Consider the following 115,343-nt stretch of genomic DNA (forward strand, 5'->3'; position numbering starts at 1 on the left):
ATGACAAGCAACAACACAACACAAAGTACAAAAGATGTTTCATCTGAAGCTTTAGATTGGGCTGTAATTCAAAAGGATATGAAAAATAAGCTAGGTAGCGATATATATGAAAGCTGGCTTAGAAAGATAGACTTTGTTGAAGAGATGAATAGCTATGTCTTACTTTCGGTTTCTACTAGATTTATTCGAGACTGGATTACTTCAAGATATTTAGACCAAATTTTGCAAATAGTAAAAACGTATAAGAAAGATTTAACAAGAATAGAGTTTAAGATTATTGAAAAAAATTCTGAAAATGAGATAGAAAATAATTTTACTAAAAATGAAAATAATGAAAACGTATCATTCATTAAAGATACATACTTGCAATATAACAGAATAGACCCAAATAAAAGATTTGATAATTTTATAACAGGAACAAGTAATAAACTTGCCTATGAAGCATCCATGAAAGTTTCAGAAAATATTTCTCATTATAATCCACTTTATATTTATGGAGGAGTTGGAATGGGAAAAACACATTTATTAAATTCAATTGGTCTTTCATTAAAAGAAAAAAACAAAGTTATGTTTATTTCTGCTGAGAGATTTATGTATCAGTTTGTAAAATCAATTAAATCTAATGATATGGTGAAGTTTAAAGAGTATTTTAGAAATACCGACATATTATTGATAGACGATATTCAATTCATGAATGGTAAAGAAGCAATGCAAGAAGAGTTTTTTCATACGTTTAATGCACTATTAGATAAAGGCTCACAAGTTATAATCTCTGCCGATAGAGCTCCGAACAAATTATCAAGAATCCAAGATAGAATTAAATCAAGATTTGCTGGAGGTCTTGTTGTAGATATACAAAAACCTGACTATGAACTTAGAAGTAAAATTGTTAAACAAAAAACAGAGGAACTAAACATTTTTTACTCAAATCAAGTAAATATTTCAGAAGAAATACAAAAATTTATAAGCACAGAAATAACCACAAGTATTAGAGAGTTAGTAGGAGCAATTAATAGAGTTGTTTCTTTTTCAAGAATTTACAACAAAGTTCCAAATTTATCAGAGGTTAAAGTAGTTTTAAAAGATCTATTAAATATTGGAGAAAACAAAGTAACAATAGATTTAATACAATCAACCGTATGTAAGTTCTTCAAAATTAGTAAAAGTGAGATGCTTTCTTCAAGAAGATCTAGATATCTTGTAAGACCAAGACAAACAGCAATATATTTAACAAAAATTTTGACATCTAAGTCATTACCTGAAATTGGAAGAGAATTTTCTAATAGAGATCATACAACAATCATTCATTCTGTTAAAACCATTGAAAAATTGAAGGAAAAAGATCCAGAAATGACAAACAATATTAATAATCTAAAAAATCAGATATTGTATAATAAAGAAAATGAAATTTAACGTTAATCAACAAGATCTGCAACAAGCACTTAATTATTGCCAAGGCGTAATTGAAAAAAGAAGCACACTCCCTATTTTGTCAAATGTTTTATTAAATGCGAGTAATTCTAACCTAACAATTACAGCAACAGATTTAGATTTAATATTTATTCATCAAATTAACAATGTAGAAGTTATAGAAGAAGGAAACACAACTACCACGTCATCTATTATGTATGACATCATAAGAAAATTTTCGTCAGGAAAAAAAATTAATTTATCTTTAACAGACGTTAGCAAACTTCAAGTTGAGTCTGAAAAGTCTGTTTTTAATTTAAATTGTATTAGTGCATCTGAGTTTCCACTAACAGATGAAAACTTTAATCAAAATGAATTTTCTATAAAATCAAAACAATTATTGAAATTATTGAATAAATGTAAATTTTCAGTTTCAAATGATGAAACAAGACACTATTTAAGTGGAATTTTTTTTCATCAAACACAAACTGAAGATAAAAATTTTTTAACAGCAGCAGCTACAGACAGTCATAGAATGTCTATTTCAAAAATAAGATTAGACCAGCAAGTAGATTTTGAACCAATAATACTTCCTAAAAAAACAATTTTTCAACTATGCTCATTGTTAGAAAGTTATGATGGTGATGTTAAAATTTCAAATATTAAATCTAAAATAAAATTTGAATTAAATAATAGTATATTAATATCTAAGTTAATTGATGGAAAATTTCCAAATTATATTCAGGTAATACCTAAGAATAATCAAAAGAAGTTAGAAATAGATTTAAAATTATTTTTAGACTCTGTTGATCGAGTTGCTTCAGTTTCATTAGATAAAAAAGATGGAGTTAAATTTAATTTGTCAAAAGACGTTTTAAACTTATCAGTTAACAACACAAATAGTGGTGATGGAAAAGAAAGTTTAACTGTAAAGTTTGATCATGATCTAGAAATAAGTTTTAATTCTAGATATTTAATTGATGTAGCAGCACAACTTGATGGAGATAAGATTGAAATTTTTTTCAATGATACTGGGTCTCCGGCATTAATTAAAGATCCAGGCGATTTTGACAGTATATTTGTTGTAATGCCTATGAAAGGCTAGCTTAAAGTATCAAGTTCAGTATAAATAGTTTTTTCCAATTCATTTGTAAAAATTTCCTTGCTTAGTCCAGGTTCAATAGGTTTTAAAATTGAAACAGTTAGAGTGGTATTAATTTTTTTCCAACCATGTTTTGGCCAGGTATTACCAGAATTGATTGCGATTGGTTGGCATGGAATATTTAATTCTTCATAAATTCTACCAGATCCTTTTTTAAAAGGAGTTCTATCTTCTGTAGAAAGTCTTGTTCCTTGTGGAAAAATTATTAAAGGTCTTTCAGATAATTTCACTTGTTTAGAAATATCATCGAAAAAACCTAAGTTTTCTTTAGAAATTTTATTTCTTTTAATTGAAATTGACCCTATTTTTTTTAAATACCAGCCAAATATAGGAATCATTAGCAATTCTTTTTTTAAAATAAAAACAGGAGAATTAAAAATAGTTTGTAAAAAAAAGGTTTCAAACATTGACTGGTGTGAAGCAGCTATAAAAAATTTTTTTCCTCTAATTATGTTTTCCCTACCTTTAATGATTATCTTTGTTGATAAAAATATTTTTAAACATAAAGAAGTCCAAAAGCCCATAATTTTTCCACCAAATAAAACTATTTTTTTTGGTAGTAAAATTGCTGGCAAGAAAATTATGGAAATTAAAACTATTCCTAAGAAAAAAAATAATGAAAATAAAAAATTTCTTATCATATTAATCAAAAACTAAATCAAATCTTTTAGTTTTTGTCTTTTTTTAATAATATTAATCTTTGATCCTTTAATTATTAATTCTGCTGGTTTTGGTCTTACATTGTAATTTGAGCTTAGTGACATTCCATAAGCTCCAACATCACACATTATCACAAGATCTTTTTCTTTTAATTTCTGAAAACCTTTTATAGTTGTAAATTTGTCTGTACTTTCACAAATTGGTCCTACAAATTCATAAGTTTTGTTTGAAATTCTATTATTTTTTACTACAGGTATAGTTTGGTGATTTGCACCATATAATGCAGGTCTCATAAGATCATTCATTGCAGCATCTAATATGATGAAATCTTTTTTAGTATTTTCCTTTATATAAATAACTTGAGAAATTAAAAATCCAATATTACCAACTATAGATCGACCAGGTTCAAATATTATTTTTGTTTTTTGGTCCTTTAAAAATTTTTGTATAGCAATGTTATATTTTTGATAGTTAAGTTTTTTACTATTTTTTTCATAAGAAATACCCATGCCCCCACCTAGATCAATAAATTCAAAGATATGACCACTTTTTTTTATTATTTTATTCACTACATTGAGCATTTTTTCATATGGTTTGTGATCTAAAATTTGACTACCAATATGAACACTTAAGCATTTAAGGTTAATATTTTTAGAATGATTTGTAAAATTTACTAATTCAAAAAAAGTTTTTTCATCTACACCAAATTTATTTTCTTTTTTTCCAGTTGAAATTTGTTTTAATGTCTTAGCATCTGTATTGGGATTAAGTCTAATACCTATATTAACTATTTTTTTTTTTGATTTTGCAATTTTTTCAATTTCAATAATTTCACTTTTAGACTCAGCATTTATTAATAAAATTTTTTTATCAATTGCATAACTTATTTCTTTTGAAGTTTTACCCACGCCCGAAAAAACAATTTTTTTTGGGTCTATACCTGCTTTTAGAGCCATCATTAACTCACCCATTGAAACAACATCAGCACCTAGCCCTAATTTTCTAATTTCTCTTATCAGATTTACATTAGTATTGGATTTGACAGCAAAACAAATCAATGGAGAAAAAGAGCTAAAATTTTTTTTAAAATTTTTTATATTTTCTGTTAGCCGTTTGTGTGAATAACAATAAGTTGGTGTACCAAACTTTTTTGCTATTTTTTGAACATTAACTTTTTCAATTGTTAAGTTTTTATTTATATATTTCATCAATCTACTGACTTTGGAAAAACCATTTCATTCCCCTCATATTGAGGATCTCCTTTTTTTCCACATGAAAACAAGAAAGAACAAATTATAAAAATTAAAATTAGTTTTTTTATCATTTTAAGTCTTTTTATATTTCATTATCATTTTTTTGATATTATCAAAAGACGTTCCACCATAAGATTTTTTAGAGTTAACAGAGTTTTTCACATTAAATATCTTTAAAACTTCAATTGTGAGCCTTGGTTCAATTTTCTTTAGTTCGTCAATATTTAATTCATTCAATTTTTTCTTTTTTTTCTCTGCATAATTCACAATAGAAGCTGTAGTTTGATACGCTTTTCTAAATGGCATTGAATGATTTTTAACAAGATAGTCAGCTAAGTCAGTAGCCGTAATATAGCCTGAGTTAGCAAGGTCTAACATTTGTTGTTTATTAGGCTTTAGATTTTTTAAAACCTCATTAAGAATAGCAATACTATTATTAAGGATTTCATTAGATTTGAAGAGTATTTCTTTGTCATCTTGAAGATCTTTAAAATAAGATATGGGAAGTCCTTTAAGAATTGTCAGCATTGAAAATAAATTTCCATAAACCATTCCAGTTTTCCCTCTTAAGTATTCTAACAAATCAGGATTCTTCTTTTGAGGCATTATCGAAGAACCAGTTACCACTTTATCTGAAAGTGCAATTAAGTTGAATCCATCAGAGTTCCAAATAATAAGCTCTTCAGCAATTCTTGAAATATGCATTGAACAAACAGAAGCGCTATATAAAAAATCTAGAACAAAATCTCTATCTGCAACAGTATCAATTGAATTATTTGTTGGTCTTTTAAAGCCTAGTTTTTTTGAAGTAAAATTTCTGTCAATATTAAAAGAAGTACCTGTTAAAGCGGCAACACCCAAAGGATTTTCTGATAAACTTTCTAAATTATAGGTAAATCTTTTTTTGTCCCTATTAAACATTTCTACATAAGACATTAAATAATGCGCAAAAGATACAGCTTGTGCATTTTTTAAATGAGTAAACCCAGGCATTATGGTTTCAATATTTTTTTCTGAAATTTTGAGAATGGTTTTAATAATATTGTCTAAATTCTTATTAATTTCTTTAGTTGCTGAAGTCGTCCACATTTTAAAATCAGTAATTACCTGATCATTTCTAGATCTAGCCGTGTGAACATATCCAGCCTCTTCTCCTATAATTTGAAATAATCTTTTTTCAATATTCATATGAATATCTTCATATTTTTTATTATATTCAAATTTATTTTTTAAAATTTCTTTCTCAATTTTATTAAGTCCAAAAATTATCTTATTCTTAATTTTAAAAGAAATAATTTTTTGTCTAAATAACATCTCAACATGTGCGATTGATCCTAAAATATCTTCTTGAAAAAGCTTTTTATCAATATCTATTGAATTACCAACTTTTTGAAACAAAGTTGAGGCATCTTTCTTTATTCTTGATCCCCATATTGCCATATTGTTTTTATTTTTTACCATGATAATTAATTATACATATTTAGCATGAAATTATTATTAATATTTATCTACCTAATAACTAGCAACATTAGTTATGCACTAGAAAAACCTAATATAAAAAATTTAGTTTTATTAAAAAATACAAAAATATATGAGGGAGTAGTTTTTAAAGACTCAAATAATTATGATGTAAATTTAGATGATTTTAAAGGAAAATTGTTAATATTGAATTTTTGGGCTACTTGGTGTGCTCCTTGCAGAGAGGAGATGCCATCTCTAGATGACTTACAGTCAAATAGTAATTTTGATAACTTAAAAATTTTTCCTATTAATATTGGCCAGGAAAATTTCTCTAAATCAGATTCTTTTTTTAGAGAACTAAATATTCAAAATCTAGAGATATATTTTGATGCGCCAATTACTTTGGCTAAAAAATTTTCTTTAAGGGGAGTTCCTACAACTATTTTATTTAATAAAAAAGGTGAAGAGTTTGGGCGTATTATGGGATCTATTGATTTTAATAATTTGGATTTTATTAATTGGCTAAAACAATACGATTAATCTTTAAAGAAATAAGCAAAACTAACCAATGCTACTATAGCAATGAATTGCAGCAACACTCTTAGCTGCATCAGTTTATTCGAATATTTTTTGCTAGTTTCGCCACCTTTGAACAAAGTTCCAATTCCTAAGATCAAGACGACTGCTACAACTATTAAAAGCACAATACCTAAAATTTTAACTAATGTTCCTGTTATCATGAAACTATTGTAGAATAATTTTTAATAAAAAAAACATAATAAAAACATCTATGACACTTTGTCTATCAACTACAATTATTAAGCCAGAAAAAGATATACCAATTAAAAATGCTATTATTTTACTGCACGGTTATGGGGGTGATGGGAAAGACATAAGTATGTTGACCTTAAATTGGAAAAGATTTTTGCCTAATACTATTTTTTTATGTCCAGATGGTCATGAAGAATGTAAAATTAACCCAGCAGGTTTTCAATGGTTTGATTTAACTAAAGATGATCCAAGTTATATTCTAGAAGAATCTAAAAAAGCAGAAAATAAACTCCAAAAATATATTGAAGAAGTTAAAAGTGAATATAATCTTAATAATTCTCAAATTTGCTTATCAGGATTTAGTCAAGGATGCATGATGTCTATTAATTTAGGTTTAACTAGCAATCAAAATTATAATTGTATTGTTGGTTTTTCTGGTAAGATAATTAATCAAGATGATCTTAGTATGAGAAAATCTTCTTCTACTAAAATGCTATTGATACATGGTGATCAAGACGCAGTTGTGTCACCAACATTTTTATTAGAGGCAAAAGATTTCCTAATTAGAAATAATATTGAAATTGAAACCAAAATGATAAAGAATTGTGAACATCATATTCCTATTGAGGCATCAAGCGCGGCTTTAAATTATATTAAAAATAACTTTCAAATATAATTAAATTCTATTTATTGATAAATTATTTTTTTTCAGTTAGAGTTTTTTATAATGATTTTTAACGATCAGAATTTGTCTTTAGAAAAATGTCCTGCGCTAGTGTTAAATGCAGATTATAGGCCTTTAAGTTATTATCCATTGTCTTTATGGAGCTGGCAAGATTCTATAAAATCTGTTTTTTTGGATAGAGTTGTTATAGTTAGTAATTATGACAGAGTTATTAGGAGCCCATCGTTTAATATGAGATTACCAAGTGTTATTGCATTAAAAAGTTTTATAAAACCACAGTCTAATCCTAGCTTCACAAGATTTAATGTTTTTTTAAGAGATAAATTTTCATGTCAATACTGTGGAAGTGGTGAAGATCTTACTTTTGATCATTTACTTCCAAGATCCAAAGGTGGACAAACCAACTGGGATAATGTTGTAACTGCTTGTTCTTCATGCAATGTAAAAAAAGGTGGAAGGTTATTAAAAAATTTGGATATGAGCTTAAATCAAAAGCCATATCAGCCATCTACAGAAGACCTACATAAAAATGGTAAAAATTTCCCACCAAATTTCCTACACAAGAGCTGGATGGATTATTTGTATTGGGATGTTGAGTTAGAAGCTTAATTAAATTTTCTCAGAAATATTAATAGCAATTTTTGATCCAGTTTTAATTAATTTATCCAGAATAGAATACATTCCTTTTTTAGTTGCACCTTCTTTATAGGCTATATCTTTATGGTGCAGCTCATCTTCTCTAAATTTAATTATTTTTTCTTTTAATTTTTTCTCATCATTTTCTAATTCATTAATTTGATTTAGATAATGTTCGTCAATTACTTCTTCCACTGAGGCAGTGCATAGCATAGCAGCTTTTTTCCCCAGCATTGTTGAGCCAAAACCAAGTCCTACACCAAGCAAATCCCATAAAGGTAAAAACTTTGTAGGTTTTATATTTCTTTTTTTAATTTCATTTTCAAAATATTCACAGTGTTCTTTTTCGTGAATTTTCATTTCTTCAATTTTCTTTTTAAGGTTTTCATCTTTAACAAACGTATTTAGAGCTAGTAATTGGCCTTCATAAATCTTTATTGCACCTCGTTCACCTGCGTGATCAACTCGAATAAATTCTTTTACTTTTTCTTTATTTGTTTTTTTCATAAGTTAAGAAAAGTTTTATAGTTATAGTTGTGATTATTAAAGAGATAAAAATATTTATTGTAGCAAGAGATAATCCTAAAATTTTAAACGTTGCATCTTTACAGCTAACTGTAACCTCTTTTAGCTGATTTAGAAGAGCTTCTTTAGTCAAATCTGCGTTATTAGAATTTAGGTCACAAACTAAAGACTCTTTTATAAAGCCTTGCTCTATTCCAAAATGATAGAACGAAATAGTGAATGCTATAATAAATGTAATACTTAAAATTATTAAAAAAAATCTTTCAAACTTTTGAATAAAAATAAAAAGTAAAATTATAACTATTGAAACAACGTAAGGTATTCTTTCAATTAAACAAAGATTGCACGGTTGATGACCCAAAATATGTTCAATAAAATAGGCTGTTAAAAGAGCAAAAATACTGAATAACAATATAAGATGAAGTGTAGTTTTTCGGTTAATCATGTTTGTGTTATTTAATTGCAAAATATATTAGGGTAAAAATTAATACAATTATAATACCTAAAATTGTAAACCATTTTGCAGCATCAGTTTTCATAAACTTGCTAAAAATATCACCAAATTTATATGATAGGTATGAGACGATAAAAAATCTTAACCCTCTAGAAAATAGACAAATAATGAAAAATATAGGCAAATTAAAACCAATCATACCACTTGTTATTGTGAATACTTTAAAGGGCAAAGGCGTAAACCCAGCAAGAAATAATGTAACAAGCCACACATAAAGACCACTTCCCTCAGATAAGCTATTTTTAAGATTAATTACCTTTTCTTCATAATTATAAAATTCTACTACAATCATTCCAAGATCAAAAAAATAAGATCCAATGAAATATCCAAGGATACCTCCAAGTGAAGAAAATAAAGTAGCTATTAAAAAAATTTTTAAGTAATCATTTTTTTTTGCAATAACCATTGGAGCAATCATAACGTCAGGTGGGATTGGAAAAAAAGAACTTTCAGTAAAAGATAAAATTGCAAGATAAGTATTTGACTTCTTGTGGGCAGCAAGTTTTAAAGTTTTTTGATATAATTCATTAAGCATTTTTTTGTTTTTAATATAAATTATGTTCTTATACTATTTAATTTTATAGTTATAATAAGGAAAACAAAGGGCGAATGGCGGAACTGGTAGACGCGCACGACTCAAAATCGTGTTTCGCAAGAAGTGAGAGTTCGATTCTCTCTTCGCCCACCAATATTTTATGGAAATAAACAAAATTAATAATTTATTAGAACTATTTTATAAACAGTATCTTACACAAGATAAAACAAGTGTGTTTTTACAGTCCTTAAAAGAAGTTGAAAAAAAATATTCTTGGGAAGATGTGTATTCAAATGTCATTAAACTTTCTGAGGAAATATCAAGATATATAAAAAAAGGTGATAGATGCTTGTTAATATCAGAAAATAGACCAGAGTGGATGATATCAGATTTATCTATTATGCTTTCAGAGGGCATAACAGTTCCAGCTTACACAACTTATGTAGAAAGAGACTATGAGTATATAATTGATGATTGTACACCAACTGTTTTAATCATTTCTGATAAGACACAGTATTTAAAAGTAAAAAATATTATACCTAAAAAAAAATTTATAAAAAAAATTATTTTTTTTGATGTAATTGAAGAATTTGACCAAGAACTTCATGTAAGTATTAATCAAATTTTTGCTAATAAAAACTTTAATTCCTTAAATTTTTCTGAATTAAAAATTCAAAGAAAAGATGTTGCTTGTATAATTTATACATCTGGTACCCAGGGAAATCCAAAAGGAGTTGTATTAAGCCATGGTGGAATTTTAAACAATTGTGAGGGAGCCCTTGGTTTATTAAAAGAGTTTGTCTCAAAAAAACCTAAATTTTTGACATGGTTGCCCCTTTCTCATTCATACGAACATACAGTCCAATTTGTTCAAATAGTCGTGGGAGCACAGGTATTCTATGCTGAGAGTATAGAAAAACTTATACAAAATATGGGAAATTGTTCACCTGAGATAATGACCGCAGTTCCTAGATTTTATCAAAATTTACATCAAAAAATAAATACTAATTTTAGTAAAGCTACAGGAATAAAAAAATTCTTAATCAATCAAACTATCAAACTTGGAAATAAGAAATTAAATAGAGTACAATTTTCATTAATAGAAAGTTTAATAAATTTTGTTTGTGATATTTTACTACGAAAGAAAATCAAAAAACAATTTGGTGGAAATTTAAAGGCATTTATTTCAGGAGGAGGAGCGTTAGACAAAGAAGTGGGTTGCTTTTTAAATGCAATTGGTCTCCCAACATTACAAGGGTATGGATTAACCGAAACATCTCCTGTAGTAAGCTGTAATTCTATTAATGAAATCAAGGTAGAAACTGTGGGCAAACCATTTAGAGGAAATTTAGTTAAAATTGCAAATGATGGTGAGATTCTGGTTAAAGGAGAAAATGTGATGTTGGGTTACTGGAATAATGAAGAAGAAACAAATAAAGTTTTAAAGAATGGATGGTTATTTACAGGTGACATTGGAGAGTTTGATGGCGAGTTTTTAAAAATAACAGATAGAAAAAAAGATATAATTATAACTCCAGGTGGAGATAATATTTCTCCAATCAAAATAGAGAGTGATTTAAATAAATCTAATTACATAGAGCAAAGTTTAGTTTATGGTGACAATAAACCTTATCTAGTTTGTTTAATTGTTTTAAGTTCAGAATATAAAAATATAAAGAATGAAGAAATTAAAATAGAAATAGAAAAAATAAATAAAAATTTAAGTAAAATAGAAAAAATAAAAAAGTTTTTTGTAATTAAAAATCAATTTACAATTGAAAACAATATGATGACCCCTACTTTAAAATTAAAAAGATATAAAATTATAAAAACTTATCAAAATGAGTTTGAAAAACTTTTTAATTAATTTTTATAAAAGACATTATAAGCCGCATAAACGTTAATGTTTTTTACATAACAAAAATATTAAAAAAAACTTTTTTTTAAAAAATAAATTTGTAATTTGCCAATTAATTAATGAATTGACATCACTTGTATAAAAAAATAAAAATAAGTTAACAGCGAATCACTTTGATTCGTTTAACTTAAACAGGGAGCTAAAGATGGCTACAAGAAAAAAAGCTAAAAAAGCTAAAAAGAAAACTAAGAAAAAAGCTAAAAAAGCTAAAAAAGCGAAGAAAAGAAAAAGATAGTATCTTAGACTTTTCAAAAAACGCTTCTCATAACGTTATGTGTGAGAGGCGTTTTTTTTGCCCTAATTTTTAATCCTCAGTATCGGTAATTGGCTCTGAGTCTGTGTCAGGTTCTGTGATAGGTTCTTTAATCTTAGTTGGTGCAGCCACAGCTTTTGCTTGGCCCTCCAAATTTCTCTTTAAAGCTTTATCTAATTTTTTCTGGGTATCTTCTAATGATACACCCATCACTATTTGAAATTCAGATAAAATTCTTTCATAAGCTTTTTCAAACAACTGTCTTTCACTGTATGATTGATCAACCATTAAGTCGTCACCTTTATTTAAATCTCTAACAACTTCTGCAAGCTCATATATTTTGCCTGAAGAAATTTTTGCTTCATATTCCTGTGCTCTTCTACTCCACATAGATCTTTTAATTTTTGGCTTGCTTTTTAAAATAGATATACATTTATTGACCTGATTTATTGATGCAAGAGGTCTAAGATGAGATTGCTTATTTACAGGAACCATACCATTGGCTTTGTCTTTTTCAAATTTAAGAACATAAGTTTCAACATCAATTCCACCAATGTTAATTTTTTTAAACTCTGTAATTTGGCCAACGCCATGTTTTGGATAAACAACGTAATCTTTAACCTTATATTCTCTTTTTTCTGTTTCTTGTTTTTTTACCTTTTTAATTTCAGGCTTAACTTCATTATTTTTTGAAATTCTTAAATTATCAGTTTTAATTTCTACTTTTTCTGGAACAGCTTTTTTAGAGACTGTTTTTAAATTTTTTTTAATTTTAGTTGGAGTTGCTTTTATTGTTTTAATTTTTTTAACTGGAATTTTTTTTTTTACAACTTTAGCTTTAGGAAGCGTAGGCTTTTTTGCTACCTTTGCTTTAGTTTTTTTTTTTACTTTTTTCTCAGGAGTTTTTTTAAAGATTTTCGCTAAAATATTTGTCGTACTTGTTTTCTTCATTTTTATATTTTTCATTATCCTCTGGAGGATCTTTTTTAATAGTTATATTTGGCCAAATTTCAGAATACTTTGTATTTAGTTCAAGCCATTTTTCGCTCCCAGACTCAGTATCTGCTACTATCGCATCTACTGGACATTCTGGCTCGCAAACGCCACAATCTATACACTCCTCCGGTTTAATTACAAGCATATTTTTGCCTTCATAAAAGCAATCAACAGGACAGACTTCAACGCAGTCCATTAGTTTACACTTAATACATTTATCATTTACAACGTATGTCATTTTCCCAATTCACTTTTTACTTTTAACTTCAAGTCTCCCATTGTCTTGGCATCCACATATAGTAAACCTGAGAGTCTTCTCATTAAGTTTGTTTCATAAATGTCAGCACTATCGTTTGAATAGATGATTTTCCATAATGACTCAATTATTTTAATTTTATCAGAATCTGGAACATTTTTTACTTCTCTTGTAAAATCTAATATTTGATTTGAGTTATCTTCAACAATTATTGCTTCAGACATAATTTTATCTATCTCAGAGACCGGTGCGCCTAAATCAATAAGCGTTTCTTTAATAATATCTTCTTCTTTTTTTTCATAAGCCTCATCTATTTTTGCTGCATGAATTAGCAAGGCAGCAATTTTAGAATAAGAGTTATCCTGAGGTTCATTTTTTTCTTTATTTTTAAAAAAGCTAATCATTAATTCAAATTTAAGTTTTTCAATACTTTAAATGGGCTGTTTGAAGTATCTATTTTTTTAAAAGTTTTTTTAATTTGTTTTTTTGGATTATATCTAAAATACATATCATTGTCTTTTTCTAAAGTTTTATAATTCATTTTTTCAATCAATTTCTTAAAGTTATCTTTACTACATCCTAATAAATTAAGCATCTCTGGTACTAGTTTAATTTCTTTATCCTTTTCGGGGCTAGCGTTAATAATTAGCACAAATAATCTTTCTAGAATGTCAATTCTAACAAAATAATTATCAAAATTTTCAAATCCACATAAAAGCATAAATTTTTTATTTCTTTTATTTTTGTCATCTAAAAAATTTAAACCAAACGTAGGTGGTGTTAATTCAAAATATTTTTGGTTAAAATTTTTCCATAGTAAAGTTCTTAAAGAAACAGCTTCAGGCTTTAATAGTTTGAATAAAAAAATATGATAACGCCCAAACTTTACTCCCAAGTCTCTTAAAATTTTTCTTTCATCTTGTCCAAGTTTTTTTAAGTATTCGGTAACCATTTCTCTTTTAACTACACCATTGTTTTCATACAATTGATAAGCTAAAGCTTTAATGGATGAGTTACTTTCTTTTAAATTTCTTAGATCAATTAAACTTTTTAGTATTAAATTAATTTTTTCATTAACCCATTTTTCAATAAATTCTGATAATTTTTGTTTGTCATTATTATCTAAAAGATCATCTACTATTAAAAGTATATCTGGATTTAAATAATCTTTTCCAGTTACTAATTTTGCAATAGGAAAATTTTTCCAATAGATTTTAAAATCATCTTTTAATTCAATTAGACCTGTTTCTATGATTATCTGAACTCTTTTTTGAAGCTCGGGCCCCACAGTCTGTCTTGCTGCCTTTTTCAATGATTTAATGTCAGTTTCTAAAGCTCCAACCTTTAAGTCCATTTCAAATTTTAGACCTTTCAAATCACCAATAAACTGTTCATCAATTATTACTTTATCATTTTCCATTATTTCAGTTTTAAAATCCATATCTTGGTTTAAGCCTCTTGCGAGTACACTGGCTCGTTTATCAATAAAAGTTTTTGTAAGCTCCTCATGTAGTCTATCTGATAATCTATCTTCTAATAGTTTTGTTTTTTCTATCCAATAATCTTGGTTTTCAACCCAATTAATTTTATTGGAAACATATGACCAAGTTCTAACATTTGCAATTCTATTTGACAAAGAATCTACATTTCCTTCTAGTTTATCTAATTTCATTAACTGTAATCTCATATAATCATTGGTAATTTTACCATCATTACTATTTAAAAAATTGAATACTTTTCCAACGACCTCGATATGATTTCCATATGTTTTTTTCACAAAGTCTGGAATTTGACAACACTCCCAAAGTAATTCAAGTGTTTCTCTATTGTTTTCAATTTTGTTACCTTCCATATCTTTTAAAAAATATTTTAATACTTTTTCATCTCCACACTCGTGTATTTTCCTTAACCAATCTTTATTGGGTTTTTCTTCAAGTGATTTAATTAAACTTAAAGCGTTATTAAAATTTAAATTAGAATTTCTCCAAAATAACATTCTAATTTCTTCAAATTTATGATTTTCAAGTAATTCTACTTCTTCAGCGGAAATATCTTTGCAGTCTCCAGTCACTCCAAAAGTACCATCATTTAAATATCTACCTGCCCTTCCAGAAATCTGCCCAATCTCAGACATGTTTAGACGCCTTAATTTTTTACCATCAAATTTTTTAAGGTTTGAAAAATATACATTTTCTAAATCCATATTAATTCCCATACCAATTGCATCTGTAGCAACTAGGAAATCAACATCTCCTGATTGATATAATTCAACCTGAGCATTTCTTGTTTTTGGACTTAGAGAACCCATAACAATAGCTGCTCCACCTTTTTGTCTACGTACAAGTTCCGCAATTGCATAAACTTCTTCAGTTGAAAAAGCTATTATTGCAGTTTTTCTATTTATTCTTGAAATTTTTTTATGCCCTACATAGGTAAGTTTAGAAAGTCTTTCTCTATTTATAAACTCAGTATCTTCATTCAATTTATTAACTATATTTTTAATAGTGCTAGAGCCCATGAACATCGTTAGTTTTTCACCACGAAGATTTAACAATCTATCAGTAAAAATATGACCTCTTTCATGATCTGCACACATTTGTATTTCATCAATACCCACAAAATCTAAATGCTTATTGATTGGCATCGATTCTACTGTGCAAAGAAAATATTTAGCATTAGGAGGAATTATTTTCTCTTCACCAGTGATTAATGCAACTTTATCAGAGCTTATTTTTTTTATAATTTTGTCATATACCTCTCGTGCAAGTAGACGTAATGGAAATCCAATCATTCCCGAATCAAAAGAAAGCATCGTTTCTATTGCAAGGAAAGTTTTACCGGTATTTGTTGGACCGAGAACAGCTGTAATTTTATTTTTAGACATTTCTATTGATGGTACCTTAAATTTTTACTCCACCACATATTGTTGTCCTTTGAGAACAAAAATAGGTTAAAACATGACCGAATCGTAGGGGTAAAAGTTCTCATTTACTCATTATACACCATTTAATTTAACATATTAAAAAACAATTCTGTATTAGTATTTTGTAACAAAGTTATGAATAAAAAATTGTGGGAAGCATCAAATTGGCAGAAAAAAAAATCTCTTTTATCGAGTTACGAGCAGTTCATTTCAAAAAAATTCAATAAAAAATTTAATCAAAAATATGAAAGTATTTTAAAATGGAGCATTAAAAACCCAGGTGATTTCTGGAGTTCTATTTGGGATTTTTCTGGAGTTAAGGGATATAAGAGCAAAATTAAGATTAAAAAATCAAAAATATTTTATAAAAATAAATTTTTACCAAATTCAAAGTTAAACTTTGCTGAAAATTTACTATCAAAAAATAATAAGGATAAAGCAATAACATTCGTTAGTGAGAATAGTTTTCGAGAAGAAAGAAGCTGGCACGAACTAAACCTTAATGTAAGTAAAATATCTAAATTTTTAAAAAATATTAATATTAAAAAAAAAGACAGGGTTGCAGCATACATGCCTAATTCTATTGAGGCAGTTGAAGCATTTATAGCCTCTTCTTCTTTAGGAGCAATATGGTCCTCATGCTCACCAGATTTTGGTGTTAAAGGGGTAGTAGAACGTTTTTCACAAATCAACCCTAAAGTTCTATTTGTAGTAGATAAGTATTTTTATAATGGAAAAATAATAAATACTTTAGAAAGAGTTCCTCTAATTTTAAATGAGATACCTTCTATCAAATATGTCGTCATTGTTAATTATCCAGGACAAAAATACTTAGAAAATAAATACAAATCTAAAAAAGCAAAAGTACTTAAATGGAGTGAGTTAATGAAACAAGAATCTGAAGAGATTCAATTTTCTAAATTTGATTTTGAACAAGATCTTGTAATCTTATATTCAAGTGGAACCACAGGAAAGCCAAAGTGCATATGTCATAGGAGTGGAGGAGTTTTGCTTCAGCATAAAAAAGAGCATCAGCTTCATTGTGATATCAGAGAAGGGGATAATGTTTTTTATTTTACCACCTGTGGATGGATGATGTGGAACTGGCTAGTTAGTGTCTTAGCTTCAAAAGCATCTATTGTTTTATTTGACGGATCGCCGATGTATAAAAAAGATGATTTACTATTAAAAATAGCTGAAAAAGAAAAAATTACTTTATTTGGTATTAGCGCAAAATATGTTGATGCTCTTCGTAAATCTAAGCCTACTTTAAAATATAATTATAAATTACCAAAATTAAGAACAATTTGCTCTACTGGATCTCCATTATCAAATGATGGATTTAAATATGTATATGAGAACATAAAAAAAAATGTTCATTTATCTTCTATCTCTGGGGGCACAGATATTGTTTCTTGTTTTGTTTTGGGAAACTTATACCAGCCTGTAATTTTGGGTGAAATACAAAATAAAGGCTTAGGTATGAATGTTGATGTTTTTAATGAAAAGGGTGAATCATTAAAAAATAAAAAAGGAGAGCTAGTTTGCAAAAATCCCTTCCCATCAATGCCTTTAAAATTTTGGAATGATAAAAATGATATTAAATTTAAAAAAGCATATTTTAATAATTTTTTAAACACATGGTACCACGGTGATTATGCGGAGATAAAGAAAGGAGGTGGCTTTATTATTCATGGCAGATCAGATACGACACTTAACCCTGGAGGTGTAAGACTCGGAACTGCTGAAATATATTCTGAAGTAGAAAAGTTTTTAGAAATCAAAGAGTCGATTGTTGTTGGTCAAGCATGGGATAATGACGTCAGAATAATTTTGTTTATAGTTTTAAACTCTAGACACGTGGTGAACGAAGATTTATTGAAAAAAATTAGAACACAAATTAGAAAAAATGCATCCCCAAGGCATGTTCCCTCTAAAATTATAGTAGTTGAAGACATTCCAAGAACTAAAAATGGAAAAATAGTTGAACTAGCTGTAAAAAATATAATAGAAGGAAATGAAATTAAAAATAAAGAAGCTCTAGCAAATCCAAGAGTTTTAGATGAATATAAAAATTTAAAGGAATTAAATTATTAAATGTTAAAAAATATAGTTAAAGGTTTAGAACCATCCTCTACTTTAAAAATTAATGAAATCTCTAAAAAACTAGAAGATAAAGGTGAAAAAGTATTTAAATTTGGATTTGGCCAATCTCCATTCCAAATACCAGCTGATATTGTTAATGCGTTAAAAGATAATGCCTATCAAAATAAATATTTACCAATGCAAGGTCTTAATGAGCTTAGAGATGCTGTTGCAAAATATACATCAGTTAAAAAAGATTATAATTACAAACCTGAAAATGTAATTATAGGCCCTGGCACAAAAGAGTTGATGTTTTTACTTCACATTTTATTTGATGGAGAAATAATATTACCAGCACCAAGTTGGGTTTCTTATGCCCCCCAAGCAATTCTTGGAAGAAATAAAATTCAATCAATTCAAACAAAAAGAGAAAATAATTGGTTTCCTACTAGATCTGAAATTGAAGAGGTTATTTTAAAGGATAAAAATAAAAACTATTTATTATTTTTGAATTCACCAAATAATCCATCAGGACAGATTTGTAAAAATCTAGAAGAAATTAGTGAGATTGCCAAAAAATATAATCTTATTATTCTATCAGATGAAATTTATTCTGAGTTGAGTTTTGATGAAGAGTTCAAATCTATTTCAAGTTTTTGTCCTGAAAAAACTATTATCAGCACAGGCTTAAGCAAATGGTGTGGTGCAGGTGGGTGGAGATTGGGTTATTTTATAGTTCCAGACTCTTTAAATATTTTAAAAAATTCAATTAACGTTTTAGCTAGTGAAACCTTTTCTGCTGTCAGTGCACCAATTCAATATGCTGCAATTACTGCTTATACAAGTGATCATAGTAAATATATTGATAGTTCTAAAAATATTCTTAAAGCAGTTGGTAACTATGTTTATGAGAATTTAAAGTCAAATAAAGTTTTAATTAATAAACCTCAAGGTGGATTTTATCTTATGCCAGAATTTTTGAATAAAAAATTTAATTCATCCTCAGAAATGTGTGACAATATCTTAAAGGAAACAGGTGTAGCATTATTACCAGGATCAGATTTTGGTTTTGAGAAAAATAAAATGTTAGCAAGATTAAGCTTTACAGATTTTGATGGTCAAAATTTTATGAATCATACTCAAAATGAAAAAAAAATTGATGATAATTTAATTTTAAAACTTGCTCCCAAAATAGTAGAGGGTGTTGATAAGTTAAAAAAATGGTCAACATCAACCTAAATACTAGCTATACATAGCCCCTTAATTGCTGTTTAATATAATTAATAAAATTAACGACTTAGAGGAGAGAATATGAAAAAAATGATAACATCTCTATCAAGTGCTCTACTAATCTTTGTTGCATCTTTATCTTTCACTGGTGTTGCAAAATCTGCAGAGTTCTTCACGATAGGAACAGGCGGACCAACTGGAGTATATTTCCAAACTGGTAACGCAATTTGCAAAATGCTTCATAAATCAGCAATAGCAAAAGAACACGGAAGAAAAAAAGGTATAGATAAAGCTTACAGATGTACTGCGCCTTCAACTGGTGGATCAAATTATAATATTGGTCAAATCGCAGCAGGTGAATTTCAATTTGGTGTAGCTCAGTCTGACTGGCAATATCATGCTGTTAATGGATCAAGCAAATGGGAAGGAAAACAGTACAAAGGATTAAGAGCTGTTTTTTCAGTTCACAACGAACCTTTTCAAATTTGGGCTAGAAAAAAAGCAAAAATTAAAGATTTTGCTGGTCTTAAAGGAAAAGTTGTAAATATTGGTAACCCAGGTTCTGGTCAAAGAGGAACTATGGAAGAACTTATGAAAGCAAAAGGTGTTGATAATAGTTTCTTTAAATCAACTACTGAATTAACTTCATCTGAGCAAGTAAAAGCTTTGTGTGATGGTAAAATTGATGCTTTTGGTTATTCTGTAGGATTTCCAAATGGAGCTATGGAGCAAGCAGCAACTTGTGCAGCTAAAGCTTCGCCTATCAATTTAACAGGCCCTGAAGTTAAGGCATTAATTAGTGGTGCTGATTACTATGCGCAAGCTGTAATTCCAAAAGGAACTTACACAGGACAAAAAAAGGATGCGACTACTTTTGGCGTTAAAGCTACTGTGGTAACTAGTAATATGGTTGAAGCAGACCTTGTTTATCTAGTAGTAAAAGCAGTATTTGAAAATTTTGATGATTTCAAAAAACAACATCCTGCTTTCTCTTCACTTAAAAAAGAAGATATGATTGCTGATGGTTTATCAGCTCCATTACATGAAGGTGCTAAAAGATACTATAAAGAAGCTGGATTAATGTAATCCAAATTCATAATTAAATTAAAAGGCCTGATATATTTATTGGGCCTTTTTTTTTGTAATAAGGTATCTTTTAAATCATGAATCAAAGCATCAGTGATAAAGTAGACAGTAAGATTAAAGAAGACTTATCACCAACTAGAAATTTGACTGGTCTTCATTTAAAGATAGTTGCAAGCATTGCAATAATTTGGTCATTATTTCAGCTTTGGTATGCTTCGCCCTTTCCTTTTTGGTTTAACATAGGAATGTTTAAAGGACTTCCAGCTAGAGCTATTCATTTAGGGTTTGCATTAACTTTAGCTTTTTTAATTTATCCAACTTTTAAAGGAAAAAAAATATCTATATTCGATATTATAATTAGTTTTGTTGGAGCTTTCTGCTGTTTATATATTTATTTTTTTTATGATCAGTTAGTTGATAGAGGTGGAGTTCTTTTAAACATTCCAGTCAGTGAAAATTTTAATTTGCCAGTTGAATTAATTCTTGGAAGTTTAGGTATCTTAATATTACTTGAAGCAACTAGAAGAGCAATCGGTTTACCACTGGTTATTATTGCAGTTTGTTTTTTACTTTTTTCATATTTTGGAAGGTATGCACCAGAAATAATCTCTCATGGGGGACTTTCATTAAATAGATTAGTAGGGTTTCAATGGCTTGACCAAGAAGCTATATTTGGAATTCCAATTGGTGTTTCAGTAGATTTTATTTTTTTATTTGTTTTATTTGGTGCATTATTAGAAACTGCTGGTGGAGGTAAATATTTTTTAGATTTGGCGTTTGCCATGGTTGGAAAAATGAGAGGAGGACCAGCTAAAGCAGCAATTTTAGGATCTGGAATGACTGGCTTAATTTCTGGGTCTTCAATTGCAAATACTGTAACAACTGGAACTTTTACAATTCCAATAATGAAAAAAACAGGTTTTTCAAAAGAAAAAGCTGGTGCAATAGAAGTATCATCTTCAGTAAATGGACAGTTAATGCCACCTGTAATGGGGGCAGCAGCTTTTGTAATGGCAAGCTTTATTGGAGTTACTTATTTTGAAATCGTTAAACATGCATTTCTGCCAGCAATTATTTCGTACGTTGCATTATTTTATATTTCTCACCTTGAAGCGCTAAAGTTAAATTTAAAAGGTATGGATGACGCAGATGTTCCAAATTTGAAAAAAACATTTTTGTCAGGAATACAATTTTTAATTCCCATCTTTGTTTTGATATACATGCTTGTGTATTTAAGGTTTACCGCTTCTTATTCCATATTTTATGCAACGATTGCATTAATCATTGTAAATTTAGTTTACATAGTAATTAAAAATAAAGAATTTAAAGTAGCTCTAAAAACTTGGTTTAATCAAACTATAGTTGGTTTTGAAAAAGGCGCCTTAAATATGGTTGGTGTTGGAATAGCAATAGCAACAGCAGGTATAATTGTAGGAGCCGTAGGTTCTACAGGCTTAAGTACAAATTTAATTATTGTAATAGAATCTATTGCAAAAGATAATGTTATTATTTTATTATTTTTAACAATAATTTTATGTTTGTTGCTTGGTATGGGCCTTCCAACAACAGCAAACTATGTTGTGGTGGCCTCATTAATGGCAACAGTATTGGTTGATGTTGGAAACGCATCTGGCTTTATTTTTCCTTTAATAGCAGTTCATTTATTTGTATTTTATTTTGGTTTAATGGCCGATGTTACTCCACCTGTTGGTCTAGCATCATATGCAGCAGCAGCTATTTCAGGAGGAGATCCACTTAAAACTGGTCTACAAGCTTTTTGGTACAGTTTAAGAACAGGGATTTTACCTATCGTATTTTTATTTAATCATGAACTGTTATTGATAGGTATTGAAAATGTGTGGCATGGATTACTTGTAATTGTAACTTCATTAATTGGAATACTTATTTTTACTTCAGCAACACAAGGTTGGTTTTTTAATAGATTAAGATGGTATGAAATAATAATCTTTTTATTAATTTCTATTTCTTTATTAGCACCAGAGTTTGTTTTAAATAAATTTTATCCTAAATACAATTATATGGATATTAACAAAATTCATTTAATAAAAATAGATTCTAATAAGGAGGCTAGATTTAAAATAACACGTCCAAGCAATTATGGTGAAAGATACAAATTATTCGTAATTAAAAAAAATACTTTTGAAACTGAGTATAGTTTAGAACAATATGGAATTAGTTTAATTAGAGATGAAGATAGAGTTATTGTGGATACTTTGCAATGGAATGGAAAAGCTAAAAAAAGTGGTTTTGAAACTGGTGATTATATAAGTGAATTTAAAATAGAAAACGCAGATAGACCAAATAAAGGAATTATTTATCCAATAGCGATTTTATTGTTAATTATATTTGGTTATTTTAACGCTAGAAGAAAAGAATAATTATCCACCAGGACCAAGATCAGATGGTTTTATTTTTAAAATTTTCCATATCCCCGATGCTGAAGTTATAATTTTATCATTACATTTTAGTTCACAAAACAAAAATACCAGTGTGTTTGTTTTTTTAAGAATTCTTGTAAAGCCAGTAACTTCATCACCAACTTTAGATGCACCAATAAATTTTAGATCTAATGAAATAGTTACACAAGGTGCATTTCCAGATGCTCTATGTGCAGCAGTCCCCGCTCCTGCATCTATTAAGGCTGATAAATAACCACCGTGAGTAATCCCAGCAGCATTTAAATGATTTTCATTAACTATAGTTTTAAATTCATATTCTGTTTCAGAAATAGTTCTAAATAAAACACCACCGTTGTGTTTCATAAAACCAGGCTTAATACTTATTTGCTCAAATTCATTACTCATAATTCTTTATAATACGAAAGTTAAAATTAATAAAATTATAAAAACAATTATAAAAAAATATATAACTGATTTTTGTAGAGATGATTTTAGTAGCCAATCTAACATTGTTATTTATCCTTTTTGGTGGACCGCCCAGAACTCGAATCTGGAATCTCCCGGTTCGTAGCCGAGCGCCTTATCCAATTTGGCCAGCGGTCCTTAATTAAATAATTTGCCCAACATATCAAAGTTTTTGATGTAATTTAAGTTATAAAATATTATGCTGTACTATCAATGAGCAAAAAATCAAATGATGTAGTTATTACAGCTGCATTAAGAACACCTATAGGCACATATAAAGGATCTTTAAAAGGTATTAGCGCTGATAAACTAGGTGCACTAGCTATTAAAGAAGCTGTCTATAAATCAAAATTAAAATCAGATGATATTGATGAGGTGATTATGGGTCATGTTCTAACTTCTGGACTAGGACAAAACCCGGCCAGACAAGCTTCTATTCATGCTGGAATTCCAGTTTCAAAACCTGCGCATATAATCAATCAAGTATGTGGATCTGGATTAAGATCTATAATTTCAGGATATCAGTCTATTAAACTACAAGAAAATAAAATTATAGTTGCTGGTGGACAAGAAAATATGTCTAGAGCACCACATGCTATATTTTATCGAGAAGATAAAAAATTAGATAAAAATAAGCTAGTAGATACGATGACCAATGATGGGTTAATAGACTCATTTAACAATTATCACATGGGAATTACTGCCGAAAATGTTGCAAAAAAATATAAAATTTCTAGAGATGAACAAGATTTATTTGCATTGAGCTCTCAAGAAAAAACTCAAAAAGCTATAAATGAAAGTAGATTCAAAAATGAGCTGATCAAATTAAAGGTTGATACAGGTAATAAAAACTTTCTTTTTGAAAAAGATGAACATCCAAGAAGCAATTTAAATTTAAAAGATCTAAAAAAATTAAAAACTGTATTCAAAGAAAATGGAACAGTCACTGCGGGTAATTCATCAGGAATCAATGATGGTGCTGCAGCAATTGTATTAATGCCCAGAGAAGAGGCAGAACTTAGAGCTATAGAGCCGTTAGCTAAAGTAGTCTCTTGGGCAACTTGTGGTGTTGAGCCTTCATTGATGGGACTAGGTCCAATTCAGGCTGTAAATATAGCTTTAGAAAAAGCCAAATGGAAGAGAGAGGATGTTGATTTGTTTGAAATAAATGAAGCATTTGCAGCTCAAAGCATTGCTGTAATTAGAGATCTTAAAATTCCTAAAGAGATTGTAAATGTTAATGGTGGGGCAATTGCATTAGGACATCCAATTGGAGCTTCAGGAACCAGAATTTTAGTAACCCTTATTCATGAGATGATTAGACGAAATAAAAGCAAAGGTTGTGCCACTCTCTGTATTGGTGGTGGAATGGGAATAGCCATGTGCATTGAAAGAAATTAACTTCTTATTTATTTGTTAATTTTAAAGTTTTTTGTTCAATAAAAATACAGGTTTGCACAAAAAGGCTTATTATTGTGCTAAAATAACATGAGATATAGTTTTTTTTAAGTGTATAAATCGATTTAAAATAATGAGTGAAAAATTACTTGTTCCGGACATTGGTGAATTTGAAAAAGTTGAGGTCATTGAACTTTTAGTAAAAGTTGGAGATCAAATAAACTTAAATGATCCTGTTGTTACCATTGAGAGTGACAAATCTAGTGTTGAAATTCCATCAACAGTTTCTGGCAAGATAGAATATGTAAATATTAAAGTGGGTGATAAAGTTTCTAAAGGAGACGTATTATTAAGTATTGAATCTTCAAAAGAAAGCATTTCAGAAAAGCCAATTCCTAAAGATACAGAAAGTATTATTAAACAAGCAGAATCTGTTTTAAAGAATGAAAAAAAAGAAGAAGCTATTCAACAAAATCCAGCCCCAGAAAAAAAACAAACAATAATTCAAGTTACAAATGAAAATGATATTGATCCATTAGAGACACAAGATTGGTTAGAGTCTTTATCTGCAGTTGTTGAAAAAGATGGAAATCAAAGAGCTCATTTTTTGATAAAAGAATTAATTAACAAAGCATATCAAGAAGGTGCAAATATTCCTTATACACAACACACTCCTTACATAAATACAATCCCACCAGAGGCAGAAGTCAAGTCCAATGGAGATCAGAACATTGAAAGAAGAATTAGATCTTTAATTAGATGGAATGCAGCAGCCATGGTTGTGAGAGCAAATAAAAAATTTCCTGAATTAGGTGGTCATATAGGAACATTCGCATCTGCAGCAACACTTTATGATGTAGGAATGAATCATTTTTGGAGAGCTAAAAATAATAAATTTGGTGGTGATTTAGTTTATTTTCAAGGTCATAGTGCACCAGGCATCTATGCTAGAGCATTTTTAGAAGGCAGATTAAATGAAAAACAATTAGATAGTTTTAGACAAGAAGTAAAACCAGGTGGACTTTCTTCATATCCACACCCTTGGTTGATGCCAAAGTTTTGGCAGTTTCCAACTGTATCGATGGGACTAGGACCTATGCTTGCAATTTATCAGGCGAGATACATGAAATATTTAATTAATAGAGGATTAATCAAAGATGAAGGTAGAAAAGTTTGGGCATTCCTTGGTGATGGAGAAATGGATGAGCCAGAATCTTTAGGTGCTATAGGGTTAGCTTCTAGGGAAAAACTGGATAATTTAATATTTGTTATAAACTGTAATCTTCAAAGATTAGATGGACCTGTTAGAGGTAATGGAAAAATTATTCAAGAGCTAGAAGGAAGCTTTAGAGGAGCCGGTTGGAATGTAATTAAAGTAATTTGGGGGTCTTACTGGGACTCACTGATTGCTAATGATAAAACAGGTCACTTAGTTAAAGTTATGAACGAAACTGTCGATGGTGAGTATCAAGCAATGAAGGCTAGAGATGGAGCTTACGTTAGAGAAAAATTTTTTGGAAAATATCCAGAGACACAAGAGCTAGTTTCTAGTTTGTCAGATAAAGATATTTGGAGATTGAATAGAGGTGGTCATGATCCTCATAAAGTTTATGCAGCATATGATCAGGCATCAAAAAATCAAGGCAGCCCAACGGTTATAATCGCTAAAACCATTAAAGGTTATGGCATGGGAAAAACAGGTGAAAGTGTTAACACAACTCATCAAACTAAGAAATTAGACGTAGACGATTTATTATATTATAGAGATCGTTTTGATGTGCCTTTAACTGACGATCAAGTAAAAAATGTAGAGTATTTTAAGCCAGATGAAAAATCTCCAGAAATTAAATACATCAAAGAAAGAAGAATGAACCTTGGGGGTTCTTTGCCAGAGAGAACAACTTACGCAAAGCCAATAAAAGCACCAGCAAAAGATATTTTTGACTTTATGAAAGTATCAACAGGTGAAAAAGAAATGTCTACAACCATGGCATTAGTTAGAATGTTTACAAATTTATTGAGAGACAAGAATGTTTCACCGAGGTTAGTCCCAATTATTCCTGATGAAGCAAGAACTTTTGGCATGGAAGGATTTTTTCAAAAAATAGGAATATATGCACATGAAGGTCAAAAATATGAACCTGAAGACTCTGCACAGTTAAGTTCTTATAGAGAAGATAAAAATGGACAAGTATTAGAAGAAGGCATTAATGAAGCTGGAGCAATGTCATCATGGATTGCAGCTGCAACAGCTTACACAAATCATGATATTGAAATGATTCCAATTTATATTTTTTACTCAATGTTTGGTTTTCAAAGAATAGGAGATCTTGCATGGGCTGCTGGAGATAGTCAGGCCAGAGGTTTTTTAATTGGAGCAACAGCTGGAAGAACTACTTTGGCTGGTGAAGGATTACAACACCAAGATGGACACAGTCACTTGATAGCTTCAACTATACCAAATTGTGTAACATATGACCCAACTTTTCATTATGAGTTAGCTGTTATTTTTAGAGAAGGCCTGAGAAGAATGCATGAAAAAAATGAAAATATTTTTTATTATATCACAACCATGAATGAAAACTATTCACATCCAGGAATGCCAAAAGATAAAAATTGTGAAGAAGGGATTCTTAAAGGAATGTACAAGATTAAAGAATTTAATAGATATGGAAAAACAAAAATTCAACTTTTAGGCTCAGGTACAATATTGAGAGAAATGATGTCTGCAGCAGAAATTCTTCAAAATGAATATCAGATAGATAGTGAAATTTGGAGTGTTACTAGCTTTAATGAGTTGAGAAAAGATGGTATGGAAGTTGAAAGATATAATCTCTTAAACCCTGATAAAGAACAAAAAGTTTCATTTGTAGAACAGTGTTTAGGAAAAACTGAAGGACCAATTATGGCAGCCTCAGATTATATGAGAATGAATTCTGACCAAATTAGACCTTATACTAATAAAAGTTTTTATTCTTTAGGGACAGATGGTTATGGAAGAAGTGACACTAGAAAAAACCTTAGAAAATTTTTTGAAGTTGATAAAGAGCATATTGTTGCCTATGGACTGAGTGTGTTAGCAAAAGAGCAACTGATAGCTTCTAAATACGCTAAAGAAGCCATAAAGAAGTATAATATTGATGGCAGCAAACCAATGCCAACAAAACTATAAGATGTCAGATAAAGAGATTAAAGTACCAAATATTGGTGAATTTAAAGACGTTGAGGTAATTGAGGTGCTAGTTTCAAGTGGCCAGTCAGTTTCTAAAAATGATCCGCTTATTACAATTGAGAGTGATAAATCTAGTGTTGAAATACCAGCTTCTTTTGATGGAAAGGTTAAGTCTGTTAAAATTAAAGTGGGAGATAGAGTTTCAGAAGGTGATTTAATATTAACCGTAGAACAGTCTGGAGAAGAAGAAAAAAAGATAGAACAAAAAACTATTAAAGAAGCAGAACAAGTTGTAAATCAAAATCAAGTAGAAAAAATTGCAAAAGTCAATCGAGCACAAAATATAATAAAAAAAGATAATTCAGAAATTTCATCTGCAAGCCCAAAAGTACGTAAATTTGCTAGAGAACTTGGGGTTAATATTAATGAAATAGTTGGTAGTGAAAGACAGGGAAGAATTGTGGAAGATGATGTAAAAAATTTTATATCCTCTAAAATTAATAAAGCTCCAGATAAGACCGAAGTTCAACCAAAAAAAATTGTTAGTGAATTTTCTCATTCTGATTTTGGTGAAATTGAGGTTAAAGATATGCCTAGGGTTAAAAAATTAGCCTCTACATATTTGGTTAATTCTTGGACTACAATACCTCATGTCACAAATCATGATGAAGCAGATATAACTGAAATGGAAGATTTTAGAACTTCACTTACCGATATGTATACAGGTGAGAGAAAAAAAATTACTCCATTAGCTTTTATTGTTAAAGCTTTAGTTGCATCTTTAAAAAAGTTTCCTAGTTTCAACTCTTCAATAGATGATATTGACAATGGAAAAATTACAATGAAAAACTATTTTCATGTTGGGATTGCAGTGGATACTCCACATGGTTTAATGGTGCCAAAAATTAGAAATGCTGACAATAAAAGCATCTCATATATTAGCAATGAATTGAAAATAGTAAGTGACCAATGTAGAAATTTAAAAATAGATAAGAAAGAATTCTTTGGAGGATCTATGACTATTACGAGTCTTGGAGGAATTGGAGGTTCATTCTTTACACCAATAATAAATTATCCAGAAGTTGCTATATTAGGAGTAGGCAAGGCACAAAAAAAACAAATTTTTATTAATGGGAAATTTGAAACAAGAACAATGCTACCGCTTTCTTTATCATATGATCACAGAATAATTGATGGAGCTGAAGCAGCTAGATTTAATAATGATCTAAAAGAAAATTTAGGCAAAAATTTTGCTTATAAATTAGCTGTATAGATATTAATGTCAAAAACATCATCATTATTTTGTGCATTATTATGTACATTCATATGGGGAACGACTTTTATAGCTCAAGATACTGGAATGGACGACATTGGCCCTTTCACTTTTAATGCTGTCAGGTTTTTTGTTGGTTTTTTAGTAGTAGCTCCTTTAGCTTTTATTTTTGAAAGAAAAAAAATATCAAAATCAGTACAAAAAAATCAAAAAGAATTTATCAACTTGGCTATTTTAATAGGCCTATCTTTATTTTTGGGATCAGCACTTCAACAAGTAGCTTTACTCTATACAGATGTTGCTAATGCTGCATTCTTTACGATTTTTTATGTGCCAATGGTCCCGTTTATAATTTTTTTCATGTATAAAAAACCAATTCACTGGAGTATTTGGCCTTCAGTTCTTCTTTGTGTGATGGGCGGTTATTTGTTAACTAATTTTTATAGTGCAACAGTTAGAACGGGTGATGCACTTATAATAATGGGCGCATTTTTCTGGAGTACACACATTATTTTTACTGGTAAAATTATAGAAAAATATAATCTTCCATTAACAATTGGTGCAATTCAAACTTTAATTGTTTCTTCTTTGTCATTAATTATAGGATTAATTTTTGAAGATTTTATTTGGTCCAATATTCTTAAAGAAAAATTTCAAATCTTATATGCTGGAATTTTGTCTGGAGGCCTTGCATTTGTTTTACAAATATATGCACAAAAAAATATATCCCCTGCTCCCTCAGCAATAATCTTTTCTTTAGAGGGTGTTTTTGCAACAATTGCTGCTTGGATTTTATTAGATCAAATTTTAGATATAAATAATTTATTTGGATGTTTATTTATTTTAATTGGTGTTTTGTTTTCACAATTAGCACCAATATTAAAAAAAAATTAATTATATATTATTATAAATAGAATTATCGAAATAATTATTCTGTAAATAACAAAAACATTCAAAGAAAATTTGTTTATATAATCTAGGAAAAACTTAACTGTAAAATAAGAAAATAAAAAAGAAAGAGTGATTGATATTAGTACAAGATAGTTAAGCTCAAAGCTTTGACCGATGGCATTTTTTAACTGCAGCACACTTGCTCCGGCTATAGCAGGTATAGCTAGTAAAAAAGAAATTTTACTTGAGTCAAATCTATTAAATCTAAAAAGTCTTGCAGCCGTTATTGTAATTCCCGCCCTACTTACACCAGGTATTAAAGCAAGTATTTGAAACAAACCAATATATAGTATTGTTTTAAAATTTAAGTTAGACGATATTTTTTTATCAAATTTACTTTTATCTGCGAGATATAAGATAATTCCAAAAATTAATGTTGTCCAAGCGATTATCTTTAAATTGTTTTCTAATAGGTTAACTAGACCTGTGGAGCTGATTATGTAGCCAGCTATTACAATTGGTATTGAGCCAATAATTAATAAAGATAATAACTTCTGATTATTTCTAAGGTCTAATAACTCTCTTCTAAAATAAAAGACTATTGCAAGTAAAGAGCCAAGATGGAGACTAACATCAATCATTAGTGAGTTAGAATTAAACTCAAATATTACCTCAACAATATTTAAGTGAGCTGATGAACTGATTGGTAAAAATTCTGATATTCCCTGAACTATTGATAAGATTATAATTTCAATAATATTTGAGAACATTTAATGCTTCGTAGCTTAAATATTCAATAATTTAAACAATTCCATTTTAACATATTAGATATGCATAAATTAAAATATTAAGATTTAATTGCATTTATTTCAAATTTAAGGTCATATATATTGACCTTGTTTGTCTTTTATTACATAAAACCTTGATATATGTTAAATTTATTGAGGTTAAATATGTCAGAAAATATGCTTAAATTTGTTAAAATAGGTCAACAAACTCCACCTAAAAGAGAAGTCGGAAATAGAAAAGAAGACTTTAACGAAATTTATAAGGAATTTATTAACGATAAAGCAAGTGAACAATCTAGCAGGTGTTCTCAATGTGGAGTTCCTTTTTGCCAGGTCCATTGTCCATTAAGTAATAATATTCCAGATTGGCTAAAATTAACTGCAGAAGGACGATTAAAAGAAGCTTACGAATTATCTCAAAGCACTAACAACATGCCAGAGGTGTGTGGAAGAATATGTCCACAAGATAGATTGTGTGAAGGAAATTGTGTAATTGAACAATCAGGACATGGAACTGTAACTATAGGTTCAGTTGAGAAGTATATTACTGATAATGCTTGGGAACAAGGATGGGTAAATCCAATAAAGGTTAAAAATGAAAAGAGTCAAAGTATTGGAATTATAGGAGCAGGCCCAGCTGGTCTAGCTGCTGCAGAGCAGTTACGTAAGTCAGGTTATCAAATTACAGTATACGATCGATACGATAGAGCTGGTGGTTTAATGATTTATGGCATTCCAAATTTTAAATTAGAAAAATTTGTTGTAGAGAGAAGAACCAAATTATTAGAAGAAGGTGGAATTAAATTTGTTCAAAATTTTGAAGTTGGAAAAGATGCCTCATTAGAGCAATTAAGAAAAAAACACGATGCTCTTTTAATTGCAACTGGAGTTTATAAAGCTCGAGAAATAGATCTTCCAGGAAAAGATTTAGGAAATATATTTCCAGCCATGGAATTTTTAACAGCTTCAAATAAAAAAGGATTAGGAGACAAGGTAGAATTATTTGATAATGGAACTTTAAATGCTGAAGGAAAAAATATTGTAGTAATTGGAGGAGGTGATACTGCAATGGACTGTGTTAGAACTTCAATCAGACAAAAAGCAAAATCAGTTAAATGTCTTTACAGGAGAGACAAAGAAAATATGCCTGGATCTGCAAGAGAGGTAGCTAATGCAGAGGAAGAGGGAGTAGAGTTTGTATGGCTATCTAGCCCTAAAGAATTTATTGGAACAAATAAAGTTGAAGGTTTGATGGTGGATAAAATTAAACTTGGGGAACCTGATGACAGTGGAAGACGTAAACCAGAAATTCAAAATAATTCTCACTTTAATATTAAGGCAGACATAGTAATTAAGGCTCTTGGTTTTGATCCAGAAAATTTACCAAAACTATTTGGTTCTGAGGATCTACAAGTTACTAAATGGGGAACATTAAAAACTAATTTTGATACTATGGAGACAAATTTACCAGGTGTGTTTGCAGCTGGAGATATTATTAGGGGTGCATCTTTAGTTGTCTGGGCCATAAAAGACGGAAGAGATGTAGCAGTATCAATAAAAAATTTTTTAGAGACCAAAGAACTCAGTAAAGAGAAGGTTGCTTAATGAAAAATTATAAAAAAAATCTTAAAATTCTTGAGGATGGCCATGTTTATTCTAAAGAAATGGAGCATGACGCTTGTGGAGTAGGGTTAATTGCTTCTACAGAAGGTAAAAAATCAAGGAAAGTAGTAGAATATGGAATTAATGCCCTAAAAGCGGTTTGGCACAGAGGAGCAGTTGATGCTGATGGAAAAACAGGTGATGGAGCTGGAATCCATTTAGAAATTCCTTCAGACTTCTTTGCTGAAAAGATAGAAATCACAGGCCATGACCATGATGGTTCAGAAATTTGTGTGGGTATGATTTTTTTACCCAGAAACAATTATCAAGCACAAGAAAATGCAAGAACTTTAGTTGAAAGTGAATTAACAAAAAGTAATTTTAGTATTTATGGATGGAGACAGGTTCCAGTAAATCCAAAAGTTTTAGGTGAAAAAGCAAATCTTACAAGACCAGAAATTACTCAAGTATTATTTAAACATAATAATAAAGATTTAACAGAAAAAGAGTTAGAAAGAAAAATTTATGAATCTAGAAGAAAAATTGAAAAAGAAGCTATTAAAGATGCGGTAGAAGGTTTTTATATTTGTTCACTAAGTTCTAAGTCAGTTATTTATAAGGGTATGTTTTTAGCGGAGTCTATTGCAGATTTTTATTTAGATTTAAAAGATGAAAGGTTTATATCTCGATTTGCAATATTTCATCAAAGGTTTTCAACAAACACAGCACCTAGTTGGGATCTGGCACAACCTTTTAGAGCATTAGCTCATAATGGAGAAATAAATACATTCAAAGGAAATACAAACTGGATGAAAGTTCATGAGCAAGAAATGAATAGTCCATTATTTGATAATATGGAAAATTTAAAACCAGTTATACAACCAGGATCATCAGACTCTGCGGCACTGGATAGTGTTTTTGAACTTTTAAATATTTCTGGCCAATCAGCACCCCTTGCAAAATTAATGTTAATTCCAGATGCATGGTCTAAAAAAAGTCAAACATTATCAAAAGATCACCAACAACTATTTAATTTTTTAAATAGCACAATGGAGCCATGGGATGGACCAGCTGCTATTGCAGCTACCGATAATGAATGGGCCATTGTAGCAGCTGATAGAAATGGGTTACGCCCAATGAGATATACTATTTCAAAAGATAAAATATTGTGTGCAGGATCAGAGACGGGAATGGTTGAAATCGATGAGAAGCAAATTCTTAAAAAAGGCAGATTAGGACCTGGAGAAATTCTTGGAGTTAGAATAGCTAAAGGTAAAGTATTTTCTAATGTTGAAATAAAAGACTATCTAGCAAAAGAGTTTAAACATTTTAACAATCAAATAATTGATTTAGAAAAAAAATTTACAATAAAGAATGAAAAATCTACTTTTTCAGGTGATGAGCTAAAAAAAAGACAGCATACATTTGGCTATAGTTTAGAAGATCTAGAGCTTATTCTTCACCCGATGGCAGAAGATGCAAAAGAAGCCATTGGCTCTATGGGTGATGACACTCCTCTTGCAGTATTGTCTGACCGTTATAGACCGCTTTACCATTTTTTTAGACAAAATTTTAGTCAAGTTACAAATCCACCAATTGATTCTTTAAGAGAAAACAAGGTTATGAGTTTAAAAACTCGTTTTGGTAATCTTGGAAATATTTTAGATTTTACTAATTTAACAGAAGAAAACATATACGTTTTAGACAGCCCCATATTATCAAATTCTCAATTAGAAAAATTTATTAATTTTTTTGGGGAAAAATCAATAACAATTGATTGTACTTTTGATAAAAGTGAAAACCTTGAAACTTCTATTGAGAGAATTAGAAAAGAGTCTGAAATTGCAGTTCGACAAGGCCTTACGCAATTAGTTTTAAGTGATAAAAATATTTCTGAAAAAAGATTACCCATTCCAATGCTATTATGTGTTGGTGCAATAAATACTTATCTTATTAAAAAAAAATTAAGAGGCTATGCATCAATCAATGCTCAAACTGGAGAAGCATTAGACACGCATTCATTTGCAACACTTATAGGTGTTGGAGCAACTACTGTTAATCCTTATTTAGCACTGGATAGTTTATATCAAAGGTTTGAAAAAAAATTATTTGGAAAGTTTGAGTACGATGAATGCATAGACAGATATATACAATCAGTAAATTATGGACTTCTGAAAATAATGTCAAAAATGGGAATTTCGGTCATAAGCTCTTATAGAGGTGGATGTAATTTCGAAACAGTTGGTTTGAGTAGAACAGTAGCATCAGAATACTTTCCAGGAATTTTATCAAAAATTTCAGGCATAGGGTTAAATGGAATAGAAAAAAAATTAAGAACTATTCACAAAGAAGCATTTAAAGGAACGGATGCAGTTTTACCAATCGGAGGAATTTATAGATATAGAAAGGATGGTGAAACTCATCAATATCAAGGTAAGCTCATTCATCTTTTGCAAAGTGCAGTTTCATCAAATTCTTTTGAAGCTTATAAAAAATATGCAGAAGGTATTTATAATCTTCCTCCTATACACCTTAGAGACTTGATTGGATTTAGAGATAAAAATTTAAACCCATCCTTAGATATTTCAGAAGTAGAACCAATCGAAAATATTTTAACAAGATTTGGAAGTGGAAGTATGTCTCATGGTGCATTATCGAAAGAAGCACACGAAACATTAGCTATAGGAATGAATAGAATTAAAGGAGCCTCTTGTAGTGGTGAAGGTGGAGAAGATGAAAAAAGATTTATTAAGATGGAAAATGGAGATAGTGCTAATTCTAGAGTTAAGCAAATAGCCTCAGCAAGATTTGGAGTAACACTTAAATATCTAAATAACTGTAATGAAATAGAGATTAAAATTGCACAAGGAGCAAAACCTGGTGAGGGAGGTCAATTACCAGGGTTTAAAGTTACGGAAGAAATTGCCAAATTAAGACATTCAACTCCGGGTGTAACCCTAATATCACCACCACCTCACCATGATATTTATTCTATCGAGGATTTAGCTCAATTAATTTACGATCTTAAACAAGCCAATCCAAAAGCAAGAGTTGGTGTAAAATTAGTAGCATCTTCTGGGATAGGAACAATCGCAGCTGGGGTAGCTAAAGCTAAAGCAGATATAATTTTAATTTCTGGACATAATGGAGGAACAGGAGCTACACCGCAAACAAGTGTTAAATATGTGGGGATACCTTGGGAGATGGGATTAACTGAGGCTAATCAAGTTTTAACTTTAAATAATTTAAGGCATAAAGTTACTCTAAGAACAGATGGTGGAATTAAAACAGGAAGAGATGTTGTTATTGCAGCCATGATGGGAGCAGAAGAATATGGAGTAGCTACTACAGCTTTAGTAGCCATGGGATGTATAATGGTTAGACAGTGTCACTCAAACACATGTCCAGTTGGAGTTTGTACTCAAGATGAAAAACTAAGAGAAAAATTTTCTGGTACGCCAGAAAAGGTAGTCAACTTATTTAAATTTATAGCTGAGGAAGTAAGAGAAATTTTAGCACAAATAGGATTTAAATCATTAAATGAAATAATTGGTAGGACTGATTTATTAAGACAGGTAAGTAAAGCTTCACCAAACTTAGATGATTTAGATCTTAACCCTTTATTTGTTCAAACAGATGCTGGTGAGAACACAAGGCACTGTACAGTTCCAGAAATAAATTCTGTTCCAGATACTTTGGATCAAGAAATTTTACCTGAAATTAAAGAACAAATTGGAAAAGTAAAAATTATTGAAAAGGAATATATTATTAAAAATACTCATAGGACAGTTGGAACAAGAATTTCTAATCATCTTTATGAAAAATATGGATCTGAAAAACTAGATGATGGCTTTTTATCTTTAAAGTTTAAAGGATCAGCTGGACAGTCATTTGGTGCATTTGCAATAAAAGGCTTAAAACTTATTTTAAAAGGTGATGCTAATGATTATGTTGGCAAAGGTTTATCAGGCGCAACAGTCGTAGTTAAACTTCCTGATGAAAGTAATCTAGTTTCACATGAGAATACCATAATAGGAAATACAGTTTTGTATGGAGCAACATCCGGAAAACTTTTTGCAGCAGGTCAAGCTGGAGAAAGGTATGCTGTAAGAAATTCAGGATCAATTTCAGTTATTGAAGGATGCGATTCTAATGCTTGTGAATATATGACTGGTGGCACAGTTGTAATTCTAGGCGATGTAGGAGACAATTTTGGAGCTGGAATGACTGGCGGAATGGCGTTTATTTACGATATAAATAAGAAATTTGATAAAAAAGTAAACCCAGAGACTGTAGTATGGCAGACGCCAGAAACAGATTATTGGATAACTTATTTAAAAAATTTAGTTCAAGAACATCACCAAGAGACAAATTCAGATTTTTCTAAAAAGATCATAGAAAATTTTGATAGAGAAATTTCTAATTTTATTCAAGTTTGTCCAAAAGAAATGATTGATAAGCTAAAAAACCCAATAAGTTTAAAATCTATTATAAAAGAAGTTAGTTAAAATGAAGGATATAAATATTTTTTGTTTTGGTTTTGGCCAAGTAGCAAAAAATTTTGTAAAGAAGCTTAATATTGAGCAATATAATATTAATTTGTCAGCAACTTCTAGAAGTGAGTCTTCAAAAAAAACATTCAATGGTATTAATTATAATAGCTATCTATTTAATAGTGACAACTTTGATCAAAATTTAGTTGTAAAATTAAAAGAAGCAGATCATATCTTAGTTTCTATACCACCGGAAAATCAAGAAGATTTAGTTATAAAAAATTTTTCTAAATTTATAGAAAGCTCCAAAGTAAAATGGATAACATATTTATCAGCCACTAGTATTTATGGTGATCATAAGGGAGAGTGGGTTAATGAAAATAGCAAAACAAACCCAATTTCAAATAATGGTATTGCAAGATTGAAAGCTGAAAATGCATGGTTTTCTCTAGAAAAAAGTAAGAAAATACCAATTCAGATATTTAGGTTATCTGGAATTTATTCTAATGAAAAAAATATTTTAATACGTCTAAAATCAGGAGGTGTGAAATTGATCAACAAAAAAAATCATTTTTTTTCTAGAATTCATGTAGATGATATTTCAAATATATTATTTAAATCTTTATCAAAATTTAAGTCAGGAGAAATATACAATCTATCTGATGATAAACCCTCTACATCTGAAGAGGTTACTTTATTTGGAGCAAAGATATTAAATATTGAAAATATCGAAAAAATTGAAGTTGACCAAATTAAAAGTGAGATGTTGAAAAATTTTTATAATGAGTCTAAAAAAGTTAGCAACAAAAAGATGAAAAGTTATTTTGATTATAATTTAAAATTTCCAAGCTATATCGAAGGATTAAACTATATTAGTTGTAATTTTATTTAGCTCTAAGAGTATTTTTTTTAAACCTCGTTTACTTGATAAGCTGTGATCACCATTTTTTATTATCACTAATTTTTTATTAGCTTTAGTAAATAACTTAAGAACTTTTCTAGAATAACTTGTTGGAACAACTTCATCTTTACTTCCATGAATCATAGTTACATTGATTTTAGATTTAATCTTTTTATTCAAGATTTTATTTTTTCTACCATCTTTTATTAACTGATAAGTGATTGGATACTCATAATTACCATGTTTTAAGTTATAAATTCCTTTCTTTATAGTTTCATTTTTCATTTTTTTTGTAAATTTTTTCCACATTAGGTTTTGTAAAAACTCTGGAGCTGAACCAATTCCTAAAAAACCTTTAATTTGATCTTTAAAATATTTAAATTGATTTAAGGAGAGCCACGCTCCCATACTTGAACCAACTAAGATAAATTTATTTTTTTTAACTATTTTTTTTATTACTATTTTAACTTCTTTTGACCATTGTGTGATATTTCCCTTGGTAAATTTTCCTGAGGATTTTCCATGACCAGAATATTCAAGAGCAAGAAAACCAAGCTTATTTTTTTTTGCAAATTTTAGTATAGCCTGAGGTTTTTCACCTTCAATGTTTGACATAAAACCATGTAAAAAAACAATATAAAGATTATCTCTATAATCCTTACTTAAGTATCTTATTTGCCTGTTATTAAGGACCTTAATATATTTAAATTTATTCATATAAGTTTATTAGAATTAATTCTTAATATATAGTTCTATCAAATGTCTTCAGAATTAAAAGTACTGCAAGTAATTCCTAAACTTGGATATGGGGGTGCGGAAACAGGCTGTTACGATCTTGCACACTATTTACCAGAAAATAATTGTAGCTCTTATATAGTAACTAGTGGAGGAGAGTTATTAAAATTTATTGATAAAAAAAAAGTAAAAGTAATAAAACTTCCCGTCCATAGTAAAAATCCATTTTTAATGCTCTTTAATTCAATAGCTTTGATTTTTATTATTTTACTAAATAATATATCTATTGTTCATGCAAGAAGTCGTGCTCCAGCTTGGTCTTGTTTGTTTGCAACAAAAATTACAAGAAGAAAGTTTGTTACAACTTTTCATGGTACCTATAATTTTAAAAACTCAATTAAAAAATTCTATAATTCAGTAATGGTTAGATCAGATTTAATAATAGCAGGATCAAATTTTATTTTTTCACATATTAATCAAAATTATCCAAAATATTTAGATTTAAAAAAAAAATTCTTGGTAATTTTTAGGGGAATTAATGTCGATTATTTTGAATTATCAACAATTTTAGACAGTGAAGAAAACAGACTTATTTCAGATTGGGATGTTGATAGAAATAAAAAAACGATCCTAATGCCAGGTCGGTTAACTGCTTGGAAAGGTCAGGAGACATTTATTGAGGCATTAAATCTTGTTAATAAAGAACTGGGGTATGAGTCTTTTAATGCTATTATTTTGGGTAGCGATCAAGGAAGAGACATTTATACCAAAAAAATTAAAAGATTGGCTGAGCAATATAGGCTAACTAGTCAGTTAAAATTTATAGAACATTGTAAAAATATGCCGTTAGCCTATAAAATATCAGACATTGTTGTTTCAGCCTCAGTCGAACCTGAAGCTTTTGGAAGGGTAGCAGTTGAAGCTCAATCAATGGAAAAACCAATAATAGCAAGTGATATTGGGGGATCTAACGAAACTATTATTGATAACGTGACAGGTTTTTTATTTCAGTCTGGTAATGCAGAAGCTTTGAGTAAAAAAATAATAGAAGTCTTACAATTAGACGAATCTAGATTGAAATCTATTGGTATAGAAGGTAGAAAAAATATAATTAAAAAATTTAATGTTGAAAAAATGTGTTTTTCTACATATTCAGAATACAAAAAATTATTAAATTAAATGCCATTAATAACATTGCCAGATGGAAACACTATTGAATTTCCAAATAAAGTAACAGGACTTGAGGTTGCTGAAAAGATTAGTAAATCTTTATCAAAGCAGGCAACTATTATTAGTGTTAACGAAGAACTTAAGGATTTAAGTTTTGTTATTGATGAGGATTGCTCAGTTAAAATTTTTACTTCAAAAGATAAAGAAGGTTTAGAAACTATTCGTCATGATACGGCCCATATAACTGCAATGGCAGTTCAAGAACTCTTTCCAGGAACACAAGTAACCATTGGTCCAATTATAGAAAATGGATTTTATTATGATTTTTCAAGAAAAGAACCCTTTACAGAAGATGATTTAAATAAAATTGAAAATAAAATGAAAGAAATCGTTGATAGAGATGTTCCAACTACAAGAGAAGTTTGGAAAAGAGATAAAGCCATATCTCATTTCAAAGATAAAGGAGAAATATACAAGGCTGAAATTATTGAAAGTATTCCACAGGGTGAAGATGTTTCTATATATTTTCATGGAGACTGGCATGATTTATGCAGAGGCCCTCATCTTTCTTCAACGGGAAAAATTGGTAAGTACTTTAAATTAACAAAGGTATCAGGGGCTTATTGGAGAGGTGACTCAAATAATGAAATGTTGCAAAGAATTTATGGAACAAGTTGGGCATCACAAAAAGATTTAGATGAATATTTAAAAAGAATAGAAGAAGCAGAAAAAAGAGACCACAGAAAACTTGGAAAAGAAATGGATTTATTTCACTTTAGGGAAGAAAGTCCAGGATCAGTATTTTGGCATGAAAAAGGTTGGAAGTTATTTCAAAAATTAGTTGCATATATGAGAGCTAGACAAGAAAAAGCTGGCTACAAAGAAGTGAACACTCCTGAAATTTTAGATAGATCTCTTTGGGAAAAATCTGGCCACTGGGAAAAATATGGAGAGCATATGTATACTTCTCAAACACCAGATGAAAAAATATTTGCAATAAAACCAATGAATTGCCCAGGTCACGTACAAGTTTTTAATCAAGGATTAAAAAGTTACCGAGATCTTCCTTTAAGAATTTCAGAATTTGGAAAAGTACACAGATATGAGCCTTCAGGTGCTTTACATGGACTTTTAAGAGTTAGAGCTTTTACTCAAGATGATGCTCATATTTTTTGCACAGAAGATCAAATTACATCAGAATGTTTGATTGTTACTAATTTAATTTTAGATATTTATAAAGATCTTGGATTTGAAGATGTAATATTAAAATACTCAGATAGACCAGACTTAAGAGTTGGTGATGATAATGTTTGGGACAAAGCTGAAAAAGCTTTATTAGATGCAGTCAAAGCCTCAAAGCTTCAATACACAATTAATAAAGGAGAGGGAGCATTCTATGGTCCAAAAATTGAATTTGTTTTACGAGATGCTATTGGTAGGGATTGGCAATGTGGAACTTTACAAGTAGACCTTAATTTACCAGGAAGATTAGATGCTTCTTTTGTTGATAAAGATGGAACTAAAAAAATTCCTGTAATGCTTCACAGGGCGTTATTTGGATCATTAGAAAGATTTATTGGAATTCTTATAGAAAATTATGCAGGCAAATTTCCATTTTGGATAGCTCCTTTACAAGCTGTTGTAATTCCAATTTCGGAGGAATTTGATTCTTATGCAAAAGAAGTAAATGAAAAAATTAATAATGCAGGCATAAGCTCTGAGGTAGATTTAAAAAACCATAACTTAAATTATAAAATTAGAGAACATTCACTATCAAAAATACCACTTTTATTGATTTGTGGAAAAAAAGAAGTTGACAGTAACTCAGTAACGATTAGAAGATTGGATACGAACAAACAAGAAAATATGGAATTAAACTTATTCTTAGAAACTTTCTCAGCTTTAAACAAAGCATCCTCAAACTAAGTGGCAGATTTTAAACAAAATTATTTTCAAAGAAGAACTAAAGATAAAGGTCCAAGATCTAACAATAGAATTTCTTCACCTGAGGTTCAAGTAATTGGAAGCGATGGTGAAAATATAGGAATCATTAATACAAATGAAGCTATATCAATGGCTAAAGAGCAAGGATTGGATTTAATTGAAATAGCTCCAAACGCAAAACCACCTGTATGTAAAATTATTGATATGGGTAAATTTAAATATGATGCTCAAAAAAAAGCAAATGTTGCTAAAAAGAAACAAAAAATAGTTTTATTAAAAGAAATTAAAATGAGACCAGTTACAGAAACTCATGATTATGATTTTAAAGTTAAAAATGCTAAAAAATTTATTGGAAAAGGTGACAAGGTAAAATTTACAATACGATTTAAGGGTAGAGAGCTACAACACTCACACTTAGGTAGAGAATTAATGGATAAAATAAAAGCTGATATGCAAGATATTGGCAAAGTTGAATTGCACCCAAAGTTTGATGGTAAGCAAATGATCATGGTTATTCAGCCTTTATAAGGCTTAATAGAGGTTGTAAATCCATTCCAATATTTGTATAAGTCCGCAGAATTATGCCAAAATTAAAAACTAAAAGTTCAGCAAAAAAAAGATTTAAAATCTCAGCTACAGGGAAAGTTATGATGGCTCAAGCTGGAAAGAGACATGGCATGATAAAAAGAACAAATTCACAAATTAGAAAATTAAGAGGCACGACTGCTATGTCAAAACAAGATGGCAAAATAGTTAAATCATACATGCCTTACAGTTTAAGAGGATAAAATGGCTAGAATAAAAAGAGGCGTAACAAGTCACGCAAAACATAAAAAAGTTTTAAAAGCTGTCAAAGGTCAATGGGGCAGAAGAAAAAGCACTATAAGAGTTGCAAAGCAAGCTATGGAAAAAGCTATGCAATATGCATACAGAGATCGTAGAACTAAAAAAAGAGAATTTAAATCTTTATGGATACAAAGAATTAATGCAGGTGTTAGATCTGAAGGAATAACTTATTCAAAATTTATTAATGGTTTAACTAAATGTGGAATTAAGTTAGATAGAAAAATACTAGCTGAAATAGCATACGATAGCCCAGAAGCCTTTAAAACGATCGTTCAAAAAGCTCAATCGGCACTAAATTAATCTTCACTATTGTTTTTCTTCGGTGAAGAAATAATCTCTCAATATGTCTGATATTAAAAAAATAAAAGATGAATTTCTTTTAAAGTTAAAAGAAAATTTGGATTTAAATCAAGTTAATCAAATTAAAACAGAACTATTTGGTAAAACTGGGTTAATCAGCTCGCAATTTAAACAGCTTGGAAAATTAGCAGAAGAAGATAGAAAAAAATTTGCATCAGATTTAAACTTAGTCAAAAGTGAACTTGAAAATTTAATTACTATAAAAATTGATGATATTGAAAAAAAAGAGATTAACAAAAAATTAGAAAAAGAAAAAATAGATATAACTTTACCAGAGAGACCTTTTGTTCAGGGAAAAATTCATCCTGTATCTCAAGTTATAGATGAAATTTCTTCAATTTTTTCAGAAATTGGTTTTAGTGTAGAAGAGGGACCAGATGTTGAAAATGAATATAATAATTTTACTGCGTTAAATACACCTGACAACCATCCTGCAAGAGATATGCATGATACTTTTTATCTAGATGATACAAAAGAGCTGCTTTTAAGAACACATACTTCACCAGTTCAAATTAGAACAATGCTTAATGATAAACCACCTTTTAAAATAATAGCGCCAGGGCGAACATATAGATCTGACAGCGATCAAACTCATACTCCAATGTTTCATCAAGTTGAAGGGCTACATATTGATAAAAATATAAATATGGGGCATTTAAAAGGATGCTTAAATTATTTTATTAAAGAGTTTTTTGAGGTTGATAAAATTAAAATGAGATTTAGACCTAGTCATTTCCCATTTACAGAGCCATCTGCAGAAGTTGATATTGGTTATGAAATAAAAGATGGAAAAATAGTAATTGGGGAAGGTGATAAATGGCTAGAAGTTTTAGGTTGTGGAATGGTTCATCCCAATGTTTTAAAAAATGTTAAAGTAAACCCTGATGAATTCCAAGGTTATGCATTTGGAATAGGAATAGATAGGCTCGCAATGTTGAAATATGGCATTAATGATTTAAGAGCCTTTTTTGATTGTGACTATAGATGGCTAAATCATTTTGGATTTGATCCAATAGATGTCCCAACAAACTATAGGGGCTTAAGCCGATGAAGATTACAACAGCATGGCTCAAAGATCATTTAGATACCAAACTTAATGAAAATCAAATCATCGATAAACTTACAGATATTGGTTTAGAAGTAGAGGGTGTTGATAGTCAATCAGGAGAGCTTGATCAATTTGTAATTGCTAAAATTCTGAAGGCTGAAAAGCATCCTGATGCAGATAGGCTTAGAGTATGTGATGTTGATATAGGTTCGGGCAAACCAGTAAAAGTTGTTTGTGGAGCTCCAAATGCTAAAGAGGGTTTATTAACAATTTATGCTCCTCCTGGTGCTGTAGTGCCAAAAAGTCAAATGAAATTGGTGGTAAGTAAAATAAGAGGTGTAACCTCATATGGAATGCTTTGTTCAGAATCTGAACTTAACCTATCAAACGAAAGTGATGGCATAACAGAGCTTTTACCAGAAAAATATAACAAAAAAGTAGGAGAAAATTATTTTCCAAAAAAAATTTTAAATGTAATTGATATTTCTATTACACCAAATAGAGCAGATTGCTTAGGGGTTAGAGGAATAGCAAGAGATTTAGCTGCTGCAGGCGCGGGAAGATTAATAAATCAAAAAGAAAAAAAACTTGATAAAAAAAATAAACAAACAATTAGTGTAAAAATTGAAAATGAAAAAAATCAAGCATGCATTTCCTTTGGTAGTTGTTTAATTAAAGGAGTAAAAAATACTGAAAGTCCAGAGTGGCTAAAAGACAAAATAATTGCTCTAGGCCAAAAACCTATTTCGGCAATAGTTGATATTACAAATTATGTAATGTTTGATTTGAATAGACCACTTCATGCATATGATGTTGATAAAATAGATAAAGGAATAGTTGTAAGAAACTCAAAAAAAGGTGAAACATTCGAAGCATTAGATAATAAGGAGTATAAATTAGAGGATGAGATGTGTGTCATATCAGATGCGTCAGGCGTATTAGGTCTTGGAGGCATAATAGGAGGCACAAGAACTGGAACTGAACTAGATACAAAGAATGTGTTAATTGAGTCTGCTTACTTTAGTCCACGATCAATCAGAAAATCATCTAAAATCTTGAATATAGATACGGATGCAAAATTTAGATTTGAAAGAGGTATTGATCCATTATCAATTGATCAAGGACTTGAAAGAGCAGCTAATTTAATACAAGAAATATGTGGCGGTGAAGTTAGTGAATTTGATATTCAAAAAATTGAAGATGTTAAAAAAAAATCATTAAAATTTGATCCTTCTTTGTTTGAAAAAATTACTGGATTTAATATTGATATAAAAGAAATGATAAAAATCTTAGATAACCTAGGATTTGAAATTAAAGAAAACAAGGGAATGCTAGATGTCGTTATACCATCTTGGAGACCAGATATTTCACAAGAAGTTGATGTGGTAGAAGAACTTGTAAGAATTAAGGGTTATGATCAAATTAAAATTATTGAACCTGAAAAAATTAGAAAAAAGCAAACATTAAATTTAAAACAAAAATTATTTCATTTTTTACAAAGATCTATTGCTTCTAAGGGGTATTTTGAAGCTATCACATGGTCTTTTACCGACAGTAAAATTAATCAACTATTCATTGAAAATAATAAAGAAATTAAAATAATTAATCCTATAAGTTCTGATTTGAACGTTTTGCGAAGTTCAATTTTTTCTAATTTGATAATTCATTTGAATAAGAATTTAGGAAGAGGATTTAAAGATTTATCATTTTTTGAAATAGGTCCAACTTTTTTAGGATCTGAGCCAGGTGAGCAACAGACAGTCGCTACTGGATTAAGATCAGGAAAATTGGCTAGGCAGAGCTGGCTGGAAAAAGAAAGATTAATAGATGTGTTTGATGTTAAAAGTGATGTTATCAAAAGTTTAGTTGAAGCAGGTTATAATAAAGATAAGCTCTATATTGACGATGAAACACCAAGCTATTATCACCCTGGAAAATCAGGAAGAATATTTCTTAACAAAGGAAAAGAAAAAATAGTTGCTTTTTTTGGTGATATTCACCCAGGTATATTAAAAAAATTAGATATTAAAGTTGAGTCTTTAGTGGGTTTTGAAATATTTTTAGACAATTTAAAACAGCCAAAAAAATCATTAAAAGATCAAAAAACTCAGTATAAATATTCAGATTTTCAAAAATCAGAAAGAGATTTTGCTTTTGTTTTAGATAAAAATTTTAAAGTTCAAGAATTAATTGAAACCATCTCTAATGTAGACAAAGAGTTAATAAAATCTGTCAAAGTATTTGATGTTTATGAAGGAGCAAATATTCCTGAAGGTAAAAAATCAATTGCATTAAATGTAATTATTCAATCTTTAGAAAAAACTTTGACTGAGGATGATTTAAACAAAATTAATCAACTTATTATTTCTGCTGTTGAATCCAAAACTGGTGCTAAGATTAGATCATAATCATGACAAAAATTGATCACATCAGAAACTTTGCAATCATTGCGCATATTGATCATGGTAAATCAACAATTGCAGATAGGATAATTCATAGTTGTGGTGGTCTAACCGAAAGAGAAATGAAGGCACAAGTTCTAGACTCAATGGATATTGAGAGAGAAAGAGGCATAACTATTAAAGCTCAAACAGTTAAACTTAATTATAAAGCAAAAGATGGTAAAGACTATATTCTAAACATAATTGATACTCCAGGACACGTAGATTTTAGCTATGAAGTTAGTAGATCTCTGTATGCATGCGAGGGATCTATTTTAATTGTTGATAGTACCCAAGGAGTAGAGGCTCAAACATTGGCTAATGTTTATCAAGCTTTAGACACCAAGCATGAGATAGTACCTGTACTAAATAAAGTTGATTTACCAGCATCAGACTTAGAAAAAACAAAGAAGCAAATAGAAGAGGTCATAGGTATTGATACTGAAAATGCCATACCTTGCTCTGGAAAAACAGGTGAGGGTATAGAAGATATTCTAGAACAAATTATTGTGTCACTACCAGCTCCAGAAGGAGAAAAAGATGCTGATTTAAAATGCTTATTAGTTGACAGTTGGTATGACACTTACTTAGGGGTGGTTATTCTTGTTAGAGTTATTAATGGAAAAATTTCAAAAAATATGAAGATCAAAATGATGTCTACTGACCAAGAATATATAATTGAAAAAGTAGGTGTATTTACTCCAAAAGCAACTGATGTTAATGAATTAAATGCAGGAGAAATTGGTTTTATAACAACAGGAATAAAAATTTTATCAGAAACAAAAGTGGGAGATACTATTTGCGATGCAACTAAACCACATCAAGAAGCACTACCTGGATTTAAACCAAGTAAGCCAGTTGTATTTTGTGGTTTGTTTCCTGTTGACAGCTCTGAATACCAAAAATTAAAAGATGGTTTAGGTAAACTTCAATTAAATGATGCTAGTTTTTCATATGAGGCAGAATCTTCATCTGCGTTAGGTCTTGGCTTTAGATGTGGTTTTTTAGGTCTCTTGCATTTAGAAATTATAACTGAAAGATTAGAAAGAGAATTTGATATAAATTTATTAACTACAACACCAGGGGTTGTTTATAAAGTTCATATGAACAAAGGAGGCATAATAGAGTTACAAAACCCTTCAAGTTTACCAGAACCTACTTTAATCAAGTTTATTGAAGAGCCTTGGATTAAAGCAACGATTATTACACCGGATCAATATCTAGGAGCAATTATAAAAGTTTGTCAGGATAAAAGAGGAGTACAAACAAACTTGAGTTATTCGGGTAATAGAGCTGTTTTAAATTATGAAATCCCTCTAAATGAAGTTGTTTTTGATTTTAATGATAGGCTTAAATCAATGACTAGTGGCTATGCAAGTTTTGATTATGAGATCATAGGTCATAGAGAAGGAGATTTAGTAAAATTAGGAATACTTGTTAATGCTGAGCCAGTTGATGCTTTATCAATGATGGTTCATAAAGATTTTGCACAAACTGTTGGAAGAGAGGTATGTGAAAAATTAAAAGATTTAATCCCACGTCATAATTTTATGATTCCAGTGCAGGCAGCAATTGGAGGAAAAATTATAGCAAGAGAAACTATTAAGGGTTTTAAAAAAGATGTTTTAACAAAAATTCATGGTGGTGGAGCTAGAGATAGAAAAAGAAAACTATTAGATAAGCAGAAAAAAGGAAAGGCCAGAGGAAAACAGTTTGGTAAAGTTGAAATACCACAAGAAGCATTTATAGGTGTGCTAAAAATAAATAAAGATAACTAGAATATGAAATTATTTGATTGTTTTATGTATAATAGTGAGGACTTGCTATTAGATTTAAGGCTTAATATTTTAGACCAGCATGTAGATCAATTTATAATTATCGAGTCACTCTTTGATCATCAAGGAAATAAAAAAAAATTAAATTTTAGGTTGGAAAATTATTCTAAATTCAAAAAAAAAATAAAATACTTAGTACTACATAGCTTTCCAAAAAATCTTACTTCATGGCAAAGAGAAAACTATAATCGTAATTTTATAACTAATGGTTTAGGTGATGCAAAACCAGATGATTATATAATGATTTCTGATTTAGATGAGATACCAAAAATCGAAGACAAAACAATTTTCGAAAAAAAGAAATATACGGTATTTACTCAAAAAATGTTTTATTACAAATTTAACCTTCACAATATAACAGAACCAAACTGGATGGGCACCAGAGTTTGTAAAAAGAAATATTTAAAATCACCTCAATGGATAAGAAATCAAAAAATAAAAAAATACCAAGTATGGAGAATAAAAAAATATATTCAAAAATTACAATGGAATATTATTGAAGATGGGGGATGGCATTTTTCATTTGTAATGAGCATAATGGATATAAAGAAAAAAATAGAATCTTTTGCACATAGTGAGTTTAATAAGTCTGAATTTTTAGATATTCTTAATATTGAAAAAAAAATAAATTCAAGAAAAGATCTATTTGGCAGACCTTTTGAATTTATCAAAATTAATGATGAAAAACAGCTACCAAAATATCTATTGTTAAATAAAGAGAAATACAAAAATTTATTAGCTTAAATGACTAATTTAAAAATATACTGTGTAACAAATAAAGAGATTAACTTTACACACGATATTAACTATGAGATTGGATGGGTTGGCCAAGGTATAGCTCCAAAAAATTATATTAGTTGTAATGAAAAAGATAATATCTTTTATAAAGAGAAATATTTCTCAGAATTAACTTTTCATTATTGGTATTGGAAAAATTTACAAAAATTAGAAAATAAAGATGAATGGGTAGGCTTTTGTCAAAAAAGAAGATTTTGGATGAATGACAATCTTAATGAAAATAAAATACAAAATGATATACATAAAAAAAATCTTTTAAACAAAGTACCCATCACATGGAAAAACTATGAATCTATTATCTGTAAGCCTATTGATTTAAATAATGTTAAAATAATGAAAATTTTTAAAAGAGGATTTAAATCTATTATTCAGGATCCTTTAATTTTATTTTCTAAGGATAGACGTACTATCAAATTGCATTTTGATATGCATCATGGTCATGGTAATTTAATAAAGGCAGCCAATCTTCTTGATGAAGTAGATAGAGCAGATTTTATAGAGTATATCAATATATCAACAAGTTTTAATCCACATATAATGTTTATAGCCAAACCCAAAATTGCTAACCTTTGGTTTAGTGCATTATTTCCATGGTTAAGTAGGTGTGAAAATTTATTTGGATTTGATGATTTAAAAGGTTATGACACTCAAAGATTATATGCTTATCTTGCAGAAAGATATTTGTCATTTTGGTTTAAAAAACATACCAATTATTTGGAGTGGCCTTGGGTTTTTCATGATACCAAAAGTTAGTTTTTTTTAAAAAATTTTTTTATTTCAAGGCAAACAGTCTTAATTTCTTTTTCTGTTATTTTATTATGAAATGGTAAGCTGATTTGCTCTTTACCCCATTTTTCACTTACAGGACAAGTGGTCTTGGGGTATTTTTTTTTGTAATAGAATAACTCTGTAATTGATCTAAAGTTTACTGTAACAAAAATTTGTTTACTTAGAAGATGTTCTATTAGTTTATTTCTGTATATTTTATTTACACCTATTGGTAACAAGTAATAATCTCTATCTTTATTTTTATTATTAAAAGGAAAGTTAATTTGTTTAATTTCTTCTAGATATTTTTTATATTTCTTAAATATATTTTTTTTTATTTTTACATTTTTGGAGTAATTAATAACCTGATCAATAAGTATTGAAGCATTAATATCACTCAAATTTGATTTAAATCCATACTGATTAACATCCCATGGAATGTATTTATTATTAACAAATCTTTTAAAGGCAGGTTTTGTCATTCCGTTGTTAGAAATTGATCTTATAGCTTCCGCATATTTTTTATGATTGGTTATTATAGCGCCACCTTCACCACAAGTAATACTTTTTGTAGCATAGAAAGAAAATACAGCAAAATCTGCATAAGTTCCCAAGGTTTTATTTTGATATTCGCCACAAAAAGCGTGTGCACTATCTTCTATGATACATATTTTTTTTTTTACAAAAGTTCTTAATTTTTTAGTATTAAATAGATTTCCATAAAGATGGACAGGCATAATAACTTTTGTATTTTTCGTTATTTTTCTTAAACAATCGTTAATGTCTAGGAGTTTTGTTTCTACATCAATATCTGCAAATACTACCTTTGCACCAACCATTTCAACAACATTTGCACAAGCAACAAAAGTACAAGCTGGTATTATTACTTCATCGGACGGTTTTAGTTTTAGTGATAATAAAATACTTATTAAACCATTAGTCCATGAATTTGTTAAAATTGCAAATTTTTTATTAAATTTTTTTGAAAGTAAATTTTCTACTTTTTCACAGATGGGTCCAGATGTTAGATATGAGCTGTTAAGTGTTTTTTTAAGATAATTTCTATTTTTATCTAAATTATGCTTAAAGAATGGAACCATATTTATTTTTTATCTAAGAAATCTTTATAAACGTTTAAAGTTACTTTTTGTTTAGAAAAAGGGTCTTGATCTTTTTTAATAAAATGAAAAGTCTTTAAAATTGACTCATTAGTCAATTTATTCAAATTTATTTTATTTTGGAATTTTTTTGCAGTTTTAATTGAAACTTCATAGGATCTTTTATCGATTGTATTTATTTCATGGTGTATATTTACATTTTTTATTTTAGTAAGTTTTAATATTTTTTTAGTTAGTTGAATTATGTTTGTATTAAAATTTCCTATATTAAAAACCTTATTTAGCGTTTGTTTTTTATTTTCTGTAATAATTTGATTTATTACATCGCAGGCAAATTGATTATGACAAAAAAATCTTAATTGTGTTCCACCTAAAATTTCAATTTTTTTAGAAAAAATCATATCTCGTATAATTTTATTAATTGCAATATCGTATCTCATTCTTTCTGACCAGCCATAAAGAGTACCTAGTCTCATGATTGTAAAAGGAATTTTATTTCTTTTTTTTAAATATTTTTCATACTTCAGGCATAACTTTGAATAAAGGGATATTGGTTTTGGCTTTGATCTTTCCGAAATTAAGTTTTTATTATTTCCATATACTGAACAAGAAGACATATAGATGTATCTTAAAATTTTTTTATTATTTTCAATTTTTTTATATAACTTTAATTTATTTAGATAGTTGGTAGTGTTTGTAAACACCTTATTTAATTCAGATGCTGGATCATTTGAAATGTTTACCAAGTCAACAATAAACTCAAAATCTTCAAAAAATTTTTTAGGTAGATGATTATAGTCCTTTTTATATAGTGTGAAGTTTTTATTGGGAATATTATTTTTTCCAAAAAAACACTTATCAACCCCAACAACAATTTTGCCATCATTTATTAAATGAGGCACTAAAACTGAACCTAAAAAACCTTCAGAACCTAGTATTAAAATTTTTTTCATACAATTTATAAATATACCATTTGATATAATACAGTTTTGTTTATATTGAAATATAATGATTAAAAATATATTTTTTTGGGGTGCAAAATACAAAGCAGGCATAATACATGATCTTATAAAAAACAATAAAATCAAGGAAGATACTAAAAATTTATTTGTTAAATACTTATTTGACCCAGGTTTAGATGAAGCAAAATTTAAATCAAAAGCTAAATTTTCTAATAAAAAAGAAAATTTAGAAGAATTTTTTAAGAATTCACATTATTTTGTAACGTGCATAGGAAATGATCTTGGTATGGCCAGATACTTCATTTCTAAAGAATTAGAAAATAAAAAGATTAAACCTCTTAATATTATTAGTAAAAGTACATATGTGGATAATGAAAAATTATTAGGTAAAGGTATTCAGCTTTTCCCAAACTCAGTTGTTCAAACTAACGCCAAACTTGGAGACTATAGCATTCTTAACACTGGAGTAATTTTAGAACATGACTGTATTGTAGGTAATGGAGTGCATATAATGCCAGGAGCTGTAATTGGAGGCAATGCCGTCATAGGAGATTATGTCTCGATAGGCTTGAATGCAACAGTGATGCCCAAAGTTCAAATTGAAGAAGGGGCATATATTGGAGCAGGTGCAGTTGTAATGAATGATGTTAAAAAAAATGATGTAGTAGTTGGAAATCCAGCTAAATTCCTAAAAAAAATAGAACATAAAGTTAATTTAGATATTTTTAAATAAAGATGAAAATAAATCTAGCAACATTTTATTCGTCTGATCTTAAAAGATCAGCTGATCGTTTTAAAGAACAAGCCACATTAATGAATGTTTATGATAATATTTATATATTTAATCAAGATGATCTTAATGATGATTTTAAAGAATATATATCAAAACTATTAAAAAAAGGAAAAAAAAGAGGATATGGCCATTGGGTCTGGCAAACTTATATCCATCAAGTTGTTCTTTCCAAAATGAATGAAGGGGATATTTACCACTGGTGTGACGTAGGATGTCACTTTAATATAAAAGGTATTTCTAGATTAAAAGAATATATAGAAATTGTTAAAAAGGATGAAAAAGGTTGCTTATTTTTTTCATACAAAGAGCCAGATCTGAGTAAAGAATTTAGTAATTACAATTTTGCAAAAAACTTAGAATATGAATATACAAAATCTGATCTAATTAAATATTTTAACCTCAGATTGGAAGATAACATTATTCAAACACCCCAAGTATGGGGAGGTTCATTTTTTTTACGTAAATGTTTGGTTTCAAACAATTTAATGAAAGAGCACTATGAAATTACAAGAAATAGATATGATTTAATTGATGATGATGAAACTAAATTTATTGAGAAACCTTTACCTGGATTTATTGCACATAGACATTCACAGAGTGTACTTTCAATATTAGCAAAAAAAATTAATTGTAATTTTTTATCAGCTTATGAATCAGAGTGGGCACTAGATATGAATGGAAAAAGAACATTTAATCATTTAAATTTTTTTCCTATAATTGCTAAAAGAGATAAAAGAAAATTTTTTTTATTTAGGTTTTTTGATAGACAAATAAAAAATTATCGAAGAAAAATTAATAAAATTAAATCTTTTTTTAATTTTTAATAACTAATTAATCTCTAATTAAAATTTGCCAATTATCAATCTCTTTAAAAATTTTATAATTACTCATTATAAAGTCATAAATATAGGGAAACCTATCTTTTGGTGAGAGTTCAACTTGATTTCGTCCTTTCATATTTCCAATATTTTGATACGTGCCCCCCATAAGAATAAACTTAGGATATGATTTTTTTAATTCTTCAACAAACAAAAATTGATTTTTTTTCTGACCCATATTCATTATATGATAAAATTTAGTACAACTCGATTTATTTAAATAATAAGAAATTGCAGTTTCATATGAAAATATTTGAAAACAGTTTTCATATTTAGTTAATATTTCAAGTTCCTTAATTAAATTAATTTCATTTGGTTTTAAATAAAATTTATCAGAAGTTTTTATATAATTAAGTGATCTAGCTTTAAAATTATAAATATTTTTAAAAGAGTTATTAGGAATATAAATAATAAAAAAAACTAGAATTAATAAACTGTTAATTAATTTAAAAAAAATAGGTTTTAAGTTTTCAAATTTATTAACTTTATTGAGTGTAAATAGAAGGTTGTAGATAATAAAATATATTAATAAAATTAAATTTAGAGTACCACCTTGTTTAATATGACCTCCATCAGATCTAGTTAATCCAATTTTATAAAATATTAAAGAAACAAAATAGTATAAAAAAATAAATAAAATTAAATTTTTATTTAAATTTGATTTCTTTTTAAAAAGATAATTAATTAAAATTATACCATTTATAATTATAAATATTAAATTTTTAGTGGCCCGTGTTGACCCATCTTGATTTGTAAAAGGTGTGGGATGTATGATTCCATTAAGAAGATCAGAACCTTTCAATATATCAAGAGAATTGATTATAAAATTAGTAAATTCAATTTGACCTATTACAAGATAAAAAATAAAAATTGAAATTATAAAAATAAGTATAATTAAAATTAATTCCTTAATACTTTTATTTGAGATGAAGATTAAAAAAAGAGGAATATAACCAGCTATCATAAAAACTCCTCTGTCTAGACTCCAAAGTAAACTAGATATTGGTAATACACCTAAGATAAAACAGTCTAAAAAATTTATTTTTTTTTGATTAAATATTTCATAAACAACTATAAAAAAAATAAACAGAGGTAAATCTCTGTAGCTAAAAGCATTATTATTTATTAAAGAAAAAACAAAATATCCAAGAATAATAAAAAAAAGTGTTTTAAGGTTTTTATTTAAGCTTGTTCCATTAACAAATTTAAATATAAAAATAAAAATTGATAATGCAGAAATTAGATTAAGAATTTTTATAAAATACCGATACGCCGATAATGATTTTGAGTTAAATAAGTCCCATGCAATATTTGCATTTAAAATATCAACAAATAAACTTGTTACAACAAAAGAACTTTTCCAAAGTTCATTTTCTAGTTTAAAATTAAGAGCACCTGATAAAGCTTGTCCTTCATGAAAAAGATCTATCACATGTGTATTAAAGTCCCGAGAGATAAAAAAAATTATTAATATAAATAAAAAATAAAAAAGAAAAATTATTGATACATTTTCCTTAAAAGCATTGTTTTTATCTAAAATTAAAATTTCTTTTAACGATTTTAAATCTAATTTATTAAAAAAAATAAAACTCAATAAATAAGTAAAAAGAGGCAAACTTACAAAAAAAATATATCTAAAATTATCGTTTAAAGCACTATGTTTGAAGATACTATAATATCCAACAATTTCATTTGGATTATGATATTCAAATTGTATTTTATCCCACAACAAACTTCCAACTATGATAGCAATAATGGCTGGAAATATAATTTTTAAATTATGTATAAATGTTTCTTTCATGCAATTTTAATTTACTGGAATTATCATTTTTAACTGCATCACATATATCTTTATAATATAATAGATTTTTGTTCCTATATTTTTATTTAAAATAGTTCTATTATTAATAATTAATTTTACTATAAAATATTAGAGAGATGGCTGAGTGGTTGAAGGCGCATGCTTGGAAAGTGTGTAAAGGAGCAATTCTTTCATGGGTTCGAATCCCATTCTCTCTGCCATTAAATAAGCCTTGTTTTTTAGGGTTAATTAGATAATTTTAATATTTTTTTATTAATATAAATAAGCTTTTTTTTTAAAAAATGTTATAATTTTTTTTTCCTAAAATTATAAAATGACAAACAAAAACACATACCAAGCAGACTCCATCAAAGTTTTAAAAGGTCTTGAGGCTGTTAGAAAAAGACCTGGAATGTATATTGGTGATACCGATGATGGAACAGGTTTGCATCATATGGTCTATGAGGTTGTTGATAATTCGATAGATGAAGCTTTAGCAGGACACTGTAAAAATATAGATGTTAAAATAAATTCTGATGGAACCATTACGGTTAGAGATGATGGTAGAGGAATACCCGTTGATATGCATAAGGGTGAAAAAATGTCTGCTGCAGAAGTTATTATGACTCAGCTTCATGCTGGAGGAAAATTTGATCATGATTCATACAAAGTATCAGGTGGTTTACATGGTGTTGGAGTTTCAGTTGTGAATGCATTATCAGAAAAATTAAAATTAGAAATCGATAGAGATGGAAATAGATATTTTATAGAATTTAAAGATGGAGCCTCAAAAGCACCTCTTAAAGTTATAGGAAAATCAAAAGAAACTGGAACACAAATAACTTTTTTACCATCAAAAGAAATATTTTCTTCAATTAAATTTACTCCAAGTATAATTATTAAAAGAATGCGTGAACTTGCATTCTTGAATAAGGGAATAAAAATAACCGTTAATGACTTAAATCAAAAAAAAGAAAAAATAATTGTATTTAAATTCGATGGTGGAGTTTTAGAGTTTGTTGATTTTTTAGATGAAAAAAGAGAGAAACTTGTAAATAAAACAGGCAATGATTTATTCAAGAAACCCATTTATATTGAAGGAAAAAAAGATAATATTGAGATTGAATGTTCTTTAAAGTGGAATGCAAGTTATGGAGAAGACATCTATCCATATACAAATAACATTTATCAAAAAGATGGTGGTACCCATTTATTAGGATTTAGGAGCGCCCTTACTAGAGTAATTAATAAATATGCTACAGAGCATAATTTATTAAAAAAAAATAAATTAACTATTTCAGGAGACGATATTAAAGAGGGTCTTACATGTGTAATTTCAGCAAAGATACCAGATCCTAAATTTTCTTCTCAAACAAAAGATAAGCTTGTTTCATCAGAAGTTAGAATGATTGTAGAAAGTATTGTTAGTGAAAAACTTTCAATATGGTTTGATCAAAACCCAACTTTATCTAAGATTATTTTATCTAAAGTAATGCAGGCAGCTTTAGCAAGAGATGTTGCTAGAAAAGCTAGAGAAAATGTTAGACGTAAGGGTGCTTTAGAATTAAGTGGATTACCTGGAAAATTAGCAGATTGTCAAATAGGCAAACAAGAAGGAACAGAATTGTTTATTGTTGAGGGAGATTCTGCAGGGGGTTCTGCTAAACAAGGAAGAAATAGATCAAATCAAGCTGTTTTACCACTTAGAGGTAAAATTCTTAATACTTATGTGGAAGAGATTATTCTTAAAAAAAATAGTAATAGAGATAGTAGCGAACATAGAACAAAATCTTTAGCAAAAATGATGTCATCTAATGAGGTTGTGACTTTAATTAATGCACTTGGCCTTGATCCAAAAGTTGAAGATATTGATTTGAAAGATTTAAGATATGGAAAAATTATTATCATGACTGATGCCGATGTTGATGGTTCTCATATACGAGCATTATTACTAACATTCTTTAACAACAAGCCATTTAATAAACTAATTGAAAATGGGCATGTTTATCTTGCACAGCCACCTTTGTTCAAGATCAATAAAGGAACAAAAGGCATTTATATAAAAGATGAAAAAGAGTTAGAAGATTATATTTTAAAGAATAATAAAGAATTACAAAAAATTAAAAAAGGAACAAAAGAATTCATTAAAGCTTATGAAGATGAAAAATCTAGAATGAGTATTCAAAGGTTTAAAGGATTGGGAGAGATGAACCCAGAAGAGCTATGGAATACTACGTTAGACCCTGAAACAAGAAATTTATTACAAGTACAATACTCAAAAGATATAAAAAAAGATCAAGATTTAATACACACATTAATGGGTAATGATGTTGCATTGAGAAAAGATTTTATTGTTTCAAATGCAATTAATGTTCAAAATCTAGATATCTAATAATGAAGTTTTTCGAAACTTCTAAATATTTCTCATTAAAAAAATCGACCTACATCAATTTAAGATGGATTGCTATTATTGGTCAGCTTATAACAGTTAATATTATTTATTTTGTTTTTAATTTTAAATTTAATCTAATTTTAGAAAATTTGATAATTTTGATTGGAGCGCTAAGTAATCTTTATTTAATCTATATTAATAAAAACACACAACTGTCAGATAAAATAGCATTTCTTTTTTTATCTATTGATATTTTACAACTGAGTTGTTTGATTTATTTAACAGGTGGAATTATAAATCCTTTTTCAATTTTTTTGATTATCCCGGCTATATTTTCATCATCTAATTTAGGTTTTAGGAGCAATTTATTGTTAGTTAGCTTCACAGTTTTAGTGATTATTTTTCTTACTTTTTTCAATCAACCTTTGCCCTATCCAATTAAAGAACATTTTCACGTAGATAGCTATTATTACTATTCAATTCCAATCGCATTAATTATTGCTTTAATTTTTTTAAATTATTTTGCTTTAACTTTTGGATCAGAATCTAGAATAAGGAAAGAGGCACTAAATAAAATGGAAGAAATCATGTCAAAAGAACATGAGCTATTATCATTAGGAGGGCAGGCCGCTGCCGCTGCACATTCATTAGGTACACCGTTTTCAACAATGAAGATTATCTCCACTGATTTATTGAAGCGATTTAAAGATAATGAAGATGTTAAAAAAGATATTGAATTATTATCCAGTCAATTAGAGAGATGTAGTGAAATTTTAAAAAAATTAACATTAAACCCAATAATCGAAGATAATTTTATTGATCGTGATTTAACAATGGCAGAATACGTGAGTGAAATAGTCAAGTCATTCCAAGAAACAAGTAAAAAAGATTTTATTGTAAATTATGATCAAAATTCAAATCCACTAAATATAACTAAATCAATAGAAATTGTTTATGGACTAAGAAATTTTATTGGTAATGCAAATAAGTTTTCTGAAAATAAGGTTTTTATTAATATAAAAAGTGATAGTGATTTCACAGAAGTTATGATTGAAGATGATGGTGAGGGGTACTCAAAAGATGTTTTGAGTAAAATTGGAGAGCCTTATATTAAATCTTTTAAGTCTTCAATAAAATCTAAATCTGGATTAGGTCTTGGAATTTTTATAGGCAAAACTTTACTTGAAAAAAATTATGCAAATATTTTATGTAGAAATTCCCAAACAAGAAGTGGGGCCGAAGTAAGTATTAAATGGAAAAATAAAGATCTTTTAAAACTTTAATGTAGTTTTTTTTTATTTTCAAATAAGCCACTCAATTGTGAAACCATAACATCCCCAAGTTCATGCACATCTGTTATTTTAATAGCTTTATTGTAATATCTAGAAACATCATGCCCAATACCGATAGCTAAAATTTCAACGTCACTCTTAGTTTCTATAAATTTAACCATTTTTTTTAAATGTTTTTCTAAAAAATCTCCTGAATTAACTGATAAAGTTGAGTCGTCAACTGGAGCACCATCTGAAATAACCATCAGTATCTTCCTTTCTTCTTTTCTTTTTTTAATTCTATTATAGGCCCACGAAATAGCTTCCCCATCAATATTTTCTTTTAACAATCCTTCTTTAAGCATTAAGCCTATATTATTTTTCGCCTGCCTCCACTGTGTGTCTGCACCTTTATAAATTATATGTCTTAAATCATTTAATCTTCCAGGATTTTTTGGCTTATCATTTTTAGTCCAAGCTTCTCTGCTCTTACCACCTTTCCAGTTTTTTGTAGTAAAGCCTAAAACCTCTACTTTTACTGAGCATCTTTCTAAAGTTCTAGATAATATATCCGCACAAAGTGCAGCAATTGTTATTGGCCGACCTCTCATGGAACCAGAATTGTCTATTAACAAGGTTACGATTGTGTCCTTAAAATCAAGATCTTTTTCTTTCATAAAAGATAAAGAATTATAAGGATCCATAATTATTCTAGTTAATTTTGAGCTATCTAATAAACCTTCTTCTAAGTCAAACTCCCATGCTCTATTTTGTTTTGCAAGGAGCTGCCTTTGTAGTTTGTTAGCAAGCTTAGTAATTAAATCTTGAAACCCGACAAGTTGTTGGTCTAAATTTTTTCTTAATTTTTGCGTTTCTTTTATATCTTCTAATATTTCAGCTTTTGCAATTTCATCAAATTCTGTGGTGAATACTTTGTAATCTTGATCAATATTATCAATATTTGTTTTTTGTAAAACACTTTCTGCACTCTCTTTTAAAGAATCCGAGTCTTCTAATTGTTCTTCCATCTGCTGGTCGCTTAGATCAAAGCCAGCATCTAAACTAGTCTGGCTGTCATCTTGTTTATTTTCTTCCTCTTTATCATCAGACTGGCCGTCATTATCGTTCTCTGATTTATTGTCTTGCTCATTTTCTTGTTCATCGTTTTCTTCATTATTTTCTTTATTATTTGAAGCAAAGACATCCATATTCTCTAAAATTTCTGAAAATTTTAAACTATAATTATTTTGATCTTCCAAATTTTTACTTAAAAAATCAAAATGTTTATCAATAGACTCGTCAAATTCTTTCTTCCAAAAATCTAACATTTTTGTAGACACATCATTGAGTTCTAATTTAAAGAATTTGTTTAACATATATAATTCAAAAGCTTCATTCACGGGAACATCTTCTTTATTTTTTAATTGTTGTTTACGATTAGAAAGTATTTTTTGGTTATAATTTTCACTTAAATTTTTTCCAACTCCTTTAAGCATTTTGCCACCAAGAAGCTCATACCTGATTTTTTCGGCAATATTATATAAAGATTTACAAGAAGGATTATTAGGTAGGTTTTTATTAAATATTTCTTTATTTGAAAATTTTTTCTTTAAGGCACCAGAGTCAGTTTCTGCTCTTAGTTTAACAAAATCATTTTTATTTGATAAATTGGTTATATCAAAAAAATTAGTTTTTTTATTACTTAAATCTTTATCTAATTTTTTAACATCTAATTTATAATCTTCGGAAATTACTTTAGCTGTAGAAATTAATGCTTGTTTAAATTGCTCTTTAAAATTGTTTTCTTTTGAGCTCATTTAGATCTGAATATTAACCATCGACTCTGGTAATTCCTCTCCAAAGCATCTCTGATAATATTCAGCTATTGTATTTTTTTCTATATCGTCACACTTATTCAAAAAAGTGACCCTAAAAGCATAACCTGTGTCTTTGAAAATTTCAGCATTTTCAGCCCAATGAAGTACCGTCCTTGGACTCATTACGGTTGATATATCTCCAGCTATAAAGCCTTTTCTAGTTAAAGATGCAACTTTAATCATGTTAGAGACTTTTTCTTTACCTTTTGGATTGTTTAAATTTTTATTTTTAGCAAGAACGATTTCCATTTCTCTATCAAGACTAAGATAGTTTAAAGATGTTACAATATTCCATCTATCCATCTGCCCTTGGTTAATTTGTTGGGTACCATGGTACAATCCTGTTGTATCCCCTAAACCAACTGTATTCGAAGTTGCAAATAATCTAAAAAATTTATTTTGTTTTATAACTTTATTTTTATCTAAAAGAGTGAAATTACCTTCAGCTTCTAATACTCTTTGAATAACAAACATCACGTCTGGTCTTCCTGCATCATACTCATCAAAAACAAGTGCAACAGGGTTTTGAATGGACCAAGGTAAAATACCTTCTTTAAACTCAGTAATTTGTTTTCCATCTTTTACAACAATTGCATCTTTTCCAATAAGATCAATTCTACTTACATGACTGTCTAAATTCACTCTAATACAAGGCCAGTTTAATCTAGCTGCGATTTGTTCAATGTGAGTAGACTTTCCTGTACCATGATAGCCTTGAACCAAGACACGTTTATTAAAAGCAAAACCTGATATGATAGCAAGGGTAGTATCTCTATCAAACTTATAATTTTTATCTATTTCGGGAACGTATTCACTTCTTTTAGAGAAAGCGTCAACTTCCATATCTGAGTCAATTCCAAAGCTTTGCTTTAAAGACATTTTAATGTCTGGCTGTATGTTTAAATTAGGTGTCAATTTTTTCCTTATAAGTATTTTTTAGCTGAGTATAAGCCAAAGTAATTAATTTAAGTTTTTCTTCGTATTCTTTATTTCCCAAATTAATATCAGGGTGAAATTTTTTGACAAGAGTTTTGAACTGATCTTGTATTTGTTCCCATTTTTGGCCAACTGAAACACCCAGAATACTAAAAGCTTTAATATCATTAGCATCAAATTTGAATTGATTCATATGGTTATATTCACCTCTAAGTTTGGTTTTATCAAACTCATCTTTTAACGTATTGTTCCACAGAACTTTAAAAAAATTATCTGAAGAGCTAAAGCTCTGAGTGGGTTTATGCCAGGTCATGTCAGACTTTAAAAAATCAAATACTTGCTCATCATCCATTCCTTTAAAATAATTCCAATTTTTATTGAATTCTTTAACATGAGCTAAGCAAAGCAATCTGTAGCGTTTGCTATTATCTTTCTCAATTGGTGCCTTATATTCACCAGTATCAAAGCAATTATTCCAATCACAAATATTTTTCATGCTGTATAGTAATAAATTATTATTTATGAATATAAACGAATTAATTAAAATTGTTAAAAATAAACTTGAAGCAAAAATTGTTATACAGGATCTTAAAATCGAAGATAAAAGTTTTTTACATAAAAATCATAAAGGAAATCAAGAAGGAATGTTCCATCTAAAATTAATTATTAAATCTGAAGAACTTAAAAAATTAAATAAAATTGAATCAACCAAGAAAGTCTATAGTGTTTTAGATGTTGAGTTGAAAGAGCATATACATTCTATTCAAATACTACTTAGTTAATTCTTTTTTTAGAAAGAGATTAATAGTTTTTTCATTAAACTGTAATTTGTAAACTGGAGAACCTATTTTTTTAAGCAAAACCAGACTAATTTTTTTTGTATCATTTTTTTTATCATTTTTCATAAAAGATAAAATTGTATTTAAATTTTTTATTGAAAAGAATTTATTGATATCTCTTGGAAGATTTAGGTCATTTAAGTGACCATCAATTAATTCAAATTCTTTTTTATTTAAAATTTTATTTAATAAACTAAATCTAGCAGCAGTTTTAACACCGAGGATAACTGCTTCACCATGATTTAATTTTGCTGAATAACGCAGTGTAGCTTCAAAGGCATGAGCAAAGGTATGTCCAAAATTTAGTATTTTTCTTATACTTAATTCTTTTTCGTCAGCTTCAACTACTTTTTTTTTAATCAAGCAGCTTTGATGAATAGCTGTTTGTATAAAGGGACTTTTTAATTGGAGAATTTTTTCTCCATTTTTATTTAAAAAGTAAAAAAATTTTTTTTCATTAATAAGTGAGTGTTTTAAAATTTCACCATAGCCACATACAACTTCTCTTTTTGGTAAAGAGTGTAAAAAGTTAATATCTGATATAACTAGACTAGGTTGATAAAATGAGCCAATTAAGTTTTTACCATATTTGGTATTTACACCTGTTTTGCCTCCGATTGATGAGTCGACCTGTGAAAGTAGTGTAGTTGGTATATTTACAAACTTTAAGCCTCGCTTAAATGTGCTTGCTGCAAAGCCTGATACATCACCAGTAATACCACCACCAATAGAAATTAAACAATCATTTCTATTAAAATTTTTTTTTAAAAGAATTGATGTGATTTCATTGACACTTTTTAGATTTTTATTTTTTTCACTCGCATTAAAATAATGAATTGAAACAGATCCTTTTGTTAAAGATTTTAAAGTATCTTTTACTAAATTTTTTGGAATATTTTTGTCAATTACTAGAAGACATTGATTAAAATCAATAGAATTTTCTTTCAAAAATTTATTTACTTTTTTTAAAATATTATTTCCAATAATAATTGAATATTGTTGACTGTTGGTGTTAACTTTTAATTTAATTAAGCTCATATGTTTTTATTATTGTTTTAACTATTTCACTTTTTGTTAATTTATTACAGTTTATTTTAAAATTAGCTTTTGAATATACTTTCTTTCTTTTATTAATAATGGCTTTAATTTCAAGATCAGTTGAATTTGAGGCTAATGGTCTTTTTTTACTACCTTTAATTCTTTTAATTAAAATTAAATCATTCCAATCGAGCCAAAAAGAAAAATGATTTTTTAAAATATCTTTTCTTATCTTGTCATTAATAAAACTGCCCCCACCCAAAGAAACAACAACTTTTTTATGTTTTAAAGACTTAATAGTTATTTTTTCTTCTAAATTTCTAAAGTATGCCTCGCCATTTACTTTAAATATTTCTGAGACGGTCATACCAGCATGTTCTTCAATTAAATTGTCTATATCAATGAATGGAATATTCAATTTTTTGGAAACCATAGCTCCAATAGAAGATTTGCCTGACCCCATCATACCTAAAAAAACGAGGTTTTTATTTGAATTCATAAGTTTTCTTTATTGAAAAAACACAAATATGTCTTAATTTGAAATTACTAAAGAATATATGCAATTTTCAAAAAACACAAGTAATCGGAGTGGTAAAAGTTTATTAATCAAAATAGTATTTGTGTTAACTATTTTTATTGGAGCCATAGTACTACTTGGTAAAATTGAATTTCCATCTCCAAATAAAGACATTGAAAAAATCATCCCTAATGAAAAACTTAAAATTGTTAAGTAAGAACTATTTTTTAGTTATATTATTTTCTTTATTTTTTGGTTTTGCAACCAACTCACAAGAACCAGTGGATATCTGGGAAGTAGGAGAAAAAAAATCTAAAGAAAACATAATCTTAACCGAAGATGAAGCGGAAAAAAATATTCCACAGAATAGTATTTATGAAATGCAGTCCCAAAAAGAAGGGGAATTAAGTATAGAAGAAACACAAACTTTAATTTCAAAAGAAAAAAAATTAATTGGAATTTATGATCCTGCAGAAAATGGTTTGGATATTAATATGTGGTCTAATTCTAATGGAGATCAAATTTTAAATATCTTTAAAAGAATAGATAAATTGGAACTTTCAAGAGATGCTGCAGAGATTTTGGATGTTTTATTATTAACAAATGCACATTATCCAGAAATGAATATTTCAAAAGAACAGTTTTTAGAAATTAAATCAAAGTGGCTTATTAAACGGTCAAACTTTGACTTGATTGAAAAATATTTATTAAATAATGAGATTATTAATGAGCATCCAAAACTTACCAAACATTTAGTAGATCATTATTTGTCTCAATCAAATGTTAAAAAAGCTTGTGAAATTTTTTCTAAAATTAATGAACCGATACAAGATTTATATTTATCTAAATTCAATATTTATTGCTTAATTAATAATAATAAAAGAGATGAAGCTCAATTGCTTATCGATCTTCAATTAGAATTAGGCATTGTAGATAAGTTTTTTAATAAAAAAATTGATTATTTGATGGAGTATAATACAGAACCAGCAACAGAAGTTTCAGAAAAAACAATTTTAGATTTCCACTTATCGCACAGAACGAACCCAGAATTTAAATTTGAACCAAAAAATACTACATCCAGGCAAATATGGAAATATCTATCAACTTCAAATCTATTAGATGATATCAGTGATATTGAGCTTACAGATATAGAGAAAATTACGAATATTGAAAAAGCAACACATGAGGGAAATTATACAGAAAAAGAATTATTTGAACTTTATAAGAGATTTCAATTTAATATTAATCAATTATTGAATATTAAAGAGTCAACAAAAGTACTTTCAAGTATAGAGACAAGAGCGCTAATTTATCAAGGAATTTTAATTACTACTGAAATTGAGAATAAGTTACAGTTAATGAACGCCCTCAAAAATTCTTTCAAGAATGACGGTATTGAAAATGCATTTAATATAGAATTAAAAAATTTTTTAAAAAATATAGAAGAGAACAAGGTGCCTTCAAATTTTACAACGTTTTATCAAAATAATTTAGGTAATGAGGAGACAGAACAAGCAAATATTAAAATAAATAATAAAATTTTACATCAATCAAAATTAATAAATTATTTAAAATTAGAAAAATCTAAAAATGATCCCACAAAAGATATAAATGATTTCTTAAAAAAGATAAAAAAAGATAAAAAATATTTTTTTTCTAAAAAAGATGTAATTTTAGTTGAGACCTTTAAGTCCGATGGTGTCAAGATTTTAGAGAAGTATGATGATTTATACCAAATAAACGATTCAGAAATACCTTCTGATATTCAAATATTTGTTAACAGTGGTGATATAGCTGCTGCATTGCTTAGAATTGTTGAGGTTATAGGGCAAGACAGCTTAAATACTATTGATGAAGATACGTTATACTTTATTATAAGCACACTTAATCAGCTAAATGCGGATCCACTAAGAAATAAAATACTCTTTAAAGTTCTTCCTTTAAAAGTTTAAAATTTATACTAAAATAATCAACCATAATGTCAGTTAAACCAATTTTAACAGAACCAAATAAACTATTAAGGCAGATTTCTAAACCAGTTGAAAATGTTGGTGATGAAGAAAGAAGACTTATGGATGATATGTTGGATACTATGTATGCAGCACCGGGGATAGGTCTTGCAGCAATTCAAATAGGGGTACCAAAAAGAATTATAGTAATGGATATAAGTAGAGATGAAGACAAAAAGGAGCCAAGATATTTTGTTAATCCAGTAATCAAAAATAAAAATGATGTAACGTCAAAATATGAAGAGGGTTGTTTGTCAGTTCCTGATCAGTTTGCTGAAATAGAAAGACCAAATGAATGTGAAGTTGAATATTTAGATTACAATGGGAAAAAACAATTATTAAAAGCAGATGGATTATTGGCAACTTGTATTCAACATGAAATGGATCACTTAGAAGGAGTTTTATTTATAGACTATTTATCTAAGTTAAAAAAATCTATGATAATTAAAAAACTCTCTAAGATTAAGTCGAATAGAATAATCGTTTAAATGACAAGGAAAATTGTCTTCATGGGTACACCATTTTTTGCTGTACCAATTTTAAAATCTTTATATGAAAAAAATTATATAATATCTGCTGCATATACACAGCCACCAAAAAAATCTCAAAGAGGTCAAAAAATAAATAAGTCGCCAATACAAATTGTAGCAGAAGATTATAATATAGATTGTAGAACACCAGATACATTAAAAGCAAATAAAGAAGAATATGAATATTTAAAACAACTAGATTTAGATTTAGTAATTGTTGTGGCCTACGGTCAAATAATACCCAAAGAATATTTAAATCTTGCCAAAAAAGGTTTTATAAACATTCACGCCTCCCTTCTGCCAAAGTGGAGAGGTGCTGCACCCATTCAAAGGTCTATTATGAATTTAGAGAAAGAAACAGGAATTAGTATTATGAAAATAGGAGAAAAACTTGATACTGGTCCAGTTGGCAATAGTTATAGAATAAAAATTAAAGATAGTGATAATGCAAAAACAATATCAACTAAACTTTCAATTTTAGCTTCAGAAAAAATCATAGAAAATGTAGAAAATATATTTGAAGATAAATTAACATTTAAAGAACAAGATGAGACAAACGCAACCTATGCTTCTAAAATTGAAAAATCAGAGGGTGAAATTAAGTGGAATGATAATGCAGAAAGTATTATTGGAAAAATAAACGGATTATACCCAAGCCCTGGGGCCTTTTTTATTTTTAAAGATGAAAGATACAAAATTTTAAAAGCAGAATTAGGAAATAAAAGCGGTGAGATAGGTGAAGTAATGTCCAGTGATTTAGAAATTAGCTGCGGTAACCAAAAATCTATCAAAATTATTGAAATTCAAAGACAAGGAAAAAAGCCTCAAAATATTAATGAATTTGTTCTTGGTTCTCAAATTACAAAAGGCTCAAGAATAACAAATGTTTAGATATCAAGTCTTAATAGAATATATAGGAACTAATTTTGTTGGTTGGCAAATACAATCTAAAGGAAAATCAATTCAAAAAGAAATACAAGTCAAGTTATCAAAATTTTTAAAAGAAAAAGTGGTTTTGATAGGATCTGGAAGAACAGACGCAGGCGTTCATGCAATAGAGCAGTCAGCTCATTTTGATTGTAAAAAAGAAATTCAAAATTTAGATAAGTTATTAAAATCAATTAATCATTTTATAAATGATAAAGGTATTTCTGTTTTAGCAATTAAAAAAAGAAGTCTAAAATTTCATGCACGACATTCTGCCAAACAAAGAATTTATAAATATATAATTTTTAATAGATTAAGTAAGCCTTCTCTTGAAAAAGAAAGAGGTTGGCACATAATCAAAAAATTAGATATTGAGTTAATGAAAAAAGGGGCAAAAAAACTTTTAGGTACTAAAGATTTTTCTACTTTTAGAGCATCAAGCTGTAATGCAAAAAGTCCAATCAAAACTATGAAATCTGTTAAGATTAAATCAAAAGATGGAAGAATTGAAATACAATTTAAATCACAATCATTTTTACAACAACAAGTACGATCAATGGTAGGTAGTTTAAAATACTTAGCTGAAAATAAATGGGATTTAAAAAAATTTGAATTTGTTATTAAATCAAAAAAAAGAATTCTTTGTGCACCACCAGCACCTGCTGAGGGATTATTCTTAGAAAAAGTTATTTACTAGTTTTTTGTCGGCCGATACTAAATTTTTTATTAATTCTCCATCTAGATTCTGCTCTAACAATATAACCACAACAATTTTTTGACTTACATTTGCATGGAAACTGTTTGTAATCTTCATCATAACCAAAACCATAATCGGCTGTAATCTCTTCACCTTTTTTAATATCTTTTATAGCAACCACCCATAATTTTAAACCTGTCCCGTTATAATCGCAATTATTAGAACAAGAGTGATTTATTAAACGTGCTGTGTTCCAAGAAACATCTCCATCCAAGTCATATTTTTTATTCAAATTAAATAAATAGATGGGCTTTGCATTATCAAACTTTTGTGACTCTTCAGTTTGTTTCTTAGTGATAATTTTACCTACATAATCAATAATTCTAGTACCTTTTTTGATATCTTTTGCAGCATACAGGCCACGACCTTTTTTATCGATGTCAGATTTTTTAATTTTGTAAAGTTTCATTGTGAGTTCTTTAATGCGTATTGAGAAATTATCAATTAAATTCTAGTAAAGCTTTTACATGCATCTCAGTGCTTTCTTGAAGTGCTTGTAGATCGTATCCACCTTCTAAAATTGACACTACTTTTCCATTACAATATTGTTTTGATAACTCGAGTGTTCTTTTGGTAATATTATAAAAATCTTTTGACTCTAATTGAAGTTGTGCCAATGGATCATCTTTATGAGCATCAAACCCTGCAGAAAGTAAGATAAATTCAGGTTTAAACTCTTTAATTTTATTAAGTACAAATTCATAAGCATTTAAATATTCTTCAGAAGTTGTTCCTGCTGGCAAAGGAATATTTAATATATTGTTATGTTTTCCTTTTTCATCATTAGTGCCTGAGCCTGGGTAATAAGGGTATTGATGAGTAGAAATATATAGAACTTTTTCATTATCATAAAAAATATCTTGAGTGCCGTTTCCATGATGCACATCAAAATCAATAATTGCTATTTTTTTAAGTTTATATTTATTTATAAGATAATTGGCTCCAACAGCGACATTGTTATAAATGCAAAAACCCATAGCTTTATTTTTCTCTGCATGATGCCCTGGAGGTCTAACGGCACAAAAAGCATTTTTAAAATCTTTATTTTGAACACCATCAATAGCTGTTATAATTGAACCTACAGCATCTGATGTGGCATCCTTACTTCCTGGGGAGACAATTGTATCTCCATCCAAAAAAGATAATCCTTTTTCAGGAAAAGATTTTTCTACAAAATTTATATAATCAGAATTGTGAGTTATTTCTAAAAGTGACCGGTCAAATCTTGAAGGTTTTTTCCAAACTAAATCTTTATTATCTAATTTTTTGAAATTATCGATAACCACTACAACTCTATCAATTTTTTCTGGATGACCGTCGCCCGTATTATGATTTTGATAAGTATCAGAGGTTATTAAACCAGTTTTCATTTAAGATAGATATTCTTGATAAATAGTTTCTCGCTCTACTTTTGGCATTCCTTTGGTTCTTTCTACAAACTCATTACGTTGCTCTCTATTCTTGAAAACAAAAAAACAAACTGTATCTTTAGAGTGATAAATAGCTTTTAATTCGTCATCAATATCATTCAGTTCTTTAGGAATATCTGTTTTAATACAAATCATTAAAAGTAATTTTTAAGAATTTCAGAATATATCTTTGTTAACTTTTTTAAGTCTGAAATAGATACTGCCTCATCTACTTTGTGCATTGTTTTACCTACTAGACCAAATTCTAAACATGGAGCAATTTTTCTAATAAATCTTGCATCAGAAGTTCCACCGGTTGTAGACAATTGAGGTTTAATTTTTGTAATTTTTTTTATTACATCTTGAATCATATAAGTTGTTTTATTGGGCTTAGTTAAAAAAGCTTCACCTGATAAACGATATTCAACTTTAAAATTAGATTTATCCTTTTTAGTAATTTTTTTGAAAATTTTATTCAATCTATTCTTTAAGCTAGAAGACGTATGTTTATTATTAAATCTTATGTTAAAGGTAGCTTTTGCAAGTCCTGGAATAACATTATCAGCTGTATTATTGATATTAATTTTAGTTACCTCTAAATTTGTAGGCTGAAAGTCTTTTGTTCCTTTATCAAATTTTATTTCTTTTATTTCATTTAGTATTTTTATTAATGAAGTTGATGGATTTTTAGCACGATGAGGATATGCAACATGACCTTGAGTTCCAATTATAGTTAATTCAACATTAATACTTCCTCTTCTACCTATTTTAATCATTTCACCAAGTTTATTAGGGTTTGTTGGCTCACCAACTAAGCAAAAATCTATTTTTTCTTTTTTCTTTTTTAAGTAATCAACTACTTTTTTAGTACCATTAATTGCAACACCTTCTTCATCACCAGTAATTAATAAACTAATTGATCCATTAATTTTTTTATTAGTTAATACATAGTTATTTACAGCAACAACCCAGCTTGCAATTGCACTTTTCATATCATTAGCACCTCTCCCAATAAGATGATTTTTTTTAATAGTTGGACTAAAAGGTTTAATCGTCCAATCTTTTATATTTCCGGGAGGCACTACATCCAAATGACCAGCAAACATAAAGTTTGGTTGAGTATTACCCAATCTTGCATATAGGTTTTTAACTGGTTTAGAGTTTTTATCTTTAAACTCTAAAATCTTACATTTAAATCCAATAGCAGTTAATTTTTTAGCTAAGAATTTCATTACCCCAGCATCAATTGGTGTAATGCTTGGAAATCTTATTAGCTCTTTAGCTAATGTGATTTCATTATAAGTTGGCATTTAGTCTCTTAATAAGTCGTTAATAGAAGTTTTAGATCTAGTTTTTTCATCAACTTGTTTAATAATTACCGCACAATATAAAGCAGGACCTTTACCATCTTTACTTGGAAGGCTGCCCGGTACTATTACTGAGAACGGTGGAATTTTTCCATAGATTACTTCACCAGTTTCTCGATAAACAATTTTTGTAGATTGACCAATAAATACACCCATAGATAATACAGATCCTTCTCCAACAATTACTCCTTCAACTATTTCTGAACGAGCTCCAATAAAGCAATTGTCTTCGATGATAGTAGGGTTAGCTTGCATTGGTTCTAATACACCTCCAATTCCAGCACCACCTGATATGTGACAGTTCTTTCCTATTTGTGCACACGATCCTACAGAAGCCCAAGTGTCGACCATAGTTCCTTCATCTACATAAGCTCCAATATTTACAAAGCAAGGCATTAGTACTGCATTCTTTCCAATAAAAGATCCTTTTCTAACTGGAGAATTTGGAACCATTCTAAAACCAGCTTTTATATGATCTTCCTTAGTCCAATTTGCTGTTTTACCTTTTAGTAAATGAGATTTATCATACCAACTACTATACGGGCCGCTTAATGAATCCATATCATGAATTCTAAAACTTAACATTATTGCTTTTTTTACCCATTGATTAACTACCCACTCATTACCATTTTTTTCAGCTACTCTTAGTTCACCTTTATCAACAAGTTCAATCGTTTGGTTGATAGCATTTAATATAGACTTATCAGATTGACCGTTGATAGAGTCTTTATTATCCCAAGCTGTATTGATAGTGTTTTCAAATTCTTTCATAGTTTTATTTTATTGTTTGTAGGTTAGTTTATTGTGCTTTTAATATATTAATTTCTTGAAGAAAAGAAGGCAAGTTCTTAATCTTATAATCAATATATGGTTTATCAGCATCTTTTTTTGCAAATACCTCATCATTCTCAAGCCAACAAGTTTTCATTCCTAAATTTTTAGCTTGCTCTAAATTATGAGCAATATCTTCGATTAATATTGATTTTGTTGGATCAAGATCAAATTTTTCTACTATCTTTTTATAAGGTTGAATTTTTGGTTTTGGAATAAAATTAGCATCAACAATATCAAACGCTCCATCAAACAAACCATCTATACCTAGTTGTTTAGTTACATTTTCGACATGAGCATGAGAACCATTGGTAAAAATATATTTCTTTTCTTTAATTTTAATTAATTCTTCTCTTAGTAATTGATCTTTAGGAAGCCAGCTAATATCAATATCATGAACAAATTCTAGAAATTCATGTGGATCTATTTTATCGTGACTCATTAATCCAGATAATGTTGTTCCATATTCATAGAAGTATTTTTTTTGAATTTCTCTTGCTTTAATTAAATCGACATCAAATTTCTTTGAAATAAAAGAAGACATCTTTTTATCAACTTCAGAAAAAACCTTTGTTTGTCCAGAATACAAAGTATTATCTAAGTCGAATAGCCAGTATTTAGTATCAATTAAATTTTTCATTCTCTAATCAAAGTTCCTGAACCTTTATCAGATAATAGTTCATATAGGAGTGAGTGATTCTTTCTTCCATCAATTATTACAACTGCCTTAACCCCATTACTTGCCACATTTAGACAATTCTTAATTTTAGGTATCATGCCTCCAGAAATTACTCTTTGATTAATTAATTCATTAGCTTTTTTAGAATTGATTTCAGGAATTAGCTTTTTTTCATTGTCTAATACTCCCTCTACATCACTAATAATCATTAATCTTCTAGCTTTTAGCTCAATTGCGATCGATCCTGCAGCAGTATCAGCATTTATATTAAAAGTCTGATTATCTTTATCCGAACCCAAGGGTGCAATGACTGGTACTTCGTTTGCTTTTATTATTTTAGTTAAGAACTCTTTGTTAATCCCAGTAGGCTTTCCCACAAATCCAAGATCTTTATCTTCTTGCTCAACAGTAATTATATTATTTTCTTTTGAAGTAATTTTTTTTGCTTTACAGGCTAGCCCATCTAAAGCTTCAACAATTTCTTTATTAAATTCAATTAATACATCCTCAACTATGTTGATCGTATCTTTATCAGTAACTCTTAGTCCGTTAATAAAATTGCTTTTAATATTAACTTCTAAAAGCTTACTATTAATTCTTTTTCCACCTCCATGAACAATTATAGGATTGAAACCAAGTTTTTTTAAAACGACTACATCTTCAATAAAAACTTTAAATAATTTTGGATCAACTAAAACACTGCCACCACACTTAATGATGATAAATTCATCATTATATTTTTCTAAATATTTTTTTACTTCTTCAACTGTTGGGCCATCTTTGGGTAGGATGTTTATTAATTCTTCTTCTCTTAACAATGACATTTATGTTGTTTTGATAGTCATTTTTCTTTGCACAATATATTGTTGTATCATTGTGAAGATGTTGTTGAAGCTCCAGTAGATAACCAGACCTGCAGGAAATGGTGCAAGAATTACAGTTAAAAAAACTGGGAAAAACATAAATATTTTAGCCTGTATAGGATCTGGTGGCGTTGGGTTTAGTTTTTGCTGTATCCACATTGTGATACCCATAATGATAGGCCACGCACCTATTAATAAGAAAGAAGGTGGATCCCAAGGAATTAAACCAAAAACATTGAATAAAGATGTTGGATCTCTATCACTTAAGTCATGTATCCATCCATAAAATGGCATGTGTCTCATTTCAATGGTTACAAATAATACTTTATATAGCGCAAAGAAAACAGGAATCTGAACCAGAATAGGAAGACAACCACTCATTGGATTAACTTTTTCTTTTTTATAAAGAGCCATCATTGCTTGTTGCAATTTCATTTTGTCATCCTTGTGTAACTCTTTTAGACGAGCCATTTCAGGTGCTAATAACTTCATTTTTCCCATAGACTTAAAACTAAAATTGGCAAGAGGAAAGAATGCCAATCTAATGCAAATAGTGACAGCAATAATTGCTAAACCGTAATTACCAAGTAATTTAAAGAAGTAATCTAATACAAAGAACAAAGGTTTTGTGATGAAGTACATAAAGCCCCAATCAATCGCTAGATCAAATTTATTGATATCTAAATTTTCAGCATAACCATCAATTACATTTACTCTTTTAGCAGCAACTATAATTTGAATTTTTTCTTCAATGGAACTGTTTGCTTTAACCTCAATACCTTTGGTAGATATGTAATTTGCTCTAAATTTATTTTTATAGTCAAAAGTTGTTTTAAACTCTTTACCTTTTGGCGGTATAACTGATGTAACCCAAAATTTATCTGAAATAGCAACAAATCCTTCTTGTGCGATTTGAGTAAATTTTTTATCCTGGATATCATCGTAATCTTCCTCAATTAATTCATCATCAAGTACAGATAAAAACCCTTCATGCAAAATATAAAAGCCAGATATCTCTGGTATCTCATTTCTAATTATTTGCCCATAGGAGTAAAAATTATAGGATTTATCTGATGAGTTAATTATTTTTTCTTTTACAGTAAATAAAAATTGATCATCTAGACTTATATGTTTCTCAAATGTAATCCCTTGAGTATTACTCCATGTTAGTTTTATAGGATTATTATTGGTTAATCTTTTATTTCCGATAATTTCCCAGACAGTAGAAGCATCAGGTATATCAATATTTTTGTTAGTACTTACAAAGCCACTTTCAACTAAATAACCATCTTCAACATTTCTTGGATTTAATAAGATTATTTTTTCATTTTTATTAAGTTCAACATTATACTCTTTAAAAGTTAAATCATCTATTGCTGCACCCTTTAAAGAAATTGACCCAACAACACTTCCATTTTCAAATTGAATTCTATCATTTTCTTTTAAAGCATCTGCTCTTGAAAGTTTTGAAAAATTTTCATTTTTATCTAAGCTTGGAGTATCTGTATTATTTTCAATTTTATTTTGTTCAGCTAGATTTGTTTTAATAGTCGCAGGGTCAGGCTGAAAAAAAAGAGAGTATAAAACAATTACTGCTGCTGATAAGGATATTGCTGCAATTACGTTTTTAGTATCCATTATTTTTTAACCTTTAATTCTTTATTTACTGGATCAAATCCTTCACCGCCACCTAACATTTTAATGGGGTGGCATGAAAATATTCTTTTAGTGCTTTTTGATATCCCTTTAATTAGCCCATATGTTCTTAAACATTCAATTGTATATTCTGAGCAAGTTGGAAGATATCTACACGAAGGAGTTAAGTAGGGGCTAATAACCATTTTATAAAATTTGATCAGGCCAATTAAAATGTTTGATATAATATTCATTACTTAATCTTTTCTATGTCTTGGAATAAAGTATCTTTTATTATCGCATATTCATTGTTTAGCATAGTTATTTTCGCAATCACAAGGTAAGAATAATTAAAGTTTATAGACACTTTTTTTATAGCTTCGTTAATTATATTTCTCAATCTTCTTTTAATTTTATTTCTCTTTACAGCACTACGGATTAGTTTTTTTTTAGCTACAAAGCTAATATTTAATTTTCTATTATCTTTATCTGCAAGAGGACCAAAAAAGAGAGTGATATATTTATTTGAGATTTTTTTTTTCTTAAGTAAATTTTTAAAATCTTCGTTTTTAGAAAGAGCAACAATTTTGCTTTTCATTTATTTTGAACTATTTACCCTGAGGTTTTTTTTGAGTGGATGACACTGTAAGGTTTTTACGTCCCTTATCACGTCTTCTCTTAATAAGTTTCTTCCCACCTTTAGTTGCCATCTTTGATCTGAAGCCATGCTTCTTAAGACGTTTTCCAACTTTGGGCTGATATGTTCTTTTCATAGGATTTATTTAAGTTTTTTTAAATTTCGCCCTTTATAGTAATTATATGTATAAATAGCAAATAGAAGATTTTATAATACGACCAATAAATTATGGAAAAATCAAAAAAAGTTAAGATAACTTTAGGTTTATTTTATCTTCTAGTTGTTTCATCATTTTTATACTTTTTTTTATCAAAATTCACCCTCGAAGAATTAACAAGCTATGAATTTATTAAAAACAATAGAGATTATTTTTTTGGATTAAAACAAACTAATTTATTTTTAATTTCTTTAATATTTTTAACAGCCACAATTATTTGGGTTGTGATGGCTGGATTTGGTTTGCCAGTTGCACTCTTAGCAGGGTTTATTTTTGGCAAGTGGCTTGGAACGATTATTCTAATAATTGGAATGACTATTGGTGCAACAATTTTATACATCATTGGAAATTATTTTTTTAAAGAAATTATTAAAGAAAAGTTTTTAAATAGATTTAAAAATTTAGAAGTAAAATTTAAAAAATCAGAATTTATTTATCTTTTAGCTTATAGATTTATTGGAGGCATTCCTTTTGCATTATCAAATGTGTTACCTTGTATTTTTAATGTTAGAGTGAGTAATTTTTTTTGGGCAACATTAATAGGATTAACTCCACCACTATTTTTAGTTGTTTCAATTGGAAGTGGACTTGAAAAAATCATAGAACAAAACTTAGAAGCTCCTAGAATCATTGATTTGATATATTCACCAGATATCTACATTCCAATGATTGCTTTTGGAGCTTTATTAGTAGCTGCAATTGTTGCTAGAAAAATATTCTACAAAAAATAATCTGGTGCCCCCACCAAGAATCGAACTTGAAATTTATCCTTACCATGGACATGTTATGCCATTTAACTATAGGGGCTAATTTGTTATTTTATTGAAGTATTTCTATAATAAATCATTTTTTCAAAAAATTGCCTTAATTTTTTTCATATAATGATTTATACCTACGGAGGAAATTTTATGGGCATTCATTACGATTATAAATCTACAAAAGGCAATAAGCTTATGGAGAAGCAGGCAAAGAGAGAAAAAAAGCTTGCTGAAAAAAAAGCAAAACGTGAAGCTAAAGAGGGACCAAAAGTTCAAGAAGAACCAGAGAAAACTTTAGATGCATCAAAGCCTATCACTTTAGATTTTTTAACTAATCCAGACAAATAATGAATGATAAAGAAAAAAATGAGAAGTTAAGTCTGGCTCTTAGAAAAAATTTAAAAAAAAGAAAAATTTTTCAAAAAAAAAATAAGAAGAAAAGTAAATAATGTCAGTACTTTCTGATAAATCTATAAGGAAGTTAGCAGTTGAGCAGTCAATGATTTCTCCTTTTATAGATAAGCAAGTCAGGGATGGTAAAATTTCTTATGGACTTAGTTCATTTGGCTATGATGCAAGAGTAGGAGATGAATTTAAGATATTTCATAATGTTAATTCTTCTATCGTTGACCCTAAGGAGTTTAGTTCAGATAATTTTGTAACCAAAAAAAGCTCTGATTATATTATCATTCCTCCTAATTCTTTCGCTCTTGGAACCACTATTGAAGTCTTTAAAATACCAAGAGATATCATGTGTATTGTTGTTGGTAAGAGCACATATGCAAGAACAGGAATCATAGTTAATGTAACTCCAATTGAATCTGAGTTTTTTGGAACAGTTACTCTTGAGTTTTCTAATACCACACCGCTACCTGCAAAAATTTATGCAAATGAAGGTGTTGCACAATTTTTATTTCTAAAAGGAGATCAGTCTCCTGAAACTTCATACGCTGACCGTAAAGGAAAATATATGGGTCAAACTGGAGTAACTTTACCAAAAGTATAATCATGAAAAAATTAGAAGTCTTTGGGGCAGCAAAGCTCAAGGGACAAATTAGAATTTCAGGTTCTAAAAATGCATCCCTTCCTATTTTAGCTGCAACATTATTATCAAATAAAAAGATATCTTTAGCAAACCTCCCAAGGGTAAAAGATATTGAAACAATGATACTTTTACTAAAGTCATTAGGTTCAATTATTGAAGATAATAAAAAAGAATTGATTATCAAAAATACCAAGCAAACAAAAACTTTTGCAGCTTATAGTTTGGTTAAAACTATGAGAGCAGGAATATTAGTTTTAGGACCATTACTTGCTAAATTTGGTAAAGCAAAAGTTTCATTACCTGGCGGCTGCGCAATAGGGACAAGACCTGTTGATATTCATTTACAAGCTCTATCAAAACTTGGAGTTAAATATAAAATTATCCAAGGTTATGTGCATGCTAATGCACCCAAAGGATTAATAGGAGCAAATATAAAATTTCCTAAAGTTTCAGTTGGTGCTACAGAAAATTTAATTATAGCCGCATGTTTAGCTAAAGGAAAAACAACTTTATCAAATTGTGCGATTGAACCTGAGATTAAAGATTTAGTTAATTTTTTAATTAATATGGGGTGTAATATTAAGTGGACTGCAAAGAGAACGGTTAGAATTGAAGGAGTGAACAATCTTAAAGAATTAGATTATTCAGTAATGCCGGATAGAATAGAGGCTGGAACTTATTTAATAGCTGCAGCATTAACTGAAGGAAATTTGAAAATTACAGGAATTGATCCTAAGATAATAAGTACAGAAATTAATATCTTAAAAAAAGTAGGATCAAAAATTACTTTAAAAAAAAATGAAATCCTTATTCAAGGAAGTAAAAAGATTAAAAATATAAATATTAAAACATCTCCTTATCCAGGGTTTCCAACAGATTTGCAGGCACAAATGATGGTATTATTATGTAAGGCTAATAAAAGATCTCATATTAAAGAAGAAATATTTGAAAATAGGTTTATGCACGTTGCAGAGCTTAATAGAATGGGAGCTAAAATTTCTATTAATGGAAATCAAGCAAGCATAGAAGGAAATATCAAATTTGAAGCAGCAGAATTAATGGCCACAGATTTAAGAGCCTCTGTATCTTTAATTCTTGCAGCTCTTACAGCTAAAGGAAAATCAGTAATTAATAGAATATATCACCTTGATAGGGGCTATGAAGATATAGAGAAGAAATTAAAAAAAGTAGGGGCTAAAATTAAGAGAATTAATTAATGGATAAAAAATATTTATCAAAAATTATAGCTACAGATAATGAGGGATTACAAGTAATCTCAGCATGTTGCTCTGGAGCTGAAGTTAAAGTTAATGAAATTAAGTATCTTCAGAAAAACAAAGTTTTTCTATTATCATTAAAAAGATCTAAAGTAGAAACGGAAGAACAAGATAAAAAAATTACTAGTATTTGCAAATTTGAATTTGTAGATAGAGTTAAATCTAAAAATATTAAACAAAACGACCCTGAGGAAAAATTAGAGTTAATTGGGATGGATTATTTAAAAAATAATGACAATTATGAGATAAACTTAATGTTTACAAACAATGCATATATTACATTATCGACAGAAATAATTGAAGTAACTTTAGATGACCAAAACAAAGCTGATTAATGATTAAGATATTAGATAGTAAAAATAAAAACTTTGACAAAACTTTAGACGCATTACTGTCTAAACGAAAAAATAAAGTCCAACTTAATTCAGTTTCAGTTATTAAAATTATTAAAGATGTTAAGAAAAATGGAGATAAAGCTATTTTAAAGTATGAAAAGAGATTTAATAAAAATAGTATTATTGCCCCAAGCATAAAACAAATTAATAGAGCTATTCAGTCTTTAGATCCAAAAGTTAAAAAGGCAATCGATCTTGCTTATGATAGAATTTATAAATTCCATTCATTACAAAAATTTAAAAACATTTCTTATACAGACAAACTAAAAAATAAATTAGAGTATAAATACGTACCTATTGAATCAGTTGCAATTTATGTACCTGGTTCAACAGCTTCATATCCTTCCAGTGTTTTAATGAATGCAGTACCTGCAATTGTTGCTGGAGTGAAAAGACTAGTTATGGTTAATCCAGGTCAAAAAGGTAAACAAAATCCTGCGGTATTATATGCTGCTAAAAAATGTAAGATTAAAGAGATTTATTCAATTGGAGGACCATCTGCTATTGCAGCTGTTGCATATGGTACTAAGAAAATCAAAAAAGTTGACAAAATTGTTGGCCCTGGAAATTCTTATGTTGCTGCAGCAAAAAAAGAAGTATTTGGAGATGTTGGAATTGAAGGAATGATCGCAGGTCCTTCTGAAGTGACAATTGTTTGTGATAAGTTTTCAAATCCTGAATGGATAGCGAGCGATCTAATAGGTCAAGCAGAACACGACAATCTTGCTCAATGTATTTTAATTTCAAAAGACAAATCAACTATTAAAAAAGTTAATTATGAAATTATCAATCAATTAAAAGAATTGCCTAGAGCAGTGATTGCAAAAAATAGTCTACTTAATAATGGAATTTTAATTCATATGCCGTCTGACCAAAAAATTATTAACACAGTAAATAAAATTGCTCCTGAACACTTAGAGCTTAATATTAAGAACTATAAAACGGTAGTGGGTAAGATTAAAAATGCAGGATCTATCTGTTTAGGAAAATACGCTGTAATGGCAATGACAGATTATAATGTTGGCTCTAACCATGTATTGCCAACCAATTCTTCAGCAAGATATTCAAGTGGGGTTAGTGTTAATGAATTTTATAAAAGAATTTCATATATAAACCTATCAAAAAAAGGGATTGAAACCCTTGGTCCATCAGTTATAACACTTGCAAACTACGAGGGTTTAGTGGGACACGCTAAGTCGGTAGAAAAAAGAATTAGGAGAAAATAAATTTGTCAAAACAAGAAATGCTGTCGTTCTCAGGAATTGTTGAGGATTTATTACCAAATGCAATGTTTAGAGTAAAATTAGAAAACGGCCATATTGTTACAGCTCATGCTGCAGGCAAATTGCGTAAGAACAGAATTAGAGTACTTCAAGGTGATAAGGTTCAAGTTGAAATGACACCTTACGATTTGACCAAAGGTCGTATCACTTTTAGAGGTTAATAAGGGGCCCTGTAGCTCAGTTGGTAGAGCATCGGATTGAAAATCCGTGTGTCACTGGTTCGAGTCCAGTTGGGGCCACCACCACCTCCCTTTAAAAATCCAAAAAATTATTGAAAAAATAAAAAAAATAAAATAATTTTTTATATAAATAATAAAAGGATAAGTAAAAATGAGCACACTAAAAGGAACAGTAAAGTGGTTTAACGGTAAAAAAGGTTTTGGCTTTATTGAAAGAGAAGATAAAGAAAAAGATGCATTCGTTCACGCATCAGCAGTAAAAACTGCAGGTATGCGTTTTCTAAACGAAGGTGATAAACTAGAATTTGAGATGGAGGATGGCCCGAAAGGCCCTTCAGCTGTAAATTTAAAAAAAATAGACTAGTTCTTAAACTTCAAAAATCTAAAAGGGCGTTTTATCCTTAAAAATAAGGTTAACGTCCTTTTATATTTAGGTGTTGAAAATTATTCTTAATTGTCTAAAAGACTGATCATGATTATAAATATTACATACAGAGAGACTTCAAGAAGTACTCACAGACTTTGTTTCCATAGCCTTTAGGCTATTTATTTATAATATAATTTTAAATCCACACAAAAATAATATAAACACAAGGAATGCCTGGGTGGTGTAACGGTTAGCACGAAAGTTTGTGGAACTTTAAGTTTGAGTTCGATTCTCAGCCCGGGTACCAAAAAGATGAATAAAGAAAATAAACTAATTCCTGGGTTACCCTCAGGATTTGAAGATCGATGGGGCAAAAAATTAATTCTCAAGAAAAAGTTAATTAATATTATTGAAGCTAATTTTGTAAAATTTGGTTTTGGCGCTCTTGAAACGCCTTCATTTGAAATTTCAGAGAACATAGGATCATTTCTTGCAGATGATGATAGCAATCCTATGTCTGACGTATTCTCATTCAAAGATGGGGAGAAAAATATTACACTTAGATATGATTTATCAAGTCCATTAGCTAGATTTGTTGCTCAAAATAATCAGGAATTACCCTTACCTTATAAAAGATATCAAATGGGTGATGTATGGAGAAACGAAAAAGCAGGCAATGCTCGCTATAGAAGCTTTTTACAATGTGATGCAGATATCGTTGGTAACGTTAATCCAGCTCAAGCCAATGCCGAACTTTGTAATTTAATTGCAAGTACACTTCTTGCCTGTGGTTTAAAAAAAGATCAGTTCGTTGTTAACATTAGTAATAGAAAAATTGTTCAAGGTTTAATTGAAGACCTTAAAATATCTGATGATAAGAAGATAAAGGTTATGAGAGCAATAGATAAGTTAGATAAGCCTGGCTTTGGTTTAAGAGGAGTTGAAGATTTATTAAAAGAAGAGAGATTAGATGCAAGTGGAGCTGTTACAAAGGGTGCCAACTTAAATGATGATCAAGCTGCACAAATAATCAACTTCTTGAAAGTAAAAGATTTAAAAGAATTAAAAGAAAATTTAAAAAACCCTTTATCCCAAGAAGGAATTAGAGAACTAGAGGAATTATTAGAAATAGCAAGTTATGGAGATTATTTAGATCAAATAAAGACAAACTTTACAATTGTTAGAGGTCTTGCTTATTATGACGGATTTTGTGTTGAAACAAATTTAAATTTTAAGACAACAAATAACAAAGGTAAAGAAGTTGACATAGGAAGTATTTGTTCAGGTGGACAATATAACAAATTAATTTCAAGATTTAAGGGAGTTGATATTCCTGGAACTGGAATGAGTATTGGTGTTGACCGATTATTATTTGCTATGATGCAGCTTGATCAAATTGAAGTTGATGAGAAAAAACCAGTCATTATTTGTGTAATGGATGAAAAGTATTTAAAAAATTATTATGAAATTTTAAAAGTTTTAAGAGACAATAATATTAACTCTGAAATATTTTTAGATAGTAAAAAAAATCTAGGTAAACAATTAACATATGCTAATAAAAAACAATGCCCGATAGCTGTTATTTGTGGTGAAAATGAATTTAAAGATAATACGATTACTTTAAAAAACCTTTTAGGAGTTAAAGGTGAAAACAATCAGTTAACGTTCCCAAAAGAAAATTTAATTAATGAAATCAAAAAATTTATCTGAAAAAATTCTTAGATCGGTTAAATCTAAAGGATTTAAATATATTGATTTACCTTCAGTAATTGAGGCCAATCATATCGTTCAACGATCTGGGGAAAATTTTAGAAAGTTTATTTTTTCATTTACTGATCAAAATGGTAGTGAGCTTTGTCTAAGACCAGATCTCACAATAGCATCATGTTTAAGATACTTAGAAAACAATCTTAAAGGAAAAGAGAAAATATTTTATAGCGGTCAGGCTTACAGAAAATCAAATAATAAAAAAGATTCTATTATTAGAGATCAAGTTGGTTTTGAGATTATTGGTTCTAAAGATGAAAAAAAAGATGATAAAGAAATTATTAATACAGCACTAAAATCTCTATCTAATTTACAATATTCATCAGGGACTTTAAAAATTGGTAACGTTGAGATTTTCAATTTATTAATTTCAAAACTAGATATCCCAAAAAGATGGAAGTTAAGGCTTTCAAGACACTTTTGGAGAGAAGTATACTTCAATGATTTATTAAAAAGATTAGAGACAAACTCTGATGTTGACCCAACAATTGTTGAGGTTGATAAAAAGAGATATCAAAAAATGCTAAAAGATAAACAGCAAACAGTAGTTGCTGGACGATCAATTGAAGAGATTTTAAAGAGATTTGATAACAAGATTAAAGATCCAAGAAGAGCTAGTAGAGGTAAAAACGTTTCAAAAATTATTAGAGAGTTTTTAAAAATTAACTGTCCAGTAGGACAAGCTGCTAAAAAACTTAATATCTTTTTTAAAAAAAATAAAATTAATTTAGTTGTGGATCAAAAATATTTCCCAACTTCATTAAATAAAATTCAAAAATTAAATGTAGAGTTCTCAGCGTCTTTTGGGCGTCAATTAGAATATTATACAGGTATGGTCTTTAAAATTGATATTAAATCTAAATCTAAAAATATTAACATCATTAATGGTGGACGTTATGACAAACTAATTTCAGATCTTGGATCAAAAAAACAAGTTCCAGCAGTAGGAGCTGCTTTAAATTTAAATTACTAATGATAAAAAATATTATTAATATCGGAATTCCAAGTAAAGGCAGATTGAGAGCTGATATCCTAAAGATATTTAAAAAAAATAAACTAAATTTAATCTCAGAAAGAGGTGAAAGAGATTTATTAGGATCTATTAAAAACTTGAAAAATGTTAAAGTATTATATCTTCATGCAAGAGAGATAGTTGAAAGACTTGGAGATGGCTCTTTAGATCTTGGCTTTTCTGGATTTGATTTATTAAAAGAAAGTGAAGTAAATATTCAAAAAAAAATAAGTGTTGTTAAGAATTATGACTTTGGTAAAGCAACATTGGTTGTGGCTATCCCAGATCCTTGGATTGATGTCCAAACAGTTGCTGATTTAGAAGAAATTGCTTTTGAATTTAAAGATAAAAAGAAAAAAAGATTAAGAGTGGCAACAAAATATCCGAATTTAACAAGGGAGTTTTTGTTTTCAAAAGGAGTTACTCAATTTAAATTAGTTAGTAGTTTAGGTGCAACTGAAGCGTATCCTTTTACAGAATCATCTGAAATTATAACTGATATTACTTCGTCTGGTGAAACTCTAAGAGCAAATAATCTTCGAATTCTTAAAGATGGTGAAATTTTAAAGTCAGAAGCCTGCATGATGACTTCAAAACCCTCTTTAAAAAATGGTTTGGTTAAAAAACTAGTTAAGTTACTTTCGAAGTAAAGTATCCTTTACGTAAATTAAGATAATCTTAATAATATCAAGGTTTCTAAGCACAGCATAAGCTGCAACAATAGCTCCTATAATAAGTAGTATTTTTAGTATTAAGATTAATTCCATAGGGACAGTTTTAAATAATTACATATATAAATCAAATTTTTACTATAAAATATCTCCTAGAATCATGGACATAATTTTATTAACCGTATTAGTCTTGTTGTTAGGAGTTGCTTTAGCAATCCTTTATCTAAACTTAAGATCTAAGCCAAAAGATGGTAGTGAAAATAAAGAAGCTGAAGAGATGGCTAATTTAAAGACAGAAATTACTTCATTAAAAGATACCTTAAATACTACTATTAATACTTCACTTGGTTCAATGTCGACTTCATTTAACAACCTATCAACTGGGGTAACAAAAGATATGACAGAGGCCTTAACAAAAGTTGATGAAAAAGTAGGAAATTTTAATAACCAAGTAGAGTTATTAAATAAAAGCCAAGAAGGTATAACGAAAATTTTAGCTGGAGTTAAAAAATATGGAACTCTTGCAGAGTTTTCATTAGATGCACTGATTAAAGACTTGTTACCTGCTTCTCAATTCATGACTAACGTTAAGATGAAAGAGGACACAAGTGAAAATGTTGAATTTGCAATTAAGCTTCAAGGAGATGTTCTAGTTCCAGTGGATAGTCATTTCCCAGTAGAAAAATTTAAAGCAATTACCGATGGTTATGACGCGGATGACAAAAGAGCTGTTGCAGATGCAAGAGCAAAATTAGCTACTGCATTTAAAGCTAAAGCTAAGAGCGTTAATGAAAAATATATTGTTCCACCAAAGACAACAGATTTTGCAATAGTTTATGCGCCAACTGAAAGTTTATATAAAGAACTAACTGAATACCAAGATCCAACTACTAAAGAATTATTAACTCAAGAATTAATGAAAAAACATAAAGTTGTAATCTGTGGTCCAAATACTCTTTCTGCTTATTTACAATCATTACACATGGGCTTTCAATCTCTAAAGGTTCAAAAAGGTGCAACAGAAATCTACGATCATCTAAAAACAATTAGCTCAAGATTTGGAAAACATTTTGAAAATATAGTTGCTCTTAGAAAAAAATTAGAAGAAGCAATGATTGTTGTTGATAAGTTTGGAACAGATGCAAGATCGATTAGCAGAAGCCTAGAAAATATTAAAGATCCTGAACGAGTTGATAAAGCCGTTCAAACAGAAAATGTAGAAAAATTTATTGACCATTCAAAACAAGCAAAAAATTAATTTCTTTTTTTCTTCAATACCGCTTATAACAAAGTATATGCAGTGGAATAATAAATTTACTTATCCAAAATCTATGAGATCAATGGTGAGTGGTTCAAGGATGTATGCTGTAAATCAAGAAAAGCTTCCTTCAGTAACTTCCATATTACAAGCAACACAAAGTGAAGAAAAAAAAGCATCCCTTGCAAATTGGAAGGCAAGAGTGGGAGCTGCTGAAGCAAATAGAATTAAAAATGATGCTTCAAGCAGAGGCACATCAATGCATTCTCATTTAGAAAAATATTTATTAGGTCAATTAAATTTAGAGCTATTAGAAGAAGAGGCTAGCAAATCTAAAAAAATGGCAGACGAAATTATCAAACAAGGTATTAAAGGAAAATTGTCAGAAATTTATGGTACTGAAGCAACGTTGTATTATCCTGGAAAATACGCAGGTACATGTGATGCAGTTGGTGTGTATGAAGGGCAAGAAACTATCATTGATTTTAAACAATCCAATAAACCAAAAAAAGAAGAGTGGATTGAGGACTATTATCTTCAATTAGGCGCATATTCATTAGCTCATAACGTTGTCCATAATTCAAAAATAACCCAAGGAATTGTTTTACTTTGCACTGTAGATAATTTATTCCAAGACTTTAGAATTCAAGGTGAAAAACTAGAAGAATACCAAAACAAGTTTTTAGAAAAAGTAGAACAATACTATCATCAACGGAATATGAACTAATATGAATTTAGCAATATGGGACATCGAATCTAGTAGTGCCAATACTTCATGGGGAAGTATTATTGAAGTAGGTGGTATTTTAGTTGACCCAAATTTTAAAGAATTAGATCGTTTTAATTTTAGATGTAGATTACCAGAAGGAGAAGTTCCTCAAGCAATGGCTTTGATAGTTAACAAGACTAGTGTTGATTTATTAACTAAAGGAAATTTAAGTCATTACCAAATGTTATCTCAGTTAGAAGCAACATTTAAAAAATGGAGCCCAGCAATATTCATGGGTTGGTCAAACATTGGCTTTGATGATGAGATGATAAGAAACGAATTCTTTAGAGGAATTAGATATCCATATATTACAAATGCAACCCCAAACAAAAGACATGATGGTTTAAATATTGCAAGAGGTGCCCATGCAGTTGATGAGAGTGTTATAAAAACTGAAATAAATGCAAAAGGTAATGCGGTAATGAAACTAGAGTCGTTAGCTAGAATGAATGGCTTTGAATCAAGTGGAGCTCATTCAGCTTTATTTGATGCAGAACTAACCGTTAAGGTTTTAGGACTAATTAAAAAAAATCAACCTCAGACTTGGAATACTTTTTTAAGAACAGCAAACAAGAGTGATACTGAGACGATATTTAAAACTGAAAAAATGTTTACATTAGCAGAATATCATTTTGGTAAAAATTATAGATTTGTTGTTGCACCACTTCACCCAAAACATTGTATTCACCCAATTTATCAATGGGGCCAAGCTTTTGATCTTAAAATTGATCCTATTCCATTATTTGATATGTCAATTGCTGAACTTAAAAGTGCTATTAAAAAATTAAAGTTTTTAAGAACTATACGATCAAATAAAGCTCCTATAATTTTAGACGCAAGTTACGGACTACAAGTTGAACCATATAGTAATCTTGACCCTGATCTAATTAAAGAGCGAGCAAAATTAGTAAACAGTAATGAGAGATTTTCTCAAAATGTTTTAACCGCATTACGAGAAACAGCTGAAGAAAAAGCACAATTCGATTCTCAAGTTGATTTACTGGCAGAAGAGACAATTTATAAAAAATTTACTCCTCAAAAAGATACAGCTTTATTTCCAAAATGGCATGCAGCTTCTTGGAAAGATAAATTAATATTATTAGATAAATTTGAAGACGAGAGAATGGTAAGCTTTGGAAAAAAGATAATATATCAAGAATCACCTGAGACACTTCCACCTGATATGTTTAAGACTATTAAACGTGGAATAGCTGAAAGAATATTAAGTGATGAAAAAGAAAAATGGTGGACATGCAAAGAATTTTATTTTGAGTGTGATAATTTAAGAGATAGATATACCAACGAAAAAGATGAGAAAAAGCTGAAGTTTCTAGACGAAATTAATGGGTTCGTAGAAGGTATTCAAAAAAAATACGAACAAGCATAATAAGTCTCTGTTAATTAACTAAAAAAATCATTTTTTACATATTGAATAAATCTAATAAGAATTTATATATGAAACATGCTTATTGATTTTAAAGACGAAGAATTTGAAACAAAAATTAAGAATGAAGATATCTCTGTAGTTCAATTTTCTGCAGAATGGTGTGCTCCGTGCAAGAGCCTTAAACCCATCATGGATAAGTTTTCAGATAGCTACAAAGATAAAGCAAACTTTTATTATGCTGACATAGAAAATGGTGGAATTAACACAGGTTCAGCTGCCGGTATAAGAGGTGTACCAACTGTTATTGTTTACAAAAAAGGTGTTGAAGTAGACAGAAAAGTTGGTGGAGTTGCTGAGAGTCAAATGAAAGAATTTCTAAATAAGAATATCTAGTTTAAGTTTAAAACTTCTCCCGCAAGATACAAAGATCCTGTTATTAAAATAATATCATTTTCTTGAAGATCAATTGAGCTAATTGCCTCCTCAATAGAATTTTTATAAATAATATTTTCAAAATCTTTAATTTTCTCTTTAAGTTCACTTCCCTTAATAGCATGGGGTTGATTTGGAATGTCAATTGTTGTTAATGATTTAATATCTTTAAAGTAACTCATATATTTATTGTGGTCTTTGTTGGCCATCATTCCTAAAATAATATGTTTGTTACAATTTAGACTTTGAAGATATTCATTTAATACCTTTGCACCAAGTGGGTTATGAGATCCATCAACAAATAATAAATTATTACTAGTTAAATCTTTTAATTTTCCAGATTTTAACTCTTGTAGTCGTGCAATACTTTCTATTTTAGTAATACCACTCTTAATATGTTCATCAGTTATTTTGTAGTCAGTTAATTGTCTAGCAGTTGCAATTGCTGTAGAGACATTTTCTAATTGAAATTCTCCAGGTAAATTAGGTTTTGGAAGTTTAAGAGCACCAAATTCATCCTCAAAATAAAAAAAATCATTTTCTTTTAATGTAAAATTATAATTTTTATTAAAGATTATTTTTTTAGAAGAGTTATCTTTAATTGTATTTTCAATACTTTTGCTTATTTCATTTGAACTTTGTTTTGCAACTACGATTTTAGAGTTTAACAAGGTGGATGTTTTCTCAAATATTATTTTTTCAACTGTTTGCTCTTCTTTTGGAAGCCAGTCTAAGTGATCCAGACCAATAGCTGTTACAATACTAGCTAAGTTTTTTTTTAAAATATTGGTTGCATCAAATCTATGAAATAGACCTGACTCAATTAAGTTAATGTTTTCAGGGTATTTCTTTGCATAATGAAAATAAGCAACAGTTAAAATTTCAAAGAAAGTGATTTGTGTTTGATTATTAGCTTCTTCTACTTCAGAAAAAAGATTGGCTAATTCATCATCTGTTAGAGTCTTATTGTTAAAGACAAATCTCTCATTAATTTTTTGAATGTGAGGACTGGTATAAATATTACATTTATAATCAGCCTCTTTTAAAATTGTATAAAGTGCCTGGATAGTTGAAAATTTTCCGTTCGTGCCAACAATAGAAATGCAGTTAATTTGATCTTGAGGATTGTCTAATTTTTTTAAAAGATTTTTAGTTCGATCTAGACTTAGATCTATCTCTTTAGGATGCAGCTTTTGTAAGCGCTCTACTATCTTCTGAAGTTTCATTTTCTGATGAATTTATAGCAGAATTTTTCTTTAACAATATTGATAATAATGATCCAATTTTTTCTCTTAGGTCTTTTCTCTCTACAATTAAATCTACAAAGCCAGTTTTTTCTACATACTCACTTCTTTGAAAGCCTTCTGGTAACTCTTCTCTTACAGTGCCTTGAATTACTCTAGCTCCTGCAAAAGCTATAAGAGCTCCTGGTTCTGCTAAGTGTAGATCACCTAACATTGCATATGACGCTGTAATACCACCAGCAGTTGGATCAGTTAGAACAACAATATAGGGTAAATTATTTTTCTTTAGTTCGTTAATTGCAAGTGTCGTCCTTGTCATTTGACTTAAAGATATAAGACTTTCCATCATTCTCATTCCGCCACCGGAAGTAAACACTACAAAAGGTTGTTCATTTTCTATTGCATGTTGAATTCCGTACAAAAAAGCTTCACCTTCTGCAGCACCAATTGAGCCACCTACAAAATCAAAATCAGATGCAATTGCTGTGATTTTTAAATTTAGAATATTAGTATTAACAACCATCATTCCACAATCCATGCCAGTTTTTTTTCTAGCAGCTTTTAATCTATCTTTATAAGGTTTTGCATCATTCCAATTTAAAGGGTCATCTTGAGGAATTGGAGTTTTTAAAACTTCATAATTATTTTTACCAAATATAATGTCAAATCTCTGACGTGGGCTTATTCTGTGGTGTTTGTTACAAGATGGGCAAACCCATAAGTTTTCTTCTAAATCTTTTTTTAAGATTGGCCCCTTACAACATGAGGTCCAGTCACTATTAGCTATCTCTGTTTTGGTTGCACGTGCTTTAATGATGGTTTTAATCTTTTCACCAAATCTTAAAGTTTTTTTAATCCAATTCATGCTATTTTTTTTCTTAACTTTAGCACAATATTAGTTACATTTGTGACAGGATTTTGGCGTTTTTTAATAGAATTTGATATTTCTTTACATAAAGCACTGCCAACCACTAATCCATCAGCCTTTCTTAAAGATGCTATGGTTTTTTCAGTGATCCCAAAGCCTATTACAATATTCTTATTCTTGTTAAGTTTTTTAATTTTACTGTAACGCTCTAAAATTTTTTTAGGCGAAACCTTTAGCTTGCCACCAGTTGTTGAGAGCATACTGATATAATAGACCATATCATGTGAGTCTCTTATAATCTTTTTCATTCTGTCTAAAGACGTAGTAGGAGATACTAATTGAATAAAACTAATATCTTTTTTCTTACATTTTTTTGCAAATTCTTTATTTTCTGGATAAGGAAGGTCAACAACAATTAATCCATCTACTCCTACTTTTTTACAAATGTTTATAAAGTTATTATCTCCATATTGATAAATCATATTATAATAACCCATCAATATTACTGGTTTTGATTGTTTTGATTTTTTAAAATTTTTAACTATTGAAAAAACATCTTTAATTTTGATACCATTTTTTAAAGCTCTATAAGCGCTTGATTGAATCTGTCCACCATCTGCAATTGGAGTGTTATGAGGAAATCCTATTTCGCAAATGTCAGCATATTTTGCAATTGATTTTAATATCTCAAGAGACTTCTTTTTAGTATTATCTCCAGCTACCGTGTAAGTTAGTAATGCAGGTCTCTTTTCATTTTTTACTTTTTTAAATGCTAAGTTGATTAATGACATCTTAGTTAATTTTTCCCAATCTTTCTTTTAAAATATCACGATCCTTTTTGGCATCACCACAAGAATTAACAATAATGATAGTATCTTTGTTTAATTTTGGAGCAATTTTTATAGCTTCAGCAAAAGCATGACTAGGTTCAAGACTTGGGTTTATTTTTTCAAGTTTTGTAACTAGTTTGTATGCATTTAAAGCAGCCTCATCAGTTGCAGATATATATCTTGCTCTTTTAGTATCTTTTAAGAAGCAGTGAATAGGGGATACCCCAGGATAATCTAATCCAGCAGAAATAGAAGCGGTATCGTTAATTTGTCCTTCACTATTTTGACAAACATAAGCTGCAGCTCCATGCAATATTCCAAGTTTAGCTCCATTAGTTAGAGGTGCTGCATGTAGTTTTGAACTTTTTGGTCCACCAGCTTCAACACCAATTAATTCAATCTGTTTTTTGTCATAATCAATAAACTCACTCCAAAACCCATAAGCTGAACTTCCACCTCCAACACAATTAATGAGTTTAATTTTTTTAGGCATCTTTTTAAATTCTGACTGAATTTGAACTTTCAATTCTCTTGAAATTTGAGCTGTACTCCAGCCACAAATTTTAACAAATATATTAGGGCCTACTGTTGATCCAACACACATATGGGTGTTATCGCAATTTGAAACCCAATAACGCATACATTCACTAACAGCATCTACTAATGTTTGGCTTCCTGAATAAACGGGTACAACTTCTGCACCATTCTTTTTCATCGCATCTACATTAGGTTTTTGTCTTTTAATATCCTTTGCACCCATGAATATTTTGCATTTAAGGCCAAATTTTTTAGCTGCCATACTCAGCATCTTTCCAGCATAACCTGCACCCGTATCACCAACGACATATTTTTTCCCTGCTTTTTTAGCAATAAGACAATGAACTGTTGCATTATAAATTTTATGAGCTCCTCCGTTCGCCTCTGACACCATTTTGGCATATATTTGAGCTCCACTTAAGTGATCTGATAGGTTTTGAAGTTTAACAAATGAAGTAGGAGAGCCTATATAATTCTTAAAATAATAGTCTCTCTCTTTAAGAAATTTCTTATCGTATCTAAGTTTTTCAAAAAGTTCAGTTAAATCCTCAATAGGCTTTTTTAAAGTTTCAGGTATAAAATTACCACCAAATTTACCACCCCAAAATCCATTTTTGTTGTGCTGATCGATTAAAGGAATCTTTTTTTTAAGTTTCATTGTTAATTGATTTAATTTTGTTTAAAAAAATATTTATTTTTGAAATATCTTTTAATCCAGATGTTTCTAGACCTCCAGAAATATCTATAATGTCTGCTATTTTTTTATAATTTTCAAGGTTATCTTCAATTTGAATATTCCCAGCAAGCATCAATTCTTTATTAATCTTAATATTCTTAATTAATTGATGATCAAAGGACATGCTTTTTTCATAACCTTTACTGTCGAATAATATTATATCTGCAAGTTCATTATATTCTAAATATTTAACTGTGTCATTTTGATCTTTTACAGTTATAGCAACAATAATTTTCTTATTATATTTTTCTTTAACTGATTTAACTTCAGTAGGTGTACAATCATAAAGCTGATAATAATCGAATGGCAAATCCTTTATTTTTTCTAATATATCTTCATTAGGTTTAACTAATACAGCAACATATTCTGATTTTTTTTTATCAACTTTTAATAGCTTTTTAAGCTTGTCATGTTCAACAAATCTTTTTGATTTAGGCCAATTACAAATAAACCCTATCATCTTAGGTGGAGTAGGATGGGAAGTTAAAAATTCTAAAGTTTTAGAGTCGGAGATCCCACAAATCTTGCAGGGTTGGATCATTGATTTAAGTGATTAATTAATCTTTTAATGTTGTTTTTGATATTACCCTTTACTAATGACCTTCCCATTACAATGCCAGAAACTTTATTTTTAAAAGCATCATTAGGAGTCATTACTCTAGATTGATCATTTGCATCATCTCCAGGTAGCCTTATTCCTGGCGTAACAATAAATAAATTTTTGTATTTTTTCCTAACTATTTTTGCTTCTTGTGCAGAACACACAATTCCAGCTGCACCTGATTTTTTTATAAGACCAGCTTGTTTTAATACTAACTGCTCTACGGTCTTGGTGTGACCAATTTCTTTAAGAGATTTTTTGTTTAGGCTAGTTAAGATTGTAACTCCTATTACTTTTAAATTTTTGTTAATTGATTTAGCTTTTTTTGTAATAGCTTTAAGCATTTCAAGGCCACCATTTACATGAACTGTAATATATTTACATCTCTTTAAATCTTTTAAACTATCCATTGCAGATAAAGCAGTTTGTGGAATATCATTTATTTTTAAATCTAAGAAATAATCTCTCTTAAAATTTTGAAGAAAAGCTCTCCCACTTTTTGAATAAAAAAATTGTAAGCCAAATTTTGGAATTATTTGAAGTTTATTAGTTTTCGTATCGCTAATTATTTTTTTTATTTCTTTTAAGCTTGATGTATCACAAGCAACAAAGATATTTTTATTCATCATTGTTTAATTTTTTAAACATTTCCTTAGACATTTTAAAGTGAATTGTTTTTTTTTCAGGCGTATTCACTTTCTCTCCCGTTTTAGGGTTTCTTGATATTCTTGCTTTTTGAATATTAGTAGAGAACATTCCAAAACCTCTTAATTCAACACGATCTCCTCGTTTAAGGGCCTGCTTTATTTCAGTAAGAATAATATTAGTAAACTTTTCTAGGTCTTTTTTTAAAAAATTTGGGTAATTATTAGCGAGTTGTTTTAGAAGCTTTGATTTTACAATGGCCAATTTTTATTCGTCTTCTTTTTTCTTTTTCTCTAAATCATCAGATAATGATGAGAAAGGTAAGTTTTTACCGCTTGCTTCAGAACCGTAAGTATCTAGTGCAACTTTACGCTCAATTTCCTCTAAAAGTTTAATACTTAATGTTGCTTTTCTTTTATCTATATCTAACTCTTGAATAGCACAGTCAATTCTTTCTCCACCTGTAAATCTAGCAGGTCTTGCATCAGCAGCATTAATAGCTATTGCAGATTTTTTAATAATGAAGTCCATTTCACAGCCTTCAGGTCTTACAACAAGACCTTTGTTGTCAGTTGAAATAATCTTAACAGTGATAGTTTGTTTAACCTTTTTATCATTAAACCAATCAAAAGGGTCTGGTTGAGTTTGGCGTAAGCCAACTCTAACTTTTTGTTCTGCAGCTTTTACTTCTAACACTTTAACTTTTAATTTATCGCCAATTTTATATTTAGCCAATTCTTCTTCACCATTATTTAGGTAAGTTAAATCATTACAATGCAAGAAAGCATCAATATCTAAGCCATCAACTTTTAAGAAAATAGAATATTCATTTTTACTTGCAACTTCACCCTCAACCTCAGATCCAATTGGGTAAGTTTTTTCAAATGTTTCAAAAGGGTTATCAGTTGTTAAACGGTGAGATATTGCCACTCTTCTTTTTTCTTTATCAATTTCAGTGATTACACAATCAATTTCATCTCCAACTTTAAACATTTTTTTTGCAGAAATATTTTTTTTAGTCCAACTTAATTCACTTGAGTGCAATAAAGTTGATAATCCTTTTTCAAGCTCACAAAAAGCTCCAAAGTCCATAAGCTTAACAACTTTTACTTTATAGATTTTGTTTAGTTCATAATTTGAAATGTTTTCAAAAGGGTCTGGTGTAAGCTGTTTTACTGAACAACCAACCTGAAGCTTTTCAAGATCAACACTGATTACTTTAAGGTCATGTTTCTCACCGATTGTAAAAACTTCATCAGGGTGATTAACTCTTGAATAAGAAATTTCTTGTAAGTGAACTAAAACATCAAGCTCACCATTAACACTAAAAAAACAACCAAATGAACTGTAGCCTTTTACTTCAGCACCTTTAATTATATCTCCAACTTTGAATTTTTCGACAATTTTAATTTTATCTTCTTTTTTAAATGAAGAGATTATTTCTCTTCTAGAAACACATGCGTTTCCTCTAACTTTATCTAATTTTATTAGAGCAAATTTTTGAGGCTCATTCATTAAATGACTAATGTCTTTTAATGGTTTATCTGAAATTTGAGATCCAGGTAAAAACATTAAAGAACCAGTATCGATGTGTTCAACTATACATCCACCTTTAACACGTCCAGTAATTTTACCCATGATAGGTTCATTTTTTTCATACGCTTCAACAAGTTTGTCCCAACCTTGAATTTTTTGAGCTTTTGAAGCTGATACTAGTACTTCACCTTTTTTATCTTCTAACCTTTCAAGAAGAACAGAAATTTTTTCACCTACTTTTGCTTTATCAAGCATACCCATGCTTTTTAATTCATTAATATCTAAGATAGGCTCTGATTTTAAACCAGGCACTTCAAGAAACACAAAGTTATCAGTAACTTTGTTTACTACACCAGTAATAATTTTTCCTTCTTCAAGATTTGCTGTTTTAGTAAACTGTGAATTTAGTAATTGTTCGAATTCTTTAGAGGCGGGGTTTGAAAGGTCTTTATAAATTTCCATTAAGCTTTTAGTTTCCTATCCATAATTTGTTTAATTTTTAAAAAGCATGATCTTTTAGTTAAATTCGTGGTATTAATCAAGACCGAATCTCGAGTTCTCATAAGAGGTGAAACTTTTCTATTATAGTCACTTTTGTCACGGTTTTTGATACTTTTTAGGACTTCATTAAAAGATATTTTCTTATTTAGTCCTTTTAACTCTTTATACCTTCTTAAAGCTCTAGTCTTAGTATTTGCTGTTATAAAAAATTTAAAATCAGCATCAGGAATTATCTTATAAGTTATGTCTCTTCCATCTAAACAAGATCCATTATACTTTTTGGGAGGATGATAAGCGCTTTTAATTTGAAATGCATGAACAAGTTTTCTTATTTTTTTATCTTTTGATATAATTGATGCCATTGTTCCAACTTCATCTGATAATAATTTTTTATTTTGCAAATCTTTCATAGTTAATTTGAGCATCTTTTTTTTTATTAAACTATGACTATACTTATTTGGTTGAGTAAGTTTAATATTTGCAATTAATCTATAAATTTTTCCTGTATCTAAATAAAATAAGTTGAAATGTTTAGAAATTAATTTTGCTTGAGTGCCGGCACCAGCAGCAGCAGGTGAGTCTATTGCGATTTTAATTTTTTTTTTTAGCTTCATAGTGATGAATGGTTTATATTTTTAATTATCTTCAAAAAAGATGGAAAGGAAGTATTTATAGAGTCTTTATTGTGAATTTTCCATTTTCCACCAAAGGTTAAGGCAGCAATTGTGCTCATCATAAAAACTCTATGATCCTTTAAATAGTTTTTAACAGTTATTGGTTTTTTTATTTCTAAATCAGGTTGTCCATAAATCTTAATAGAATCGTTTGTTAAATCTGTTTTTATACCCATCATATTTAAAATTTTAGAACCCCAAATTAATCTCGGACTTTCTTTTTGGTTTAGTTCTGAGAGGTCTTTAAAATAAGAAATACCTTTTGCTTTTGCTGCAATTAAAAAAATAACCAAAAATTCATCAATGGCACTACTATTTAATTCTACTGGACAATTAATAGCTTTAAGTTTTTTTGAACTTTTTATTAAAATATCTGAAATTTTTTCTCCTCTATAATTTTTTTGGTTTTTAAATGTTATTTGGGCTCCCATTTTTTTTAAGATTGTAATAACTCCCACTCTAGAAGAATTTATATTTACATTCTTAATTAAAAGTTTTGAATTATCAGCAAGCATTGTTAGCACCATAAAAAAAGCACTTGAGCTTATATCTCCTGGAATTTGATAATTGAAGGCACTAATTTTTTTTGGTTTTTTAATATCTATAAAATCAAACTTTTTAGTCTTTCTTACTTTGATTGGAATTTTTAAATATTTAAAAAGTAATTCTGTGTGATTTCTTGATTTTTTTGCTTTAATAGAAGTTGTTCCTGATGCATTTAGTGCTGCAAGCATTACGCTACTTTTGCATTGAGCTGAACCTTTGTTCTCAAAATATTTAATTCCTTTTGCCGATTGTGTGCCAAGAATTGTTAAAGGCAGTTTATTCATTGTTTTATAAGAAAATTTAACCCCAAATTTCCTTAAAGGTGTGGTCACTCTTGAAAAATCTCTCTTAGATAAACTTTTGTCACCAATTATTTTTATTTTTTTAGGAGATTTAATTAAAAGCCCTAAAATTAATCTAGCAAGTGTTCCAGAATTTTTAGCATCTATTGTTAAGTTTTTATTGTATTTAAAGCCATTAATTCCATTGCCTACTATTTCACAGTAATTTTTTTGTATCCTCACTTTTATGCCAAGGTTTTTGATACTATCAATTGTAGCTAATACATCTTCTGACATTAAAAGGTTGTAAGCTTTAGATCTTCCAATTGCTTGGGAGGCTAAAAGGACCCACCTTATACTTAAACTTTTATCACCACTAACTTCTATTTCTTTTTTAAATGAATTAATTTTTTTTTTAATTATAAGTATTTTTGCCATTTTAATTAAATTTAAAGGCGTCGCCAAAATAGGCATTTTTTGCTTCAATATTATTAACTAAATCGCTGGGTGAGCCGTGAGCCACAATTTTACAATTGGACAAAATCAAAGCAATATCTACGCAGGACAGTAAATCTCTTGCTTGATGATCACAGATACAGATTGTTATATTGTTTTCCGTTTGTAAGTTAACTATAATTTCCTTAAGCATTTTAATTGTAAGAACATCTAGTGCTGCAAAACATTCATCAAGCAATAAAATTTCGGGATCACTTAATAAAGCTAATGCAATCACTAGTTTTTTTTTTTGACCACCAGACAAATATTTTGCTTTAGTGTCTCTAATGGCATCAAGCTCAAATTTAGCAATCAATTGATCAATTTTATCTTTAATCAATTCTTTTTCCAATATTACTATTTCAGCAATTGCTTTTAAATTTTCTAATAATGTAAGATCACCAAAATATCCTCCGTATTGAGGAACATAGCCAATCTTAAATTTTGTAGTCCTTAAATATATTGGGTAGTCATTAACAACAGTACCTCTAAAAGTAATTTTGCCATAGTCTGGCTTTATTAAACCTGTAATTAAATTAAAAATAGTTGATTTTCCAACTCCATTAGGTCCCAACATTCCAAGAATTTGTCCATGATTTATTTTGAAGCTCACGTTATCTAAAACTTTTCTATTTCCAAATGATAAAGATATATTATCCAGTGATATTATAGGCTGGGGATTTTTAAATGATTTAATTCTAAATTTTTTTATAAGAGCCATATTAATTTATTCCCTCAATTACAACTTTTTTAGACTGATCAAGCATAAAAATTTTAGTATCATTATTGGTAAGATTCACTTCCATTTTATCAGCAATCATTTTTGTCTTACTACCAACATAAACAATATTAGTTGAGAAAATACCAATATTATTTACAAAAGAAAAATCTAATAACTCGCCTGTTATTTTATGCCCAGGATAAGTTGCTATAACATTTTTTGAAAAAATAGTGTCATAATTTTTTGAATTATATTTAGCAAAATCTGAAGTTACTTTAATTGTGCTAGAGTTTTTAAGGGTTATAAAAGCAGCTACATTTTCTAAAAACATTATATCAGGTTCATTTATTTTAATTTTTGTTCTATCAGCTATAATTTCATATTTGTTTTCACCAATTTTAGAAATGTAACTAATATTTTCTATATAATTACTGGCTTCGTCTTTAATGTTTTCAGTTTTTAAGGTCTTTATTTTAGTTGCCAAATCTTCTGAGTCTTTAGTAAAATAATTTAAATACACAGCTGATGAGATTAAGATTATTATAAAAACTATTATTAACTGAATTAAACTTTTTTGACCCATCTAATTGATGTTAGTCTCTAATATTTTGTGAATATGTAGTATTCCAACAGTTCTTTTTAAGTTTTTTTTGCTGTGAACACATAAAGAGGTGATCTTTTTGCTGTTCATGATTGATAAAGCTTTTTCTACTAAGGTATCTTTATCAATACTGATGGGGTTTAAAGTCATAACCTCTTTAACAGTTAAACTCTGTAGATTGTCATTTACCTCATTAAATCTTCTAATTTGACCATCTGTAATAACTCCTGTTGTAATCCCTTTGCTATTCCTAACCACCAATATTCCAAGTTTTTTATTTGATATTATTTGTAAAGCTTTTTTCATTATTAAATTACCATTTACAAAAGGAATTTTATTTCCAGTTATCATTATCTCCTCTACTGTTCTTAGTTTGGCCCCAAGATTTCCTGAAGGATGAAATTTTTTAAAATCTTTTTTGCTAATTTTTTTTTGATTTAGAGTTGATATTGCTAATGCATCACCAATACTTAATTGATTTATAGTACTTGAAGTTGGAACAATACCAAGTCCTGCCTCAGTTACCTCTGGTATAAGTAACTTAATGTCTGACGCTTTATATAGTATTGAGTCTTTTTTAGACATTATGCCTATTAAAGTAATTTTATTTCTGTTGGCATATTTTATTATATTCTTTAATTCTTCTGTAGATCCTGAATAACTTATTAAAATTAAAATATCTTTTTTTGAAATGCTACCAAGATCACCATGAGAACAGTCATTTGCAGATAGTGAAAACGAAGGTGTTCCAACAGAAGAAAGTGTTGCTGAAATTTTTGCTGCTATTAATCCACTTTTGCCAACACCACATAGTATTACTTTAGATTGACATTTTGATATTGCATCAACAGCGTCATTAAATGAATTATTAATTGAATTTTTTAATTTTTTTAGAGCTTTGATTTCAAGATCAATTACACTCTTTGCAATTTTTTTATAATTTCTTTTTTTCATTTAATGAGACCATATATCGTCTTTAAATAAAGCCAAATCAAGATCAACTCTAGTTTTTAAAAATGCTAAACAGCTCTTATATAAATCAATTCGTTTTTCTCTTACTAGAATTTTATTTAATTCTTCATGAATTTTATGCAAATAAATAACATCATTAGCACAATATTTTAATTGTGCTGGAGATAGTTCTCCTCCAAAATCTGAACTTTGAAATTGTTTACTTACATCTACGTTCATAAATTCTTTAATTAACGTTTTTAGGGAGTGACTGTCAGAATAGGATCTAGCTAGCTTTGAAGCAATTTTTGTATCAAGAATATTATTAGTTTCTGTTTTTAGGTAATGCTTTATGTGAGCCATGTCCGCCCTACCATAGTGAAATATTTTGGTGATTGATTCGTCAGAAAGAACTTTATTTAAGTTTGGAGTATCATATTTTTCCCTATCAAGCTGGATAATATGAGCATCAGAATTACCAGTTGATATTTGAATAAGACATAAAGGATCACGTTTAACATTGAGACCCATAAACTCTCCATCAACCGCTATAATATTGCCTAAATCTAAATCTTCTGGTAGATCACTCTTGTGAAGTTTAATATCAATATTCATTTTTAATTATATATATATGAAAGCAAAAAATTGTCTAATTTTTGGCGGTAGTGGTCAAATAGGTCGTCATTTAATAAGAAAGCTTACTAAAAATAATTATAAAGTAACTGTGGTTACTAGAAACCTTCATCAAAAAGGATATGCAATAAAAACTCAAGCTAATGCAGGTTACATAGACATTGTTGAAGCTAATATCTTTGATGAAAAAAAAATTAGAAAGCTTTTCTCTCAAACTGATATTTGTATAAATTTAATTGGTATTTTGTATGAAAGTGGCAAGGGCAATACTTTCAAAAATATTCACTCTATTTTTCCATCTATTTTATCTAAACTTTGTAAAGAATATAAAGTTCAACAATTTATTCATTTGTCAGCATTAGGAATAAATAATGCACCAGATTCAGAGTATGCAAAAAGTAAATTAGATGGTGAACTTAATATTCAAAAAAATTTTCCTTTAGCAACAATATTAAGGCCCTCTGTAGTTTATTCGGTAGATGATAATTTTACTACTTCTTTTATGACCTTACTCAGTAGGCTTCCATTTTTCCCACTTTATTATAATGGATCAACTAAATTTGCTCCAATACATTGTTCAGATTTAACTGATACCATTTATCATGCTGTATCTAAAAATATTTACTCTAAAATTATAGAGTGTGTTGGGCCTGACATCTTATCCTTAAAAGAAATTTTAAAAAAATTATTACATTTAATAGATAAAAAAAGATTATTAGTACCATTACCTCTTTTTGTAGCAACTATGTCTGCTAAATTTTTTCAATTATTTCCAAAACCACTCCTAACAATAGATCAGCTTACGCTTTTAAAATATGACAATGTTCCTTCAGGTAAATATCAAACTAATGCTGATATTGGGGTTACAAGCACAAGAGTATTTGATAATGAAGTAGAAAAATATAGCTATATGTGGAGAGAAGGTGGGCAATTTTCTACAAAAAAATATAACCCTGCTAATTCTTAATAGAATTTCCTATACTAAAATTGTATGATTATTTATGATAATTAATATTATTTATTTTTTAATATTCTCAATTTTCTCTTACCTAATTTATCTAATCATAAAATCTCTGATCAGAGGGTTTAATGAAAAGAATAAGAAATAAAAAATTAAGATTAATTAAATTAAAAAATTATTAAGCAGTATTAATTTTTTTATCAACATACTGAGGTGTCTCTTCATCTTTATCAGCTACAGGCTCTTCTTTTCTTCCTTTTGGCTGATAGGCATATAGCAAATGAAGTTTGCAATATGAAAAATCTTTTAAAGACGATCGCCCACAAAAATAAAATGATTGTTCTTCAGGATGACCTATAGGCCATTTACAAGAGCTCTCATCTAGTTCTTCTAATTTCTTAGGATTTTCTGGTTCAAAATCTTTTTCAATAATTAAGGATTGAAACTTACTTTTTCGGCCTCTTTTTTGCTTAGAAGAATTTTCTTCTGAACTATTATCAAAATTTTGGCTTGAAGATGCATTTCTAGTTTTAATTTTTGATGATAAATTTAATCTATGAGCTTTACCAATTACTGCATTTCTACTAATACCGCCGATTATTTCAGCTATTTGGCTTGCAGTGCTTCCTTTGCCCCAAAGTTCTTTTAACTTTTCTACTTTTTCCTCGTTCCAGCTCATATTCTATATTTAGTATGTTAATTAATTTTTATAACTATATACAGATCACACAAGATTAAAAAAAAGACAATGGATTTTTCTGTTTTATACACATCTTTTTTTAAAATTTATATATGATTACTTATGGTTGAATTGGATAAAAAATATCATATCGGAGTTAAAAAGTTTGGCTTTGTAAATTGGATTGGCTTTAAAAGCCTATGGCTTAAAGAGTGTAACAGGTTCATGGCAGTTTGGCAGCAAACTTTGCTATCTCCACTTGTTTCAAGTTTATTATTTTTATCAGTTCTATCCCTAGCTTTAGGCAATAATAGAGGAGATGTACTTGGCTATTCTTTTATAAATTTTTTAGCTCCTGGTTTAATTGCGATGAGCATCTTAACACAATCATTTAGTCACTCTGTTTCTTCACTAATGATAGGAAAAATTCAAGGAAATATTGTTGACATGCTCTATGCACCATTATCAGCCCTTGAAGTATCAATGGCAATAATATTGGCTGCCTTAACAAGAAGTTTTTTAATAGCTATAATTTCAATAGCTGTCTTTTCATTAATAGTTGATATCACAATTTATAATATTTTTTATATTTTTGTATTTGGTTTTTTAAGTGCATTTATTCTTGGAAGTCTTGGTTTTATAACTGGTCTTTGGGCTGAAAAATTTGATCATACAGCAACTGTAACAAATTTTATAATAACTCCATTAAGTTTTTTATCTGGAGTATTTTATTCAATAGATAAACTTCCACAATTTTTTCAAACGATAAGTCATATTAATCCATTTTTTTATATGATCGATGGGTTTAGATATGGGTTCTTAGGAAAATCAGATGGATCGATAACAGTAGGCTTAATCTATCTAATTATATTAAGTGTTCTCATGTGGTATGTTGCTTTTCTTCTTTACAAAAAAGGTTATAAAATTAAATCTTAGTTAATGAGCGCTTTAGCAAAAAATTATAATAGAAGAAAAATTTCCTTTAAATATGGTAAAGGAAGTTTTTTATATTCTACTAATGGAAAAAAATATTTAGACTTTGTTCAGGGAATAGCAGTAAATTCCTTGGGGCATGCGAACCCATATTTAATAAAAGCAGTTAACAAACAATCTAAAAAACTTTGGCATGTTTCTAATGCATTTATCATTCCGGAGGGAGAAAAATTGGCTAAAAGATTGGCAAAAAAAACTTTTGCAGATTTTATTATTTTCCAAAATAGTGGAGCAGAGGCTACAGAGGCTGCAATTAAAGTTGCTAGAAGATATTTTTATTCGATAGGACAACCTTCAAAAAATAGAATTCTTTGTGTTAAAAATTCATTTCATGGAAGAACATTAGCTACAATTTATGCTAGTGGATCAAAGAAGATGACAGAGGGCTTTGGACCAAAAGTTGATGGATTTGACCATTTTGAATTTGGAAATCATAAAGATTTTAAAAAAAAAATAACAAAAAAAACGGCTGCTATTATGGTTGAAACTGTGATGGGAGAAGGAGGAATTAAAGTTATACCCAATTGGTGTTTAAAAGAATTAAGAAAGATTTGTGATAAGAGAAAAATTTTATTAATTTTAGATGAAGTTCAGTGTGGAATTGGAAGGAGTGGAAATTTTTTTGCATTTGAAAATTCGAAAATTAAGCCCGATATTGTCCCAATAGCAAAAGGTATTGGAGGTGGATTTCCGTTAGGTGCAGTTTTAATGAATAAAAAGGTAGCATCAGGAATGACAGCTGGAACTCATGGGTCAACATTTGGTGGCAACCCACTAGCTATGTCTGTTGGAAATGCTGTTTTAGATCAAATATTAAAAAAAGGATTTCTTTCAAATGTTAAAATATTATCAAAATATTTTCATTCAGAATTAAATAAATTAAGAAAAAAGTTTCCTAAAATAATTAAAGAAGTAAGAGGCGTTGGTTTATTAATCGGATTGCAACTTCATAATGATCAAACAAAATTTATACAGAAACTAATGGATAATAAATTATTAACTATTAGAGCAGCTGAAAATGTTATTAGAATATTACCTCCTCTAAATGTTAAAAAAGAAGAAATAAAAATTGCAATAAATATTATTAAAAAAGTGTGTTCTACTTATAAGTAAATATGAAACATTTCATCAACCTCAAAGATATACCTTCAGCAGACCTTAAAAAAATCATCATTGATGCAAAGAAAAGAAAACAAAAAAGAAAAAATTATAACACTCTAGAAGTTGATAAAGATAAACCTTTAAAAGGCAAGCTACTCATTCAAATGTTTGAAAAGGCAAGTTTGAGAACGCGATTGAGTTTTTACCTTGCAATAAAACAACTAGGTGGAGGAACTATAACACTTAGAGCTAACGAATTACACCTAGGAAAAGGTGGGGAAAGTCTAGCAGATACAGCTAAAATCTTATCAACTTATGGAGATGGTTTTATGCTGAGAACTGATAGTGATGAAAAAATAGAAGAATTTAGCAGATACTTAAAGATACCAGTAATAAATGGTTTAAGCCCATCGTCTCATCCAACACAAGTGCTATCAGATATTTTCACAGTTGAAGAGATTAAAAAAAAATCTATTTCCAAATTAAATATTTGCTGGATTGGAGACTCTAATAATGTTCTGAATAGTTTGATTGCTGCTTCAGTTAAATTTTCATTCAACTTAAATATTGGCTGTCCCAAGAATTATGGTCCTAAAAAATTTGTATTAGATTGGGTAAAAAAAAATAAAAGAAAAATTCATATTTTCAATGATGCTAAAAAAGCAGTTAAAAATGCTGATGTAATTTTTTCAGATAAAGTAATTTCATTGAACGATAAAGTTAATAAAAATAAAAAAATTAAAGATTTTAGAAACTTTCAAATCAATTCAAAATTGATGAGTTTTGCTAAAAAAGATACAACTTTTTTACACTGTCTTCCAAGGGGAGAAGAGGTTACAGCAGATGTTTTTTTGGGAAAAAATTCTGAAGTATGGCTACAGGCCCTTAATAGAGTGCATGTTCAAAAAAGTATTTTATTATATTGTTTTGGTAAATTAAGGTAGCTGTTTAGGGCTATCACTATTTTGATTTAGGTACTTAATAATCGAGGCTCTATCTGCTTCTTTTCTCAAGCCAGCGTAAGACATTTTTGTTCCTTTCAAATATGAGCTAGGTTTTGTTAAAAAACCATTAAGTTCTTCAAAAGTCCAGTCTTTACCATATGAGGCTAAAGTTTTAGAATATTTGTAGTCTTCTACAGCACCTACTTTACTGCCCACTACGTTATAAAGAGCAGGACCAATTTTATTTGGACCACCTTTTTCAATAGAGTGACATGCTGCACATTTTTTAAAAATTTTTTCACCTGAAGTTACATCGCCTAGGGCCATTATAGCGGCAATGTCTACTTTTTGCTCAACTTCAGCAACTTGAGATACTGTGGAAGCTGGTTGTCCTTCTACTTCAACTTGATACCCTGGATTTTCTGGTTTATTTACATGAAAGACACCGTCGGCAACTTTTCCTAAACCAATTACAAGAAGTGCAACCATTAAAATAGCAGCAATAATTTTATTAAGCTCGAACGAATCCATATAAATTTTATTATTTTGCAGATATAACATGATAATTAAAAAAATACTTAATTTTTAATTTTTAATTTTGCGTCTGTTAGACGCACAAATTGGTAAATTTATAATGGCTAAAACATTAATATTAATCCCATCGAGAATGTCAGCAAGTAGATTGCCAGGTAAACCACTTTTAACAATTAATAATTTATCAATAATTTCTCATGTATTTAAAAAGGCAGAAGAAACAAATATTGGTGAGGTAGTAGTAGCAACCGAAGATCAAGAAATATTCGATGATGTTGAAAAAAATGGTGGTAGAGCTATTTTGACGAGTAACACTCACAAAACCGGCACAGATAGAATTTTTGAGGCTTACGAAAAGCTTAATATTAAAGACATTGATTTTATATTAAACCTGCAAGGGGATGAACCAAATATCAATAAAAATGATATTATAAATTTAAATAACTTTATGATTAATAGTAATTCTGGAATTGGAACGCTAGCAGCAGAAATTAAAAATGATAAAATGTTAATTGATCAAAATGTAGTTAAGGTTATTACAGAAACAAAATTAGAAAAGAATAATTTTCCAACAGCATTAAATTTTACTAGAGATGGTTTTTCAAGAAATGATCAAAATATTTATCATCATATTGGAATCTATTCATATAAAACAAGTACATTAAAAAAATTTGTTAGTCTGGACCAAACATTTAAAGAAAAAAAAAATAGATTAGAACAGTTAAGAGCATTAGATAATAATCTGAAAATCAACGTTGCTTTGGCAAACTTTTCTCCCATTGGTGTAGATACAAAAGAAGATTATCTAGCTATAAAAAAAATTATGGAATATAAATCCTAAAATGACCAAAATTTATTTTCAAGGAACATTCGGTGCTTATTCACATTTAGCAGCGCTAGAAATAAATCCTAAAGCAGAAATAATTCCATGTAAAACATTTGATGAATGTTTTTCAAAAACATCTCAAGATAAAAATTCGAGAATGGTAATTCCAGAATCAAATCGAATTACAGGAAATATTGGAATCGAATATCTTATTTTTAAGTATAGACTTAATATTTATGCAGAACATTTTCAGAAAATTGAACATAATTTATTAGGACAGCCAGATAGCAATTTAAGTGATATCAAAGATGTTTATTCTCATGCTCAAGCTTTATCACAATGCTCTAAATTTATTAAAAAAAATAATTTAGTTGAACATATTCGTGCAGATACTGCTGGTTCGGCTGAGACAATTTCAAAGTCTAAAATTAAAACGGAAGCAGCAATTGCCTCTACTTTAAGTGCTGAAATTTATGATCTAAAAATACTTTCAAAAAATATTGAAAATGAAAAAGGAAATTCTACGAGGTTTTTGGTAATGGGTAATGAAGTTTTACAGCCTGATTTTGGTGATAAAAAATACATAACTTCTTTTCTATTTAAGTTAAAAAGTAAGCCTGCAGCTCTCTATCAATCATTAGGTGGCTTTGCGATAAATGGAGTTAACCTTACAAAACTTCAAAGCTATCCAGAGCAAAATTCCTTTGAGTCATATTTTTTCTTATGTGATTTAGAGGGACACATAGACAATCCAAAAGTACAAAAGTCTTTAGAAGAATTAGGACTTCATTGCCAAGATTTTCACGTACTAGGTGTTTTTGAGGCTGATAAGTTTAGAGAAAAATAACTTAGAAACTTTTCTTGTAGAATAGAAAACATTACTGTTATAATAGTTTTGGAGGCTAGAGGTGGATACTGCTTGAACCCGACCAGATCTTAACGGAAGCAGTCGTAGAGACAGTTATTCAGGTTCTAGTCTCCTTTATATAAAATGAATAAAAATACAAAAGTTTTAGCATTAAAGTACAGACCTCAGACATTTAATGATCTTATAGGGCAAGATGTTGTTGCGGAAACAATTTCTAACTCTATTAAGGCTAATAAAGTGCCTAATGCCTATCTTTTTACTGGAATTAGAGGAATAGGAAAAACGACAACAGCAAGGATTGTTGCAAAATCTCTAAATTGTTCAAATGGAATAGATAATTTGTGTAAAGAGGAGCTTTGTGAAAATTGTAATGCCATTTCTAACTCAAATCATATTGATGTATTGGAAATGGATGCAGCAAGTAAAACAGGGGTGGACGATGTAAGAGACCTTATTGAATTTTCTAGATATGGCCCAACTACTGCTAAATATAAAATATTTATAATTGATGAAGTTCACATGCTTAGCAAACAAGCATTCAATGCATTGTTAAAAACCTTAGAGGAGCCACCAGAATATTTAAAATTTATCTTTGCAACAACAGAAATAAAAAAAATTCCAATTACAGTAGTCTCACGTTGTCAAAGATTTGATTTATCTAGAATTAAATCTATAGAGTTGTTTGATTTTATTAAGAAAATTAAAGAAAAAGAAAATGGTAACGCATCAGATGATGCTCTTAAATTAATTGTTAAAATTTCTGAGGGTTCAGTTAGGGATGCGCTATCGTTACTTGATAGAGCTCTACTTACTTTGGATAAAGACAAAGAATTAGATCTTGCAGCAGCACAAAAAATATTTGGTTATTTTGATAAGTCTCAATTAATTGATTTATTTGAATTAATATTTGAAGGTAAAGAAACTGAAGTTCTCAACAATTACAGAGAAATATATAACCAGGGTGTTGAACCAAAAATTTTTATTAATGATTTCTTAGAGCTCTTATATTATTTTAAAAATATTGATTCACTAAATTTGGATGGTAATAATTTTTTATTGAATGATGAAGAGTTTAATAAAATTAAAGATCTTTCAGAAAAAGTTAACAATGAGACCCTAATATTATTTTGGCAATTTACTATTAAAACACTTGAGGAGCTTGATATTGTTTCTAATCAACATTTATCAATGGAAATGTTCTTAATTAGATTAATTCATTTAAAAAGCATTAAACACGAAAGTGAAAAATATAAAGAAGATAGCAAACTATTAGTTGAAAGTGAAAACCAAACATCTTTTTCACCAAAAAAAACAAACGAAGATATCTTTGGAATAAAAGATAAATCTGAAACAATAGGGCAAATGAAAAATATTGTTCAGGAAAAAGATATCAAAGAAAAAGAAAATAATAACATTGAAACAAATACCAGTCTTATAAATTCATTTGATGATCTATTAAAAGCATGCTCTTCTAAAAAAGAGATTAAATTAAAATATGAATTAGAAAAAAATGTTAACCTTGTAAGTTTTGAGAGCAAAAGAATTGAAATTTCATTTAATGAAGATTTAGATAAAGATTTTATTAAAGATCTTTCAACAAAACTTTTTGAATGGACTAATGAAAGATGGATTATAAGTCTAAGCAAAACCAAAGGACAGCCATCAAAAAAAGAAGAAGAAATTAATGAAAAAAAAGAACTGATAGAAAGTGCAAAGAACTCCCCAATTTATAAAGATATTTTAAAAAAATTCCCTGACGCAGAACTTATTGATGTTAAACCTAGAAAAGAAGATTAAAGAATGACTGATTTTACAAAAATTTTAGATAAAGCAAAAGAATTAGAGGCTAAAATGAAAGAGAGCCAAGAAAAAATAAAGAACATTCAGGTAGAAGGAACGTCTGGTTCAAATTCTGTAAAGGTTACTTTAAATGGTGAAAATGAAATGATCAAAATTGACCTTTCGGACGAAATATTAAAGGAAAATAAAATTATAATCGAAGATTTGATAGTGGCTGCCCATAATAATGCAAAATCAGAATTAAAATCTAAGACATCTGAAGAAATTTCTAAGTCTACAAGTGGATTAGGTATTCCTGGTTTTAAATGGCCACTTTAAGAATATGCAAAATATTAATGAGATAGAAGAGTTAATTAAATTAATTTCAAAACTTCCTGGCTTAGGTCCTAAATCTGCAAAAAGAATTGTTTTAAAACTTATTAATAATAGGGATGAACTTGTAAAGCCAATGGCAAACACTTTGGCGCAAGTTTATAAAAATGTAATTAGGTGTCAATCTTGTGGTACTTTAAAATCTAATTCATTAGGCTGTAACAATTGTGAAAATTCAAAAGAAAAATATAATAAAATATGTGTAGTTGAAGACATTGCAGATCAATGGTCAATTGAAAATTCAAATATCTATAAAGGCTACTTTCATATTCTTGGTGGCACCATTTCTTCTGCTGGTCAGAGAAAAGAAGATCTTTTGATTAATTCATTAGTAGAAAGAGTTTCAAGAGAAAATATTGAGGAAGTTATACTAGCAACAAGTGCAACAGTAGAAGGTCAAACTACCGCTTATTACATAGAGGATAGTTTAAAAAAAACTTCTACTAAGGTTACAAAACTTGCTCAAGGACTTCCTGTTGGTGGCGAAATAGAAAGTCTCGATGATGGAACTTTATATTCAGCTTTTAAAAACAGAACTGGAATTAAAACTAATTCTGACTAGATTTCTTTAATAATCGATTTAGATGTAATAACGGTTCGGTGTAACCCGAAGGTTGCTCTTTACCTTTAAAGATTAAATCACAAGCTGTCTTAAAAGCAATTGATTGCTCAAAATTTTCAGACATCATTTCGTAGCTTCCTCTTCCAGAGCGAGTATAGGCACCATCATTTTTATTTTGATCATCAACAATTTTTGCCATTTTTTTCATTACTTCCATAACTTGTGATTTTGTACAAATATCGTGATGTATCCAATTAGCTATATGTTGAGAAGAAATTCTTAAAGTGGCTCTATCCTCCATCAAACCAACATTATTAATATCAGGTACCTTTGAACAGCCAACTCCATGATCTATCCATCTGACGACATACCCTAAAAGAGTTTGTGCAGAATTGGAAATTTCGGAGTTAATTTCTTCCATTGACCAGTTTGGTCTGTCTGCTACAGGAATTGTTAACAAATCATCCAGTTTTGCAGATTCTCTTTTTTGAATTTCTTTCTGTTTCTCAAAAATATTTATTTCATGATAATGAAGAGCATGAAGAGCTGCCGCTGTAGGTGAGGGAACCCAAGCACAATTTGCACCAGCATTTAGATGCCCAGTTTTTTGTTCCATCATCTCTTTCATTTTGTCCGGCATAGCCCACATTCCTTTGCCAATTTGAGCCTTACCAGAAAGACCACATTGAAGACCTATGTCTACATTGTTATTTTCATATGCCCCAATCCATTTAGAAGATTTCATGTCTCCTTTTTTAATCATAGGACCAGCTTCCATTGAAGTATGCATTTCATCACCAGTACGATCTAAAAAACCAGTATTAATAAAAAATACTCTATTTTGCAGTGTTCTAATACACTCTTTTAAATTTGATGAGGTTCTTCTCTCTTCATCCATAATTCCAATTTTACAAGTGTATTTTTCCAATCCTAAAACTTCTTCAACTTTAGTAAAAATTAAATCAGTAAATGAGGTTTCATCAGGGCCATGCATTTTTGGTTTAACAATATAAATGGAACCAGTTCTAGAATTACCTTTTTTTTTAATATCATGAAGGCAAGCTGCTGAAGTTATAAAGGCATCCATAATACCTTCTGGTATTTCAGAACCATCTTTTAAAGTGATTGCTGAGTTAGTCATAAGGTGTCCAACATTCCTTACCAATAATAAACTTCTTCCATGTAGCTTTAATCCTTTTCCATCTTTAGAAATATAACTTCTGTCGGGATTTAATTTACGCTCATAAGTCTTTCCATTTTTTTCAAAAGTTGATTTCAAATCACCTTTCATAAGTCCAAGCCAATTACGATAACAAATAACTTTGTCATCAGCATCTACTGCAGCAACACTATCTTCATTATCACAAATAGTTGAAACTGCAGCTTCAACAATAATATCACTAATTTTAGCAGGATCTTGTTGAGCGCTAAAAGCATTTGGGTCTATAATTATTTCTATATGAAGATTATTATTTTTTAAAATTATTGCTGATGGATCATTGGCCTCTCCTCTATGACCAATATATTTATCTTTATTTTTTAAAGATGATTTATTACTATCTTTTAATACTGTTAAAGAGCCATTATCAATTTTAAAGCCTGTAATATTATGCCATTCAAAATTTTCTAGAGGAAAATATTTTTCTAAAAAGTCTCTTCCATATTTTATAACCATTTCTCCTCTTAAAGGATCGTATCTTTGAGTGGCACTATCCTCAGATGGATCGATTACATCTGTACCATATAAACTGTCATATAAACTCATCCATCTAGCATTAGCTGCATTCAGTGCATACCTTTCATTCATGATTGGAACTACTAATTGAGGTCCAGCAATACTAGTTATTTCTTCATCAACATTATTTGTTTTGATTTTAAAATCAGGGCCTACTTCTTTTAAATAATCAATTTCTTTTAAAAATTTTTTATACTCCTCTAGATTGATTTCATTTCCTTTATTTGCAATATGCCAATCGTCTATTTTTTTTTGTAAATCTTCTCTTATTTTTAATAGCTCTTTATTTTTTGGGGCTAGCTCATGAACTACTTGGTCGAAGCCTTCCCAGAATTTTTCAGAAGAAATATTTGTATCTTTAAGCAGCTCTTCATTAACGAAGTTAAGCAATTTATTAGAAACTGATAGATTGTGTATTTTTGTATATTGTTCTTTCATAGCACCCATTTTCCCCATCTGTATTTTTGCCTGAGAGTTTTGCTCCATCGGCGAGATAAATCTCTTTCCAGAGTGTTATGTTTGTTATCGGTCCATTTGCCTGAGAGTTTCCGGGGTGGTTGCTCCTTCGGCGCTATTTAAAATAGTCTCTCCCGATATTGATTAAGACTATCTCTTAATAGAATTATGTCAAATATAAATTATTTGAAACATTTTATTGCCTTTTTTCTTAATTAATTAATAATTAAACAATCATATGAAAAATTATTTAAATTTTGAGACAGATATTAAAAATTTAGAGATAGAAATAGACAAACTTAAAGATCCTTATAATCAAGATGGTCTTTCAGAAGTAGATACCAAAAAAATATCTGAGTCTCAAAAAGAGATAGATAATAAGCTACAAGAAATTTACTCTAACTTAGACCCCTGGCAAACCACTCTAGTTGCAAGACATGAAGATAGACCTAAAGCAAAATTTTTTATTGATAATTTATTTGAAGATTTTATCCCATTGTCAGGTGATAGATATTATGGAGAAGACAAATCTGTATTAGCAGGATTTGCAAAATTTGATGAAAAATCTGTCTTAGTTATTGGCCAAGAAAAAGGGGACAGCCTTGAAAGTAGAATTGAAAGAAATTTTGGAATGATGAGACCTGAGGGTTACAGAAAAACAATTAGATTAATGAAATTAGCAAATAAATTTAACATTCCGATAATTTCTTTTATAGACACACCCGGAGCTTACCCTGGTGTAGGAGCGGAAGAAAGAGGTCAAGCAGAGGCAATTGCAAAATCAATTGAGTGCTGCATGTCTTTAAACGTCCCAACTCTTGCAATTGTTATTGGAGAAGGTGGATCAGGAGGGGCAATAGCACTTGCTTCATCTAACAAGGTAATCATGTTAGAAAATGCAATTTACTCAGTAATATCTCCAGAGGGCTGTGCCACCATTTTATGGAGAGACCCTAAAAGAACTTTAGAAGCAGCAAAAGCTATGAAATTGTCTTCAAAAGACCTTTTAGAACTAAAAGTAATTGATGAAATTATTCCAGAGCCAATTGGTGGTGCCCACAGAGATAGAGACCTAATATTAGATAACGTAAGAAAATCGATTGAAAAAAATTTGAATGAATTTTTTAACATGAGTGGAGAAGAAATTTTTAATCATAGAAAAAATAAATTTTTAACTATTGGAAGATCTAAAGGTTTCGTAAATCAAATAGACGATCTAAGTACACTCAGCATGAAAGAAAGTAAGGTTAATTTATTTATTAAAAACTTCTTTAAATCAAAGTTAAATTTAGCAGTTTTATTTGGAGTAATAGTTTTATCGGGCTATTTTATATTTTCTTTATAAGGCCCCACAACAGTTTTTAAACTTTTTACCTGTAGCTTCACATTTCTCATTTCTTGAAATTTTTTCATTTTTTCTTTTTATTAGTAAACATTTTGGATCGTTAGATGTTTCTTTTTTTAATGGTCTTGAAATACTTTCACTAGGTTCTTGAACTATTTTTAAATTTATTAAAATTGTAACAAAATCCATTTTCAATTTATTCAATAAGTTTTCGAAAAGAAAAAAGGCTTCTTTTTTATACTCAACTAATGGATCTCTTTGACCATAAGATCTTAGGCCAATAACTTGTCTTAGTTGTTCAAGATATTGAATATGTGACTTCCAGTTTAAATCTATACACTGAAGAAAAATTCTTTTTTCAACTTCTTTTGCTTTTTCTTCATCCAACATTTTAATTCTTTCATTTCTTGCTTCTAAAAATTTAGAATTAATTTTATTTTTGAACTCTTCATCTTTTAATTCAGTAACATTTTTAAATTCATTATCATCAACACTTTTTCCTAGTAAAGTTTTTAACTGATTATTAAATTCATTATTTTTAGTTGTTGATAGTTTCTGTGTTTTTAAGCTGATTAGATGACTAATAATTTCAGATAAGAATTCATCTGAATAATCAAAAACTTTTTTACTATTCATCACGCCATTCCTTTGAGAGAATATTACATGTCTTTGATCATTTAACACGTCATCAAATTTTAATAAATTTTTTCTTATATCAAAATTTCTAGCCTCAACTTTTTGTTGTGCCCTTTCAAGTGCTTTATTAATCCAGGGGTGATCAATACTTTCTCCATCTTTTAAGCCTAATTTTTGAAGAATATTATTCATAGATTCTGAACCAAAAATTCTCATTAAGTCATCTTCTAAACTAACATAAAAAATTGAACTTCCTTCATCACCCTGTCTACCAGCTCTTCCTCTGGCTTGGTTATCAACTCTTCTAGATTCCATTCTTTCTGTACCAATAACAAATAGTCCACCGAGTGATTTTATTTTATTTTTATTTTCTAAAAGCTCATCATCAGGTTGACTTCCTTTTTTTCCACCTAACTGGATATCAACACCTCTACCCGAGATACTTGTTGTGATTATAACTGAATTCATTTTTCCAGCATTTGCAATGATTTCAGCTTCATTTTCATGATTTTTTGCATTTAAAACTACATGTTTAATTTTT

112 protein-coding genes, 6 tRNA genes and 1 riboswitch (1 of these 119 running past the window's edge) are annotated in these 115,343 nt (G+C 28.9%); of the genes, 65 read left to right on the forward strand and 53 right to left on the reverse strand.

Annotation, left to right across the window (positions count from 1 at the left end; all coding sequences use genetic code 11):
• Together dnaA and dnaN are read left to right on the forward strand one after the other, a co-directional pair.
• Positions 1-1,413 carry a chromosomal replication initiator protein DnaA gene (gene dnaA / locus AC5SMR_RS00005; protein WP_271498742.1) on the forward strand — a complete coding sequence of 471 codons (1,413 nt, stop codon included), beginning with the start codon at positions 1-3 and terminating at the stop codon, positions 1,411-1,413.
• A complete protein-coding gene (gene dnaN / locus AC5SMR_RS00010) occupies positions 1,403-2,515 on the forward strand; it encodes a DNA polymerase III subunit beta (RefSeq protein ID WP_271480398.1) in 1,113 nt (370 codons plus the stop codon). Before dnaA ends, dnaN begins: the two co-directional genes overlap by 11 nt.
• Here the strand turns inward: dnaN and AC5SMR_RS00015 are convergent.
• From AC5SMR_RS00015 to argH, 3 genes are all read right to left on the reverse strand, one after another.
• Positions 2,512-3,213 carry a lysophospholipid acyltransferase family protein gene (locus tag AC5SMR_RS00015; protein ID WP_494576918.1) on the reverse strand — a complete coding sequence of 234 codons (702 nt, stop codon included), beginning with the start codon at positions 3,211-3,213 and terminating at the stop codon, positions 2,512-2,514. The two genes, dnaN and AC5SMR_RS00015, sit on opposite strands and share 4 nt — an antisense overlap.
• 12 nt (positions 3,214-3,225) lie before the next feature.
• Positions 3,226-4,440, reverse strand: a complete 1,215-nt coding sequence (gene lysA, locus AC5SMR_RS00020) for a diaminopimelate decarboxylase (protein ID WP_271625606.1) — start codon at positions 4,438-4,440, stop codon at positions 3,226-3,228.
• Between the two features lie 117 nt (positions 4,441-4,557).
• Entirely contained in the window at positions 4,558-5,946 is a 1,389-nt protein-coding gene (gene argH, locus AC5SMR_RS00025; RefSeq protein WP_484013970.1) for an argininosuccinate lyase, read from the reverse strand.
• Between the two features lie 24 nt (positions 5,947-5,970).
• Between argH and AC5SMR_RS00030 the strand changes: the two genes are divergently transcribed.
• Positions 5,971-6,486, forward strand: coding sequence for a TlpA family protein disulfide reductase (locus tag AC5SMR_RS00030; protein ID WP_494576919.1), 516 nt, complete (start codon positions 5,971-5,973; stop codon positions 6,484-6,486).
• Here the strand turns inward: AC5SMR_RS00030 and AC5SMR_RS00035 are convergent.
• Entirely contained in the window at positions 6,483-6,686 is a 204-nt protein-coding gene (locus AC5SMR_RS00035) for a twin transmembrane helix small protein (protein WP_018413748.1), read from the reverse strand. The genes AC5SMR_RS00030 and AC5SMR_RS00035 overlap by 4 nt on opposite strands.
• 50 nt (positions 6,687-6,736) lie before the next feature.
• On the opposite strand from AC5SMR_RS00035, the gene AC5SMR_RS00040 reads away from it, so the two are divergent.
• Both AC5SMR_RS00040 and AC5SMR_RS00045 read left to right on the forward strand, forming a co-directional pair.
• Positions 6,737-7,393, forward strand: a complete 657-nt coding sequence (locus tag AC5SMR_RS00040; RefSeq protein ID WP_271480236.1) for an alpha/beta hydrolase — start codon at positions 6,737-6,739, stop codon at positions 7,391-7,393.
• Between the two features lie 51 nt (positions 7,394-7,444).
• Entirely contained in the window at positions 7,445-8,011 is a 567-nt protein-coding gene (locus tag AC5SMR_RS00045) for an HNH endonuclease (protein WP_006997489.1), read from the forward strand.
• On the opposite strand, the gene AC5SMR_RS00050 is transcribed toward AC5SMR_RS00045, so the two are convergent.
• From AC5SMR_RS00050 to AC5SMR_RS00060, 3 genes are read right to left on the reverse strand one after another with little or no spacing between them, the layout of a single operon-like run.
• Positions 8,012-8,545: a demethoxyubiquinone hydroxylase family protein gene (locus tag AC5SMR_RS00050; RefSeq protein WP_006997488.1), complete on the reverse strand. Its 534-nt coding sequence runs from the start codon at positions 8,543-8,545 to the stop codon at positions 8,012-8,014. It abuts the gene before it with no gap.
• Positions 8,529-9,008 (reverse strand): disulfide bond formation protein B, encoded by a 480-nt coding sequence (locus AC5SMR_RS00055; protein ID WP_494576920.1) that lies wholly within the window; start codon positions 9,006-9,008, stop codon positions 8,529-8,531. Before AC5SMR_RS00055 ends, AC5SMR_RS00050 begins: the two co-directional genes overlap by 17 nt.
• 7 nt (positions 9,009-9,015) lie before the next feature.
• On the reverse strand, positions 9,016-9,612 hold the full coding sequence (locus AC5SMR_RS00060; protein ID WP_494576921.1) for a YqaA family protein: 597 nt from the start codon (positions 9,610-9,612) through the stop codon (positions 9,016-9,018).
• A gap of 68 nt (positions 9,613-9,680) precedes the next feature.
• Between AC5SMR_RS00060 and AC5SMR_RS00065 the strand changes: the two genes are divergently transcribed.
• Both AC5SMR_RS00065 and AC5SMR_RS00070 read left to right on the forward strand, forming a co-directional pair.
• Positions 9,681-9,765: transfer RNA gene (locus AC5SMR_RS00065), tRNA-Leu, on the forward strand.
• Positions 9,766-9,772: 7 nt separating this feature from the next.
• Positions 9,773-11,479 carry an AMP-dependent synthetase/ligase gene (locus AC5SMR_RS00070; protein WP_494576922.1) on the forward strand — a complete coding sequence of 569 codons (1,707 nt, stop codon included), beginning with the start codon at positions 9,773-9,775 and terminating at the stop codon, positions 11,477-11,479.
• Positions 11,480-11,834: 355 nt separating this feature from the next.
• On the opposite strand, the gene AC5SMR_RS00075 is transcribed toward AC5SMR_RS00070, so the two are convergent.
• From AC5SMR_RS00075 to AC5SMR_RS00090, 4 genes are read right to left on the reverse strand one after another with little or no spacing between them, the layout of a single operon-like run.
• On the reverse strand, positions 11,835-12,749 hold the full coding sequence (locus AC5SMR_RS00075; protein WP_494576923.1) for a CarD family transcriptional regulator: 915 nt from the start codon (positions 12,747-12,749) through the stop codon (positions 11,835-11,837).
• Positions 12,691-13,017, reverse strand: coding sequence for a ferredoxin FdxA (fdxA, locus tag AC5SMR_RS00080; RefSeq protein WP_006997482.1), 327 nt, complete (start codon positions 13,015-13,017; stop codon positions 12,691-12,693). The genes AC5SMR_RS00075 and fdxA overlap by 59 nt, the downstream gene beginning before the upstream one ends.
• Positions 13,014-13,439, reverse strand: a complete 426-nt coding sequence (locus AC5SMR_RS00085) for a tellurite resistance TerB family protein (protein ID WP_006997481.1) — start codon at positions 13,437-13,439, stop codon at positions 13,014-13,016. Before AC5SMR_RS00085 ends, fdxA begins: the two co-directional genes overlap by 4 nt.
• Positions 13,439-15,919, reverse strand: a complete 2,481-nt coding sequence (locus AC5SMR_RS00090; RefSeq protein ID WP_494576924.1) for a helicase-related protein — start codon at positions 15,917-15,919, stop codon at positions 13,439-13,441. The genes AC5SMR_RS00085 and AC5SMR_RS00090 overlap by 1 nt, the downstream gene beginning before the upstream one ends.
• Before the next feature lie 174 nt (positions 15,920-16,093).
• Here AC5SMR_RS00090 and AC5SMR_RS00095 point away from each other — a divergent pair, with 174 nt between their 5' ends.
• The 4 genes from AC5SMR_RS00095 to AC5SMR_RS00110 all read left to right on the forward strand — a co-directional run bounded on the left by AC5SMR_RS00095 (position 16,094) and on the right by AC5SMR_RS00110 (position 22,758).
• The gene (locus AC5SMR_RS00095; protein ID WP_494576925.1) at positions 16,094-18,055 is read left to right on the forward strand and encodes an acetoacetate--CoA ligase; all 1,962 of its coding nucleotides are present in this window, start codon (positions 16,094-16,096) and stop codon (positions 18,053-18,055) included.
• Positions 18,056-19,282, forward strand: coding sequence for a pyridoxal phosphate-dependent aminotransferase (locus AC5SMR_RS00100; protein WP_494576926.1), 1,227 nt, complete (start codon positions 18,056-18,058; stop codon positions 19,280-19,282).
• 72 nt (positions 19,283-19,354) lie between these two features.
• Positions 19,355-20,359: a TAXI family TRAP transporter solute-binding subunit gene (locus AC5SMR_RS00105; protein ID WP_494576927.1), complete on the forward strand. Its 1,005-nt coding sequence runs from the start codon at positions 19,355-19,357 to the stop codon at positions 20,357-20,359.
• A gap of 77 nt (positions 20,360-20,436) precedes the next feature.
• Entirely contained in the window at positions 20,437-22,758 is a 2,322-nt protein-coding gene (locus tag AC5SMR_RS00110; protein ID WP_494576928.1) for a TRAP transporter permease, read from the forward strand.
• Here the strand turns inward: AC5SMR_RS00110 and AC5SMR_RS00115 are convergent, their stop codons facing one another.
• Both AC5SMR_RS00115 and AC5SMR_RS00120 read right to left on the reverse strand, forming a co-directional pair.
• The gene (locus tag AC5SMR_RS00115) at positions 22,759-23,184 is read right to left on the reverse strand and encodes a PaaI family thioesterase (RefSeq protein ID WP_494576929.1); all 426 of its coding nucleotides are present in this window, start codon (positions 23,182-23,184) and stop codon (positions 22,759-22,761) included.
• A 121-nt stretch (positions 23,185-23,305) separates the two neighbouring features.
• Positions 23,306-23,382, reverse strand: a tRNA-Arg gene (locus tag AC5SMR_RS00120).
• A 75-nt stretch (positions 23,383-23,457) separates the two neighbouring features.
• On the opposite strand from AC5SMR_RS00120, the gene AC5SMR_RS00125 reads away from it, so the two are divergent.
• The 4 genes from AC5SMR_RS00125 (at position 23,458) to AC5SMR_RS00140 (ending at position 29,981) form a co-directional block, all read left to right on the forward strand.
• Positions 23,458-24,645, forward strand: coding sequence for an acetyl-CoA C-acetyltransferase (locus tag AC5SMR_RS00125; protein WP_494576930.1), 1,188 nt, complete (start codon positions 23,458-23,460; stop codon positions 24,643-24,645).
• 130 nt (positions 24,646-24,775) lie between these two features.
• Positions 24,776-27,814 (forward strand): pyruvate dehydrogenase (acetyl-transferring), homodimeric type, encoded by a 3,039-nt coding sequence (gene aceE / locus AC5SMR_RS00130; protein WP_494576931.1) that lies wholly within the window; start codon positions 24,776-24,778, stop codon positions 27,812-27,814.
• 1 nt (position 27,815) lies between these two features.
• The gene (locus AC5SMR_RS00135; protein WP_494577411.1) at positions 27,816-29,087 is read left to right on the forward strand and encodes a 2-oxo acid dehydrogenase subunit E2; all 1,272 of its coding nucleotides are present in this window, start codon (positions 27,816-27,818) and stop codon (positions 29,085-29,087) included.
• A 6-nt stretch (positions 29,088-29,093) separates the two neighbouring features.
• Positions 29,094-29,981 (forward strand): DMT family transporter, encoded by an 888-nt coding sequence (locus AC5SMR_RS00140; protein WP_494576932.1) that lies wholly within the window; start codon positions 29,094-29,096, stop codon positions 29,979-29,981.
• Here AC5SMR_RS00140 and AC5SMR_RS00145 read toward each other — a convergent pair.
• Entirely contained in the window at positions 29,978-30,748 is a 771-nt protein-coding gene (locus tag AC5SMR_RS00145; protein WP_494576933.1) for an undecaprenyl-diphosphate phosphatase, read from the reverse strand. The genes AC5SMR_RS00140 and AC5SMR_RS00145 overlap by 4 nt on opposite strands.
• A gap of 183 nt (positions 30,749-30,931) precedes the next feature.
• On the opposite strand from AC5SMR_RS00145, the gene AC5SMR_RS00150 reads away from it, so the two are divergent.
• Genes AC5SMR_RS00150 through AC5SMR_RS00160 form a run of 3 tightly spaced genes read left to right on the forward strand, consistent with a single transcriptional unit; the run spans position 30,932 to position 37,753 of the window.
• Positions 30,932-32,371, forward strand: coding sequence for an NAD(P)-dependent oxidoreductase (locus AC5SMR_RS00150; protein ID WP_271480434.1), 1,440 nt, complete (start codon positions 30,932-30,934; stop codon positions 32,369-32,371).
• Positions 32,371-36,876 (forward strand): glutamate synthase large subunit, encoded by a 4,506-nt coding sequence (gltB, locus tag AC5SMR_RS00155; protein WP_494576934.1) that lies wholly within the window; start codon positions 32,371-32,373, stop codon positions 36,874-36,876. Before AC5SMR_RS00150 ends, gltB begins: the two co-directional genes overlap by 1 nt.
• A 1-nt stretch (position 36,877) precedes the next feature.
• The gene (locus AC5SMR_RS00160; protein WP_494576935.1) at positions 36,878-37,753 is read left to right on the forward strand and encodes an NAD-dependent epimerase/dehydratase family protein; all 876 of its coding nucleotides are present in this window, start codon (positions 36,878-36,880) and stop codon (positions 37,751-37,753) included.
• On the opposite strand, the gene AC5SMR_RS00165 is transcribed toward AC5SMR_RS00160, so the two are convergent.
• Positions 37,724-38,479, reverse strand: coding sequence for an alpha/beta hydrolase (locus tag AC5SMR_RS00165; RefSeq protein WP_494576936.1), 756 nt, complete (start codon positions 38,477-38,479; stop codon positions 37,724-37,726). The genes AC5SMR_RS00160 and AC5SMR_RS00165 overlap by 30 nt on opposite strands.
• A 42-nt stretch (positions 38,480-38,521) precedes the next feature.
• Between AC5SMR_RS00165 and AC5SMR_RS00170 the strand changes: the two genes are divergently transcribed.
• Genes AC5SMR_RS00170 through AC5SMR_RS00215 form a run of 10 tightly spaced genes read left to right on the forward strand, consistent with a single transcriptional unit; the run spans position 38,522 to position 49,692 of the window.
• Positions 38,522-39,676, forward strand: coding sequence for a glycosyltransferase family 4 protein (locus tag AC5SMR_RS00170; RefSeq protein WP_018413764.1), 1,155 nt, complete (start codon positions 38,522-38,524; stop codon positions 39,674-39,676).
• Positions 39,677-41,593, forward strand: coding sequence for a threonine--tRNA ligase (gene thrS / locus AC5SMR_RS00175; protein ID WP_020169017.1), 1,917 nt, complete (start codon positions 39,677-39,679; stop codon positions 41,591-41,593).
• Positions 41,594-42,139, forward strand: a complete 546-nt coding sequence (gene infC / locus AC5SMR_RS00180) for a translation initiation factor IF-3 (protein ID WP_006997463.1) — start codon at positions 41,594-41,596, stop codon at positions 42,137-42,139.
• A gap of 53 nt (positions 42,140-42,192) precedes the next feature.
• Positions 42,193-42,399, forward strand: coding sequence for a 50S ribosomal protein L35 (gene rpmI / locus AC5SMR_RS00185; protein WP_006997462.1), 207 nt, complete (start codon positions 42,193-42,195; stop codon positions 42,397-42,399).
• A 1-nt stretch (position 42,400) separates the two neighbouring features.
• Complete coding sequence (rplT, locus tag AC5SMR_RS00190; protein ID WP_494576937.1) at positions 42,401-42,757, forward strand: 50S ribosomal protein L20; 357 nt, start codon at positions 42,401-42,403, stop codon at positions 42,755-42,757.
• 43 nt (positions 42,758-42,800) lie between these two features.
• The gene (gene pheS / locus AC5SMR_RS00195) at positions 42,801-43,868 is read left to right on the forward strand and encodes a phenylalanine--tRNA ligase subunit alpha (RefSeq protein WP_494576938.1); all 1,068 of its coding nucleotides are present in this window, start codon (positions 42,801-42,803) and stop codon (positions 43,866-43,868) included.
• Positions 43,865-46,273, forward strand: coding sequence for a phenylalanine--tRNA ligase subunit beta (gene pheT, locus AC5SMR_RS00200; protein WP_494576939.1), 2,409 nt, complete (start codon positions 43,865-43,867; stop codon positions 46,271-46,273). Before pheS ends, pheT begins: the two co-directional genes overlap by 4 nt.
• A gap of 2 nt (positions 46,274-46,275) precedes the next feature.
• Positions 46,276-48,084 (forward strand): translation elongation factor 4, encoded by a 1,809-nt coding sequence (gene lepA / locus AC5SMR_RS00205; RefSeq protein WP_494576940.1) that lies wholly within the window; start codon positions 46,276-46,278, stop codon positions 48,082-48,084.
• A 3-nt stretch (positions 48,085-48,087) separates the two neighbouring features.
• Entirely contained in the window at positions 48,088-48,885 is a 798-nt protein-coding gene (locus AC5SMR_RS00210; RefSeq protein WP_494576941.1) for a glycosyltransferase family 17 protein, read from the forward strand.
• A complete protein-coding gene (locus tag AC5SMR_RS00215; RefSeq protein ID WP_494576942.1) occupies positions 48,886-49,692 on the forward strand; it encodes a DUF4422 domain-containing protein in 807 nt (268 codons plus the stop codon).
• On the opposite strand, the gene AC5SMR_RS00220 is transcribed toward AC5SMR_RS00215, so the two are convergent.
• Together AC5SMR_RS00220 and AC5SMR_RS00225 are read right to left on the reverse strand one after the other, a co-directional pair.
• Positions 49,689-50,807: a DegT/DnrJ/EryC1/StrS family aminotransferase gene (locus AC5SMR_RS00220; RefSeq protein WP_494576943.1), complete on the reverse strand. Its 1,119-nt coding sequence runs from the start codon at positions 50,805-50,807 to the stop codon at positions 49,689-49,691. The genes AC5SMR_RS00215 and AC5SMR_RS00220 overlap by 4 nt on opposite strands.
• A gap of 2 nt (positions 50,808-50,809) precedes the next feature.
• The gene (locus tag AC5SMR_RS00225; protein ID WP_494576944.1) at positions 50,810-51,778 is read right to left on the reverse strand and encodes an SDR family oxidoreductase; all 969 of its coding nucleotides are present in this window, start codon (positions 51,776-51,778) and stop codon (positions 50,810-50,812) included.
• Between the two features lie 55 nt (positions 51,779-51,833).
• Here AC5SMR_RS00225 and AC5SMR_RS00230 point away from each other — a divergent pair, with 55 nt between their 5' ends.
• Positions 51,834-52,520 carry a DapH/DapD/GlmU-related protein gene (locus AC5SMR_RS00230; protein ID WP_494576945.1) on the forward strand — a complete coding sequence of 229 codons (687 nt, stop codon included), beginning with the start codon at positions 51,834-51,836 and terminating at the stop codon, positions 52,518-52,520.
• 2 nt (positions 52,521-52,522) lie between these two features.
• On the forward strand, positions 52,523-53,404 hold the full coding sequence (locus tag AC5SMR_RS00235; protein ID WP_494576946.1) for a hypothetical protein: 882 nt from the start codon (positions 52,523-52,525) through the stop codon (positions 53,402-53,404).
• Between the two features lie 7 nt (positions 53,405-53,411).
• On the opposite strand, the gene AC5SMR_RS00240 is transcribed toward AC5SMR_RS00235, so the two are convergent.
• Positions 53,412-55,259, reverse strand: coding sequence for a hypothetical protein (locus AC5SMR_RS00240; protein ID WP_494576947.1), 1,848 nt, complete (start codon positions 55,257-55,259; stop codon positions 53,412-53,414).
• 131 nt (positions 55,260-55,390) lie between these two features.
• On the opposite strand from AC5SMR_RS00240, the gene AC5SMR_RS00245 reads away from it, so the two are divergent.
• The 3 genes from AC5SMR_RS00245 to AC5SMR_RS00255 all read left to right on the forward strand — a co-directional run bounded on the left by AC5SMR_RS00245 (position 55,391) and on the right by AC5SMR_RS00255 (position 58,934).
• Positions 55,391-55,480 (forward strand) — tRNA-Ser (locus AC5SMR_RS00245).
• A gap of 113 nt (positions 55,481-55,593) precedes the next feature.
• Complete coding sequence (locus AC5SMR_RS00250) at positions 55,594-57,651, forward strand: DNA gyrase subunit B (RefSeq protein ID WP_494576948.1); 2,058 nt, start codon at positions 55,594-55,596, stop codon at positions 57,649-57,651.
• 2 nt (positions 57,652-57,653) lie between these two features.
• Positions 57,654-58,934, forward strand: coding sequence for an ActS/PrrB/RegB family redox-sensitive histidine kinase (locus AC5SMR_RS00255; protein WP_494576949.1), 1,281 nt, complete (start codon positions 57,654-57,656; stop codon positions 58,932-58,934).
• Here the strand turns inward: AC5SMR_RS00255 and AC5SMR_RS00260 are convergent.
• The 3 genes from AC5SMR_RS00260 to AC5SMR_RS00270 are packed head-to-tail and all read right to left on the reverse strand — an operon-like array spanning position 58,931 to position 62,231.
• Complete coding sequence (locus AC5SMR_RS00260) at positions 58,931-60,739, reverse strand: cobaltochelatase CobT-related protein (RefSeq protein WP_494576950.1); 1,809 nt, start codon at positions 60,737-60,739, stop codon at positions 58,931-58,933. The genes AC5SMR_RS00255 and AC5SMR_RS00260 overlap by 4 nt on opposite strands.
• A complete protein-coding gene (gene cobS / locus AC5SMR_RS00265; RefSeq protein WP_018413771.1) occupies positions 60,740-61,714 on the reverse strand; it encodes a cobaltochelatase subunit CobS in 975 nt (324 codons plus the stop codon).
• Positions 61,704-62,231, reverse strand: coding sequence for a J domain-containing protein (locus AC5SMR_RS00270; RefSeq protein WP_006997453.1), 528 nt, complete (start codon positions 62,229-62,231; stop codon positions 61,704-61,706). The genes cobS and AC5SMR_RS00270 overlap by 11 nt, the downstream gene beginning before the upstream one ends.
• 25 nt (positions 62,232-62,256) lie before the next feature.
• Between AC5SMR_RS00270 and AC5SMR_RS00275 the strand changes: the two genes are divergently transcribed.
• Complete coding sequence (locus tag AC5SMR_RS00275; protein WP_271564448.1) at positions 62,257-62,517, forward strand: BolA/IbaG family iron-sulfur metabolism protein; 261 nt, start codon at positions 62,257-62,259, stop codon at positions 62,515-62,517.
• On the opposite strand, the gene aroB is transcribed toward AC5SMR_RS00275, so the two are convergent.
• Entirely contained in the window at positions 62,506-63,612 is a 1,107-nt protein-coding gene (gene aroB / locus AC5SMR_RS00280; protein ID WP_494576951.1) for a 3-dehydroquinate synthase, read from the reverse strand. The genes AC5SMR_RS00275 and aroB overlap by 12 nt on opposite strands.
• Positions 63,599-64,111, reverse strand: a complete 513-nt coding sequence (locus AC5SMR_RS00285) for a shikimate kinase (RefSeq protein ID WP_494576952.1) — start codon at positions 64,109-64,111, stop codon at positions 63,599-63,601. The genes aroB and AC5SMR_RS00285 overlap by 14 nt, the downstream gene beginning before the upstream one ends.
• A 209-nt stretch (positions 64,112-64,320) precedes the next feature.
• Here AC5SMR_RS00285 and AC5SMR_RS00290 point away from each other — a divergent pair, with 209 nt between their 5' ends.
• The 4 genes from AC5SMR_RS00290 to truA are packed head-to-tail and all read left to right on the forward strand — an operon-like array spanning position 64,321 to position 68,292.
• A complete protein-coding gene (locus AC5SMR_RS00290; protein WP_494576953.1) occupies positions 64,321-66,081 on the forward strand; it encodes a hypothetical protein in 1,761 nt (586 codons plus the stop codon).
• Positions 66,082-66,107: 26 nt separating this feature from the next.
• Entirely contained in the window at positions 66,108-66,626 is a 519-nt protein-coding gene (gene def, locus AC5SMR_RS00295; protein WP_494576954.1) for a peptide deformylase, read from the forward strand.
• A complete protein-coding gene (gene fmt / locus AC5SMR_RS00300; RefSeq protein WP_494576955.1) occupies positions 66,627-67,559 on the forward strand; it encodes a methionyl-tRNA formyltransferase in 933 nt (310 codons plus the stop codon).
• A complete protein-coding gene (truA, locus tag AC5SMR_RS00305) occupies positions 67,552-68,292 on the forward strand; it encodes a tRNA pseudouridine(38-40) synthase TruA (protein WP_271615766.1) in 741 nt (246 codons plus the stop codon). The genes fmt and truA overlap by 8 nt, the downstream gene beginning before the upstream one ends.
• Here the strand turns inward: truA and AC5SMR_RS00310 are convergent.
• Genes AC5SMR_RS00310 through rpmH form a run of 11 tightly spaced genes read right to left on the reverse strand, consistent with a single transcriptional unit; the run spans position 68,282 to position 75,909 of the window.
• Positions 68,282-68,761 (reverse strand): SET domain-containing protein, encoded by a 480-nt coding sequence (locus AC5SMR_RS00310; protein ID WP_006997444.1) that lies wholly within the window; start codon positions 68,759-68,761, stop codon positions 68,282-68,284. The two genes, truA and AC5SMR_RS00310, sit on opposite strands and share 11 nt — an antisense overlap.
• 31 nt (positions 68,762-68,792) lie before the next feature.
• Positions 68,793-69,722, reverse strand: coding sequence for a histone deacetylase family protein (locus tag AC5SMR_RS00315; protein ID WP_494576956.1), 930 nt, complete (start codon positions 69,720-69,722; stop codon positions 68,793-68,795).
• The gene (locus AC5SMR_RS00320; RefSeq protein WP_011281728.1) at positions 69,723-69,917 is read right to left on the reverse strand and encodes a hypothetical protein; all 195 of its coding nucleotides are present in this window, start codon (positions 69,915-69,917) and stop codon (positions 69,723-69,725) included.
• Entirely contained in the window at positions 69,917-71,071 is a 1,155-nt protein-coding gene (gene dapE / locus AC5SMR_RS00325; RefSeq protein WP_494576957.1) for a succinyl-diaminopimelate desuccinylase, read from the reverse strand. The genes AC5SMR_RS00320 and dapE overlap by 1 nt, the downstream gene beginning before the upstream one ends.
• Positions 71,072-71,899 (reverse strand): 2,3,4,5-tetrahydropyridine-2,6-dicarboxylate N-succinyltransferase, encoded by an 828-nt coding sequence (gene dapD, locus AC5SMR_RS00330; RefSeq protein ID WP_494576958.1) that lies wholly within the window; start codon positions 71,897-71,899, stop codon positions 71,072-71,074.
• 28 nt (positions 71,900-71,927) lie between these two features.
• Complete coding sequence (locus tag AC5SMR_RS00335) at positions 71,928-72,599, reverse strand: pyrimidine 5'-nucleotidase (RefSeq protein WP_494576959.1); 672 nt, start codon at positions 72,597-72,599, stop codon at positions 71,928-71,930.
• The gene (gene argB / locus AC5SMR_RS00340; protein ID WP_494576960.1) at positions 72,596-73,462 is read right to left on the reverse strand and encodes an acetylglutamate kinase; all 867 of its coding nucleotides are present in this window, start codon (positions 73,460-73,462) and stop codon (positions 72,596-72,598) included. The genes AC5SMR_RS00335 and argB overlap by 4 nt, the downstream gene beginning before the upstream one ends.
• Positions 73,463-75,139 carry a membrane protein insertase YidC gene (yidC, locus tag AC5SMR_RS00345; RefSeq protein ID WP_494576961.1) on the reverse strand — a complete coding sequence of 559 codons (1,677 nt, stop codon included), beginning with the start codon at positions 75,137-75,139 and terminating at the stop codon, positions 73,463-73,465.
• Complete coding sequence (gene yidD / locus AC5SMR_RS00350) at positions 75,139-75,390, reverse strand: membrane protein insertion efficiency factor YidD (RefSeq protein ID WP_271521578.1); 252 nt, start codon at positions 75,388-75,390, stop codon at positions 75,139-75,141. The genes yidC and yidD overlap by 1 nt, the downstream gene beginning before the upstream one ends.
• Complete coding sequence (rnpA, locus tag AC5SMR_RS00355) at positions 75,390-75,734, reverse strand: ribonuclease P protein component (protein ID WP_494576962.1); 345 nt, start codon at positions 75,732-75,734, stop codon at positions 75,390-75,392. The genes yidD and rnpA overlap by 1 nt, the downstream gene beginning before the upstream one ends.
• A 10-nt stretch (positions 75,735-75,744) precedes the next feature.
• Positions 75,745-75,909 carry a 50S ribosomal protein L34 gene (gene rpmH / locus AC5SMR_RS00360; protein WP_006997435.1) on the reverse strand — a complete coding sequence of 55 codons (165 nt, stop codon included), beginning with the start codon at positions 75,907-75,909 and terminating at the stop codon, positions 75,745-75,747.
• Positions 75,910-76,001: 92 nt separating this feature from the next.
• Between rpmH and AC5SMR_RS00365 the strand changes: the two genes are divergently transcribed.
• On the forward strand, positions 76,002-76,721 hold the full coding sequence (locus AC5SMR_RS00365) for a TVP38/TMEM64 family protein (protein WP_011281734.1): 720 nt from the start codon (positions 76,002-76,004) through the stop codon (positions 76,719-76,721).
• Between the two features lie 2 nt (positions 76,722-76,723).
• On the opposite strand, the gene AC5SMR_RS00370 is transcribed toward AC5SMR_RS00365, so the two are convergent.
• Positions 76,724-76,797: transfer RNA gene (locus AC5SMR_RS00370), tRNA-Thr, on the reverse strand.
• A gap of 101 nt (positions 76,798-76,898) precedes the next feature.
• On the opposite strand from AC5SMR_RS00370, the gene AC5SMR_RS00375 reads away from it, so the two are divergent.
• From AC5SMR_RS00375 to AC5SMR_RS00450, 16 genes are all read left to right on the forward strand, one after another.
• Complete coding sequence (locus tag AC5SMR_RS00375; RefSeq protein WP_006997433.1) at positions 76,899-77,096, forward strand: hypothetical protein; 198 nt, start codon at positions 76,899-76,901, stop codon at positions 77,094-77,096.
• 100 nt (positions 77,097-77,196) lie between these two features.
• On the forward strand, positions 77,197-77,754 hold the full coding sequence (gene dcd, locus AC5SMR_RS00380; RefSeq protein ID WP_006997431.1) for a dCTP deaminase: 558 nt from the start codon (positions 77,197-77,199) through the stop codon (positions 77,752-77,754).
• Between the two features lie 2 nt (positions 77,755-77,756).
• A complete protein-coding gene (gene murA, locus AC5SMR_RS00385) occupies positions 77,757-79,010 on the forward strand; it encodes a UDP-N-acetylglucosamine 1-carboxyvinyltransferase (protein WP_494576963.1) in 1,254 nt (417 codons plus the stop codon).
• On the forward strand, positions 79,010-79,405 hold the full coding sequence (locus AC5SMR_RS00390; protein ID WP_006997429.1) for a DUF2948 family protein: 396 nt from the start codon (positions 79,010-79,012) through the stop codon (positions 79,403-79,405). The genes murA and AC5SMR_RS00390 overlap by 1 nt, the downstream gene beginning before the upstream one ends.
• Positions 79,405-80,691 (forward strand): histidinol dehydrogenase, encoded by a 1,287-nt coding sequence (hisD, locus tag AC5SMR_RS00395; RefSeq protein ID WP_494576964.1) that lies wholly within the window; start codon positions 79,405-79,407, stop codon positions 80,689-80,691. Before AC5SMR_RS00390 ends, hisD begins: the two co-directional genes overlap by 1 nt.
• A gap of 2 nt (positions 80,692-80,693) precedes the next feature.
• Positions 80,694-80,909 carry a translation initiation factor IF-1 gene (gene infA, locus AC5SMR_RS00400; RefSeq protein WP_006997427.1) on the forward strand — a complete coding sequence of 72 codons (216 nt, stop codon included), beginning with the start codon at positions 80,694-80,696 and terminating at the stop codon, positions 80,907-80,909.
• Positions 80,910-80,914: 5 nt separating this feature from the next.
• A tRNA-Phe gene (locus tag AC5SMR_RS00405) sits at positions 80,915-80,990 on the forward strand.
• 88 nt (positions 80,991-81,078) lie between these two features.
• The gene (locus tag AC5SMR_RS00410) at positions 81,079-81,291 is read left to right on the forward strand and encodes a cold-shock protein (RefSeq protein ID WP_006997426.1); all 213 of its coding nucleotides are present in this window, start codon (positions 81,079-81,081) and stop codon (positions 81,289-81,291) included.
• Between the two features lie 235 nt (positions 81,292-81,526).
• A tRNA-His gene (locus AC5SMR_RS00415) sits at positions 81,527-81,601 on the forward strand.
• Between the two features lie 5 nt (positions 81,602-81,606).
• Positions 81,607-83,004: a histidine--tRNA ligase gene (hisS, locus tag AC5SMR_RS00420; RefSeq protein ID WP_494576965.1), complete on the forward strand. Its 1,398-nt coding sequence runs from the start codon at positions 81,607-81,609 to the stop codon at positions 83,002-83,004.
• Complete coding sequence (locus tag AC5SMR_RS00425; protein WP_494576966.1) at positions 82,982-84,034, forward strand: ATP phosphoribosyltransferase regulatory subunit; 1,053 nt, start codon at positions 82,982-82,984, stop codon at positions 84,032-84,034. The genes hisS and AC5SMR_RS00425 overlap by 23 nt, the downstream gene beginning before the upstream one ends.
• Positions 84,034-84,723, forward strand: a complete 690-nt coding sequence (hisG, locus tag AC5SMR_RS00430) for an ATP phosphoribosyltransferase (protein WP_494576967.1) — start codon at positions 84,034-84,036, stop codon at positions 84,721-84,723. Before AC5SMR_RS00425 ends, hisG begins: the two co-directional genes overlap by 1 nt.
• Positions 84,724-84,904: 181 nt before the next feature.
• Positions 84,905-86,002 (forward strand): DNA recombination protein RmuC, encoded by a 1,098-nt coding sequence (locus AC5SMR_RS00435; protein WP_494576968.1) that lies wholly within the window; start codon positions 84,905-84,907, stop codon positions 86,000-86,002.
• A gap of 37 nt (positions 86,003-86,039) precedes the next feature.
• Positions 86,040-86,729: a hypothetical protein gene (locus tag AC5SMR_RS00440; RefSeq protein ID WP_494576969.1), complete on the forward strand. Its 690-nt coding sequence runs from the start codon at positions 86,040-86,042 to the stop codon at positions 86,727-86,729.
• 1 nt (position 86,730) lies between these two features.
• Positions 86,731-88,158, forward strand: coding sequence for an exonuclease domain-containing protein (locus AC5SMR_RS00445; protein WP_494576970.1), 1,428 nt, complete (start codon positions 86,731-86,733; stop codon positions 88,156-88,158).
• Between the two features lie 75 nt (positions 88,159-88,233).
• The gene (locus tag AC5SMR_RS00450; protein WP_494576971.1) at positions 88,234-88,551 is read left to right on the forward strand and encodes a thioredoxin family protein; all 318 of its coding nucleotides are present in this window, start codon (positions 88,234-88,236) and stop codon (positions 88,549-88,551) included.
• Here the strand turns inward: AC5SMR_RS00450 and AC5SMR_RS00455 are convergent.
• Genes AC5SMR_RS00455 through AC5SMR_RS00520 form a run of 14 tightly spaced genes read right to left on the reverse strand, consistent with a single transcriptional unit; the run spans position 88,548 to position 100,972 of the window.
• Positions 88,548-89,816, reverse strand: a complete 1,269-nt coding sequence (locus AC5SMR_RS00455; protein ID WP_494576972.1) for a bifunctional folylpolyglutamate synthase/dihydrofolate synthase — start codon at positions 89,814-89,816, stop codon at positions 88,548-88,550. The genes AC5SMR_RS00450 and AC5SMR_RS00455 overlap by 4 nt on opposite strands.
• Positions 89,770-90,699 carry an acetyl-CoA carboxylase carboxyl transferase subunit beta gene (locus AC5SMR_RS00460; protein ID WP_011281746.1) on the reverse strand — a complete coding sequence of 310 codons (930 nt, stop codon included), beginning with the start codon at positions 90,697-90,699 and terminating at the stop codon, positions 89,770-89,772. Before AC5SMR_RS00460 ends, AC5SMR_RS00455 begins: the two co-directional genes overlap by 47 nt.
• A complete protein-coding gene (gene trpA, locus AC5SMR_RS00465; RefSeq protein WP_494576973.1) occupies positions 90,696-91,493 on the reverse strand; it encodes a tryptophan synthase subunit alpha in 798 nt (265 codons plus the stop codon). The genes AC5SMR_RS00460 and trpA overlap by 4 nt, the downstream gene beginning before the upstream one ends.
• A 1-nt stretch (position 91,494) precedes the next feature.
• Complete coding sequence (gene trpB, locus AC5SMR_RS00470) at positions 91,495-92,727, reverse strand: tryptophan synthase subunit beta (RefSeq protein WP_494576974.1); 1,233 nt, start codon at positions 92,725-92,727, stop codon at positions 91,495-91,497.
• The gene (locus tag AC5SMR_RS00475; RefSeq protein WP_494576975.1) at positions 92,717-93,346 is read right to left on the reverse strand and encodes a phosphoribosylanthranilate isomerase; all 630 of its coding nucleotides are present in this window, start codon (positions 93,344-93,346) and stop codon (positions 92,717-92,719) included. The genes trpB and AC5SMR_RS00475 overlap by 11 nt, the downstream gene beginning before the upstream one ends.
• Positions 93,343-94,035 (reverse strand): orotidine-5'-phosphate decarboxylase, encoded by a 693-nt coding sequence (gene pyrF / locus AC5SMR_RS00480; protein WP_494576976.1) that lies wholly within the window; start codon positions 94,033-94,035, stop codon positions 93,343-93,345. Before pyrF ends, AC5SMR_RS00475 begins: the two co-directional genes overlap by 4 nt.
• On the reverse strand, positions 94,025-94,315 hold the full coding sequence (locus AC5SMR_RS00485) for an HU family DNA-binding protein (RefSeq protein ID WP_494576977.1): 291 nt from the start codon (positions 94,313-94,315) through the stop codon (positions 94,025-94,027). Before AC5SMR_RS00485 ends, pyrF begins: the two co-directional genes overlap by 11 nt.
• A 3-nt stretch (positions 94,316-94,318) precedes the next feature.
• Complete coding sequence (locus AC5SMR_RS00490; RefSeq protein ID WP_006997411.1) at positions 94,319-96,049, reverse strand: S1 RNA-binding domain-containing protein; 1,731 nt, start codon at positions 96,047-96,049, stop codon at positions 94,319-94,321.
• A complete protein-coding gene (locus AC5SMR_RS00495; RefSeq protein ID WP_020169046.1) occupies positions 96,049-96,702 on the reverse strand; it encodes a (d)CMP kinase in 654 nt (217 codons plus the stop codon). The genes AC5SMR_RS00490 and AC5SMR_RS00495 overlap by 1 nt, the downstream gene beginning before the upstream one ends.
• Entirely contained in the window at positions 96,699-98,027 is a 1,329-nt protein-coding gene (aroA, locus tag AC5SMR_RS00500) for a 3-phosphoshikimate 1-carboxyvinyltransferase (protein WP_494576978.1), read from the reverse strand. Before aroA ends, AC5SMR_RS00495 begins: the two co-directional genes overlap by 4 nt.
• A 1-nt stretch (position 98,028) precedes the next feature.
• On the reverse strand, positions 98,029-98,805 hold the full coding sequence (locus tag AC5SMR_RS00505; RefSeq protein ID WP_494576979.1) for an ATP-binding cassette domain-containing protein: 777 nt from the start codon (positions 98,803-98,805) through the stop codon (positions 98,029-98,031).
• Position 98,806: 1 nt separating this feature from the next.
• Complete coding sequence (gene lptC, locus AC5SMR_RS00510; RefSeq protein WP_494576980.1) at positions 98,807-99,388, reverse strand: LPS export ABC transporter periplasmic protein LptC; 582 nt, start codon at positions 99,386-99,388, stop codon at positions 98,807-98,809.
• A complete protein-coding gene (locus AC5SMR_RS00515) occupies positions 99,389-100,360 on the reverse strand; it encodes a KpsF/GutQ family sugar-phosphate isomerase (protein WP_494576981.1) in 972 nt (323 codons plus the stop codon).
• Entirely contained in the window at positions 100,361-100,972 is a 612-nt protein-coding gene (locus AC5SMR_RS00520; protein ID WP_278386961.1) for a ribonuclease D, read from the reverse strand.
• Positions 100,973-100,988: 16 nt separating this feature from the next.
• Between AC5SMR_RS00520 and AC5SMR_RS00525 the strand changes: the two genes are divergently transcribed.
• The gene (locus tag AC5SMR_RS00525) at positions 100,989-101,957 is read left to right on the forward strand and encodes a complex I NDUFA9 subunit family protein (protein WP_494576982.1); all 969 of its coding nucleotides are present in this window, start codon (positions 100,989-100,991) and stop codon (positions 101,955-101,957) included.
• A gap of 172 nt (positions 101,958-102,129) precedes the next feature.
• Here AC5SMR_RS00525 and AC5SMR_RS00530 read toward each other — a convergent pair whose 3' ends face one another.
• A complete protein-coding gene (locus AC5SMR_RS00530; protein ID WP_494576983.1) occupies positions 102,130-102,630 on the reverse strand; it encodes a GcrA family cell cycle regulator in 501 nt (166 codons plus the stop codon).
• A 123-nt stretch (positions 102,631-102,753) separates the two neighbouring features.
• Between AC5SMR_RS00530 and AC5SMR_RS00535 the strand changes: the two genes are divergently transcribed.
• Genes AC5SMR_RS00535 through argF form a run of 3 tightly spaced genes read left to right on the forward strand, consistent with a single transcriptional unit; the run spans position 102,754 to position 105,668 of the window.
• Complete coding sequence (locus AC5SMR_RS00535; protein WP_494576984.1) at positions 102,754-103,566, forward strand: ABC transporter permease; 813 nt, start codon at positions 102,754-102,756, stop codon at positions 103,564-103,566.
• 3 nt (positions 103,567-103,569) lie between these two features.
• Positions 103,570-104,736, forward strand: a complete 1,167-nt coding sequence (locus AC5SMR_RS00540; protein WP_494576985.1) for an aspartate aminotransferase family protein — start codon at positions 103,570-103,572, stop codon at positions 104,734-104,736.
• Positions 104,737-104,738: 2 nt separating this feature from the next.
• Positions 104,739-105,668: an ornithine carbamoyltransferase gene (gene argF / locus AC5SMR_RS00545; RefSeq protein WP_494576986.1), complete on the forward strand. Its 930-nt coding sequence runs from the start codon at positions 104,739-104,741 to the stop codon at positions 105,666-105,668.
• Here argF and AC5SMR_RS00550 read toward each other — a convergent pair.
• Positions 105,660-106,199, reverse strand: coding sequence for a c-type cytochrome (locus AC5SMR_RS00550; protein ID WP_271626137.1), 540 nt, complete (start codon positions 106,197-106,199; stop codon positions 105,660-105,662). The two genes, argF and AC5SMR_RS00550, sit on opposite strands and share 9 nt — an antisense overlap.
• 103 nt (positions 106,200-106,302) lie before the next feature.
• Between AC5SMR_RS00550 and kdsB the strand changes: the two genes are divergently transcribed.
• From kdsB to recR, 5 genes are all read left to right on the forward strand, one after another.
• Positions 106,303-107,043: a 3-deoxy-manno-octulosonate cytidylyltransferase gene (gene kdsB / locus AC5SMR_RS00555; protein ID WP_494576987.1), complete on the forward strand. Its 741-nt coding sequence runs from the start codon at positions 106,303-106,305 to the stop codon at positions 107,041-107,043.
• A 1-nt stretch (position 107,044) separates the two neighbouring features.
• On the forward strand, positions 107,045-107,875 hold the full coding sequence (locus AC5SMR_RS00560) for a prephenate dehydratase (protein WP_494576988.1): 831 nt from the start codon (positions 107,045-107,047) through the stop codon (positions 107,873-107,875).
• A gap of 144 nt (positions 107,876-108,019) precedes the next feature.
• Positions 108,020-109,693, forward strand: a complete 1,674-nt coding sequence (dnaX, locus tag AC5SMR_RS00565; protein ID WP_494576989.1) for a DNA polymerase III subunit gamma/tau — start codon at positions 108,020-108,022, stop codon at positions 109,691-109,693.
• Between the two features lie 3 nt (positions 109,694-109,696).
• The gene (locus AC5SMR_RS00570) at positions 109,697-110,014 is read left to right on the forward strand and encodes a YbaB/EbfC family nucleoid-associated protein (protein WP_006997395.1); all 318 of its coding nucleotides are present in this window, start codon (positions 109,697-109,699) and stop codon (positions 110,012-110,014) included.
• Between the two features lie 4 nt (positions 110,015-110,018).
• Positions 110,019-110,630, forward strand: a complete 612-nt coding sequence (gene recR, locus AC5SMR_RS00575; protein ID WP_006997394.1) for a recombination mediator RecR — start codon at positions 110,019-110,021, stop codon at positions 110,628-110,630.
• On the opposite strand, the gene AC5SMR_RS00580 is transcribed toward recR, so the two are convergent.
• The gene (locus AC5SMR_RS00580) at positions 110,617-112,812 is read right to left on the reverse strand and encodes a malate synthase G (RefSeq protein ID WP_494577412.1); all 2,196 of its coding nucleotides are present in this window, start codon (positions 112,810-112,812) and stop codon (positions 110,617-110,619) included. The genes recR and AC5SMR_RS00580 overlap by 14 nt on opposite strands.
• A 69-nt stretch (positions 112,813-112,881) precedes the next feature.
• Positions 112,882-112,968, reverse strand: a riboswitch (glycine riboswitch).
• 91 nt (positions 112,969-113,059) lie between these two features.
• Here AC5SMR_RS00580 and AC5SMR_RS00585 point away from each other — a divergent pair.
• Positions 113,060-114,166, forward strand: a complete 1,107-nt coding sequence (locus AC5SMR_RS00585; protein ID WP_494576990.1) for an acetyl-CoA carboxylase carboxyltransferase subunit alpha — start codon at positions 113,060-113,062, stop codon at positions 114,164-114,166.
• On the opposite strand, the gene secA is transcribed toward AC5SMR_RS00585, so the two are convergent.
• On the reverse strand, positions 114,161-115,343 hold the final stretch of the coding sequence (gene secA, locus AC5SMR_RS00590; RefSeq protein WP_494576991.1) for a preprotein translocase subunit SecA. Its footprint extends 1,382 nt past the window's final position; the window shows 1,183 of its 2,565 coding nt (coding positions 1,383-2,565); the start codon falls outside the window, past its right edge; the stop codon is at positions 114,161-114,163. The two genes, AC5SMR_RS00585 and secA, sit on opposite strands and share 6 nt — an antisense overlap.

Source organism: Candidatus Pelagibacter sp. PS_28 (assembly GCF_059417885.1).

Excerpts from the sequence above, each read along its gene's own strand:
- dnaA (WP_271498742.1), top strand. The coding sequence starts at position 1 with ATGACAAGCAACAACACAACACAAAGTACAAAAGATGTTTCATCTGAA.
- dnaN (WP_271480398.1), top strand. The coding sequence starts at position 1,403 with ATGAAATTTAACGTTAATCAACAAGATCTGCAACAAGCACTTAATTAT.
- AC5SMR_RS00015 (WP_494576918.1), bottom strand. The coding sequence starts at position 3,213 with ATGATAAGAAATTTTTTATTTTCATTATTTTTTTTCTTAGGAATAGTT.
- lysA (WP_271625606.1), bottom strand. The coding sequence starts at position 4,440 with ATGAAATATATAAATAAAAACTTAACAATTGAAAAAGTTAATGTTCAA.
- argH (WP_484013970.1), bottom strand. The coding sequence starts at position 5,946 with ATGGTAAAAAATAAAAACAATATGGCAATATGGGGATCAAGAATAAAG.
- AC5SMR_RS00030 (WP_494576919.1), top strand. The coding sequence starts at position 5,971 with ATGAAATTATTATTAATATTTATCTACCTAATAACTAGCAACATTAGT.
- AC5SMR_RS00035 (WP_018413748.1), bottom strand. The coding sequence starts at position 6,686 with ATGATAACAGGAACATTAGTTAAAATTTTAGGTATTGTGCTTTTAATA.
- AC5SMR_RS00040 (WP_271480236.1), top strand. The coding sequence starts at position 6,737 with ATGACACTTTGTCTATCAACTACAATTATTAAGCCAGAAAAAGATATA.
- AC5SMR_RS00045 (WP_006997489.1), top strand. The coding sequence starts at position 7,445 with ATGATTTTTAACGATCAGAATTTGTCTTTAGAAAAATGTCCTGCGCTA.
- AC5SMR_RS00050 (WP_006997488.1), bottom strand. The coding sequence starts at position 8,545 with ATGAAAAAAACAAATAAAGAAAAAGTAAAAGAATTTATTCGAGTTGAT.
- AC5SMR_RS00055 (WP_494576920.1), bottom strand. The coding sequence starts at position 9,008 with ATGATTAACCGAAAAACTACACTTCATCTTATATTGTTATTCAGTATT.
- AC5SMR_RS00060 (WP_494576921.1), bottom strand. The coding sequence starts at position 9,612 with ATGCTTAATGAATTATATCAAAAAACTTTAAAACTTGCTGCCCACAAG.
- AC5SMR_RS00070 (WP_494576922.1), top strand. The coding sequence starts at position 9,773 with ATGGAAATAAACAAAATTAATAATTTATTAGAACTATTTTATAAACAG.
- AC5SMR_RS00075 (WP_494576923.1), bottom strand. The coding sequence starts at position 12,749 with ATGAAAAATATAAAAATGAAGAAAACAAGTACGACAAATATTTTAGCG.
- fdxA (WP_006997482.1), bottom strand. The coding sequence starts at position 13,017 with ATGACATACGTTGTAAATGATAAATGTATTAAGTGTAAACTAATGGAC.
- AC5SMR_RS00085 (WP_006997481.1), bottom strand. The coding sequence starts at position 13,439 with ATGATTAGCTTTTTTAAAAATAAAGAAAAAAATGAACCTCAGGATAAC.
- AC5SMR_RS00090 (WP_494576924.1), bottom strand. The coding sequence starts at position 15,919 with ATGTCTAAAAATAAAATTACAGCTGTTCTCGGTCCAACAAATACCGGT.
- AC5SMR_RS00095 (WP_494576925.1), top strand. The coding sequence starts at position 16,094 with ATGAATAAAAAATTGTGGGAAGCATCAAATTGGCAGAAAAAAAAATCT.
- AC5SMR_RS00100 (WP_494576926.1), top strand. The coding sequence starts at position 18,056 with ATGTTAAAAAATATAGTTAAAGGTTTAGAACCATCCTCTACTTTAAAA.
- AC5SMR_RS00105 (WP_494576927.1), top strand. The coding sequence starts at position 19,355 with ATGAAAAAAATGATAACATCTCTATCAAGTGCTCTACTAATCTTTGTT.
- AC5SMR_RS00110 (WP_494576928.1), top strand. The coding sequence starts at position 20,437 with ATGAATCAAAGCATCAGTGATAAAGTAGACAGTAAGATTAAAGAAGAC.
- AC5SMR_RS00115 (WP_494576929.1), bottom strand. The coding sequence starts at position 23,184 with ATGAGTAATGAATTTGAGCAAATAAGTATTAAGCCTGGTTTTATGAAA.
- AC5SMR_RS00125 (WP_494576930.1), top strand. The coding sequence starts at position 23,458 with ATGAGCAAAAAATCAAATGATGTAGTTATTACAGCTGCATTAAGAACA.
- aceE (WP_494576931.1), top strand. The coding sequence starts at position 24,776 with ATGAGTGAAAAATTACTTGTTCCGGACATTGGTGAATTTGAAAAAGTT.
- AC5SMR_RS00135 (WP_494577411.1), top strand. The coding sequence starts at position 27,816 with ATGTCAGATAAAGAGATTAAAGTACCAAATATTGGTGAATTTAAAGAC.
- AC5SMR_RS00140 (WP_494576932.1), top strand. The coding sequence starts at position 29,094 with ATGTCAAAAACATCATCATTATTTTGTGCATTATTATGTACATTCATA.
- AC5SMR_RS00145 (WP_494576933.1), bottom strand. The coding sequence starts at position 30,748 with ATGTTCTCAAATATTATTGAAATTATAATCTTATCAATAGTTCAGGGA.
- AC5SMR_RS00150 (WP_271480434.1), top strand. The coding sequence starts at position 30,932 with ATGTCAGAAAATATGCTTAAATTTGTTAAAATAGGTCAACAAACTCCA.
- gltB (WP_494576934.1), top strand. The coding sequence starts at position 32,371 with ATGAAAAATTATAAAAAAAATCTTAAAATTCTTGAGGATGGCCATGTT.
- AC5SMR_RS00160 (WP_494576935.1), top strand. The coding sequence starts at position 36,878 with ATGAAGGATATAAATATTTTTTGTTTTGGTTTTGGCCAAGTAGCAAAA.
- AC5SMR_RS00165 (WP_494576936.1), bottom strand. The coding sequence starts at position 38,479 with ATGAATAAATTTAAATATATTAAGGTCCTTAATAACAGGCAAATAAGA.
- AC5SMR_RS00170 (WP_018413764.1), top strand. The coding sequence starts at position 38,522 with ATGTCTTCAGAATTAAAAGTACTGCAAGTAATTCCTAAACTTGGATAT.
- thrS (WP_020169017.1), top strand. The coding sequence starts at position 39,677 with ATGCCATTAATAACATTGCCAGATGGAAACACTATTGAATTTCCAAAT.
- rpmI (WP_006997462.1), top strand. The coding sequence starts at position 42,193 with ATGCCAAAATTAAAAACTAAAAGTTCAGCAAAAAAAAGATTTAAAATC.
- rplT (WP_494576937.1), top strand. The coding sequence starts at position 42,401 with ATGGCTAGAATAAAAAGAGGCGTAACAAGTCACGCAAAACATAAAAAA.
- pheS (WP_494576938.1), top strand. The coding sequence starts at position 42,801 with ATGTCTGATATTAAAAAAATAAAAGATGAATTTCTTTTAAAGTTAAAA.
- pheT (WP_494576939.1), top strand. The coding sequence starts at position 43,865 with ATGAAGATTACAACAGCATGGCTCAAAGATCATTTAGATACCAAACTT.
- lepA (WP_494576940.1), top strand. The coding sequence starts at position 46,276 with ATGACAAAAATTGATCACATCAGAAACTTTGCAATCATTGCGCATATT.
- AC5SMR_RS00210 (WP_494576941.1), top strand. The coding sequence starts at position 48,088 with ATGAAATTATTTGATTGTTTTATGTATAATAGTGAGGACTTGCTATTA.
- AC5SMR_RS00215 (WP_494576942.1), top strand. The coding sequence starts at position 48,886 with ATGACTAATTTAAAAATATACTGTGTAACAAATAAAGAGATTAACTTT.
- AC5SMR_RS00220 (WP_494576943.1), bottom strand. The coding sequence starts at position 50,807 with ATGGTTCCATTCTTTAAGCATAATTTAGATAAAAATAGAAATTATCTT.
- AC5SMR_RS00225 (WP_494576944.1), bottom strand. The coding sequence starts at position 51,778 with ATGAAAAAAATTTTAATACTAGGTTCTGAAGGTTTTTTAGGTTCAGTT.
- AC5SMR_RS00230 (WP_494576945.1), top strand. The coding sequence starts at position 51,834 with ATGATTAAAAATATATTTTTTTGGGGTGCAAAATACAAAGCAGGCATA.
- AC5SMR_RS00235 (WP_494576946.1), top strand. The coding sequence starts at position 52,523 with ATGAAAATAAATCTAGCAACATTTTATTCGTCTGATCTTAAAAGATCA.
- AC5SMR_RS00240 (WP_494576947.1), bottom strand. The coding sequence starts at position 55,259 with ATGAAAGAAACATTTATACATAATTTAAAAATTATATTTCCAGCCATT.
- AC5SMR_RS00250 (WP_494576948.1), top strand. The coding sequence starts at position 55,594 with ATGACAAACAAAAACACATACCAAGCAGACTCCATCAAAGTTTTAAAA.
- AC5SMR_RS00255 (WP_494576949.1), top strand. The coding sequence starts at position 57,654 with ATGAAGTTTTTCGAAACTTCTAAATATTTCTCATTAAAAAAATCGACC.
- AC5SMR_RS00260 (WP_494576950.1), bottom strand. The coding sequence starts at position 60,739 with ATGAGCTCAAAAGAAAACAATTTTAAAGAGCAATTTAAACAAGCATTA.
- AC5SMR_RS00270 (WP_006997453.1), bottom strand. The coding sequence starts at position 62,231 with ATGAAAAATATTTGTGATTGGAATAATTGCTTTGATACTGGTGAATAT.
- AC5SMR_RS00275 (WP_271564448.1), top strand. The coding sequence starts at position 62,257 with ATGAATATAAACGAATTAATTAAAATTGTTAAAAATAAACTTGAAGCA.
- aroB (WP_494576951.1), bottom strand. The coding sequence starts at position 63,612 with ATGAGCTTAATTAAATTAAAAGTTAACACCAACAGTCAACAATATTCA.
- AC5SMR_RS00285 (WP_494576952.1), bottom strand. The coding sequence starts at position 64,111 with ATGAATTCAAATAAAAACCTCGTTTTTTTAGGTATGATGGGGTCAGGC.
- AC5SMR_RS00290 (WP_494576953.1), top strand. The coding sequence starts at position 64,321 with ATGAAAAACTTAAAATTGTTAAGTAAGAACTATTTTTTAGTTATATTA.
- def (WP_494576954.1), top strand. The coding sequence starts at position 66,108 with ATGTCAGTTAAACCAATTTTAACAGAACCAAATAAACTATTAAGGCAG.
- fmt (WP_494576955.1), top strand. The coding sequence starts at position 66,627 with ATGACAAGGAAAATTGTCTTCATGGGTACACCATTTTTTGCTGTACCA.
- truA (WP_271615766.1), top strand. The coding sequence starts at position 67,552 with ATGTTTAGATATCAAGTCTTAATAGAATATATAGGAACTAATTTTGTT.
- AC5SMR_RS00310 (WP_006997444.1), bottom strand. The coding sequence starts at position 68,761 with ATGAAACTTTACAAAATTAAAAAATCTGACATCGATAAAAAAGGTCGT.
- AC5SMR_RS00315 (WP_494576956.1), bottom strand. The coding sequence starts at position 69,722 with ATGAAAACTGGTTTAATAACCTCTGATACTTATCAAAATCATAATACG.
- AC5SMR_RS00320 (WP_011281728.1), bottom strand. The coding sequence starts at position 69,917 with ATGATTTGTATTAAAACAGATATTCCTAAAGAACTGAATGATATTGAT.
- dapE (WP_494576957.1), bottom strand. The coding sequence starts at position 71,071 with ATGCCAACTTATAATGAAATCACATTAGCTAAAGAGCTAATAAGATTT.
- dapD (WP_494576958.1), bottom strand. The coding sequence starts at position 71,899 with ATGAAAGAATTTGAAAACACTATCAATACAGCTTGGGATAATAAAGAC.
- AC5SMR_RS00335 (WP_494576959.1), bottom strand. The coding sequence starts at position 72,599 with ATGAAAAATTTAATTGATACTAAATACTGGCTATTCGACTTAGATAAT.
- argB (WP_494576960.1), bottom strand. The coding sequence starts at position 73,462 with ATGTCATTGTTAAGAGAAGAAGAATTAATAAACATCCTACCCAAAGAT.
- yidC (WP_494576961.1), bottom strand. The coding sequence starts at position 75,139 with ATGGATACTAAAAACGTAATTGCAGCAATATCCTTATCAGCAGCAGTA.
- yidD (WP_271521578.1), bottom strand. The coding sequence starts at position 75,390 with ATGAATATTATATCAAACATTTTAATTGGCCTGATCAAATTTTATAAA.
- rnpA (WP_494576962.1), bottom strand. The coding sequence starts at position 75,734 with ATGAAAAGCAAAATTGTTGCTCTTTCTAAAAACGAAGATTTTAAAAAT.
- rpmH (WP_006997435.1), bottom strand. The coding sequence starts at position 75,909 with ATGAAAAGAACATATCAGCCCAAAGTTGGAAAACGTCTTAAGAAGCAT.
- AC5SMR_RS00365 (WP_011281734.1), top strand. The coding sequence starts at position 76,002 with ATGGAAAAATCAAAAAAAGTTAAGATAACTTTAGGTTTATTTTATCTT.
- AC5SMR_RS00375 (WP_006997433.1), top strand. The coding sequence starts at position 76,899 with ATGGGCATTCATTACGATTATAAATCTACAAAAGGCAATAAGCTTATG.
- dcd (WP_006997431.1), top strand. The coding sequence starts at position 77,197 with ATGTCAGTACTTTCTGATAAATCTATAAGGAAGTTAGCAGTTGAGCAG.
- murA (WP_494576963.1), top strand. The coding sequence starts at position 77,757 with ATGAAAAAATTAGAAGTCTTTGGGGCAGCAAAGCTCAAGGGACAAATT.
- AC5SMR_RS00390 (WP_006997429.1), top strand. The coding sequence starts at position 79,010 with ATGGATAAAAAATATTTATCAAAAATTATAGCTACAGATAATGAGGGA.
- hisD (WP_494576964.1), top strand. The coding sequence starts at position 79,405 with ATGATTAAGATATTAGATAGTAAAAATAAAAACTTTGACAAAACTTTA.
- AC5SMR_RS00410 (WP_006997426.1), top strand. The coding sequence starts at position 81,079 with ATGAGCACACTAAAAGGAACAGTAAAGTGGTTTAACGGTAAAAAAGGT.
- hisS (WP_494576965.1), top strand. The coding sequence starts at position 81,607 with ATGAATAAAGAAAATAAACTAATTCCTGGGTTACCCTCAGGATTTGAA.
- AC5SMR_RS00425 (WP_494576966.1), top strand. The coding sequence starts at position 82,982 with ATGAAATCAAAAAATTTATCTGAAAAAATTCTTAGATCGGTTAAATCT.
- hisG (WP_494576967.1), top strand. The coding sequence starts at position 84,034 with ATGATAAAAAATATTATTAATATCGGAATTCCAAGTAAAGGCAGATTG.
- AC5SMR_RS00435 (WP_494576968.1), top strand. The coding sequence starts at position 84,905 with ATGGACATAATTTTATTAACCGTATTAGTCTTGTTGTTAGGAGTTGCT.
- AC5SMR_RS00440 (WP_494576969.1), top strand. The coding sequence starts at position 86,040 with ATGCAGTGGAATAATAAATTTACTTATCCAAAATCTATGAGATCAATG.
- AC5SMR_RS00445 (WP_494576970.1), top strand. The coding sequence starts at position 86,731 with ATGAATTTAGCAATATGGGACATCGAATCTAGTAGTGCCAATACTTCA.
- AC5SMR_RS00450 (WP_494576971.1), top strand. The coding sequence starts at position 88,234 with ATGCTTATTGATTTTAAAGACGAAGAATTTGAAACAAAAATTAAGAAT.
- AC5SMR_RS00455 (WP_494576972.1), bottom strand. The coding sequence starts at position 89,816 with ATGAAACTTCAGAAGATAGTAGAGCGCTTACAAAAGCTGCATCCTAAA.
- AC5SMR_RS00460 (WP_011281746.1), bottom strand. The coding sequence starts at position 90,699 with ATGAATTGGATTAAAAAAACTTTAAGATTTGGTGAAAAGATTAAAACC.
- trpA (WP_494576973.1), bottom strand. The coding sequence starts at position 91,493 with ATGTCATTAATCAACTTAGCATTTAAAAAAGTAAAAAATGAAAAGAGA.
- trpB (WP_494576974.1), bottom strand. The coding sequence starts at position 92,727 with ATGAAACTTAAAAAAAAGATTCCTTTAATCGATCAGCACAACAAAAAT.
- AC5SMR_RS00475 (WP_494576975.1), bottom strand. The coding sequence starts at position 93,346 with ATGATCCAACCCTGCAAGATTTGTGGGATCTCCGACTCTAAAACTTTA.
- pyrF (WP_494576976.1), bottom strand. The coding sequence starts at position 94,035 with ATGATGAATAAAAATATCTTTGTTGCTTGTGATACATCAAGCTTAAAA.
- AC5SMR_RS00490 (WP_006997411.1), bottom strand. The coding sequence starts at position 96,049 with ATGGAAATTTATAAAGACCTTTCAAACCCCGCCTCTAAAGAATTCGAA.
- AC5SMR_RS00495 (WP_020169046.1), bottom strand. The coding sequence starts at position 96,702 with ATGAAGCTAAAAAAAAAAATTAAAATCGCAATAGACTCACCTGCTGCT.
- aroA (WP_494576978.1), bottom strand. The coding sequence starts at position 98,027 with ATGGCAAAAATACTTATAATTAAAAAAAAAATTAATTCATTTAAAAAA.
- AC5SMR_RS00505 (WP_494576979.1), bottom strand. The coding sequence starts at position 98,805 with ATGGCTCTTATAAAAAAATTTAGAATTAAATCATTTAAAAATCCCCAG.
- lptC (WP_494576980.1), bottom strand. The coding sequence starts at position 99,388 with ATGGGTCAAAAAAGTTTAATTCAGTTAATAATAGTTTTTATAATAATC.
- AC5SMR_RS00515 (WP_494576981.1), bottom strand. The coding sequence starts at position 100,360 with ATGAAAAAAAGAAATTATAAAAAAATTGCAAAGAGTGTAATTGATCTT.
- AC5SMR_RS00520 (WP_278386961.1), bottom strand. The coding sequence starts at position 100,972 with ATGAATATTGATATTAAACTTCACAAGAGTGATCTACCAGAAGATTTA.
- AC5SMR_RS00525 (WP_494576982.1), top strand. The coding sequence starts at position 100,989 with ATGAAAGCAAAAAATTGTCTAATTTTTGGCGGTAGTGGTCAAATAGGT.
- AC5SMR_RS00530 (WP_494576983.1), bottom strand. The coding sequence starts at position 102,630 with ATGAGCTGGAACGAGGAAAAAGTAGAAAAGTTAAAAGAACTTTGGGGC.
- AC5SMR_RS00535 (WP_494576984.1), top strand. The coding sequence starts at position 102,754 with ATGGTTGAATTGGATAAAAAATATCATATCGGAGTTAAAAAGTTTGGC.
- AC5SMR_RS00540 (WP_494576985.1), top strand. The coding sequence starts at position 103,570 with ATGAGCGCTTTAGCAAAAAATTATAATAGAAGAAAAATTTCCTTTAAA.
- argF (WP_494576986.1), top strand. The coding sequence starts at position 104,739 with ATGAAACATTTCATCAACCTCAAAGATATACCTTCAGCAGACCTTAAA.
- AC5SMR_RS00550 (WP_271626137.1), bottom strand. The coding sequence starts at position 106,199 with ATGGATTCGTTCGAGCTTAATAAAATTATTGCTGCTATTTTAATGGTT.
- kdsB (WP_494576987.1), top strand. The coding sequence starts at position 106,303 with ATGGCTAAAACATTAATATTAATCCCATCGAGAATGTCAGCAAGTAGA.
- AC5SMR_RS00560 (WP_494576988.1), top strand. The coding sequence starts at position 107,045 with ATGACCAAAATTTATTTTCAAGGAACATTCGGTGCTTATTCACATTTA.
- dnaX (WP_494576989.1), top strand. The coding sequence starts at position 108,020 with ATGAATAAAAATACAAAAGTTTTAGCATTAAAGTACAGACCTCAGACA.
- AC5SMR_RS00570 (WP_006997395.1), top strand. The coding sequence starts at position 109,697 with ATGACTGATTTTACAAAAATTTTAGATAAAGCAAAAGAATTAGAGGCT.
- recR (WP_006997394.1), top strand. The coding sequence starts at position 110,019 with ATGCAAAATATTAATGAGATAGAAGAGTTAATTAAATTAATTTCAAAA.
- AC5SMR_RS00580 (WP_494577412.1), bottom strand. The coding sequence starts at position 112,812 with ATGGGTGCTATGAAAGAACAATATACAAAAATACACAATCTATCAGTT.
- AC5SMR_RS00585 (WP_494576990.1), top strand. The coding sequence starts at position 113,060 with ATGAAAAATTATTTAAATTTTGAGACAGATATTAAAAATTTAGAGATA.